Below are 82830 nucleotides of genomic sequence, written 5' to 3'. Positions count from 1 at the left end.
GTTTGCCGCCGACTTCCTTCAGATTCGACCTCTTGGTCGACACCCTTGTCTTAAGCTAATGACTACTACTGCCTTCGTCACTCGGGACTTTCACCCTATAGATAACGCCCATGCTGGGCGCACTAGAAAAAACCGCTTGGCATCAAGCCTTCGCGGTTCGCAAACTTACTTATATTCATCTTTCAAAATAGAATAATGAGCGCTATCCGTTAACTCACCATTCACCATGACTTCCACCGTATGCGGGAGTATAAAAGCTTTGAAACTGTTACAGAAGGCTCCATACCGCTCGTATTTGATGATGTCTACATCAATAATAGCATCCAAAAACTGACCTCATCGCTACCAGCGATAGAAAATAGTATCAGAAGTATTTGAATGTGCAGCTATTGAAGGATAGTATAGTAAAGAGCAAAAATAGTTGCCACAATGCTAATTATAGATGCCACTAATGTAGCATATTTTTTATTCTTAAAAAGATAATAAGATAATGGCCAAACAGAAATAGTTACTAGTGTTAGAATTGTCGACTTACCAATTTTTTCAAATATCGGAAATAAGAAAATAAACAATAATGCTACCCCGAGTATAAAAAAAACAACTGTAGTAATCTTCTTGAAATTCGTAATTTGGTTCGTTCGCCTACTGTCCTTTTCGGTCTGTCTTGCTATCAGCAATTCTACTTGCTCTTTTAATCCTTCAATAGTCATATTTGAACTGCTTAACTGTTCTTGAAGAGTTATTATATTTCCAACAGCTGCACCTGATTCTCTTTTTGAATCTTCAAGTTCCTGAGAGACAGAAGTTATAACATTTGTCTTTTCTCCAATTATTTCTAACAACCGCTCTTGTTTCTGATTAAACTCATCTATTCGACTTTCTAGTTGTTGTAATTTATTATCTTTTTCCTCAACCAGTTCTTCTAATTCGCTTGCTTTCTCCACCAAGGATTCATGAATTATTTCCTCTTTCTCTTCTTCAGATTCACTATTTTTGAACCTATTTCTGAAATATTGGTCAGAAAGAACTTTTTCTGCCAAAAAGGGAGTTGCTCCTTTATATTGTGATATTCGAGACAAGATCTTTTGAGTATGCATATTACTTAATCCATCTGATATTGGGACGAATGTTCTAGAAAAAACATCAAGAAACATTTCATTGAATTTGTTATCGGTAGGTCTTACAAATCTTAGAATTTGAATCAACTGCGTCGGTAATAATGCAAAGGGTAGTTCTTCTCTAAAACGAATCTCAGAATTTTGAAACCTGATAAAAAACCGGTCTGTAGTTAATACCCATGCAGGACTATCTAAGAATCGATTAATAACTTGGTTTTTCCGCAATTCAACCATCAAACTTATTAGATAAGCATCATGCTCTGCAGCTGCTGCTGATTTTTCATGATCACTTCTGTTATTTATTTTACTTATTAGATCAGTCCACTCAACATTAAACTCATTACTATGAGCAGGTATGACCCTCTCTACTTCAATTCCTTCTTCTTCGAGAACTATATCAATATTTCTATATTTTGAAATAAAATCGCTTATTTCGATTCCTTGTCTCTTCGCAGTTCTCCAGTATGTACTTACAAAATTCTCTTCTGTCATATATTTATAACCAACTGCAGAAAGTGCAACAGGGGTAGGAAATTCAAGGAGCACCCTGGAATCAAAGGAAATCCTTCTCTCAAGCTCTTTTAATGTCATCACTGAAACCTTAAGATTAAAGCCAAATTCACGGCATAAATTTACAACATCTCTTACTAGTAAATAGCGATGTTCACCCTGTAAGTTTAATAGTCTATACACAGTACTTGAATCTAAATATAGGTCCTTACCTTGAATTGAATGTTTTATTCCTTCTAGAATATTTGGGTCACATATGGTTGTTAGGTACCGAAATGCTTTTTCGATTAATTGTTCAAGATAACGTCTTATATTGGCATTAGTAGAACCAAGGAATAGTAGATATTCTTTTTTCGCTATTATCTTTAGCGATTGAGAACGAAAAGGGAGACTTTCAATTATATCATTAGTTGATAGATTGTCATCAGTAAGCAACTCATTTTCAATTAAAGCTTTACTTGCCGCTCCATGATGCAGAAACAGTATCGAAAGAAATTGAATTAATTGATCCTTCAAGCTACTAATTTCTACGCTGTCAAGTTCTACAAAATGCGGCTTAATAGATTCATTGATCCAATCTTCTATAACCTCTTCTTGAAACGCTCCAACTTCCGTTACTTTTGACTTCATTAAAGAGTAGCAGTTAAAACTAAGGACATACTTGTCCTTAGACTGAGTAACTAAATTATCATCTGTTAAAGAATTTAAGCTATTTTGAATTGTTTGCAAATCTAAGTTGCAGCCCAAAATCATACTTATTTTTTCTTTAATTTCCGTAGCAGTTAATGCAGTGTTCTCAATAAACAATGCGTTGAGTACAAGATCATTCTTAGTGGTTGCAGCTAAGTCAAGACTTTCAAATGGTACATAATGAGCTAGTCTTATCAATGAGAGATCCTTCAATACATTCATTCTCTTGTCTCCAATCATATTAATTTTAAAATAGGCGTAGGACATCAATTCTTTGATGTTCTACGCCTGATGTCTAATAGTACCTGAATTCTTCCGTCTCTGACTGAACCATCAACTCAGCTTGTTGAAGTACAAGATCAATCGCCATCTTCTCCAGATCCGGCGGATAACCGTATTTCTTCAACAACCTCTTAATAGTAATCCGCATCTGCGCCCGAACATTCTCCCGAAGCGTCCAGTCTACCTTAATGTTGCCTTTGATTGCCTGTGTCAGTTCATGCGCAATTTGCTTTAGAACGAGGTCGCCCATCAATTCCTTTGCGGTTTCATTCGAAGCAAGCGCATCATAAAAGGCTACTTCTTCCTTAATGAGCCCAAGATCCTCACCGCGCTTAACTGCTTCGTTCATCTCTTTGGCCATCTGGATCAACTCTTCAATGACCTGCGTTGTTTCGATTGTACGATTGTTGTATTTACGAACAGCTTCCTCCAGCATCTCAGAGAACTTCTTCGACTGAATGATGCTGATTCTGGAAACTGCCTTCACCTTACCCTGAAGCAGCCTTCTCAATAACTCTACCGCAAGGTTTTTCTGCTTCAGACCTCTCACATGCTCCAAAAATTCATTCGACAATATCGCGATGTTCGGTTTCTGCAAACCGACTGCTTCAAGAATATCAATGACCTCATCGGAAATGATCGACCTAGAGATCAGTTGATTCAGCTCCGCATCCAGTTCGTTCGTCGTTTTCTTCTTATTTTCCGTCGTGATGATTTTGACGATTCCGGATTTGACAGCTTTGAAAAAACTAATCTCTAGGTTCACTTGCTCTGCAGCCTCTGTAGTTGCGCATAGAGCATAGGCTTTTCCCAACTCCGTTGTCCAATTCACAAAATTACGTTTCCCTTTGTCGCCGAGTCCAAGCACGTAATCAACCGTTTCAACTATTGCCTTCATCCGCTCAGAAGCTTTCTCCGATGCGAATTTAGTAAAATCATGACCATGTAACAGTTCTCTAATGAGCTGTATCCTCTCTAGCATGAAGTCAACCGCCTGATCCGTATCGACGCCAGCGGTCTTGCGATCATTTTCCGTATATTGCTGGAGCGCCGCTTTCAACATATCCGCGATGCCGATATAGTCCACGATTAATCCGCCCGGCTTATCTCGGAACACGCGGTTAACCCGGGCAATCGCTTGCATGAGGTTATGGCCTTTCATTGGCTTATCAACATACATTGTGTTCATGCTCGGCACGTCAAACCCAGTCAACCACATATCTCGAACGATGACGATTTCAAGCGGATCGTTCAGATCCTTCATCCGATTCGCGAGATGTTCCCGGCGACGCTTGTTACCGATATATGGCTGCCATTCCGCAGGATCGCTGGAGCTACCTGTCATAACGATTTTAATTTTACCCTCGTTATCATCAGTACTGTGCCAATCTGGACGAATCGAGATAATCTCTTTATAGAGATCGATGGCAATACGACGTGACATAACAACAATCATCGCTTTGCCATACATGGCGCCCTGACGTTGCTCGTAGTGAGTAACCATGTCTTGGGCGACTTTTTTAATCCGTTTCTCCGAACCGGCCAAAGCTTCAAGCCGCGCCCATCTGGATTTCAATTTCTCTTGCTGCGTATATTCCTGATATTCCGTAATTTCTTCGTATTCTTCATCGATAACCGGGCGCTCAACATCAGACAACTCCAACCGCGCAACCCGGCTTTCATAGTAAATCTTGACGGTCGTTCCATCCTCGACGGCCCTAGTCATATCATAGACATCGATATAATCACCGAACACGGCAGGAGTATTCTTATCGGTCAATTCAACCGGCGTACCTGTATATCCGATGTAGGAAGCATTCGGTAACGCATCGCGCATGTATTTGGCATAGCCGTATTTGATGTTTGCTTCATCGTCCTTAGCAACCATTTCCGCCTGGAATCCATATTGACTGCGATGAGCTTCGTCCGCGATAACAATTACATTCCGGCGGTTCGTAAGTACAGGATATTTCGTATCCCCTTCTTCCGGAGAAAACTTGTGAACCGTTGTGAAAATAATCCCGCCCGACTCCACCGCTAACAACTCTTGCAAATGCGTGCGATTGTCAGCTTGCTGTGGTGTTTGGCGAAGCAAATCCTTCGACTTGCTGAACGATGCGTAGAGTTGATCGTCTAGGTCATTGCGGTCAGTTACGACGACAATCGTCGGGTTATCAAGCGCCAAAACCAGTTTACCGGCATAGAAGACCATAGATAGGCTTTTCCCGGAGCCTTGCGTATGCCAGATGACTCCGATTTTTCGATCGCCTTCCTCCATCGTCGCTCTTTCGGTGCAGGCGATCGCCTTATTGGTGGCATGATATTGGTGGTAACCGGCCAATATTTTGAACAATTTTTCTCCGTCCGTCTGGAACAATACAAAATGTCTAATGAGATCCAGCAACCGGCTTTTTTCGAACATGCCTTTGATCAATACTTCGAGCTGAGGTAGGGAGGAGGAGGCTATATCTTCCCCGCCGATCGTCCGCCACATCATGAACCGTTCCTCATCCGAAGTTAGAGTACCGACTCTAGCATTGACGCCATCACTTATGACCAGAAAGGAATTGTAAGTGAAAAGAGATGAGATCGCCTTTTTGTAAGTCTGCACCTGATTGTAAGCATCGCTAATACCTACTTCTTCGTTGGAGGCACTTTTAAGTTCTAATACTGCAATCGGTAGCCCATTGACGAAAACCACCACATCCGGTCGCTTATCGGTTTGGTTCTCGATGACCGTAAACTGATTCACGACCAAGAAGTCGTTATTGTCGACGCGTTCGGGATGCGTATCGAACAACCAAACCTTCTCTGTCGGATAATCTCCATTGGCCGCCCGATACTGGACGTCGATACCGTCGGTAATCATCTTCTGAAAAGCTTTATTATTGATGATCAGACTAGGGCTGCGGGGCAATTCGATAATGCGAACCGCTTCGTCGATCACTTCCCGTGGTAGCTTCTTGTTGATTCGAATGAGAGCCTCGCGAAGACGCTCTTTCAGAATGACATCCTGATAAAGCAGCCTTTCCGGGTATTCTCCCTCGGGAGATATTTCCGGTCCGTAAGCTTTACTGTAATTCAGTTCTTCGAACCATTCTTGCGCTGCCTGTTCAAGGTCGTTCTCGGTGTAGGATGTGGTGTACAGGGCCATGGATGCACCTCCTTCTAAGCTAAGTATTGGAAATATAGTTCGCGCTTGTTTCTGCAACCATCGGCAGGTCAGCATCCAGAATATACTCATGCTCGACAGGTATTCGAATTTCGCCTGACATGAGTTTGGGGAGGAGGGTGTCTCTAATTTGGGAAAGAAACTTATTCTCTTTTCTATTGTTTTGTATCTTGGTATAAATAGACCTTAAAGTACAAGCGAACTCATTTAACAAATCGGCTGGCGGTATAGCAATAGAAATTAATTTTAACTGCTGGAAAGTGATTTGCGGAAAAGTCCCTGAACGTGATTCTGCAAGAGTTTGGAGAAAATCAACTATCGTTTTACTTGTTAAAAAGTAGTATATGATAATTGAGTCCACAATCGATTTTGATCGAAGCACCATTAACTTTGTTGAAACCACATATTCTTGTGCATCAAAATCAATATAGGCAAATCTCTTATTGGCTGGTCTAATTTCGCTGTAAAGAATGTCACCAGTATATATTCTTTTTTTAGCCTGGCCTGGCAAAATAGATGGATATGAATAATCTTCATGCAAAACTTCACCATCTAAAATGTCTGATGTGTTCAGGAAGATCACTTGATTTTCAGTGAATTTATATGTTTGTGATATCGATTCAATCAAGTCATCCAGTCTCTTAACTTCCCATTCGATCGGGACTTCTGCAGCTAGTTCATCAGACCATACTGTCTCACCGCCGCTGGACTTATAAGGTTCTCCGTTATCATTTGGAAACTCAAAATCTACAATCCAACGTTTGAACAGGGCATGGGCTATTTCTTCCATATTATGGATCATAATTTTATTAAGTTCAATATTTTCATCCAGCTTTGATAATACGTTACTTATTGAACGTTGGTCTTCCAGACTAAGGTTTGGAACCCTTAATTCTTTTATGTTTTTCAAACTAAGTGTCTTTTGTGTTGAACCTACCACTCTTTGTTCAATTTGTTGCTTTACTGAACTTGAAGTTAACCAAAAATAAAGAAACTTATTATCTACGTTTTTAGGTACAATAATTGCAGTGTTTTGCCCCAAGCAAAAGGGACTATCAAAATTCACAAAACTAAAGTTTCCATAACTACCGACTCTGCTTACTAAAATATCACCCGCGTGAGGCTTATACTTCTTGCTAAACTCCTCGTAAACTTCATAACTTACTCTCAGTGTCTGAGATAAATCTAAATAACCACCCTTGATGTCGGTTACCCTAATAATGGGGAATCCCTCTTTGATATATTCGGGCGTCTTATGCAAGGAGTCGACTACATTCGCAACTTCTTGTAATTCAACTGTATCAGAACTCAAACCCGATCCCCCCAAGCCGCTTGCGAATCTCTTCTTCTAAGTGTCGTGACTTCGAGAATTGCTCTGCTAACTCTGTCGTCAGTCGAACCATTTTATCCTCGAATGGCTCTCTGTCTTCCTCGACATCTTCAATCCCAACGTAACGACCTGGCGTCAAAATATATTCATGCTCATGAACTTCAGCAAGCTTCGCCGATTTGCAGAAGCCTTTAGTATCCTCATAAACCCCAGCCTCAGCTTGACCACGCCAAGCATGGTAAGAGTCTGCGATCTTCTTGATATCCTCGACGTTTAGCTCTTTGTGAGTCCGATCCACCATATGCCCCATTTTGCGCGCATCGATGAACAAGATTTCGCCGCGACGATCGCGGTGCCCCTTAGAAGCTTTATTTTTAGCCAAAAACCACAGGCAAACCGGAATCTGCGTCGAGTAGAACAACTGACCCGGCAAAGTGACAATGCAGTCGACCAAATCCGCTTTGACGAGGTTGCTGCGAATTTCAAATTCAGCCGTTGTGCTCGTAGACATCGATCCATTGGCCAATACGAAGCCGGCCAGGCCGCTCGGTGCAAGCTTGTTTACGATGTGCTGAATCCATGCATAGTTCGCATTACCTGTTGGCGGAATGCCATATGCCCAACGAGCGTCGTCGGTCAGTCTAGAACCGCCCCAATCGCTGATGTTAAAGGGAGGATTCGCTAATATGTAATCTGCCTTTAAATTCTTGTGCAGGTCGTTATGGAACGAATCGGCGTTATGTTCACCCAAGTTGTTATCGAGTCCGCGAATCGCCAAGTTCATTTTGCACAGCTTCCAAGTAGTCGGGTTTGACTCTTGCCCATATACCGCGATATCGCCAAGCTTGCCTTGATGTTCCTCGACGAACTTCTCGCTCTGTACGAACATCCCGCCTGATCCGCAGCAGGGATCATAGACGCGGCCTTTGAAGGGTTCGATCATCGCTACTAGTAGCCCAACAACACTGTTCGGGGTATAAAACTCGCCGCCGTTCTTGCCTTCAGCGCTCGCAAACTTGCTTAGGAAGTATTCATACACCCGTCCGAGCACGTCTTTAGAACGGCTTTCCTCATCACCTACTTTGAATGAGAACAAGTCAATGACTTCGCCGAGCCTAGTTTTATCCAGTGTTGGTCTAGCGTAATCCTTTGGCAGCACGCCTTTTAGCGATGGATTTTCTTTCTCGATATCAATCATGGCTTGATCGATAATTTGCCCGATTTCCGGCTTTTTGGCATTACTTTTAATATTACTCCAACGTGCATCCTTAGGTACCCAGAAAATATTTGCCGCGATATATTCGTCCCGGTCTTCTGGATCCGCGTAGGCTTCTTCTTTTAGAATCTGATACTTCTCCTCGAATGCGTCCGATACGTATTTAAGGAACAGCAGACCAAGCGCGACATGCTTGTATTCCGCAGAATCCATGCTGCCGCGCATCTTATCGGCCATGCTCCATAATTTCTCTTCAAATCCTAAGTTGGCTGCCGACATCTCTAAAGAATCCTCCTCAGTATAGTTCGCTGTAAAGTTTGTTCTTCACTTGTTCCCAGCGAGCTGTTGCGTCCCGAACTGTTGCTCTGTAACGCTCTTTCTCCTCGGTATAACGGTTTATGCGTTCCTTCTGTTCTTCTATCGAAAGAAGAGGAACTTCGATTTCCGCTACATCCGCAGGATTCAAATTCATAACGGTTGTTCCCCGTTGAAAGCTCTGAATCAGAGTTGCTCCAACTGGACTTTCCAAGAATATTTTCGCGAATGAGCTCAGTATAGTTGATTTGAACCGAAGAACAATGATATTTGATGACGCGATTACGACCCCATCAGAATCAGGAAATACTGCAAGTTTGTGCACTGTTCCACGGCAGGTCATGACCAAATCACCCGGCAGTATTTCGTAACGTTTAACCTTGCGTTCTTCTTCATCTATCGTTTCTAACTGCTCAAGATTCACTTCGCCGTCTTCCAGGTTAGAGATGTTAAGCACCCAAATATTTCCTGCTTTTAAATCTTGCTTGAGGATGGATTTCCCTCGAAAAATATCCGCAATATCTCGCAGCTTCACCTTAGGGACTAGAGCTTGTTGGAATGATCGTAACGTATCTTGATCTTCATCCAGCAGCATATCAATTCGCCAATTATCGAGCAGACCAAACTGATCGGAACGAATTGTAATTTCACGTTCCGTAATTAGCGTCATTTTTTGAAGTTGTAATCGTCCGAGAACCACTTCTTCCGTTGGTAACTTCCCCAATTCGATTTGATAGGTTTTGACGGAAGTGAAAGGTCGGAACAACCCGTCCGGAAGCACATGTATAGAACTGACTGGGGCTGTGTCGTTTATTTGTTTTCGCCAATTTGCAATACTTCCTGATTGAAACATCATCCGTGCGGGAAAAGTTACGCTAATCCTCCCACTGTCCTGTACGAGTGGAATGAGATGGTTGACTGCCACACCCTCTGAATCCCGAATTGACACATCGTCACCATCGTCCATTTTCATCCCGAAATTCGGAATGGTTAGTATGGCTTCAAATTTCTCCGTTAGCGGCAAAGGATGATAAATTGATCCTTGAATAACAGAAACATTGGGGTAAGGCTCAAAATAGATCTTCAGTAGTTTGGCGATTATGTAGCTCTCTGTCAGCAATGTTATCTTGAACGGTTGCTTGTAACACTGTGTTTCTACTAGACCGCGAATATATTTCTCTGTCTCAGTGATGAGAAGAGACTGATAATGGTTGCGACCGCACATGGCTATAAACCTATCCATGATTCCGGAATGGACAATGATCCCTCCGGTAACACGATCTTGCTGCAATGTCTGCAAGGCGTAATCCAATAGGTCGATATCCTTGCCTGCTTGATACAGTTTATAATATAAATCCCGATCTCCGGGGAAGTGTCCCAATTCTCGCTCGCCTACATTTTCCTTCATTATTCGGAATAACATTTCCGGATCTTGAAGAGTCGAATTAGCTGCCCCTTGTTGTTCCAACACCTTTCTTGTCAGAGTAACTCGAACAGCTTCCCGCAATAATTGATCCCGCGAGCTAATGTCATGAAGCAAGCAGATATTCCAGAACGATTCAATCAATGTATCACCCTCTAGCACTAGGAACTTTCACCTAAATAATACCACAATATAATCGAGTATTTCAATACCAAATATTAAAAAACTAACCAAATCGGTTCCTTAGACCAATAATTTACCTATGAACCTATGCAATATCCTCAATATTGCAGTTGAATAATACTTTCAATAACCATTAAATCTCCGCTAATTAAACTTTCTATTTCTTTGCTGATCTTCTCTTTTATCGTGTCCAATTAGTTTTTGTGAAGAATTTCTTTGGTATAAATTTGTGTATATTGAGGGTTACTGATCAATATGACTTTCGGAAGGGGGGCCTCCATTAACCTTCTCATAAAGCCAGTCTACCAGATCCATCTGTAATCACCACTTTCTGTAATTCTATTAAGCTTAAATTCGATGAGAAGGAGCCCCATTCCTTCCTTTAACCGGAAACCGAGGGACAATTATCTTGTGAAAATGACATCATCCGACATCTTGATCAGATATATTTCCTCAAGGTTAGGCGCCAGTTCCACAATAACAATATCTTTGATGACAAAACGAACGGTGCCGCCAAATCGCTGAACGAATGAATTATAAATACGGCCGACGCTTCTGCATCCTTTGGGACACGTATGCGTACTATTCACGACATAACCGATTTTACCGATCGGTGGGATTTCCGCCCTGTTATCGGAATTCTTACGAAGATGAACGATCTGTCCCGGTTTCAAGAATCCCATTACCCTTGATAGCGACATATGTTAGGAATTCCAAGTGTCATACACACTCCGAAAGGAAGCGAGGCACGTTTTGCTCGTTCGATAATCTGATTCCACAACTTGCCTTTGCCCCTGTCTTTATACCTCATTTACTTCGTCTTTCTCAGCTTAACAAAAAATAAAGCCTTACCCGTTAAGGCAAGACTGGAGAACACATTATATTTTCAAGAGTGGGAAACCAAACTCTTCCTGCACAAAATTCATATCTGAATCTCTTGATACCAAACCAAGATGATATTCAATAGCCGTAGCAACTATGATGGCATCGGGAGCTTTGAGCTTGCGGCCTTTTTCCTTTTGTTCTCTTCGAATATCGCCGGCAATACGTGCAATTTGTGAGGTAACTTCTATGCATCTACGAGAATTAAACAATTTGATACCACGCAAACGGTACTCTGACTTTAAGCCGCTAAATACTTCACATTCGGTTATAACGGAAAAGTACATGGGCATACGGTTATCTTTGGCTTGCTTGGCAAATGACAGTGCAGCTTCTTCACCTGCAAGGAGTGCAATTGCAATATTCGTATCGATTAAGTAACCGTCGATCCCCATCAATTCCACTCTTCTCTGCGCATTTTCTTGACTTCTTCTGTCAATTCTTTAGCCTGTTCAGGAGTTAAAACCCCTGCTGATTCAAGAATATCCTCAATGGAATAGTCATCTTCGACTTCAATAGTATCGTTATCCAAGTCGATTGTGACTTTGCTCTGAGTCACATTCATTTTAGTCAAAAGGGAACGCAATTCGTTTGCAGTTTGTTTATCCATTTTTTTCGGTATGGACATAACGTAAACAGCCTCCTTCTGATCTACGGTCTAAAAAAATTATAACATAACCGAACCCCCTCCTTACAACGGTTTGTAATCACTTTTGGTGTCCTTCCATATAGTAGCTTGCCAAAAGGACTAAAGCCGAAAGATTCCTCCGCCCACCATATTTTCAACTGGTTTGAACCTGCCTGGCGTTGAAAACTCAACAGTCGTATTTTTTGTTGCCCAATAACTCAGCGGCTTGGAATTGGGATCGATGAGCTTGGATGGATGCCATCTTTTGCTTCAAATAATCTTTGACATCATTTATCACATGAGGTTCCCCGATAGCTTGATGAAGATTTTTGGCAACAGCCATGCAGTGGACGGGAGGCCTTTCTTCCTTGGATAGCCTTCCAACCGTTCGGATAACGGCTGCTCCGCATGCATCATGATCGGGATGAACGCTGTAACCTGGATAGAAGGTAATGATCAGCGAGGGGTGAAGCTCTTTCAGGAGGGCGTCAATCCGTTCATCCAAGCTCCCAGTTCTATCCTCTGAAGCACTTTACCAGCCCGAGCCAAGATTCTTGCTGCCGTCTTCTTCCTTCAACCTGCTAGCGGGAATGACGATACGGATCGTTGATCCGATGCCTGGTTTACTGGCGATCGTCACCCCGTACTCCTTCCCGTAATGCAGCTTAATACGCTTGTCGACATTCCGAATGCCATACCCGACACGGTTAATGTCACCGGACCCCAAAATTTGCTTAATGGTTTCAGGATGGAATCCGATGCCATCATCGATGATATGAAACACGACGGATTGACCCTCAAGGGAACCGATTATTCGAATGTTAATGCTGTCCCCGCACCAAGCATGCTCCAATATGTTCTCAAGAAAAGGCTGAAGGATTAACTTTAATGTATCGTAAGCGAAAATGTCCGTCTGAATATCGTAATGGACTTGCATCCGCTCGCCGTATTTCGTTTCTTGGATATCGATATAGGCTTTGGCCTGCTCCAGCTCGTTATATATGGATATGATATTTTTGCCGTCATTGAGCGATAAGCGATAGAACTTCGCTAAATCCAATACCATTTGGTGAAGCTTGTCCACTTCCCCGAATTTAGCCAGCCTGCTTATGGAGGAAAGAGTGTTATAGAGAAAATGGGGATTGATTTGTGCTTGCAGGGATTCAAGCTCGGCTTCTTTCTTCTGCAGATTGGTCATGTACACTTCCCGGATCAGACTTCCGATGTTGTGTCCCATTTCATTCAGCGCGGAGGAGATTCTAGTAAACTCGTCATTTCCCTTGAACAGAATTCTCTTGTGAAACTCGCCCTCCTGGAAGGAATCCAATACGGTCACGATCTTCTTAACCCGCTTAGAGAAAAATCGGGAAATGAATATACCCGCGATGGAGAATACAGCAAAGCAACCTAAACAAATATACAGGGTTAGAAGACGGACTTTATTCGTATCCCTCTCCGTTAGATTGGCGGGTACGAGGGCAGTAATGTCCCAACCCAGCCCGGGCAATGCTTGGCGGATCACCAGTTGTTCCCCCGCGTTAGCCTCCTTCCACAGGTCTCCAACCTGCAAGGAGGGCGAACCAGATGAAGTAACAATCCTATCGTGCTCGTCTGATATGAAGATGGTTGTCCCTTCTCCGATTTTCTGAAAATCCACGCTCTCGAACAGATCCGACAGACGTACGCTGATTCTTGCAAACCCAATCTCTTTTATTTGAACAAGGTTGATGTCCACGGCTCTTCTCAGAAGGGATATTCGGCCATAAATCTCGTCATCCTCGATTCTCTTCCACTGTAACGTCTTTCCGTATGTCTCTTGAGGATATTCCTTATACCAATCCTTATCGACGATACGCTTGATGTGGTATAAATCGAACAGCTGATTTTTCGCCATCAAGGGATCCGCCTGGTTATAATGGCTATAGATTTCCGGAAGCGTATCGTTATGTAAATAAAAAGACAGCCACAAACTGCGATCGGTGGCATCGAGCACGGTACGGAACTTGGGAAGTAAATACTTTGTCGTAGCCGCATAGGAGACCCAACCCGCTTCGTAGTGCCGAAGGTGTCTGGACAGCGTATCGTCATAGTAGATCATATCGGATATTCGCTGGGTGTCCTCCATCTTGTACGCGATGTTGTCCATCATCAATTGCAAAGTACCTTGTATGTTGCTTCGCGTTTGCACGCGGATCGAGCTGACGAAGATGGAGTTGGCAATGTAACCGACCAATAGCACGGGAATGATGATCAACACCGAATAGGAAAGCATTAGCTTATATCCGAAAGGCATATATTTCCGAACCGGAATAGTATTCATCACGTGTCCCTGCCCTCTGTTGATACGGTTCGTTAATGCTTCCTGCGATACTCTAAGGGAGCCATCCCTGTCGTTTCCTTGAACTGTCTGCTGAAATAAGGCAAATAGCGATACCCGACCTGATTCGCGACTTCATATATTTTGAGCTTCGAATTCCGAAGCAGCTCCTGCGCTCTTTCCATTCGAAGCGCGATAATATAATCGCTAAAGTTCTGGCCGGTCTCTCCCCTGAACAAATGACCTAAATAATTGGGAGAAAACGAGAAACGGAGCGCCACGTCTCGCAACGTAATATTCTCATGCAGCCGGTCACGGACGCTTTCCATTATGTTTTGTACGAGCTTTCCGTTCTTGCTGTGTTTCTTCAGGTGAAGCATCTCGGATATTTCGAATACCCGCCGGCGCAGCCACGAGTGAATATCGTCGATCGTTTCGAATTGCAATAAGATATCAAGATTCTTAAGCTCCATACCGAAGAGCTTGAACAGGTCTTCATTCATCGTACGCAAATATTCGTTAAGCTTCATGACGATGTACATAGCGAAGTTGTGGACCGTCACCTTGGATTCCATTCGCGAAGTAATCTGAAAAAGCCCGGATAGCTCATCGTGAATTCGAACCAACTCGTAATGGGACATCGCGGTCATCATGGCGTCTAGCTGCACGTCCAAGTTTCTCGCGTCCTGTATGTCCGTGCTTCCGGCCCTGTCTTCGTCGTAAATGATCAGCTTTCCTTTACCATGGAATATTTTATCATCCAATGCTTTAACCGCTTGACCATAAGAGACATTCAACTCATGCAAATCGGCACAGGTTAAACCCAATCCAATCGTAACCGTGAACGGGAATTCCTTCTTGATCCGTTCCGGGAGCCGTCCAATGGCTTCAAGTCCTGCGTTATCGCCTAACAACAGCGCAGTTCGTTGCTTCGATATTTTACATACATGCTCGATTCCGTACTCGCTAAACAGCAAAGAGAGCAAGCCGTAGAAGCGGTCCAGAAGTATTTTTCTTTCTCTGTCTGCATTGGGATTCAGCTTCCATGAATTGTCGTCGATTTCAAGTACGGCAACTCGAATAGGCCAAGAAAGACGATCCAAATGATATTCTCTATCCAACAGTCCAGACGTAGAACGTTCACCCGGAATCTCTAGTAACAGTTGCAATAAGTACTCGTTCTTAACGATCGGAACCATCTGTTTATAGACTTCTTCCGTTTCCCGTCGCCTCTTCTTGAGGTCTAAATCTTGACGGACCTTAGTCAAGGAATCGATCAGTTCCTTATCATCCATCGGTTTCAGTACATAGCCGTACGCATTCAGCTTTATCGCCTGCTTGAGGTAATTAAAATCCTGGTAGCCGCTGACGAAAATGATTCTGAGTTCCCCTTGCTTCTCGATCGCCTTTGTCGCTAGCTCCAGCCCCGACATATTCGGCATGCGAACATCGGTGACGAGAATGTCAATCTGCTCGTTTTTGATAACGTCGTACGCTGCAAAGCCGTTATTCACCGCATCCACCACTTCGAGCCCCAGCTCATTCCAAGGAATAAAGGTGCGCATCCCTTCGAGATCCAGTATTTCATCATCTGCAAGCAGTACTCTATACACGTCCTCAACTCCTCGCAAGTGTGACAAAAGAGGGTATACCGTTAAGTATACCCTCCTGCCCGATCGTCAGGTGAGACGATTAATTGCCCTTCATTTTCTGAACGTTTTCTTGCCATTTCTGCGTCTTAAAGGCAAGTACCTTCTCATAGCCAACGGACATGGCGTCCTCATCCGCTTGGTCGAGAATCGTTAGCACTTCTTCGTCGCTCTTCGCGAACAGCGCTTTCGCTCTCCATTCATCGAAGATATCTTCGACAGCCGTCATTGCAATTCCTTCCTCACTATCTGGTGCCGGTTCTACATTAATGTATTCGGTTGCGTTAGCTTGCGTTTTCCACGTAATTTCATATTGCCAACGGGTCGACCAATTCCTTTTCTCTTCCGGGAGCGTACTTTCGAATTTTGCTTTTGTCTTGTCAATGAACACCGTATTCCCATTCCAGTGAATATTGGTCGTGACCGCCTGCAGCTTGTTAAGCCCCTCGGCGTCTGACGTATATTTCTCCGTGAATATCGGTGTAATACCGTCGGCCTCAAGACCGTCCCAATAGGTTCCTTCAGGTCCCCACATGAGAGTGCTCTGGCCTTCCGGTCCAGTGTACCAGTCCAGGAATGCGAAGATTGCTTCAGGGTCCTTTGCCGATTTCGTAATAACGTTGACGTTCCAGCCCAGTTGGGTGTAAGTTCCCGGGAAAATCTTATTCTTATCCAGCCCCGGCTTGGCGATTGGCCAGATCATGAAATAACCGGCTTTTGGATCTTGCTTCGACAGAATCGCATGGGCTCCCATCGCGATTTCAGTCGGGCTTGCGCTTGCGAATACAGCTACTTTGCCATTGTTCACTTTCTCTTTCACTTGATCCACCGTCTGGGTCAAAGCATCCTGCGACATGAGCTTCTCGCGGAATAGCTTGGCTGAGAATTGCATCGATTCGCGGAAGGTAGGGTCCTTGAATATGGAAGTTAGCTTATCGCCTTGCGGAACAGCGCGCATGCCAATCCAACTGTTCAATGCATTTTCTGCGAAAGCGGTGTACAAGATGTCAAGCCCTTGACCATCAATCGCCAGATGCGGCTCGAACGGGATGACATCCGAATATTTCTCTTTAACCAGCTTCAGGTAATTGTACAGGTCATCGGTCGTCTCTAATTTAGGAGAACCCAGCTCTTCATAGATCTTCTTGTTGACTACGTATCCTGCGTTGCCGTTCGGTTGGCTCGTGTACCAATTCGGGAACTGATAGATCTTGCCGTCTTCGGAGCGAAGCATATTAAGACCTTCTTCGCCAAGCCATTCCTTCAGATTCGGATATTTGTCGAGGTAATCATCGAACGGTACAAGCATATCCGCTTGGCGAAGCATCTCCACGTCAGGACCACGATCCAGCCAGATCACGTCCGGCAGCTCCTTGGATGCGAGCATGGTATTCAGCTTCTGCTTCGCATTCCCGCCGGAATGTACAGCGTTGACTGTTATCTTCTTTGTTTCCTTGATCCACTTGGAGGAGATGTCTTCTCCCCATGGAGGCATCGTGTACCAGTCATAATGGCCGTAAAAGCTGAACTCTAGAGGACTAGCGCCGATTTCAAACGTGCCTTCCGCGGTGGAAGGACTGCTGGAGGTCGTGCTGCTAGGACTGCTGCTAGGACTGCTGCTCGTACTGCTCTCTTCCGGACTGCTGCTGCTATTGGAATTACTTCCGGAACACGCGGCAAGAACAGCCGTCATTACGAGCATAATTGCAAAAGATACGAATAAAGCCTTCTTCGAGCTCCTCATTCTCTTACTGCCCCTTTCAACTCAGTTTAATTTATGTTTAAAGCAAATTGCTCTAAACGCGGGATACAATCCGTTTATTCCTTCAAAGAACCGACGAGTACGCCCTTGACGAAATATTTCTGCAGAAACGGATAGACGAGAATGATTGGAAGGGTAGCCACCATCATGGTTGCCATGGAGAGCGATTTACTGGTTACCGTCTGCATTCTCCCAAGCTGTCCCTGCGCTGCCGTATCCAGAGAAGAGACATGCTCCGTGACGATATTGGAGTTGAGTATCTGTTTAAGCAGCGGCTGGATCGGCATCAGATTATCGGTTGTAATGTAAATGCTGGGCAGAAACCATTCATTCCAGTGGTATACCGCCGTAAAAAGAGCCAGTGTCGCGATTACGGGTCCGGAAAGCGGGAGAACGATCCGAAAGAACGTCCCCCAGTTCCCGCAGCCGTCAATCTTCGCCGATTCCAGCAAACCATCAGGCAGTCCGTTGAAGAAGGTTCGGAAGATGATCATATTCCATACGCTAATCAGGGAAGGGATAATAAACACCCAGAAGGAATTCATCAGACCCAACTCGCGAATGAGCAGATAAGTAGGAATCAGACCTCCGCTGAAATACAGCGTTATAATGCAAACAACCATGTAGAGCTTACGGCCGATTAACTCCTTTTTCGTCATACCATAAGCGAAAATCGCCGTTGCCAGTATGGAGGTAACCGTCCCAATGACCGTTCGCAAGACGGAGATCGAGAAGCCGCCCAGTAATCGGGAGTCACCGAAAACGATGCTATAATTCTCCCAGGTCCAATCCCGCGGCCAGAACGTCACCCCACCCAAGGAAGTGTCCCTTCCCGTGTTGAAGGAAATCACTAGTGCGTTCCAAAAGGGATAAAAGGTCGTAAACGCCAACAAGCTGAGCAAGATGTAAATGATTATCAACATGCTTCTATCGCCATAACTAAGTCTTCGCATACGTTCACCCGCGCCCTTCTGTTAGATAGATAGAATTACCACAGGCTGTTACCGGATCTGCGGGCAAACCAGTTTGCTAGAACCAACATCCCTACACTGATAAGAGCTTTGAATAATCCGATAGCCGTCGCATAGGAAAAGCGTGAATTCTGTATACCGACGCGATATACATAAGTATCTATGACATCCGATACATCCCTCAGAATGGGATTGGAGGCCAGCAGTAAGATATCCTCGAAGCCTGCGTTCAACAAATTGCCGATGGCCAGAATCATAAAGATGATGACGACCGGCATAATCGACGGAAGAGTAATGAGGTATATTTGTTTAAGCTTGCTCGCACCGTCCATCTCTGCCGCCTCATACATATGGGGATCGACGCCCGCAATCGCGGCCAGATATACAATGGAAGCAAAACCGATTTCCTTCCATACGCCGGTAGAAACCAGAATGGACCAGAAATACTCCGGCAGCGATAAGAAATTGATCGGCTCGTCGATCAGGTTCATTTTCTCAAGGAGCATATTCACGCTGCCATTGTCGGTCGACAGCATGGACATCACCATGCCCGCAACGATTACCCAGGAGAGAAAATGCGGTAAGTAGCTGACCGTCTGAACGAATCTTTTAAAAACCATGTGCCTGACTTCATTGAGCATAAGAGCGAGAATGATTGGAGCTGGGAAACCTATTCCGAACTTAAGAAGGCTGATGACAATCGTATTACGCATCACTTCTTGGAAATCCGGGGAGTTAAAGAACATCTCGAAATGCTTTAAACCTACCCAAGGACTGTCTATAAATCCTCGAATGATATTGTAATCCTTGAATGCTGTCAGCACGCCGTACATCGGTATGTAATTGAAGACCAAGATTAACGCCAAACCCGGCAGAACCATGAGTTGGATATCCCACTGCTTCAGAAACCGAATAAACGTGTTACCCAATTTCTTCTTGGGCATGAAGTCTCTATCAACGGAAAGTTGCGCCATTTCATCCCTCCTGCTGCCATTCGATCATACTCTTATCTTAATAAAGTTAAAGCGCTATTAAAATTAGCCTTTTCAACTAAAAATGATACTTTTCAAATGACTTTAACAAGAGCGATTCTATCCGCAACTCATCCGATTGCCTGCCTGAGAAAAGAGCCAAAATGTCGATTTACGGCGAATCGTGAATGGATTGCAAATGCGCCTCTGTTCTTATGACAAATTTTGGACATTATTCTATAATAGACAACATCTATTCAACCGGTGATTCACTGCATTCGTCAGTGCCGGATCGCGCTCGGAATGAGGTGAGAATCATGAAGGCCGGAATTGGATACTTATACGTAGGCGCGCTCGCCTTCTGCATCATCATGCTCTGCAAAGACGGAATCGCCTTAGCCCAATTGCCGGGCTTATCGACCGAGAAGGAAGCCGACGGCAACGGGCAACAGGGAGGCTCAAGCCGGTTTGATCTGATCGCCGGAATCACCAGCTTGACAGAGGAAGTCTCGGGAAATCTAGTCGAAGTGATAAGAACCGCCGGGAATAAGCTCGAACAGACCGTGGAGATGAGGGTCGAAACGCCCGTGAATCTCGCGAGCGGAGCTGCGGAATTGCTCTATGCGGACAAAGTATTGTTGTCGGTGGATGAAGCGATATCCTCCACCGTTCAGATTCTGCCGGAGCCATTGGCATCTGCAGTGGAAGTAACGGTATGCGCTTTGAAACCTTGTCTGCAGACCGAGGCTCCGCGCCTTCCTGAGGTGCCGACAACGCACGGGGAGCCTCAGCCCGGCGGCAAGATCGACGGCCATGCAGCTCCCGACGCTGGACTAGAACAAAAACCTGACCTAGGCGGCGCCGAAGCCGTCCGTGAAGATAATTTGGAGCCTCGCGAGGCTCCTGTAAACAAGATGGAGCAGGAGGAAGGTCGCGCTACAGACGTCATTGTCGCTGTCCATCCGAAACCTGCACAGGTGCCAATTTGGACGGCAAACGACGATCCATCTCCCTGGTGCAACAACGCGAACCCAAACGCCGTGCCTGGTGTCGGGATGAACACGCAGACACAGTCGGGTACGGGCCACGGAGGCTATCATTATCCGAAGCTTTTCGACGCGATTGCGGCCGATATTACCTCGATGCAGAATAGCGGCAGGCGAATCTATGCCAGGAACACCAGGCAGTTGATCACGAAGCGGGGGAACGAACCTCCGACACCGCCGCCCAGAAACTCCTTTTTCTCATACAAGCCCATGAGAAAAAGGAGTGTATCACTTGTTAAGAAAAATCGAAGAGTTGCGCTGTTCGATGCAGGATCTGGCTCAGCAATATGGGATCACCGATCCCCGTGTTATTAGAAAATCGCAGATGCTGGACAAGTTGATCGTACAGTACATGACAAGCTTACCTTGCAAAAAATCAAAGGTACAAACAGACATGCCGACCGAGGAACTTCACAGGCGTCTCGAATCTCTCAATCGGCTGCGAGAGAATATTGAAGTCCTGGAACAGAGCTGATCTCCGTCAGACCTGCTTGTAATGAAAAAATCCTGCGAGTTGAGCAGGCGGTTAATGGAATTCATCCACCGCTAGACGCAACGAGCCCTTCCCGCTTAACTAAGCGGTGAAGGGCTCGTTGCTGTGATTGTGGTGAAGCAATAGTTTAACACCTTACATGTTTGCGTTTGAAACCAACTCGCCCTTTATCCACCACTTTTTGAATATTTTCGAAAGCGAGAAGAAAACTGCTGTTTTTCTTGTCCCGTTTGACTTCTACCGGGCCTACTGCTTTTGCGGTCTCGACCGCCTTATCATGGAGCGGCAAGTAGGATACCCCCACTGTGTAAATAAAATTATTCATAGCATATTTCGTTCGTTCGGGAGAATCGTGAATCGTATTTTCCACAACTTCAAGCATATTGGCCATTTTGCTTTCGGAAAATTCACCGTCCGGACGATTACCCAAAAGCCAGCAGTAACAACTCCAGCCCGCCGACATTCTCAGTTCTTCGCCGCTTGCGATCCATTTATCAGCAACTTCTTGTGCAATATCTGCTTCTGCCAAGGTTACTGCAACCACATAATCGGACAGCATATAAAAATAAGCCGCATCGATCCAACGCTCAAAATCAGCTTCGGTCATCGCTTTTGGATCTGCAATTATTCCGGCAAAGTACATGGCGTCGTAGTTCCCAGTAGCGTAAAGCTGCTCAGCCAGAGGTTGATTTATTTTTGTTTTTTTGAAGATGGACTTCATTTCGCCTGTAGCCACGCCAAACAGCGGTTCATGTGCGCCATTGGATACGTACAATTTCTTGGTTCGTTCCTTGCCGAGAGCTTCAAGCTCCTGCATAACCATTTCTACATTCATTGTTTAACGCTTCCTTCTTTTTAGAGGTTTAGCAGTCGAACATAGTCGGTATTCGGCTTTCACTCAGATAGCACCTAATTCATCGAGGGTTTGAAGCACATGCTCAATCAAATTGGGGATATCCTCCATTTGATCCTCGTTGATTTGACGATTGAATCTCATCTCCACTGTATTCGTATAAGCCGTAATCTCTTGTCCGTAAGCAAAGCTTAATGTTTGAGTAGGCGGCTCCTCTGGATTCCAAATCCTTTGCATTATTTCCAAGACTCTCTTGCATTGTTCCGATACTTCCTGGATTTGAAGATTAAAACGTAAAATTAGCGTACACGCTGGCGCTTCACCCTGCAACTCCAAAATTTCTGCTGCCAAATCCTTCAAAGAAGCTTCCAAGCGAATTTCTGCAGTAACATTTTCTTGATTAATCAATTGGAATTGCAGCGCGAACTCTCTCGACATGATCGACATTTCCAGACGATCGATCCTGTTGGTTATTCGAATTTGGCCGGACAAATTATCCAAATCATAAATCTGATTTTCAAAAGCGACTTTAATATTGTCGAAGACTGTAGGATCGAACATATTTCGTTACCTCGCTTTGCCTTTCTCAATAAATTTAAGAACAGCACTTCTTGAATTTTTTCCCGCTGCCGCAAGGACACGGATCGTTTCGGCCGATCCTCTGTTTAGTTTGTAAGGAAATTACGTCAGCTTTAGTTGCCTGCTTTGGTGTTGTACTCAAATTACGGTTGCCATTGCCCCTGCTAGCCGACAGTTCGTCCGGTGAGTAACCCTTTAATACCCATTGCCTAGTACTATTCATCAGAGGCACAAGCCTGTCCGCAATCGCCGACATCGTCTCCATATCGTCAATATCGACGAACTCTTGTACCGATTGCATCACTTCTGCTAGTGAATCCCCATTCCTCGCAGCGTCGGCCCATTCATCCACCATTAAATCCGCGTCTTTGCGATCTAATTCGTAATGGGCAAGCAGAAAACGAACCAATTCAACGTAGTACACGTTCCGATCGACGAAATCCGGTTCTCCCGCTTTCATGATCTGTTCTTTCGTAAAAGGATAAAAATCCAGACTGGCTCTAGCTGCCTGCTCTCTGCGAATTTTGTCCGAATCGACCACTCGGAAATCGGAAAAGTAAACTGCCGAATCGTTCATCATTTCATCATAATAGTCCATTGCATCTATAAGCACGTCCATGAAATCCCTAATACCGATCTTCTTGTTGGAATACGAGAAGACAAGTTCCTCTAATTGACCTAACGTTAAGGTTCCATAGTAATAAAGCAAGCCTCGGGAAAGTTGAATCCACTCCGTATTCCTCTTGATGATGTCCGAATTCGCGGAAAGGTTCGCCGATTTAAACCACCCCACCAGCTCTGAAGGCATAATGAGCATTCTATTGCCGTCAACCGTACCGGGAAACAAAATACCGCGATTGCGGAAATATTCATATTGCTGTATTTCTAGCAGAGGCTGAGACCACCGGCCATTGCCGCTAACGATTTTTTGAATCAACTGCGTACGTTTCCGGTCCCAGTTACGAATAGTTTCCCCAATGTTATCCGGAATAAGCTTTTGCAATTTGTCGATTAGAGTTTGTTTATTTAGATTACTAACATTGCTTATTTGCAAAATCGTCCGCACACTCGTCAATTCATCTTTAGTCATTGTGTTCAGCGCATCTTTATAAGAGAGCGGGTAAGTAATCGCAGGCCAAAACTTGTCCATCGGCGCATTAAGCTTGTTTGTCATATTAGACATCCTCCTTTCATTTACCTAAACGTTATCCTTGAAAAAAGAACAGCCCATTTTCCTGGCTGCTCTTACGAATTCATTAATCTCTGTACAATGCATTCAACCCAATCGGGGAGCGGTTCCAATCAGCCGAATGCCGTCTGATATTTGATTTGGTTAATGGGTCCCGACACCATCCCGCCGCATAAGTATCGGCATTGGGTTTGATTATAACACAATTGAGACTTATAGAAATCAAAAGAGCGGTTCGTGCGCGCCATTGGATACGTACAATTTCTTGGTTCGTTCCTTGCCGAGAGCTTCAAGCTCCTGCATAACCATTTCTACATTCATTGTTTATCACTTCCTTCCATGGGCTTTATGACTTAGACAAACCTATGCTTATCGATCTTTGCTAGGATTGATGCCGAAATGCTTCTTGTACAATTTACTGAAGTAAAAGACGTCGGCAATCCCGACTCGATCGATGATTTCCGCTATCGGACGTTTGGTTGTCCGCAGCAGCATACGAGCCTGCTTTAATCTGTAAGTTTCCATATATTCCATCACGGGTAAGCCCTGTTGGTCCTTGAAAAGCTTTGAGAGGTGAGAACGGCTTAGATTGACATGAGAACAAATATCTTCAAGCGATATCTTTGTGGCATAACGATCATGAATGAAGGACAACGCTTTGGAGATCTCTTCGCGATGTCTGCTATTACCGCCCAACACTCCGAGCCAGTGGGTGAAGGGAGCTTTGAAATCCGCCAAACGGGAAGCCTGTAGCAGTTCAATCTCAGACTTCAAGGCTGTAGGGACTGCAAACCCTCCATTTTCGATAAATTGGATGAGCGTTTTTACGTCTCCTTTGGCCGCTAAAGACGGTCTGCGTAAGTGGCGAAGCAATTCGAAGTATGTATCCACCAGTCCTGGCAGAGCAGTCACCTGCAGCCTTCCTTCTTCACCACCCTCCACGGATTGGAAAAAGGTAAACAGATCAAGATCCGTTTCCGGCGGCTGCACTTGCATGGCGTTAATCATACAGGCGTTCATCTCATAGAAGAAATGAGCTAATTGATGGCGGGATTCCTGCACTCTCCAGAAAAAATCGCTCATATCGCTAAAGTTACAGTTGGTCAAGAATGAGGCTTCTAGCCCCAAGTATTTTTGGGTTACCTCGGAAATATCCACGATCTTGCGGATATGGCGTTCATCGTCCCTCTCGCCCAGATCAAGGACGACAAACCGATTCTCACCCATGTGGAACAACTCATTGCTCTCATTCCATTGCTTAATAGATTCCCTCACCACATTAATCAGGGCATACACAGCAAGATCCGATTGGCCTCTGAACTTGTTTCCCGTCCAATCGCTAAACCTTTCTATTTCCATGATGGCGAATTTCGATGGCAGATCGAAGGCTTCAAGGAACACAGATACCTTTAAACGTTCTGCCCTTCGGAGCAGCTCTATATTCTGAATATGTCCTTGCAACCGTTCGTAAAATAACGAGTTTTGGACCATTAGAAATTCATTGGGATTGAATTTAACTTCTTTCTCCTTAGACTTCTCTAGATGAAGAATCGCCCTCTGCACTTCCTCCAGCACTTTATCCTGGGTTATCGTTGCTTTCAGGAGATAATTTCGCGCCCCATATTCTAGAGCTTTCTGTGCCAGCTCGAATTCTGCAAAGTTGCTTAGAACGATAAACCAAATGCCCGGATGCTTCATGCGGCATTGCCGGATTAATTCCATACCGTCCATGACAGGCATCCGAATATCGGTCAATACAATCTCACTGGGCGATTGTTCCATCAGCCGTAAGGCATCCTTACCGTTCACCGCCTCCCTAATGGTTACGCCGTCGCCGTCCAATCCTTGAAGCATGGAAGCCAAGTGGCTGCGAATGCTATATTCGTCGTCTACGACCATAATATTCATGCCACTTCACCTTTCAATTCCGGGATAATTAAACTTACGGTTGTCCCGCTTGGCTGGGTTCCGGTTATATCCAATACAGCCTCTTCCCCGTAATGCAATCGCAGGCGTTCCCGCACATTGCTTAAACCTATCGATTTACGAGAAGCGTTACCCGGCGAATGGGAGAAGCCAATTCCGTCATCGGAAACGATGAAGCGTACACCCCTCTCCCAGTACTGGGCTTGGATCCAGATTCGTCCATTCATTCTCCCGCCGAAGCCATGCTCGAAGCAATTCTCAACCAGGGGCTGAAGAAGCATCCTTAAGATAGGCATTCGGGACAATTCCTCCGAGAAATCAAGGGTCACGGTAATATTCTCGCCGAATCTCGCCCTTTGGATTTCCACATACTTCAGTAAGTACTCCCGTTCTTCCTCCAAGGTCCAGTAGCCTTCACTTCGATATAATTGCTGCTTCAAGAGATAGGAAAGCGAAAGCACGAGAGAGCCGATCTTATCCTGAGAGGATCTCTCCGCGAGAAACCGAATGGTATTGAGCGTATTCAGCAGAAAATGGGGATTCATCTGTTGCTGCAGCATCTGCATTTCAAGATTCCGTTTCTCGGCAGCCGCCCACTCCAGATTACTGCGGGAAATTTGAAGATTATGAACGAGCTGCTGGAGAAGCTCCGATAATTCCTCTAAATGTTGATCAGAGTGGACCGAGACAGACAAGTCGAAGGAAGGATTCACCAACCGTTTGGACAATAATCTGATCTGATGGAAGACTCGACTCACCGTTCGCATTACGAAAGTCGAAGTTACTAGGAAAATCACTAGAATAACTAGGATAGTCGCAATAACGGTGAGCTGGAAATATCGTAGTTCATTCTGAATGACCGTCGTGGAATCCGTTTGTACCATTCTCCAGGGTGTTGGCGACAGCAGGATGGATGAATCGTCCAATTCGGTGCCAGCGCTGGAAATCTCCGAACGATTGGAATAAACGAGATTGCCCTGGTCGTCTCTGATCGCGTAAGATCCATTATCGCTATTCAAGATCTCCGACAAATTCGTCAAGGGTATGACCATCGAGACGATTCCTCGCTTATTAGCGGTTACCGGACTGAATATCCAGCGACTAAGCACGATTAAGGGCTCTTGAGATCCTTCCGGCTTTAGCAATCCCCACTGGAAGCTATTAAAGAAGTCATGGCCGTCCCAATGAACCTTACTCAGAATTCGCCCCTTCAGTTCCCCTTTCTTCCAGCCGAGCCTGGAAGGATTGGATTCAAAGACATTTCCGTAATTGTCCTGTATCACTACAGCATATTTTTCATTGAGGAAAAAGGTATACTGCAGCCGTTCGATGGCTTGAAGATAGGTTGAGTTTTTATCGATGCTTAACGGATCTTCTTCTTGAAGGGCTTGAATAAATGACTTGTCATAGATGAAATTGTTCGTAGACATAAAGGCGCGTTGAAACAGGTCCTTCACCCTTGAAGCGGTCTGCTCGACCTTGATTCGATTAATCTCGCCTACTTTGTTCACCATCGTACGTTCGGAATAATGGTAAGCTGTGTATAAGATCAAGATGAGTGGAATGAATATAACGACAAGCAGAACGATAATTCTACGCTGTACGGATTTCGGACCCGTATATCGCTTGCTTATCCAGCCCATACTGTATCTCCTTTACGAGAAAAAGCTAAGCCCATCCTGATCGATGGGCATAGCCACTTGTCTTTGTTAATTTTTTTGTTGTTCTTCGATTGCGGCATCCACTTTTACTTTCACTTCATTCAGCACTTCATCAACCTTCTTAGCGCCGGTATAGTATTGGCTGATGATATCAAGGAACGTCGACTCATATTCCTGTGGAGCGCCTAATACCGGCTTCTCTTCGACGTTAATGACGGCAGGATCGCCGCCGAATAGGTAGGTGACTTGTTCGAGCGTAATATCGTCATCCTTCAAAGCCGATGCCAGCTCTTCGAAATAATTGTCTTTGGCTACTTTAGTATACATGGGCAACGCACCCGTGCTCAACGTATAATCGGACACATATTCTTTGGCCAGAATAAGCGCTTCCTTCGCGTGAGTAGAATTCTTAGGCACGGCTAGAGAATCAATACTGGACCAGTTCATATGTTTGCCAGCCATCTCGCTTGGAACCGGCATCGGAGCGATGCCTGTTTTCCAATCACGCGGGAACTTATCCTTCTTGGTCGCTGCGAGCTGGGCATACCACTGAGCACCGACTACCATTCCGTAATTCCCGTTCCAATAGGAGAGGAAATCGGTATTATTCTGGATGAATTCTGCGATCGGCATTGCCGCTTTCTTAACATTCATCACGTCATTCATCCATTCGAGGCTGCGTACGAATTCAGGAGCGTTGATATTGACTTTTCCGTCATCGGTGTAGAATTTCCCATTGTTTAACTGGCTGCCGTAACCATAGAAGTACATTCCCCAGTTGTTGTAGAACATGCCATACACTTTTTCTTTTCCATTTAGGTTAGTAATCTTCTGTGCCACTTCGGCCACTTCATCCCATGTCATCGGAACCTTCTCATCCGGATATGGCACCTTGGCATCGTCGAATACTTTCTTATTGTAATATAGCATCCAGTTGTTCTGTTGAATCGGGAACCGGTAATATTTGCCGTCTTTGTCCGGCTTGAAATCACCGAAGTCCTTAGTCATATCGACGTCTACTTCTTTGGCCGCTTCGTCAATGGCCATCAGAAACCCTTTGTTGATTGCATCAAACTGCTCAACGCCGTTCCCCCATAGGAGATCAACTTGCTCTCCGCTAGCGAGCATGATATTCCGCTTATTAATATATTGCTCATGGGGGACAGATATCGGATCTACCTTAATGTTCGGATATTTCACTTGGAACCGGTCTAGAAACGCCTTGAATTCCACTGAATCCATATACTCCGAAATATTAAGAAACTTGAGCGTAACCGTCTCGCCGGATGCTGCCGCTGAGCTGGATGCCTGTGAAGAAGCATCGCTATTTACCGAATTGTTCCCTTTACCTCCGCAAGCGGCAAGCGTGAATAACAGCATAGCTGCCACTGCGAGTAATCCCCATTTTTTGATCAAGATTGTAACCTCCCCTTATTGTTGTTGCCCAGTTCTCATTATGAACGTGCATACGGTTCTCTCAAATGTAATAATAGCTTTTTTTATTTGTACAATTGTACGGCCTTAACCTTTCAACCCTGAGGATACGATGCTTTCGATGAATTGCTTCTGCAAGGCCAGGAAGACGCCCAACACCGGTATGATCGCCAGACAAGCGAGTGCCATCTGCAGGGCATATTGCTTGCCGAATTGCGTTTGGAAGCTTTGCAGCCCAATGGGTATTGTATACATTTCCTTGGAATGAAGGAAGATCAAAGGCTGGTAATACTGATCCCATATCATAAAAAAGCTAAGTAGGCCCAGTGTTAATAGAGGTGTTCTCGCTAGCGGCAGCGCGACCTTTATGAAGGAACGAAAAATTCCCGACCCTTCCATGTAAGCCGCATGAACTAATTCCTTCGGGAATGAGAGGAAAAATTGCCTCATTAAGAAGATAGAGAGAATATCAACAATATTAGGTATGATTAATGCCCAATGCGTATCGAGCAAGCCTATAAACCGGAAAGAAATGAACTGCGGAAGCAGCGTTAATTGATAAGGTATAAACATGGTCATCAGGAAAAAGAAGAAGATGGTGTCGGAATAACGGAACTTCAGAAAGCCGAAGGCATATCCTCCTAGTGCCGACAGCAGCAGTCGAAGCACGACTGAGATCAGAACGACAAACACAGAATTCCACAGCCATGCAGGGAACGCAGTTTCCGTTAAGATCTGCCTGTAGTTGTCCCAATTGATTTGACCCCAGTGGATAAAGACGAAAGGTCTCTCGAAAACCTGATTCTCAAACTTGAGAGAGGTAGAGACCATCCATAGCAGCGGTGTAATAAAAACAAGTCCGATCAACAAAAAGATAACAGAGCGAATCGTATATCGGACGTTTTGGCTCATCAGCACGATCTAATCCTCCTTCCATGGCGAATTATTGATAAAAGACCCATTTCTTCTGGCCGAACCAGTTGATCGCAATTAAAACTAGCGTAAGCAAGAACAAGAACATGCCCACCGCCGAAGCGTAAGAGAAGTTGTAGTATTCAAAAGCGGAACGATAGATATGGTAAGTCATCGTAGTCGTGCTGAAAGCCGGTCCTCCCTTGGTCAGCAGCGCCATCTGATAGAAGGCCTGCAGTCCGCCGATAATGGTAATCAGCAGAAGGAAAAAAGACGTTGGCGATATTAGGGGAAACGTAATGTGCTTGAAGCGTTGAAATCGACCCGCTCCGTCGATGGAGGAAGCCTCGTAATAATCCTTGGATACGCCTTGCAAGGCTGCCAAGAACAAGATGCAGTGATAGCCTACGTCTTTCCAAGCACCAATCAGAGCCAGCATCGGGAGCGCCCAGTCCGTATCGACCATGTATTGCGGCGGATTCGCGATTCCAAGACTCACTAGCAAGCTATTGACGGGACCCTCCGTTGGATGCAGGAATACATTCCATACGACCAGCGTAGCTACGTAGGTTGTGATATAAGGAATAATAAAGAACGTGCGAACAAGGCCTCTTGCCCTCATTTTGGTATTCAAGATTAAAGCCATTCCCAGCCCTAACGCTAGAGTTAAAGGGACATAAATCACCATATAGTACAGGGTATTTCGAACACTTTTCCAGAAATCTGGATCATGGAGCATTTTGTCGTAATACTCGAATCGCTTGAATTCAAACGTATTGCTCATTAAATCCACTTTATACAGGCTGAGCAGAAAAACACAGATCATCGGAATCAACACAAACAATAGGAAACCGACGATAACCGGCAATGCAAACATTAAGCCGGCCCGCCGCTCTAATCTCTCCAATGAGTATGCTCGCGATAACTTCCGTTCCGGCATGTTTTTCAAGATTGTTGCCATATGTACCCTCCTCTACTGCTTGTTAGTATTATGGCTCGGTTAGCAGGCTTGAAGGAATAGAACAATGACCGCTCTTATTTGTAATATCGTCCGATTAAGCTCGAAAAAAGAAAAATCGACCCTAAGGCCGATTCCTATATGACTTGAGTTTCGGTCAATGAATACGGAATATCTAAAGTTTTTAGGGTAAATTCCATAGCTTGCTAGGTGTTCCATGCAACCTAATGTTTGATAAGATTGTGGTAAGCAATGTTTCAATTAGGAACCTACTTAGGAGGAAAAGAGATGGAAAATTCCACAAAACGAAACGAACCGTTAGTAACCCATATTTATACCGCAGATCCTTCCGCTCACGTATTCGATGGGAGAATTTATATTTATCCTTCTCACGATCTCGATCATGAACAAGTTTCGAATGATAACGGCGACCAATACGACATGGAGGATTATCACGTCCTGTCTATGGATGACGAACTGTCTCCTTGCGTAGACCACGGCGAAGCGCTTCATCTTAGGGATATTCCATGGGCCAAGCAGCAGCTATGGGCACCGGACGCCGCTTTTAGGAACGATACCTATTATTTGTTTTTCCCGGCAAGGGATAAGAACGATATCTTTAGAATCGGCGCAGCAATCAGTTCGTCTCCTTCAGGACCTTTCTTGCCGCAACCGAACTATATTCCGGGCAGCTTCAGCATCGATCCTGCCGTCTTAGTCGATGACGACAACAAGGCGTATATGTATTTCGGCGGTCTCTGGGGCGGACAATTGGAGAAATGGCAGACCGGCACTTTCCAACAGGATGCTGCCGGTCCTGCCGATCATGAACCTGCTCTGGGACCAAGAGTAGCGGAATTAAACGATGATATGCTTACTTTCAAAGAAACGCCGCTAGAAATATCCATAGTGGATGAAGAAGGCAACCCTATACTCGCCGGCGATGAGGAAAGAAGATATTTTGAAGGCCCCTGGGTACACAAATACAATGGATCCTATTATCTCTCCTATTCTACCGGGACAACCCATACTATTGTTTATGCCGTCAGCACGAATCCCAAAGGTCCATTCGTTTTCAAAGGAAAGATCCTTACGCCTGTCGTAGGTTGGACTACCCATCATTCCATCGTTCGATTTAAGGAGAAATGGTTTCTATTTTATCATGATAGTTCCTTATCGGGGGGAGCCGACAACAAGCGCTGCGTAAAATATACCGAGCTCAATTACAATGATGATGGTACCATTCAAACCATAGACCCGTACAAAAATGAATTGTAATACTTAAAAATTAGCATCGCAAAAGTGACATTTTCTCAGCAAAATACCAAGCTTCGGCAAGCACGCTGGAGCTTTTTTGGTATTTTAGACCTATTAACATTAACAAAGATAGAACCTATGATAGATTTATAGTTCGATTATCCTAAAGTGAAAAAGGCAAACCTCGGGAAACCGGGGGACGCAAAGCCAAGGGCCTGAACCGCAGAAAAGGTAAAATTTCGCGGAGGCAGCCGGTTGCCACAAGGAGTCATAGGGATTCTACTATGGGCCTTGTTTGAGGCTCTTTTTTTCTTTTTCTCCAAGGGAATCCATCATCCAATGAAAGGGACGGTCAAATTGACAAGTAATAAACGTTTCAACAAGCCGCTGTTTCTGATCTCACTTCTTCTTTTGGTGCAAATTCTGTTTCCCACGTGGACGGCATTTGCGGCAACCACTGGCGGCAGCATGCTCCCTCCAAGCAATCTGTCGACCCAGCTTCTGACTCCAAGCGATGTGAAGCTAACCTGGGGTTCGGTTTACGGTGCGACAGGATACAAAGTCTATAGCATCTCGGATGGTCAGCTTTTGCTGCTAGGTACGACAACTGCGACTTTTTATACGATCAACAAGCTTTCGGAAGGTTCTTACAGCTATGTCGTATCGACATTAAGCCCTGAAGGAGAATCCGGTCCCAGCGCTCCGGTAACGGCAGACATTGTTTATCCGGACATGGCGGCGCCAACCGCCTTGGCCTACAAGTTCCAGAACGGGAATGACATAGTCCTGAGCTGGGGCTCGTCTCCTTACGCACAATCCTATCAAGTTTATCAGATCCAGGCAGACGGCCAAAAAACACTTGTGACGCAGACAACGGCGCGTACATACACCATTGTCAATGCTTCTGCCGGAACCTATACGTACGCCGTTTCCGCCTCTAACAATCTATACGGCGAATCGCCGCTGTCGGAGCCGGTGGAAGCAACCGTGGTCCTGCCGATCATGACAGCTCCGGCAAATTTCACCCATACGTTGTCGAATGTGAATACGGTCAACTTGAAATGGAACGCTGTTCCGTATGCAACCGACTACAGGATTTATCAGATCGTGGACGGACAACCGACATTGAAAAGCACGCTGACCGGTACCTCCGTTTCTTATGCCAGCCAGCCGGCCGGAGATTATGTTTACGAAGTCCGCTCCTTTAGCAACCGCTACGGTGAATCGGCAACCGGCAGCCAAGTCTCGTTGACCGTAGCCAGCGTTACCATGACGGCGCCTGAAAATTTCGTTTACCAAATTAAAAATGTCAATGATATCGTATTGACTTGGGCCGCGGTGTCCAATGCAAACAGCTACAAAATTTATCAGATCATCAATGGACAAAAAACGTTGAAGAGCACGGTAAGCGGCACGACCATAACCTATGCGAACATGCCGGCCGGGGATATTGCATTCGAGGTGCATTCTTACTCCTCAAGTTTGGGCGAATCGTCAGACGGCAGCTCTGTTTCGCTCACGCTGGTTCATCCGGTGATGCAGCCGCCTGCAAACCTCGTGCAAACAATCGTCAGCGCGACGAGTTTCAAATTGAGCTGGACGGCTTCGGAAAACGCAACAAGCTACAAAGTCTATCAAATCCTCAATGGTCAAAAAACGCTGAAAAGCACGGTAAGCGGCACGTCGGTCTCGTATACGAATATGTCGCCGGGCGAGTATGCGTATGAAGTTCATTCCGTGTCTTCCCGTTTCGGGGAGTCATCGGAAGGAAGTCAAATCACTTTTACACTGAACGGACAAGTCATGGAGGCTCCGGCCAATCCAGCCTATAGTGTGACAAACGGCAACGATATCACTTTAAAATGGACAGCCGTAAACTACGCAACGAACTACAGAGTGTACCAAGTCGTCGATGGCAGCGAGGTCCTCAAAAGCACGGTGGCCGGCACCTCTGTACCCTACACGAACCAGCCGGCCGGAGATTATCATTATGTCATCCGTTCTTACTCGACGCTGCTGGGCGAATCGCCCGAAGGAGCGGAGATTGCGTTCACCCTGGTTTATCCGACCATGGCGGCGCCGGGTGGCCTGACGTACAAAATTCAAAACGGCAACGATGTCGTATTGACCTGGACGGCGGTTCCGTACGCGACGAGCTATCAGGTGAACGAGCTGGTGGACGGGCAGGAAGTGCCCAGAAAATCGGCGACGTCCTTGTCTGTCTTGCTGGCAAACGAAACGGAAGGCGATCACGTATACATCGTCCGCTCGGTAAGCACCCGTTTCGGCGTTTCGCCGGAAGGCAGCCAAGTCTCCGTTCCGCTTGTCTTCCCTGACATGGCGGCCCCGGCGAATTTGACGTCCAGCATCGCCAACGGCAATGACATTACCTTAAGATGGAATGCGGTCACCTACGCGAACGCCTATAACGTGTATCAAATCGTGGACGGACAGCCCGTGTTTCAGAGAAAGGTGACGGGCACAAGCACGATTTTCAGCAAAATGCCTTTTGGCGATTACGTTTTCGAAGTTCGCTCCTACAGCGATCGTTTCGGCGAGTCTCAGAACGGCAGCAGCGTTAACGTTACGATTAGCGATCAAACGATGTTGCCGCCAGGCAATCTTACCTACAGCATCGCAAACGGCAATGACATCGGCTTAAAATGGAATGCCGTCAGTTACGCTACAGCGTATAAGGTTTACCAGTTGGTGGATGGGCAGCCCGTGCTAAAGAAAACGGTGACTTCGCTTTCGACGGCCTTGCCCAATATGCCGGCAGGGGATTATAAATTTATCGTACATTCCTACAGCGATCGTTTCGGCGAGTCCCCGGAAGGAAGCGAATTAACTTTCACGCTTGTCCATCCGGTTATGCAGGCGCCGACGGATGCGACATACAGCATCACAAACGGCAACGATATCGTGTTAAGGTGGAAAGCCGCCGCTTATGCGAATTCGTACAAAATCTATGCGATCGAAAACGGTCAAAAGGTACTGAGCAAGACAGTCACCGGCACATCTGTTACATTCACCAATATGCCTGAGGGGGATTACAGCTACGAGATTCATTCCTCCAGCAGCCGCTTCGGAGAATCAACGGAGGGCGGTATCGTAAGCCTTACGCTGACCTGGCCGGTTGTTCAACCTCCGGTTCTGAAATACACGGTTTCTAACGTAAACAATATTACATTTACTTGGCAAGCCGTCACCTGGGCGAATGAGTACCGGCTTTATGAATGGGTGAACGGTAATCGACAGCTCCTTTATAAAGGAAAAGCACTCACCTATAAAGCGTTCAACCTGACGGAAGGAACTCACGAATACGAGCTTACGGCGTTCAGTACGAGATTTGGCGAATCGGCTGCGTCCAACCGGGTTGCCGAAACGATTATCTATCCGGACATGCAGGCGCCGACGGCGAATCTTAAACTCTTGAGTCAAACGAGCGCCCAGATTTCCTGGAATTTCGTTACGTATTCCAATGGTTACAACGTCTACGAAATCGTAGATGGAAAGCCGGTGCTCCTGATTCATAATCTGAACAACCTGTCCTATACGGTATCGGACCTGCCGTACGCCGATCATCAATATTACGTGACTTCGTACAGCAATTCTTTCGGGGAGTCGGAACCGTCCAATATTGTGTTGGCCAAATTAATCGTCGATACGACAGCTCCAATCACCACGGCGAATGCGCCTGCAGGCTGGACGAATCAAAGCGCCAACGTTACGTTTACGGCTGCGGATGATGAAACCGGGGTCGCAGGAACTTATTACGCCGTGGACGGACAACCTTTTGTGGAAGGCAATGCCTTAATGATAGAAACAGAAGGAATCCATAGCGTATCCTTCTACTCGATTGACAAAGCAGGCAATAAAGAAAACCTCCGGACGATCGAGGTCAAGATCGATCGTACCGCGCCGGTAACGAGCGCCGATTCTCCGTCTGCATGGGTGAAGGAAGACGTAACCGTGAAGCTAACGTCGTCGGACAGCGGCAGTGGAGTGGCAACAACCTTCTATTCGGTGGACGGATCGGAATTCGTTGAAGGAAGCTCCTTTACTATCAGCCAAGAGGGAATCCATACCGTTTCGTATTATTCGGTTGACCAAGCTGGCAATGAGGAAACGAAACAGGCGGCAGAAGTCAAAATCGACCGTACGGCGCCGATTGTCCAAATGGACTTGGGCGGCGAACATGCGCTTGGCGGGAAGCTGACGCTTCATTACGCAGCGGAGGATACCCTCTCGGGAATCGCTTTCGAGAAAATGACGGTCTCGGAGCCGGACGGCACCTCCGTGACGTCCGCGAACGGAGATATACTTTCTCTGGACAAGCCGGGGATCTATAGCATTGTCGTAACTGCTGCCGATGGAGCGGGCTGGAGCACGACCGTTGAAAAACAAATTACGGTTTATATTCCGGCAACAATGGAAGTGACGCCTAAAGTGATCAAAGGCAATAAAGGCGTATTCACGGTCAGAGTTAAACTTCCATCCGGATTCGACCCCCGGGGATTTGACCTGAGTACCGTTACCGTCAACGGAGTGAAAGCTCTTGACGGCGGCAACGGCGGCAACGGCAATCAAGTCCGGGACGACGATGAGGATCAGGACGAGCGCAACAAAAGCTCCAATGGATATCTAAATCAAGCGCAAAAAGGACAGTTCAAATTTGATCGTTCCCAATTTATTTGGACCGGATCGGAAGTCGCCTTGGAGTTCCGTGGCTATGTCGATGGCAACTTGGTAATTGCGCACAAGACGGTAAAGTTGTCAAACGGAAATGGTGAGGATGGGGACAATGAGGACGACGAGGACGATGAAAAGGGTTCGTCCAAAAAGTCGGATGACTAAGAGCCAAGCCCCAAATCTCATCTATTGATTGGCGATATGAAAAGATCATACGTAACCCCGCACAATTCCATGTTGTGCGGGGTTACGTTTTTGTGATATCAACGTTAATGGCGTTCTATTCTACTCGGTCTCCTGCACGACTCCGTAAAAATTTTGACCGAATACTTGGAAAAACGGTCTCTGGTTCGTTTGCGTTCCTTGCCAGATCGTCACCGATACGGGAGTTTGCGGATTGCCTCCGGATTTGGACGAAATCGGCGCCATGATCCTGACTGTGAAGGTTTCGCCATTCTGATCCTGAGCCGCCGCCTGCAAATATGACTGTTGATCTTCCGTTACGATCACCCACTGCGCGGCGGACGTCTCCAACACCAGGCCTTGCGGTTCGGCGTGAAGTTTCAGCTCGCCCGTCAGCATATCATTCTCACCGTATTGCCAATCGGTTTCGATCATCAGCTTTTTCGATTTCCGTTGGTTTGTAATATAATCGGATAATGAGCAATGGAAATGGTCCTTGAATATTTGTCTGGCATAGTTCACGGACATGGATACATGAGCCGCGATGTCATCCACGGAAAGCATCGGATTGTGAAGATGATTGCGTACATACTCAATCATTTCGGCAGCGACCTCATCCTTTCGGCTTGAGGCATTTTTGTTGCGGTGCTGGTCTATAATCTGCAGCATCTCTTGGTACAGCCACGATTTCACTTCCTCTAAGGTTGCAAATTGCTCCAGGAAGGTATGGATACTCTTCATTCCTTGAAATGTTTTATAGTTCTTGAAGCTCTTCATGATCGAATAAATGATGTGGGTCAGTTGCAGCTTGCATTCCTCATAGCTTAGCTCCTGCATATGCAAGGTGAGATGATCCAAATAACCTTCAAGTGCCTTATCGTTCTTGAGCTGAACAGAGTGAATAACCTGCTTCAGCAATGCTTCATCTAGATCGCTGTCTTTGCCTCGTTCATACCGCTCCAGATCTTCGGAGGTAAACACCCTATCCTCATGATTAATGAATCCCAATAACGTAAGATCATATAGCTGGGTATAAATAATCTGCAAATTCTCCTCCACATCAAGCACAGAGCTTACAGCAGCTTGCACCTCCAGCTTAAGCCATCGACTGATCTGGATCTTTACGTCCTCCATCGCTCCCACAGCTAATCCCGCGTCTTCCTCTGAAGTAGACGAAGAAATGAGCGCCACGATGTGATCGGAGCCGAAATCGACCGTTTCTGCAGCATATCCGTGATTCACAAGGACCTCGGTCATAATGTTCCCTAATGCGAAGCGCAATGATTTGCGCGAAGCAAAGTCGAATTGCTCTTCGAAGCGTCCGTACGATTCCAGACGTATGACCGCCATGCGGAACCATCCGGTTCGGAGAATTTGCGTTTGGTTTCTTATAAACTCTTCAATCGGTCTGGAAGACTTCGAATTTAGAATCCATTGGCGCAAGAAATCATCCTTCACCAAAGCTTTGCTGCTCTTGAGCGATAAGTTCAATTGTTCGATCTTCTCGACAAGGGAATCGAACCCGGAATGAATCCACGACATTTCAGTATTGGTTTTCGTTGTCCGTACGATGGGATGCTTCTTGCCCAGCTTGCTTTGTATTTGATAAGCCAAGTCGCTAATAGGCTTCAAGCTGCGATAGGACTGCCAGAACAAGTATAAGAGCAGAGTTAACAGCAGAAAGATCGAAGAACCGATAATTTCGGACCGGATCTTGGTTACCTTTGCTTGCCAGAGAGAGATCGGCGATAAGTGATAAACATTCCATCCTTCTATAGGCAACCGTTCTGTCTGAATAGACCAGGTCTCTTTGCCGGAATTCCATCTCCCGTTCTGTTCCGCTGCCGATTTATCCATTTCCATTATTTCTTTCGTTAACGCAGGATCCGTATTTCCCAGAATGAACTCCTTATTCTTGCCTTCAATATATATTTTGTTCTGATCTTCCTCCGAGATCTGCAGCATGTTCACATTCAACAAGGGTTTACTGAACAGAATCGCAACAAAACCATGATAGTTCTGATTAGGACCGGCTGCCGGTACGACAAGAGCCAGAAACGATTTGCCTCCCACCTCATGGTTAACGTATTGCAGATACGGCGTTTTATGGCCCTTAATGTAGTCCAACATGATGGGGTCGTAGAAATCCTGCGTCGTGTAAATGCTTGAGTCTGAGGTGTAGATTTGGCCAATATTGAAGTTGATTAAATAAATGCCGTGAATGAAAGGTTCGCTGCTCATAAATTCCCTTACGCTTGTCGCGGCTTTACTCAATGCTAATGGAGAGTAATCGTTATTATCCGTGTTTATCCAGAGTGCAATACTTTCATCCGAATAGACTCTCAAAGCAAACTGACGCAATTTCTGCAACGTAAATTCCGAGGCTTTAACGACTTGTCTCATTTTCTCTTGGTTAGACTTGTCCATTTCATCCATTGCGCTCCGAGCGAAACGTTGACTCAGGAACATGGTGAACACCAGGGTTAGCAAGCACACAGCAACGCAGGAATACAAAAAAATACTTAAATACATCTTCTTCGGCTTTATCCGGCTCCACATTATAAACCCTTCCTCCTGTATGCTACTTCGGAGAACAATGTCAGTGACTGACAGGTTTGTGTTTGGTTTCTATGAAGCATTATAACTATCGTAAACATTGTCCACCATCACCGCTACTCTTGGCAAGAAAAAAACCGTTCTCATTCCGACAAGGAAAGTGAACGGCGATACTCCGAAAAAGCGCTGAACCCCACCTGTTCTAGGCCCCATAATCTTTTCCAAGAAAATATAAGATTAAGAAAGTGATATGTCCCCTGTACACCTCACCAACAACGCACAGCACTCCACGTGACTTGACTACTGGTCACTGGTAAACTTGCCTAGATAATGGCGGTGGCGGCGAACTTATACTGAATGTTCGCCTAGCCATCCGCCTTGACTACTATCTTATCGACCAAACGATGAAGCATATCGGGGGTCAGTTCTTTCAGACCCATGAACTTCTTTAGTTCCTTCTTCATTCGCAACATACACTTTCCGCGCCGCTATTACTGTTAAGGGCACTGAATCAGTTCCAATGACGAGAATCGAGTTCCGATTAAAACCAAAACAAAAGCCGCTTACTAAGTACGATACGGAAGACTTTATAAAAAAGGCTTCCGGTTCGTTTCCAATACAAACGAGTTCACTGGTCTTAGATGCTTGCTCAAGAGTGTTACCAATGGGAGACGTGATTGGAGAAACCTAAAGCGACAAGGTAAACAGGCAATTACAGTGGCAGTCAAGGAAAAAACGGTTGATATGCTAGACTTATTCTTAGAGTATATCTTGACGGTCCTAGTCGTTTGCAAATGAGGACTAGAAAAGACTTAGTGGTGTTAGAATCGCCTGAAATTTTTCCGAAAATGTTTGTCGGACGTAAATAACCGCCCCTTAAGGGCGGCTAGAAACTAATTACGTCGTTCCTTGAGCGATTGCTTTCGTTTCATGAACTGTACCATATGGATGCTCAGGCGGTGCATAAATAACATAAACTTTAAGAGGGCGATTACCTGTATTGATTATATTGTGCCATTTTCCTGCAGGTATCATAATTGCATAGTCATCGTACGCCATTACTTGAAAATCTAAGTTATCTCTGCTATCACCCATTTGAACAAGTCCCTGACCTTCTTCAATCCGTATGAATTGGTCAGTTGTCGGATGGACTTCCAAACCTATGTCTTCACCAACATTAATACTCATCAAAGTTACTTGAAAATACTTACCTGTCCATAAAGCGGTACGGTAATTGTTGTTTTGCTTGGTTGCTTGGTCAATATTCACAACAAATGGTCTTGTTCCATAATCTTGTAATGTGATGTTTCCATATGGATTATAGTTGCGATTGTTCCAGTTGTAATAGTGGGGATTCCAATCATAACTCCATTTGTTATTCCAGTGGCATTGCATTGGATTATGCCAATGATGGTGATAGCATGAATTAGAGTACATAATCATGCTCCTCTCAGTGATTTTCTTATTGACCATTTATCCTATGCAACTGCCCAGTTACAGGTAAGCAAAATGGGCAAAAGTCCACTGGTTTACAACAATGAAAAAAGAAGGGTTCGCCCCTCTTTGCTATTTCCGCCAATACATCTCCGATTTAAATGTCCTTCCGCACTAACAGTGAGCAACACTCCACATGCCCCGTATGAGGAAACATATCCACCGGCTGAACCTCTACCGTCCAGTATCCCCCGTCCTCGAGCAGCCTCAAATCCCTAGCCAAGGTCGATGGGTTACACGATACGTAAACAATCCGCTCAGGCCTTAGCTCCAACATCGTCGAGATCAGTGCCGGATCGCACCCCTTACGAGGTGGATCGACGACGATGACGTCGGGCGACACTCCCTCGGCTTGCCAACGCGGCATCACGACCTCAGCCGGACCGACCGCGAACTCGGCATTTCGTATCCCGTTAAGCAACGCATTGCGACGAGCGTCCTCGATCGCCTCGGGCACGATCTCAACTCCGTACACTCTATCTGCGTGCTTAGCCAGAAACAAAGAAATCGTCCCCGCGCCGCAGTAAGCGTCGATAACGGTCTCATTCCCTGTTAATGCCGCATACTCTACTGCTTTTCCATATAGCCGCTCCGTCTGCTCCGGATTGACTTGGAAGAATGATCTCGGAGAGATCGCGAACTGAATGCCGCCAATCTCGTCGTAGATAACGTCTTCGCCCCACAATACTCGCGTCTCTTCTCCGAAGACAACGGGTGTAACCGCCGTGTTCACGTTCTGGCATACGCTCACGACGCCGGACACCTTCTCGCGAATCAACGCGACGAGCTCCTGAGCATGAGGAATATCGCGGCCGTTCGTGACGAGCACGACCATCCGTTGTCCGGTTGACCGGGCATGGCGGACGACGACATGCCGGAGCAAGCCTCGTCCGTTAGCACGATTGTACGCGCTAATGTCGAGTAGTCTTGCGGCTTCCTTCACCGCGCGGACGGACTCCTCGTTCTCTTCCTGTTGGATGAGGCAAGCATCCATCTCCACGATGTCGTTGCTGCCCGCTTCGTAGAAGCCGCCGATCAGGCCGCCATCGCCGAATCCGATCGGAACTTGAGCTTTGTTCCGATACCTCCATGGATCATCCATCCCGATAGTAGGATGCACAACCACCCCGGCCTGACCATCATCCTCAGCCACGACCAGCTTCCCGATCCGAGCCAAGTTGTCCACCACGTGCTGCCTTTTCCAACGAAGCTGCTCCGCGTAAGCCATGTGCTGCAGCTGACAACCGCCGCACGAATCATAAATCGGACACGGAGGAACGACGCGAATTCCGCTACCTTTACCGGCCCCCGTCCCCGATTCCATGAGCTCCGACATCCGAGCTTTCCCGAATGACTTGCCAATACTCAGGACCTCTGCCCGAACAGTCTCCCCGGGAAGCGCATCACGAACAAAAAGGGTATAGCCCTCGACCCGGCCTACCCCTTCACCCTCGTGCGTCAATCCGATTATTTCGCATTCAATAAACTGCCCTACCGAAACGGGAACGCCCGCGATCGAAGAAGCCGCGGATTTCCCGCCGCCGACGCGACCACCCCCGCGAGGAACACTCCCACTCCAATCATTCCCACGCTTTTTCCCGCCAAGTCTGCCCTTGCTGTCTTTACCGTTCCGTCCGCTCATAGCTGCAATGCCCTTCCAGGACCATTTTTACGATAGGAGGATTCCCCGTGCTCGTCCACGATAACGTTAATATGCGCCGGCAGCAGATTAAACGTGCACGGAAGCGTTCCGCCGAATTCCCCGTCCACGTTCAATTGCACGCGATGGTCGGACTCCACGACGACGCGGTTCGTCTGAAAATGAATAAAGTGAGGGTCGTTCAACACAGGCTCTCCGCGCATGACCAATGTCGCTATGCGGATGAATTCCGCCAGGTTGCATTTGCGTAAGGCGAGCACGTCGAACACCCCGTCGTTCGTGCTGGCACTCGGGGCGAGACGGTCGAAACCGCCTACGGAATTGCTGTTGGCGATCAAGAAGAGCATGAACTCCTCGTCGAATTCGCCAACTCCATCCGCCGTGATACGCATATGGGTCGGATGAAGACGCGTAATCTTCTCCAATCCCTTCATATAATAAGCCAGCTGACCAACCATCGTCTTCAGCTTGCTTGGCACATCGTAAGATAATTCCGTTAGCGAACCGCCGCCGGAGATATTAATGAAAAATCTCTCGTTAGCCTGTCCCACATCAACTGGGGTCGTATGACGCCGGGTTATCAAATCGCACGCAGCCTCCCACTTGCGGGGAATTCCGTGCGCGCGCGCGAAATCATTGGTCGTACCCAGCGGCAATATTCCTAGCGAAGGCTTCCGTTCGTGTATCGATATTCCGTTTACCACTTCGTTCAAGGTACCGTCTCCGCCTGCGGAAATGATCATATCGAAACCGCGATCCACTGCGTCCGAAGCCGCCTGAATCGCATCCCCTTCGCTTTCCGTCGCGTGGCAAGACGTTTCGATGCCGCCCCGCTCCAGACGTTGCAGGATCGCGGCTAGCTTGCGTTTGACTTCCTCCCGGCCGGAAGTCGGATTATAGATTAACCGGGCTCGAATGGTATCCAACCCTTATCCCCTCTTCATCTCTCGTTCAATCTCTTATCGAACCTTGATCCAAGCTTTCCAGCCAATCTTGGGTCCGCCTGACGATCCAGTCTGCCACCTTGGGGTGCGGCATGAGCGCGCGTCCGTCATAGCGGCATTCCAACCCTGCTAATCTGCGCGGAATGACTTCCTTAGTGAAGTACCCCTCGCTTAGAAACAATGCCACCACCACGATGACATGATTAGGATGGCTTTGGCGTAATCTTTCCCATCGTTCTTGCACCTGATTCGGCAGCAGAAGCGCCGACGTACAAGCGCCGAACCCCCCGAACCTCATTAACTGATCCGATATCGCATTCAAACCCCGCTCCCAAGCTTCGCGAAAACCCGGCTCGTTGCTCCCGTGTCCTATCAATAAGATGCTTTCATTAGCCGAGTGCTTGGACATTTCCTTTAATCGTTCCAAGATGACGCCTACGAGCTCGGGATCGTCATCCATCGGTTCTCCATAGGTAAGCCGCGCCGAAATCCGATATTTCTCGAGATCCGTTTCCGTCTTCGGCTCGGGATACGCCCCAAGCGCCCATCCGATCTCGTCGACATGTGTGCTGCCTGAGGATACGAACAGCGGCAATGCGAACAAATGCGTGACCCCGGCCGCTTCCAACCGATCTATTCCATCCTGGATAAGTCGCCCTTCCACCAATTCGAGGAATGCAGCTTCCACCGGCAAGGTATCGCCTAACGCGGTCCGAGCCGCCTCAACCGTCTCGTCTACGAGAGCTACCCAACCCGCTTCCCTCGATCCATGGCTGATCACCAGTAAGCCTGGCTTCATGAAAGAGCGATCCCCTTTCTTTCCCAACTGTTCCACCTTCTTATTCATGCTAGCGAAACGTTAAGCCAATGTCAACGCTGGACGAAGACCGGACATACACCTATCGCACAACTCGCCCAACGGATGACAAAAACCGCCAAGCGCGCGCTTGGCGGTTCCCTGAGCATCCCGAAGGTTACCACTCCACTCCGTTATGTCTACTCTTACTTGGAAGCCAAGAAAGCATCCAATTGTTTTTGTTTCTCTGCTATGATTTTTCATCCAAGCCGTTTGCCTTAAGTTTCGCGATATAATCGTCAGCTTTGGAAGGATCTACGGAGCCCGTATCTTGCTTCGTTAATTCAGTGGGGGTTGCACGCTTTGAGCGGAGTTAGCGAATTTGCTTCGTTAACTTCGGTGGGGGTTGCACGCTTTGGGCGGAGTTAGCGAATTTGCTTCGTTAACTCGGCGGGGTTGCACGCTTTGGGCGGAGTTAGCGAATTTGCTTCGTTAACTCGGCGGGGTTGCACGCTTTGGGCGGAGTTAGCGAATTTGCTTCGTTAACGGTGGAGTTAGTAAAGTTTCGTTACTATCTCGGCTCGATTCGACTGCGGCGGGTGGAGTTAGTAAATTTTCGTTACTATCTCGACTAGATTCGACTACGGAGGGTGGTGTTAGTAAAGTTTCGTTACTATCTCCGTTCCATTCGTCTGCGGAGGGTGGTGTTAGTAAAGATTCGTTACTATCTCGGCTCGATTCGACCGCGGAAGGTGGAGTCAGTAAAGTTTCGTTACTATCTCGGCTCCACTCGTTCGCGGAGGCGGCGAGCAGCTTACTATACCACGTTCGTCGCGAACAAGCTCAGTTGCTGCTTTCCAGCTTTTCTTCCGAACCGAAACGTCCTAACCGCTCTAAAGATAGCTTATAGCCATCGTTGCCATAATTGAGGCAACGCTTCACGCGGGAAATGGTCGCCGTGCTCGCGCCCGTCTCCGTCTCGATCTGGTTATACGTATGGCCCTTGCCTAACATCCGTGCCACTTCGAGCCTCTGCGATAAAGATTGGATTTCGTTCACCGTGCATAAGTCGTCGAAGAACACGTAACATTCCTCAACGTTCTTCAAAGTAAGAACGGCTTCGAACAGTTGATCTATGGATTTATCATTCAGCTTCTTCAGTTGCATAAGTTCGCATCCTCTCGGGTACCGATTGCATTTGTTCCCATTGTACTGCGTACCTGCCAATAGTTCAAGCATCACCGTATTCACGCATTACAGGGGTAAAATGTCCCTGGACCCGGGCATCCGTCCATGCCCGTTGCCGACTTCCGTCATAACCTATTATAAAAAAGGGTGTGACTCCATGAACGAACCTCATTCGCCCTCTCTGCACGGCTGGACGCCGGGCTTCGGACAGCAACAGTTTCCCGGAATCGGAGACGCGTTCGCCGGTCCTCCCGCTGTCATAAATCCGACCGTCATACCGAATCAAGTAACGGCCTCCGCTACGAAGCTTCCCTTCAATATTAACATTTCCAACATGGCGGACGTGAAAGCTTTAGTCGATCGCATGGGAGGCGTTGAAGGAATCCTCTCGACGATGGGCAAATTCCAGAAATTCGTGTCTACCATGCAGCAAATTGCCCCGATGGTTAAGCTATTCATGGGCAACAAGGGCAGCAAAGCCTCGACCGCCAACAGCTCGAAAAGCTCTACCCCGCGCAGGCGACCGGGAAGCCGCAGACCGTCGGGGAGCAAGGCGCGTACCCGTCGTCCGGCGAAACGGCGCTAACGTAAGGACATGAACTACTATCGAAGAGAAGCCAGACCGAAGGCAGGGACTTCGGTCTTCTTCGTTTAGCCGCTAACTCGCATTTTGCCGGTTACGCTCACCAAAAAGAGGCTGTTCCGCAACGGGAACAACCTCTCCGTTATTTCTCGTATTCCAGGAACGGATCCGGAATTTCAATGACATGGGCTTCCGCGTCGCTAACCCCAGCGTAGAGGAATGCGGTTCCATTCGTTTCTCTAACGAGCCCTCCGCTGAAGATGACATCCTCTAAATCCGGGCGTTTGGCCGGACCGTCGGGGAACATGCTGCGGGTAGCGATTATCTTAACCGGAGTATATTGATGATCCGCTGGATTGTAAGCAAACACCATCGGATAATAATGTCTAATATTGTTCTCTTCCATCCAAGCTATGTGCCCAAGCACGCCGATTAAGCCGTTCGATAGCAAATGGGCTTCATTCGCCCCTCCCCATTCTTCGGGAAGGAACTGATGGCGCAGTAAACGGGCGCCGCTGATGACTTCTTCGGTTAACTGATCCAGAGTCCCGATTTCCGTGAATCCGATCAGCGCGCGGGCGCCTTCTACCATCATAGGACGGGTAAATACGCCAATTCGGCCGTTAGCGAGCTCCACTAACCGGATATCCTTCATCGATAACGGGCCTTTGGCGAACGGCTCGAGATCGTTAATGGAATGTCCCCTATAGAATACGGTACGCCAGGAAGTCACGTAATGAGGATCGTTTCCGTCGAAATAGACTTCGACGCCGCCGAATACGAGCTCATCTCCGATGAAAGTAAAGAACGGATCCTGCAAAGCGAATACCGGCGCGCCATTCCTCGGTACCCATTCGCCATTGCGTTCGACGAAGAACATCACTTCGGATAATTCTCTGTCGCGATCCTCCACGCGGCCGGCAATAACTAAATCCCCATCGTCTTTGAATGGCGCGCTGATGTTATAGACGTCGCGGGTCCCTACCCCGGTGAAAATGAGCTTGCGCCCTCTGGAGGCGTTGTTGCCTGCTGCTGTGAATTCTTTCAACACTTCGATCGTCGGTTTCGCCTGTTCCGTGTACGTATGCATGGGTGTCCTCCAGACTAAATAGAGATGACAACAACCTTACTCTATTGTAGTAATCTCGGGCGTTCAGGTTTGGGTGATCCCACGCCTTTTTTTCTTAAACCATGTACCCAAATTAGTGAAGGAACAAACTAAGGACGTAATAAATCAACATGGCCAACGCTCCGACAGCCGGTATCGTAATAACCCACGTCATGATAATACGTCCGGCCATGCTCCACTTTACGCCCGAAAATTTCTTCGCCGAACCGACTCCAAGGATGGAAGCGGTAATCGCGTGCGTCGTGCTTACGGGAAAGTGCGCAAGCGTTGCCGATAAAATAACGGATGCGGATGCCAAATCCGCGGAGAATCCATTCATCGGTTCTATTTTGAAAATCTTAGTCCCCATCGTCTTGATGATCTTCCATCCTCCGACAGAGGTTCCTAGGGCCATGGCCAAAGCGGCAGAGAGCTTAACCCATAGAGGGATGTCCAACGTTGGCTGTATTTCCGCGGTTACCAATGCCAGCGTTATAATTCCCATCGCTTTCTGCGCATCGTTCGTTCCGTGGGTGAACGACTGGAAGGCTGCCGTTAATACCTGTCCGTGTCGGAAAACCTTGTTGATACGATGAGGGCTTGAATTCGCTAATACGTGCTTCAGCACGAACATGATGCAAAATCCGAGTATAAATGCGATAATCGGCGATAAAATGAGCCATTTGATGATGGTCGAGAAGCCGGCGTAGTTAATTCCATCCCAACCCTCGGAAGCGATCGCCGCTCCCGCCAACGCTCCGATAATGGCATGCGATGAGGAAGACGGAATTCCGTACCACCAAGTGATGAGGTTCCAGACAATGGCCGCGACCAACGTTGCGATAACGACCGTTAAGCCATGTTCCAGCTTGAAGGGGTCTGTTATTTTACCGCCAATCGTCTTGGCGACTCCCGTAAACATCAGCGCGCCGACCAAGTTCATAACCGAGGCGAGTATGATGGCGCGTCGCGGAGTGAGCGCGCGCGTTGAAACGGACGTCGCGATAGCGTTGGCCGTATCGTGAAATCCGTTGATGAAATCGAAGCCGAGCGCTAGCACGACTATAACGACAACCAACCACATTGTGTAATCCATTATATTCTGTTCCGTCCCCGCTTGCGCCGATTAAGAATTGCGCATGATTATGGATTGAAGCGTATTGGCGACATCCTCGCACGAGTCGGTCGTCTGCTCTAATCTTTCGTAGATCTCTTTATGTTTAATAAGCTCGATTGGGTCCTTCACGTTCTGGAACAGATGCTTGATGCCCTGGCGCATCAGATCGTCGCCCTCGTTCTCCAGTTCGTTGATTTTCACGCAATGCGGTTGGATGGCAAGCAGCTTCTTCTGCGTGAGCAGATAGATGGCGGATTTGATCTCATGAGAGCAACGGCGCAAGCAATCCCCGAATTTGCGAATGAACGGATCGGACTTCGTGATTTGATACATTTCGAAGCGAGATGCGCATGCTTCGATACCGTCTAGTACGTCGTCCAGCTTCTTGATGAGCTCCATGATATCTTCGCGCTCGATCGGCGTGATGAACGTTTTGTTGAGCTCCATCAGGATAATATGGGTGCATTTGTCGCCTTTATGTTCATACTCCTTCATTTCTTTGGCGAATGCCGTCACGTCTGGCAGGTCTCCATTGACGGCAACTGCGAAGCGATCGACCGTTTGGAAGATAATATCAGCCATTTCCTCCAACGTCTTAAAAAAAATGTCTTTTTTCCGAAACACGGATAGCCCTTCTTTCCCTATATGTAACTGATTAAAGTTTACATTCCGTTAACGCTGCGTTTACACCGCGTTAACTTGTTTATTTTAGCACAGTGCGAACGGGCTTTGTATAGTCCTAATCGAGTACATGTGACACTTTTTTTAAGTTTGACCTATTTGTCCTGATTGTACTCGGAAATACGAACGGTCCCCCTGCCGAAATAGCAGAAGGACCGCTTGTGATATAATTTCTCTTGATCTATTGGTACGTCAAATGCTGATCCATGGATGAGGAGCTAGGCACAACGTGATAATAGGTCACTCCCGGGAGGAACGGAAGCTCTTCGCCGTCTTTCGTCAAACGGACGACGTCCCCTTCCTTGCGCTCCCATTGGCAAGCGATCGCTTTGCCGTTCTGGAATAGAACGGCTTTCCCGCCGCTGTCAAGATCGACGGCTAACCGTCCGACATTGTCTTTGATGTCCGTCTTAGCGGATAGAACGACAAGGTTCGTCGCGGTTAGTTGCTCGTCGTTATTCTTATCGATATGCGGCTTATCGTTAATGAAACGAGAGTATACTGCATTGGCTGCATCATAAGTGTAGGACACCTTATAATCCGACAACATGAATTTAATGTCGATCCGAGTAGCCGGAGCGGCAGTTGCGAGTGTCGGCGGCGCCTGGTTGAATGAGAACAGAGGCATCGTTGCCGTATTCTTGTACTTACGCTTCTCGGCGCCCGCGCGTAATTGCTCTAAGGTCGAATATACATTATGGGGCGCTTTGCGGGACTTGTCCCGGTAGAAATAAGCGCCGGCATTCGTAATCTCGTCCAAATCTTCCTTGTGCTGTCGCTGCAGGATGGCGAATGCGTCGTTGCTTGCGCCTACATGAACAAGAACGCCGCTATAGAACTCGCCTACTTGAATGAAATAAGGGCGGATACTCCGTATCGGTCCGATCGGATCCGTGAATTCCTTGCTTTGGAATACGGCGACCAGTCTCGTGATCCCGCCTTCGGCAAGCAACTCCCAGACGACATCCGCCTGAGTTAGTCCGGATTGCGGCCTAGCCGGGGCAAGGTTATTGATCATGACCGCGAAAGGCCTGTTTGTCACTTCTTTCTCCATTGGCAACCCTGTCAGCGGGGCTAGGAAATCCGCGGTTGGCGTCTTCGAGGTCTCGCTGGGAGATTCGGAAGCGCTGGCCGTAGGTACCGTCGTCACGACGGGCTGCGTAATGGTTTCCTTCGATTCTCCGCATGCGGTTAATCCTACGAGTGCGGATGCAAGCATTAGCTGCATCGCGATTCGTAATCGTTGCGTCATGCTCATTCTCCCTTCGCAAGTACGTACCTCTCCATTAAACCATACTCGCGCCCTAGGGAAAAAGAGCCTGTATTCCCTTTTTCGACAATCGAAGCATCTCTACCGTATGAATGCTCTCGCTTGAACGAAGAATAATTCCAGGTTGTCTACCAAACAACGGTAAGGAGAGGTACAGCTATGCCGCAACGCGTAAATTTTGCTCAGCAATCACCGGAGCTCTTCAAAAAATTCTTGGCTTTCTCCAACGCCTTAAGTAAAAGCGCAATTGAAGAGAAGATCCTCGATCTCGTTTCGATCAGGGCTTCGCAAATCAATGGGTGCGGATTCTGCTTGGATATGCACTTTAAGCAGACCAAGATCCATGGCGAGAACGAGCTTCGCCTCGATCATATCTCGAATTGGCGGGAATCGACTCTGTTCACTCCACGTGAACGGGCCGCGCTGGCATGGACCGAGATCCTGACTAAACTGCCTGAGCATGGCGTACCTGACGATATTTATGACCTTGTTCGCGGGCAATTGTCTGAAAAAGAAATCTCGGACCTGACTTTCGCGGTAATCTCAGTAAATGGTTGGGACCGCATAAACGTCGGTTTCAAGACTGAAGCGGGGCGACTGACGCGGCGTTCGGATTAACTATAACAGATCAAGCAATAACGAGTCCGCCGTCGACTGCGATGATTTGTCCTGTGATCCAACCCGATTCAGCCAAATTAACAATCCATGTTGCTACGTCATCTGGCACGCCACGACGCCCTAGTGGGATTGCATTACGCTCCTGCTCCTTAACCGCATCGATTTGCTCGTCGCTAAGTCCCATACGGTCTTTAAGGAAAGCTGTTTCGACAGGTCCGCTCGCGATCGAATTTACGCGAATTCCCTTTGGAGCGAGCTCAAGAGCCCAGCATCGCGTAAGGTGTTCTACAGCAGCCTTACTAGCGCCATAAAGCGATAAGCCAGCTCCTGCCTTACTGCCGTAGGTACTAGATATGTTGATGATTGTACCTTTCGTTGCTTCCAGGCTCGGGAGCGCAGCTGAGGCAAGCAGTGTCGGTGCAGTGACATTTATAGCGAAAATATCATTTACCGATTTCGCGTCCGCACTTTCGAGCGGCTGAATGACGCCGCCGCCGGCATTATTCACGATAATATCAATGCGCCCCCAATGTCCAAGCGCCGCTGCAACCGTTTTGGCGGCTGACTCTGGATCACTGGCGTCCGCCACAAAAGCCTTAATGTTCGGGTGAGTAGCCGCGGACTCCTCCAATGTGGCTTTGTTACGTCCAGTGATGAGTACATTTGCTCCTTTTCCAGCCAGCATTTGAGCCGTTGCTAGTCCGATTCCGCCACCGCCGCCTGTGATGATCGCAACTTTGTCTTTAAACATGTTCACTTCTCCTTAGAATTTGCAATTTTGGTCTTAACAGTTTATCGATTAATAATTAATTAATTAACTATAGAGGAAATCTGTCCTTTAACAGGACAGGCAAGCCTAACTAAACTAATTTTTTCAACAGAGTTTCTAACTGTTTCTGTTCTTCCAAAGTAAGTTTATTTCCGACGTTTTGAGCGATAGTCTGTTCATATACGGGCCATACATTCAATATGATCTCATGACCTTCAGGCGTTAAATCGACTAGAATTCTTCTCCTATTGGTCGGGTCGAAACTCCTTCGGATGCGGCCTGCTTGCTCAAGAGAATTTAATAAATTGCTTATATTCGCCCTTGTAACGGCAAGATCGTCGCTTAATTCGGAAGGGACCATCGCTCTTCCGCTAGACTTTAGAGCAACTAGCACGCACCACCGCCCCAACGTCAGATCGAACTTTCCTAGCTGTTCCTCTAATTGTTGAACCAAATGATGATTCGTTTTATAGAGTGTCAGAAAAACGCTGACCGATTGAAGAGGTTGTTCAAAAGGACTCCATTTCTCGATACTATTTGACCTCCCTTCATAAAGTTAAGTGGTTAACTATTTACTCGCTAACTATAATAATCGCTCATCATATTGTCAAGTTTGGGACTCTCTTAAGATAAATACGAAATACCGGTCAGAGATTCAGACACGTCCCACAACTGGTTGGTTATCTTCGGGTCAACCATTTTTAGCACGGAAGTATCCACTTGTGGATAACCTTTGTTTCCGCCTTTTCCATCCGGACCGATGTATTCGCCGCCTCTAAGCGTTGGATTAGTTGCTGCATACAGAGTCGGTAAAGCTCCCATTTCCGCTGATTGCGGAGCTAAGAGTACCTTCACTATTTTCATTAGAGGTCCGGTTTTGTCAGATCCGAGCGAGTACAGATTCGTATTTGCTCTGCCAGGGTGACTGCCCAAGCTTATGGTAGTAGAACCGCTTGCTTTCAGTCGTACATTCAGCTCTTGGGCAAATAATAAGTTGGCTAGCTTGCTCTGACCATAGAATTTCACCCTGTTGTAGCCTTTGCTGCCATCCAGATTATCGAAATTAATATTGGCTCCTTTTATTACGGTGCTGCTTAAAGTAACAATACGCGAAGAAGGAACATTATTCATCATAGGTAGCAAAAGTCCTGTAAGCGCGAAATGACCGAGATGATTGCTGCCGAACTGGAGTTCAAAACCGTCCTTGGTCTTCTGAAAAGGCGGGGTCATGACGCCGGCGTTGTTGATCAGCAAATGGAGTGTATCGTACGTTTGCCGATACTCATGGGCAAATTTACGAACGCTGGCAAGATCGCTAAGATCCAGCTTCATCAGCTTCAGCGATGCGCCCGGATTCTCCCTCTTCAGTTGTCTCGCGACCTCTTCTCCTTTTTCTAAATTCCGGATGGCCATAACTACCTGTGCGCCTTTCGCCGCAAAAGCTCGAGCGATTTCATAACCGATTCCGCTGCTCGCACCTGTAATAACTACCGTTGTTCCCTGCTGATTAGGCATTTGATAGGTTGTCCAATTATTTTTCATTTACAATATCTCCTAGATGATTATTCAACTGAAGTTGATTAATTAACAGTTGTTGAATATTATTATATGGAGAAGATAAGTTAATTCAATCGCTAATAAACGCGCTTTTGTTTCATATACAACATTCATAATACAAGTGTTCATTAACTGGAGGAGGCAATTGCTGAATGGCAACAGAAACGAAAATAGATAGACGAATCCTAAAAACAAAGGATGCCATAAACAAAGCGTTTCTAGAACTGTTTGCCGAGAAAGGGCTCGAACAAATCACGATCAATGATATTTCCGAACGGGCCAATGTAAACCGGGGAACCATCTATCTTCACTACGCGGATAAATATGACCTGCTTGATAAATGCATAGATGATCATTTAAACAAAATGTTCATTTCATGCGCTCCGCTCGACTTTAACCGAGATAGAATAGATCTGATCAGTGAATTAAAGCCCGTATTTAGTTATTTCGAGGAAAATTTCCTATTCTTTTCTTCCATGCTCTCTAATAATAGGACCTCCGTATTTCGGGGGCGCATGTTGCAGATCGTTGCATCCAACTTAAAAGAGAAGATAGATAAGCAGGACATCGATCAAGAAATGGATAAAGAATTGATGATTCATTTTATAGCCTCGGCCTTCGTGGGTGCAGTGGAGTGGTGGATACAGAATAAAATGCCGCATTCACCTCAGATAATGGCAGAACAAGTATGGAGATTGTTTGAACAGAACGATATTTACTTTAGGAAATGATTAAAAAATTTAAGCGAGATCACCTGGAAAATGTTACATCGGCTCGATTGTCACAAAATGAATCACAGTTTCGTTATAAGTCTGATGAGTGGTTGGCAAAAACAATAAAGAAGAGGTTCAGCAATGACACAACGTGTAAATTTCGCTCAGCAATCACCGGAGCTTTTCAAAAAGTTCTTGGCTTTTCACAACGCTATGTATGAAAGCGCAATCGAAGAGAAGATCCTCGATCTCGTTTCGATCCGGACTTCGCAAATGAACGGGTGCGGATTCTGCATGGATTTGCACGTTAAGCAGGCCAAGAGCCATGGTGAGAGCGAACTTCGCCTCTATCACATCTCGATCTGGCGGGAATCGACTCTGTTTATTCCGCGCGAAAGGGCCGCGCTGGAATGGGCCGAGATCCTGACCAAACTGCCTGAGCATGGTGTACCTGACGACATTTATGACCGTGTTCGCGGGCAGTTGTCTGAAAAAGAAATCTCGGACTTGACCTTCTCGGTCATGGCGTTCAATAGTTTGGACCGCATAAACATCGGCTTCAAGACTGTGCCAGGTCGTCTGACTCGGCGTTTGGATTAACTTCGCCTGCCGAGCAGCTTCATTTTCCTACATGCTTCAGTTTATCGGGGTTTCGGACAACGTATAAGTTGCGAATCAAATTCCCCTCGATATGCAGCATCGCTACCGTATGAATGCCCTCACTCGAACTAAGAATAATTCCGGGTTGTCCATTTATTTGATCGATTCGAACCGCGGCTCCTTCAATCGTAGCAGCCTGACGTATCGGACCAAGAAGAAACTGTGCAACGAGATTTCGCGTTTCGATCGGATCGACGGCAGCAGACACTTTGCCTCCCCCATCGGAGACCAATACAACATTCGGATCAAGCATAGATAAGATTTGATTCATGTTACCCTGTTTAAGTGCTGCCATGAAGCCGTTAACCCACTCCTGGTTAGCCGCTTCAGTATGAACAATCTCTTCGGAGGTAAGCCCCATCTTTGAACTCGCACGGCTGAACAGTTTGCGGCAATTCACTTCGCTTTTATTAATGAGCTCGGCTATCTCGTGATAATCAAAGCCGAGTGCCTCACGAAGAACAAAAACGACCCGTTCCGAAGGTGACAGCCGCTCGAGCAGAACAAGCATCGCATAAGACAAGAGATCATCGCGGACGACGGATTCCATCGAATCCTCAGCCGAACTAAGAAAAGGCTCCGGAAGCCATTCTCCAAAATATTGTTCCCGCTTGTTGCGTGCAGCTTTGTGCAAATCCCTACAACGATTCGTGACCATTTTGCAAAGATAAGCTTTCGGCTCGGCTAGCTTATCCGGCGGTACGTCATATACTTTTAGAAAAACGTCCTGAACGACATCCTCCGCATCGGAAACCGATCCTGTCAGTTGATAGGCGAGTTTAAACAACAGCCCTTTATATTGCGTATATAACTCTTGCATCTATCCACTTCCATTCTTATCTACTTAAACTCTTCGTTTATCTTAGAGTTCGCCCCAATAATTAAACGAGATAAGAGGTTAATCTGTGACATTATCAAGTAGTTATGGCTCTTACTGATCATAACATTACCAACTTCATTTCTAATATGCATGCATTAACTAATATCCAAAATCTGCATAAACGCATCCCGCTTTGTTCATAATATTCTAGTGATATTTTGCGACCGGGGTGATCATCCATGAGTTCCATTAGCAGGAGCATCGGAGTGAATGAAGCCTATCTCAGACAACAATTCCATAATTCCTCGGACGTTATATTGCGGTCCTTTATATTAAGGGATGAAACCCTGCTTTTACTCGTTTATTTAGATGGAATGACTCGATTGCAAAGCGTAGAGGATAACATTCTGAAGCCCCTGATTTTCAGCGGTTTGCCGCAAGGAATAGACCGGATACAGTCGCTCGCCGAAATGTTCAGACGCGAATGGCTTCCATTAACGAATGTAAAGACGGACGAATCCTTGGAGGATCTAGTCAATCATATCCTGCAAGGCAGCTTGGGGATATTGGTGGATGGCGAAGCATCCGCGCTCATCGCCCAAGTTCAGGGCTTCGAGACGAGAGGCATCATAGAGCCGCAAAAGGAATCGACTTTGCGCGGCTCCAAGGAAGGCTTCGTCGAGAATATCCGTACGAATACGTCGTTGGTTAGACGAAGAATTATTCACCCGGATCTGAAGATGGAATCTTATACGATAGGCAAATACACGCAAACCGAAGTAGTCCTTGTTTACATGCAAGGACTGGCGGACGAGAAAGTATTGTCGGAAGTAAGAGAAAAGCTAGGTAAGATCGAGTTAAACGGCGTAATCGATTCCGCCTATATCGAGGAATGGCTAGAGAATAGTTCCTTCTCCATCTTCTCGCAAATCCAGAATACCGAACGCCCGGATATCGTGGCCGCATGTTTATTAGAGCGAAAGGTCGCTCTCCTCACTAACGGAACCCCCTTTGCCCTCATTCTTCCCGTTACCTTCTGGTCGGGTCTTCAATCGGCGGACGATTATTTCGAGAGGTTCGTTTTCGTCATTTTGAATCGGTTAATCCGATACGTCATGACCTTCATTTCATTTGCCTTGCCCGCTATCTACGTCGCGCTTTCTACTTTCCATCCGGAAATGATCCCAAGCTATCTCATGATCAGTATCGCGACCGCGAGGGAAAACTCGCCATTTCCTACCGTCATCGAAGTATTTCTTATGATGTTCATATTCGACGGATTGCAAGAAGCCGGCGTTCATCTTCCCAATCAACTAGGCCCGGTCATGAGCATTATCGGAGCGCTGGTCATCGGACAAGCCGCCGTCGAAGCCGGCATCGTATCCACGCCTATCATCATAGTCATTTCCTTAACGGGTATCGCATCTTACACGATTCCAAGATATAGCGCCACCCTTCCCTTTCGCTTAATCCGGTACCTCTTTTTATTCATAGCCGGTTGGCTCGGCTTCGTCGGCTTTGCGTTCGGCATTATCTTCATGTTGATCCATCTCGTAACGATTGAATCGTTCGGAACGCCGTACTTGAGCCCTATAGCCCCATTCGACGGCAAGCGGATTAAAGACATGATCATCCGCTATCCCTTCTGGATCAGGGATGGCCGGAATAAGAAAGGGAGTCGTCCAAGATGATCCGCGGCATCCTCTTATCTTGCGTCTTTCTAATCTTAATTTTGTCCTCCACCAGCTGCGCGGATTTTGTCGAACCGAATCAATTGGCTTTCGTAATAGGGGGGGCGATCGATCATGCCGAGGACGGGTCGATCGAAGTCAGCTATCAGATCGTAATTCCCTCTCAGCTGAGCAGCAAGGGAGGAAGCTCCGGCGATTCGGATAGTTTCGTCGTTATGTCGGCCAAAGGTAAAGATGTTTTCGAAGCCAGTGAGAAAATCCAGATAAAAATGTCCCGAAGATTGTTGACGAGCCATCGTGTCACAATGGCGATAAGCGAAGAGTATTTCAATAAGAACGACGTAAGCAAGTTATTCGATAAACTGAGCAGAGATCCCGCGAACAATCTAAGGGATATTGTCCTCCTGATTAAAGGAGGGAGCGCTAAGGAATTCCTTATGCTTAAGCATCCCATGGAACGTCTCTCCAGCATTGCCGCCGGAAAAGAGCTGCAAATCAACGGGTTGAGGAAATTCACTTCGAGGCAATTAATCGTCGACTATCTCTCTGAAGGAATTAGGTCTCTGGTGCCGGTTCTCCAAGTCAAAAATTTCAAGACGAGCCGTAAAAACACGAATCCAATTGCCGTATTATCCGGTATCGCCGTCTTGAACAAGAAGCTTAAGGTCAAAGGATTACTGAACGAAGACGAAGGCTCGGGAGCCATTTGGATGTCGGGGAAAGGAACTTTTAAAGGGGTAACGATTCCATGGAAGAACGGCAAAGGCATCTTATCGTTTAGACTTACCCATCTTCAACGCCGAATTAACTCCTATAGCCGCAATGATTCCAAACGAATTGTATTAACCGTTAAGGCGCAAGCTTATCTTCTTGACAACACGACCCCGCTGGACACGACCGATGTAGATAACAAGATTGAGATCCAGAAGTACGTTAACGAGCAAATCCAAAAGGAATTGCAGCTGACGATGGATAAAGTCCAGCAGTGGGGACCTGACGTATTCGGCATCGGCGAACACCTTCATCGCAAATATCCTTACTGGTGGAAGTCGCAAAAAGACGATTGGGATGAAAAATTCAAGAATATCGAAGTTACCGTCAAGGCGGATATTCTACTAAGGTCAACCGGAGCGACCGGCGCACCGTTAAAATGATTAAGGGAAAGGAGTGGCAATGGAGTATGAAAGTAAGCAGTTATCAACTGTTCTGGCTGATTAGCATCTCCTCCATGATCGTGTTTTCCTACCTTCCCATCCAGTTAGCGGCGAAGGAATCGCGCCAGGACGCTTGGATATCCATTCTGCTTGGGTGCATGATCATGATGGCCATCACCTGGATCATGCTCCGGGTATGCATGCAGAATAAGGACAAAACGTTAGTCGGCTTCATGAAAAACCTCTTAGGTACCGTGCTCGGCAAAATAATCGTAACCGTTTATTTCCTGCTTTGGTTCTTGCAGATATCCTCGATCGCAAGGGGTACGGTAGAATTTCAAAATTTAGTTATGCTCCATAACACGCCGATGATCGTCATCTTACTGTGTTTCTTGTTTCTCGTTGCCTATTCGGTTTATAGAGGGGGGATTACGGCTATCAGCCGATGCGCTGAGATCATTGGTCCCTTTTTCGTCTTCATCTTATACGGGCAGCTATTCCTGAATCCTCAGGACATGGATATGAAAAGAATATTGCCCATCTATGCGGACACGGGCTGGATTCCCATTCTGAAGGGCACTCTTTATTCGTTCAACTATATGGTAGATCCTTCAGTCATTCTCATGCTGTTCTTTTTCGCCGAGAACAAGCGAACCGCCTCGCGAGCGATCCTATGGGGAACGGCGGTTGCTATGATATGGGGCGTTTTAGCCACTCTGGTTGTTCTGTTCGTAACCGGACCAGGCATGGCCGCTGAATTGGTAGTTCCCGTATACACTCTCACGAAGATTGTATCCATTCTGAATTTCATTCAAAATATCGATGCACTTTTTATCCCTCTTTGGCTGCTTGGCGGCTTTATTAAATTATCGGTATACTTGTTCATCCTTAGCTACGGGTTATCCGAGTGGACCGGCTTCAAGAATTGGAAGCTTATTGCTTGTCTAACGACTTTCATCTTGTTAGCAAACGTGATCTATAGCACGCACAATCTTCGAATTGGATTTACGTATACGAGCTTGTTTCAGATCGGCTTTTTTTACCCTTTCGTGTACATTGCCATACCCTTGATTTTATGGATGATTGGCAGTATACGACAACGCCGTAAAGCTTCCAATATCAATTAAGTTTACTGGAACATCGGCTACAATGTCACAGAATGAATCGCAGCTTCGTTATATGTCCGAAGGCAAAATTAGTTCACAAAATACAGTAAAGAGAGGTACAAAAATTATGACGCAACGCTTAAATTACATGGAGCAATCTCCAGAATTTTTCAAAAAGATGATGGAGCTCAGCGGAGCCGAGCAAAAGAGCACAATTGAAGGAAAGATCCTTTATCTCGTTCACATCAGAGCTTCACAAATCAATGGTTGCGGCTTCTGCACGGACATGCACATTAAACAAGCGAAGATCCATGGCGAGAGCGAAAGTCGCCTCTATCACATCTCGATTTGGCGGGAATCCACTCTGTTCAGTCCGCGCGAAAGAGCTGCGCTGGCATGGACTGAGATCTTGACTACTCTGCCTGCACATGGTGTACCTGATGAAGTTTATGACCGCGTTCGCGGACAGTTGTCTGAAAAGGAAATTTCCGATCTTACCTTCTCCGTTATGGCTATCAATGCTTGGAACCGTCTTAACATAGCTTTCAAATACGTACCGGGTTCGGCTGACGTAGCGTTTGGATTAACTAAAGCTGGTTTGAGCTAACCAATTGCAAAAGCAAAGTATAGTTCGCGCTACTTGCCGCGTGCTTGCGAGCCGAATATTTGAAAGACAATTCGCCAAAAAGAACCCTGCAAAGGTTCTTTTTGGTCTAATAAGAAGATTGATCGATGCGTTCGCTTGTATCTACTACTCAGGAAGCACTCTGCCTTTATATTTTCCGGTTTGCATAAGCTTCACTTTGAAATCAATCTCCTTTATGGTGTCCTATTTTAATACCAATTGGTCTCTGTCGTTTAAGCGATGCCATACTTTTGGATGGTTTCTATAAATTTCTCCAAACAAATTCAACAGGTCCGTCTGCGTGGAAAGTCACTTTCGATACGTCGATAGGATTTCAGCCCGGACCACTCTTTCGGCTTGTTCTTCCATCGCCTTTATGGAAACATTTTCGGTCATTTCTTCAACAACCGCACGAGCCTCTATGTATATGTTAAAGCGTGCTTCATCTGGTTCGATTAACATCTGTATCCTATGATGAGGTTTAATTAAAACTAACGTTCCTGTCGGTTTTTTATTATCGGGAATTTTAACGAGAGCACGCTTCGTTTTCTTATTAAACCATCTCAATCCTTTGAGATCGTCTTCGGAAAACCACGCTTTCATTAGATGTTCATGCATAGCGTATGCACCGATTATTTTAAACATGGTTTTCTCCTTTTTATCTTCCTTCCATTCTCGTTTCGAGATGGACAGCGTTGGAAGTATGACTGTTCTGCACTTTTCGTTTAATTCGGCAATCTGTTTGAAACCATATTGAGGCTGAATAAAAGATCTCTGCGCATAGGTTTCCAGGTGTATCCAAAATCGTATCCAGGGGTGAAAAATTTAACAGTGATTTCTGTGCTAGGATATCGGTAAAACAAGACCTCATCACGAATTCTAAGATTCCCAATACCATTGTTCGTGCGACGCAATTCTTCGAATTCGCAGGCAGCATCGCCTATGTAGCCACCGAAGGGAAAAATGTTCGTTTGCCATCTGCCCATGTGCAACCCATCGTTTCGGATGACGTTGCCGCTGCGCTTGCTGGCTTCACGCTTGCAGCTCCCGCGAATGGCATTGTCGAGGTGGCTGGTCCAGACATGATAGTCCTTGACGAATTCGTTCGTCTATTCTTGAGTGCAACTAAGGATGTCAGGTTGTCACAGATGAGAAAGCGCAATACTTCGCCAGCGTAGATGTGAACGATCAATCTCTCGTCCCGTCGGGCGACAACCCGCGCATTATGACTACCCATTTCAAGGATTGGCTCAGCCGCTCCGCGTCTCAGGCGTAAGTCAGCAAGGTATTATTATCAATCTCGAGTGCAACTCGTAACGCAAAAGGGACTATCCTATTGGGATAGTCCCTTTTTTTAAGCCAGCGCCCCCTCCATTGTCGTAAAGGAAAGTGCGAGAAATAAGTGTAATTATGCAATTAAACTACTTGCATCTCATAGCTTGCTAGATACTCCAATGCTGCCAATCCTGCTGACGCTTCTCGTGGCTTGCCAACCATTCTAGCGTGGATTGGAATAGCTCAACTTTGTGGACGCCTTTGGAGTAAGTATGATCCGCCTGGAAAAGGATGTTCTTGTCGCAGCGCCCCTCGCCTCTCAACCAGAACGTTTTCTCCAGAAGAAAGCTATAGTCCGCGGGAATGATTTCATCCGACGTTCCGTGAGCGATAAACACATCGCCTTGGAATTTCGGAGCCTCCTGAAACGGTTGGTGCTGCTGCAACGAATCGAAAAATTCAGGTTTGAGCTTGTAGCCAAGATAATCCGAATAGCCCTTCTCGACCGCTTCGTCATAGGTTCGGCGTCCAACGATCTTCAAGATATCGCTGAACGGGTATGCGACCGGCGACCATAGGGCTAGCGCCTTGACCCGACGATCCTTCGTGCCCGTAAGCAACGCAACCGCGCCCCCTAAACTGTGCCCCAGTAAAGTCACCCGCAGAGGGTCAACGCAATCCAGGCTTAGCCCATAGTCCAATACGGAACGCGTCTGGGTAATCATGGAGTCCAGACCATGCTCCCCATATATGCCGTCGCTTTCTCCGCAGCCCGCATAATCGAAGCGAATCACGAAAAAGCCTCTACGCGCCAATTCCCTGCTTGCAAGCACGAACAGACGATCGACTCCGATTCGATTTCCGATAAATCCATGGCAGATGATGACGAGAGGCATTTTCTTATCGGTGCAAACGCCGTCTTTCGTTGGATAATGTATCGTAGCCGTCAAGGTCAGATCCTCATGGCGAATCGAGAACGGTCTTTCCATAAGCAATCCCTCATTCCATTTAATTCCGATGAATTTACTATGAATTAAACTTTACCATCGTATATAGCTGCTGTCAATGGGTAACCTACCTTATAATGACATCCCCGAAACTTAAGCATACATAAGGAGATGAAATCATGAAAAATTTCGTTCAATGGGTATCCGACCACGCAGTCATTTCGTTAGTGATCGTTGGAACCGCTTATGCGGTATGGTATATAATCGCTCACCACAAATCGCTTTTCTACAAAGAATAAGCCACCGATCCCCCTTGTTTTTCAAGGATTCCCGGTGGCTTTTTATTTATGGCGTTCTAAGCTAGAGAAGCGCTTTTGCGGCAATATCCGTACGGTTTTGTTTGCCTTGGAAAGTGATGTTGGCAGCCGCATTGTACGCGTTAACCCGAGCTTCTGCGATTCCGGCACCCCGTCCGACGATACCGAGCACCCGGCCGCCGTTCGTGACGACTTGGCCTTCCTTTAACGAGGTTCCCGCATGGAAGATTAGCGCGCCTGGCGTGCTTACTTTATCCAGCCCTTCGATCGGGTAACCCTTCGGATAAGAGCCGGGATAACCGCCCGATGCCAACACTACGCACACCGCTGCTTCATTGCTCCACTTGATGTCGATGTCCTTCAAAGTTCCGTTGATCGACGCGAGGAAAATATCGAGTAAATCCGTCTCCAGACGCGGCAACACCACTTGGGTTTCCGGATCTCCGAAGCGCGCGTTGAACTCGATCGTCTTAGGGCCGTCCTTCGTGATCATAAGCCCTGCGAATAACACTCCGCGGAAAGGGCGTCCTTCCGACACCATGGCGCGCGCGGTTGGCTTGATGATGTTCTCGATCGACTCGTCGATGATGGATTGCGCGATATGCGGCAACGGCGAGTACGTCCCCATACCGCCCGTATTCGGTCCTTTATCGTTGTCGAACACCTGTTTATGATCCTGCGCAGGCGACATCGCCCGTACCGTTTCCCCGTCGACGAACGCCAGTATGGACATCTCCTGTCCCTCGAGAAACTCCTCGATGACGACTTTATCCCCGGCTGCTCCGAAAGACTTGTCTACCATCGTTTCTTCCAGCGCCTTATCCGCTTCCTCGCGGGTGAAGCAGACCGCGACGCCCTTGCCGGCAGCAAGTCCGTCCGCTTTGATAACGATCGGAAGAGGCTGCTGCTTTAGATAAGCGGAGGCTGCTTCGTAATCCGTGAACGTTTCGTACTTGGCAGTCGGGATATCGTATTTGCGAAGCAGGTCTTTCATGAAGATCTTGCTGCCTTCGATCTCGGCGGCGTTCTTGCGAGGACCGTAAACCGGTATCGAAGCCGCCTCGAACTCGTCCACTATACCTGCGGCAAGCGGATCGTCAGGTCCGACGACGACAAGGTCGATCGCCGTATCCTGCGCGAATTTGACGAGACGCGGGAACTCCAGCTCGCCGATATCCACGTTCTCCGCCAATTGAGCCGTTCCGGCATTTCCCGGAGCGCAGTAAATTCGTGCGATCTTCGCGCTCTTCTTAAGCGCCCAGATGATGGCGTGCTCGCGTCCGCCCCGTCCGATGACTAGTACCTTCATAGCTGCTTCTCCTTTTTTGGTCGAACTAAATTGGCCTTTGAGCTCGTTTGGTGTGCTGTAGTTAGCTTTGGTCGAACTAAATTGGTCTTTGAGCTCGTTTGGCGAGTTGTAGTTAGCTTTGGTCGAACTAAATTGGTCTTTGAGCTCGATTGGGTGTGCTGTAGTTAGCTTTAGTCGAACTAAATTGGTCTTTGAGCTCGTTTGGGTGTGCTGTAGTTAGCTTCGAACTAAATTGGTCTTTGAGCTCGTTTAGTGTGCTGTAGTTCGCTTTGGTCGAACTAAAATGGTCTTTGAGCTCGTTTGTGTGCTGTAGTTAGCTTTGGTCGAACTAAATTGGTCTTTGAGCTCGATTGGGTGTGCTGTAGTTAGCTTTAGTCGAACTAAATTGGTCTTTGAGCTCGTTTGGGTGTGCTGTAGTTAGCTTCGAACTAAATTGGTCTTTGAGCTCGTTTGGTGTGCTGTAGTTAGCTTTGGTCGAACTAAATTGGTCTTCGAGCTCGTATGGTGTGCTGTAGTTAGCTTTGGTCGAACTAAATTGGTTTTTGAGCTTGTTTGGTCGGGCTCTAGTTAGCTTTGGTCGAACTAAATTGGTTTTTTAGCTCGTTTGGCTGACTGTTGTTAAATGTGGGCTGCCGCACTCATTCCGTGATCCTCTAGATGGCGAAAATAGCGGCAATTTCTGCCGCTATTGCTCTATTCCCGTTAAAATTAGTGTTTGAAGTGGCGCACGCCCGTAACGATCATGGCGATATTGTGGGCATTGGCCGCCGCGATGGACTCCTCGTCCTTGATCGAGCCGCCAGGCTGGACGATCGCGGTGACTCCCGCTTTCGCGGCGAGCTCGACCGTATCTCCCATCGGGAAGAACGCATCCGATGCGAGCACGGCTCCGCGCGCCTTGTCGCCTGCTTGCTCGATTGCGATACGGGCCGCACCGACGCGGTTCATTTGTCCTGCGCCAACGCCAACCGTCATGTTGTCGCTCGCGAGCAGGATCGCATTCGATTTCACGTGCTTGACGACTTTCCAAGCGAAGAGCAGCTGTTTCAGCTCTTCCTCCGTCGGCGCGCGGTTCGTAACGACTTTGATATCCCTGTCGCTCAGGCTGTGCACGTCGCTCTGCTGGACGAGCATTCCTCCTTCGACGCTGGTCACCAGCCATTCGGAGCTGCGCTCTGCCGCCGAAGGAAGGTTGCCGATCCGCATAAGACGGATATTCTTCTTACGTTGCAGAATTTCCAATGCTTCCGGCGTGAATTCCGGCGCGATAACGATTTCCAAGAAGAGGTCATTGAGACGCGTTGCGGTTTCGGCTCCGATCGTCCGGTTAGCCGCGATGATGCCGCCGAAGATGGAAGTAGGATCGGATTCGTAAGCTTTCACGTAAGCTTCGTCGATACTCGCGCCGATACCTACGCCGCAAGGGTTCATGTGCTTAACCGCCACGACGGCCGGTTCGTCGAATTCCTTGACGATCGCAAGGGCGGCGTTCGCGTCGTTAATATTGTTGTAGCTCAGCTCTTTGCCGTGCAGCTGTTCCGCGGAAGTAATATTGCCAGCGGAGCTCAGCGGCTTGCGATAGAAAGCGGCCTTCTGGTGAGGGTTCTCGCCGTAGCGAAGCTCTTGTACCTTCTCGTAAGTGACCGTTAGGCTTTCCGGCAGCGGATTGTCCAATTGTTCGGCAAAATAGTCGGAGATCAGCGCGTCGTAAGCAGACGTATGACGGAACACCTTGGCCGCCAGTCGTTTGCGGGTTTCAAGCGTCGTATCGCCGCCGCCGCGAATTTCTTCCAGCACTTGGGAATAGTCGCCAGCATCCACGACTACGGTTACGAATGCGTGGTTTTTCGCAGCCGAACGGAGCATCGTAGGACCGCCGATATCGATGTTCTCGATCGCGTCCTCGTAGGAGACGTCAGGCTTGGAGATCGTTTCCTTGAACGGATATAGGTTAACGATGACAAGGTCGATGTAGTCCAGATTCAATTCTTCCATTTGCTTGATATGCTCGGCATCGTCGCGGATCGCGAGCAATCCGCTGTGTACCGCCGGATGAAGCGTCTTCACGCGTCCGTCTAGAATCTCCGGAAATCCCGTAACCTCCGAAATTCCGATTACGGGCACGTTTTCTTTTTCCAGCAAGCTTTTCGTTCCGCCTGTCGATATCACTTGTACGCCTTGCTGCGCGAGCTCTCGGCATAACTCAACGATTCCCGTTTTGTCCGAAACGCTGACCAGCGCTCTTCTGATCGCCACAATGACCCTCCGTTCAATTGTTTATCGTTACTTTCCGTCCGTTCAGGGCGACTCGCCCATCGGCAAACCAACCGACAACCGTAGGCAATAGGTCGTATTCGGCCTGTTGAATTCGGGCACTTAGCGTTTCCAATGTGTCCCGATCTTGTATTTCCACGGCTTTCTGCGCGATAATCGGACCGGTGTCCATGCCTCCGTCCACGAAATGGACGGTGGCCCCGGTTATTTTCGCGCCGTATTCAAGCGCTTGTTCAACGCCTTTAATTCCGGTAAAAGCCGGTAAAAGAGCCGGATGAACATTGATCATTCGACCATAGTAAGGTTCTACCAGAACGTTGGTTACGAGCCGCATATACCCGGCCATGACGATGAGGTCGATGCCCGCGGCTTGCAGCTTGGCCACGATCTCCGCCTCGTAGGCTTCCCTCGAAGGATATTCCTTCGGCGAGAAAACGTACGTCTCCACCTGAAAGCTCCGGGCGCGTTCCAACACGTATGCGGAAGGCTTATCGCACACGACGAGTTCCAGCGTTGCGTTAATCTTGCCATCCCGCACGGATTCGGCCAACGCTTGAAAATTGCTTCCATTGCCGGAAGCGAATACGGCTATCTTAATCGGGGCGGAAGGCTCCGTTGGCGCAGTTGCCGCCTCGCCTGCCCCATTGCTTGAGATCATGGCAGTTCAACGCCTTCGAAAGTGACGATTTTGGAGCCCGCCGTAACCGTGCCGATACGATAAGCTTGCTCGCCTTGCTCTTTCGCCAAGGCCAACGCTTGCTCCGCTTGATCCGCGGAAACGACAAGCGCCATCCCGACGCCCATGTTGAACGTCGTGTACATATCGCGATCGGAGATGCCGCCGGCTTGCTGCATCAATCCGAAGATCGGAAGAACCGGCCAAGCGCCGCGGTTGATGTCCACGTTAACGCCTTCCGGCAACACGCGCGGAATGTTCTCGATGAACCCGCCCCCGGTAATGTGCGCCATTCCTTTAATCGTAACGCTATCCAACAGCTTGAGGATTTGTTTTACGTAGATGCGGGTAGGCTCGATCAGGACGTCGCCCAGCGTTTTCCCTTCCAGCTCGGAGGGCTTATCCGTAAGGAAATAACCTTTCTGTTCCAGAAGAAGTCTGCGAACGAGAGAGAAGCCGTTGGAGTGAATGCCGCTGGATGCAAGTCCGATGACGGCGTCGCCCGGCTGAATCGTCGAACCGTCGATCGCTTTCTTGCGATCCACGATTCCCACCGTAAACCCTGCGATATCATACTCGCCTTCGGAATACATGCCCGGCATTTCCGCGGTTTCGCCTCCGATGAGCGCACAACCGGCTTGTTGGCAGCCGTCGGCAATGCCTTTGACGATCGCCTCGATTTTCTCGGGAATAATCTTGTCGCAGGCTAGGTAGTCCAGGAAGAAAAGCGGCTCCGCGCCTGTAACGATGACGTCGTTCACGCACATGGCAACCGCATCGATTCCGATCGTGTCATGCTTGTCCATCGCGAATGCCAGCTTCAGCTTCGTGCCTACGCCGTCGGTTCCGCTAACGAGCACGGGCTCTTCGTATTTGTCTTTGTTCAGGCTGAATAGCCCGCCGAAACCGCCGAGCCCCGTTAACACTTCCGGACGAAACGTTTTCTTTACGTGTTTCTTCATCCGTTCGACCGCTTCGTTACCGGCCGCGATATCGACTCCGGCTTGTTTGTACGCTTCGGACAAATCTTTCACTCCTTGGGGGGATATCGCCCGCATACGCGGCTCCGTGACGAACCATCGGGTTCCGCCTGCTGGTTGTATTCGCGTGATTCGGATTGGATTAGAAGGTAATCACGCGAATACAAAGGCAGGACGTAAACTCTCCACCCGATGGTTGTCCCTCCGCCGCTCTGGGCCCGATTCCTGAGTTTTATTGACATAAAGGGCATACACCTGCTGTTTCACGCAGGTATTACAAATTTGATCAAGTGAGATGTACTTTTATAAACTGTCGAATGCAATCAATCGCACCCGCAGGAAGTCAGCTTGGCGTCTTCGAACTCTACCGGAGTCGGGTAATCGTTGTTGAAGCACGCCAGGCACAGGCCCCGATTGTATTCATTGTCGTGGCCGCCGACGGAATCGATCAAGCCTTTATCGCTTAAGAAATAGAGAGAGTCGGCGTTGATCGCCTGCCGAATCTCTTCCACAGTCTTGCTCGAAGCGATCAGGTCGGCCGGGTTCGGCGTATCGATGCCATAATAACAAGGATTCATGAATGGCGGCGAAGTTATGCGTACGTGCACCTCTAGGGCTCCCGCCTCCCGAAGCATGTTGACGATGCGCAAGGAGGTAGTTCCGCGGACGATCGAATCGTCGATCATGACGACGCGTTTGCCCTCGACGACCTTGCGGACGGCGGACAGCTTCATTTTCACGCCTTTTTCGCGCAATTCTTGAGAAGGTTGAATGAAAGTCCGTCCGGTATATTTGTTCTTGATCAAGCCTAGCTCGTAAGGAATGCCCGTCTGCTCCGCGTAGCCGATCGCAGCCGAAATACTCGAATCCGGCACGCCGGTTACGATGTCCGCGTCGACGAACGATTCCTGCGCCAATGTCTGGCCCATCCGCTTCCGGGAAGTATGCAGGTTAACGCCATAGATATCGCTGTCCGGCCTCGCGAAGTAGATATACTCCATCGCGCATACCGCACGGCGTTCCATCGGAGCGAACCGATCCTCGCGCAATCCGTCCTTGTCCAGAATGAGCAATTCCCCCGGCTGAACGTCGCGTTCGTAGACGGCGCCGATCGTTTCCAAAGCGCACGATTCCGATGCGAAAATATAAGCGTCGCCGAGCCGTCCCATGACGAGAGGACGAAGACCGTGCGGATCGCACGCCGCGATCAAGCGGCCTTGCGTCTGAATGAGGAAAGCGAATCCGCCGATCAACCGGGCGAACGCTTCTTTAACCGCTTCGACGAGATCCTTAGGCGAACGCGCGATGAGATGCGCGATCACTTCTGTGTCGCTCGTCGTCTGGAAGATCGATCCCGAGTCCTCCAGCTCCTTGCGGATACCCGGCTCGTTGACCAAGTTCCCGTTCGTACACACGGCGAGATCCCCGCCGCGATACTTGAACACCAGCGGCTGCGCGTTCGCCAATTTGCTTGCCCCCGCCGTGGAATAACGCACGTGGCCGATCGCCTGGTTGCCAGTCAAGGACTCCAAGCGGTCGCGGTCGAACACTTCCTTGACGAGCCCCATTCCACGATGGTAGTGGAACGTGCCGTCATCGGAAGTACATATTCCGCAGCTTTCTTCGCCGCGATGCTGCAACGCGTGCAAACCGTAATAGGAAAGGTTTGCGGCATCGGAATGTCCGAACACCCCGAATACGCCGCATTCCTCTTTCAATTTATCGAAAATCGAGTCTTTGCCGCCGTTGCCCTCGTTGTAATAATCCCCGGTCCAGAGCTTCGCCACTGCTGTCCCTCCGTTCGCAACACTGGATGTCATGCTTTCTTACCGTTCATTTGGTTTGAAATAGCTTCCTTCCAAACCTTGCGAAGCTCGGCAACCGATGCGTCGATCGCGTCGTGGCCGCCGATATCGATTTTCAAGCGATCGCCGGCAACCGTACCGAGACGCTGGAGCGGAACTCCCGCAAGCGTAATAGCTACTGCCAGCTTATCCGCTAGCTCCGGCTTAGCCGAGAGCAAGATGCGCGATTGCGATTCGCTGAACAACGCGATATCCGGGCGCAGATTCGTCTCGAACGCAACGTTGGCGCCAAGACCGCGGCCAAAGCCTGCTTCCGCTAAAGCCGCTGCGAGTCCGCCTTCGGACAAGTCATGCGCCGAAGCGACTAGACCTTGCTGAATCGCGCTTAGCACGGTCTCATGCAATTTTTTCTCCGTCGCAAGGTCAAGCTCGGGAGGACGGCCTTCCGTTACGCCATGAACCGCGTATTGGAATTCGCTGCCGCCGATTTCCGCTTTCGTCTCGCCAAGCAAGAAGATGACGTCGCCTTCGGCTTTGAACTCTTGCGTCGTGATGTGATCCGTATCGTGGACGAGTCCGACCATGCCGACGACCGGCGTCGGGTAGATCGCGCCGCGAGCGTTCTCGTTGTAAAGCGACACGTTACCGCCGATTACCGGAGTTTCGAATACGCGGCAAGCTTCAGCCATGCCGTCTACCGCTTTCTCCATCTGCCAGAAAATTTCCGGCTTCTCCGGGCTTCCGAAGTTCAGGTTGTCCGTGATCGCAAGAGGTTCCGCGCCGGAGCAAACGATGTTGCGTCCCGCTTCCGCGACCGCGATACGTCCGCCAACCTCAGGATCAAGATACACGTAACGTCCATTGCAGTCCGTCGTCATCGCCAAGCCTTTGCGCGTGCCCCGAATCGTCACGACTGCCGCGTCCGAACCCGGACGAACGGCGGTTTCCGTGCGGACCATGTAATCGTATTGGTTATATACCCACTCTTTGCTCGCAAGCGACGGAGAAGCCAGCACTTTTTGCAGCGCGGCGTTCAGGTCGAGAACTTGATCGTAGCGGTTCGTATCGATGGATCCGTTTTTCAAGTAGTATTCCGGAATTTGCGACGGTTTGTCGTAGATCGGGCAATCGTCGACCAGCGCGTGTACCGGCATATCGCCGACGAGCTCGCCCTTGTGGAACAATTTCAGGCGGCCATCGTCCGAAACCTTGCCCACTTTCGCGCAGTGGAGGCCCCAACGCTCGAAAATCCCTTTCGCTTGCGCCTCGTGCTGAGGCTCGCACACGAACAGCATGCGCTCTTGCGATTCGGACAGCATCATCTCGTAAGCCGTCATGCCTTCTTCGCGCTGCGGAACCTCGTCGAGGTACAGCTCCATGCCGTTGCCGGCTTTGCTTGCCATCTCCGCGCTCGAACAAGTCAATCCCGCCGCGCCCATATCTTGAATTCCGAGCACGATGCCGGAATCGATAAGCTCGAGCGTAGCTTCCATAACCAGCTTCTCCATGAACGGATCGCCGACTTGAACGGCCGAGCGCTTCGCTTCGGATTCCGCGGTCAAATCCTCGGATGCAAACGTTGCGCCGTGGATACCGTCGCGGCCCGTGGCCGGACCAACGTAGAACACCGGATTGCCGATACCTTTGGCGACTCCGCGTTGGATTTTATCGTGATCGATCAGTCCTACGCACATTGCGTTAACGAGCGGATTGCCTTCGTATGCCTCGTCGAACATGACTTCTCCGGCAACCGTCGGAATCCCGATGCAGTTTCCGTAACCCGCGATCCCGCTGACCACGTGCTCGAACAGGTAACGAACGCGTTCGTTCTCGAGGCGTCCGAAACGCAAGGAATTCAGCAACGCCACCGGACGAGCTCCCATGGAGAAAATATCGCGAATAATTCCGCCGACGCCCGTCGCAGCGCCTTGGTAAGGCTCGATCGCCGACGGATGGTTGTGGGATTCGATTTTGAACACCACGGCTTGGTTGTCTCCGATGTCGACGATTCCCGCGCCTTCGCCCGGTCCCATCAGGACGCGAGGTCCCGTGACCGGGAAACGCCTCAAGAGCGGCTTCGAGTTTTTGTACGCGCAATGCTCGGACCACATGACGCTGAATACGCCGATTTCCGTGTAGTTCGGTTTGCGGCCCATGAAGCCGCAGATGAGGTCGTACTCTTTGTCCGACACTCCGAATTGCTTATATATTTTCTGTTCCGCGATTTGCTCGACAGTCGGTTCCTTAACGGATACTTGCTGCGCCATTTCGTTCCCTCCTTAGCGGGCCCCAGCGCCGTTAACGGCGCCGGACTTTGCCTGCGTTACAAATGCATTTAATACGGACTTGAACATTTTCACGCCGTCATCGGATCCAAGGATGTCTTTAACCGCCCGTTCGGGATGCGGCATCATTCCGACCACGTTGCCCGCTTCGTTGCATACGCCGGCAATGTTTTCTACGGAGCCGTTCGGATTATCGCCCGCATAGCGGAAAACGATTTGATTGTTCGCCTTCAGGCTTGCTAAAGTTTCATCGTCCACGAAGTAGCTGCCCTCGCCATGAGCGATCGGGATATCGATGACTTGGCCCTGTTTATAAGCGTTCGTGAATGCCGTAGTCGCATTCTCGACGACGAGGTCGACTTGGTGGCAACGGAATTTCAGCGAGTTGTTGCGGATAAGCGCGCCCGGGAGCAGTCCCGCTTCGGTCAGGATTTGGAATCCGTTGCAGATTCCTAGGATGAACTTGCCGGCTTCGGCCGCTTTGCGAACTTCCGTCATGACCGGAGCGAATTGCGCGATGGCGCCGCAACGCAGATAGTCCCCATAGGAGAAACCTCCCGGAACAAGTATCGCATCATACGCGGATAAGTCGGTTGCCGTATGGAAAACGTAGTCTACGGATTGCCCAACCGTATCCTCTACCGCTTTGTAGCAGTCGATATCGCAGTTGGAGCCCGGAAATACTAGGACAGCGAATTTCATGAGCGCCTCAGCCCTCCAATTCGAAACGATAATCTTCGACGACCGTGTTCGCCAGAAGCTTCTCGCACATCACTTTGAGTTTTTCTTCCGCTTGCGCGCGATCGTTCGTATCCAGTTCCAACTCGAGGTATTTGCCGATTCTCACTTTGCCGACTTCGCCAAACCCAAGCGTATGAAGCGCGCCTTGCACCGCGTTCCCTTGCGGGTCGAGCACGTTCTGCTTAATCGTCACGTAAACCTTTGCTTTCATGGGGAGTTCCTCCTGAGTATGGGGTATGGACTGGGTTGAAAAACTTCCTGTGCGAAAATAGCGACCCTAGAAGCTCTTATTTCATGCGATGAATGGTGTGACTTGGGTTGTTATTGATCTTTCCCTCCGCTATTGGTGGCGGGAATGCTCATCCAGGACGGAATTCTGCGAATAGCGGTTCCTGGTACCGCTATTTCGTTTGATGGGTGTTCGTTCAGCGGAATAGCGTACTGTAGGTGCGTTATTTGCTCCGTTTGGTGTTCGTTCGGCGGAATAGCGTACTGTAGGTGCGTTATTTGCTCCGTTTGGCGTTCGTTCGGCGGAATAGCGTACTGTAGGTACGTTATTTGCTCCGTTTGGTGTTCGTTCGGCGGAATAGCGTACCGTAGGTGCGTTATTTGCTCCGTTTGGCTTTCGTTCGGCGGAATAGCGTACTGTAGGTGCGTTATTTGCTCCGTTTGGCGTTCGTTCGGCGGAATAGCGTACTGTAGGTGCGTTATTTGCTCCGTTTGGCGTTCGTTCGGCGGAATAACGTACCGTAGGTACGTTATTTGCTCCGTTTGGCGTTCGTTCGGCGGAATAGCGTACTGTAGGTGCGTTATTTGCTCCGTTTGGCGTTCGTTCGGCGGAATAGCGTACTGTAGGTGCGTTATTGGGTTACTCCGGCAGGCACCCTCACTTTTGTTCCATCAGCCTGCGAGCGATTTCTCGGTACCTCGACGTTGTCGCCTCGACAACCGTGGCCGGCAACGCCGGCGGGGGGCTGTTCTTGTCCCAAGCCGATCCGGCCAAATACGCTCGCACCGGTTCTTTATCCATGCTATCGATCTCGACGTCTAGCTTATAATTCTCCTCCGCCCAGAAACGCGAGGAGTCCGGAGTAAACAATTCATCGATAAGAATGATTTCGCCATCGATCAAACCAAACTCGAACTTGCAATCCGCAAGGATGATCCCGCGTTTCGCGCAGTAGTCCCTGCCGAACTCGTACAGCTTCAGGCTGCGAGCTCGCAATCCCTCAGCCAGCTCCTTGCCGACTCGGCGCGCCATCTCCTCGAAAGGAATGTCCTCGTCGTGACCGACGTCATTTTTGCCCGCGGGCGTAAAGATCGGCTGCTCCAGCTTGGAGTTCTTATGCAAGCCCTCCGGCAACGAAATGCCGTTAACCTCGCCATTCCCTTGATACTGCCGCCAACCGCCGCCCGTAATGTAGCCTCGCACGACGCACTCAATATCGATCCTCTTCGCCTTCCGGCTAACCATGATGCGCCCGGCCAGCTTGTCCGGATCGGTCACGATATCACCTAGTAACGCCACTTCGGTGTGCACGACATGATTAGGCTGAATCGCAGCCGTTTGCTCGAACCAATAAGCGCTTAAGCCATTCAACACGCTGCCTTTTCCAGGTACCGGCGGGTCCAACACATAATCGAAAGCGGAGATGCGATCCGTCACCACGATCAGTAAATGTTCGCCGAGATCGTAAAGCTCCCGGACTTTGCCCTTATGAATCAAGGGGGCGTTAACGAGCCCTTCGGCCGTAGCTAAAGCTTGGGTAGTCATGTCTGCCTCCTTGTCACGAAATTCATTTTCTGCTGTTAGGCCACTTACTGGACTTAAATGCTCATTTGGTGCTCGGCGCGACGATATAAGACCACTTTCTGAACTTAAATGCTCGTTTGGTGCTCGGTGCGACTCTGTAAGACCACTTTCTGAACTTAAACCCTCGTTTGATGCTCGGTGCGACTCTGTAAGACCACTATCTGGACCTAAATGCTCGTTTGATGCTCAGTGCGACTCTGTAAGACCACTTTCTGAACTTAAACGCTCGTTTGATGCTGGATGCGGCTTTGTAAGACCACTTATTGGACTTAAATGCTCGTTTGGTGCTCGGTGCTACGTTCTATCACTACTTCAATCCAAGCCGATCGAATATCGTGCCAACGTGCTTCAGATGCCAAGTCGGATCGAAGCAATCCGCGATTTCTTCCTTAGACAGCACGTCCGTGAAATCCGGCGTCGACTCTACGATATCGCGGAAGTCGCGCTGTTCTTCCCACGCCTGCATCGCGCGGGGTTGAACGGTATCGTAAGCTTGCTCGCGGCTGAAGCCCTTGTCGATCAGCTTCGTCATCACCCGGCCGGAGAAAGGCACATTGTACGTACGGGACATGTTGCGTTTCATGTTCTCCGGGAACACCGTCAGGTTTTTTACGATGTTGCCGAAACGGTTGAGCATATAGTTCAGGAGCATAGTCGCATCCGGTAAAATAATTCTTTCGGCGGAGGAGTGCGAGATATCGCGCTCATGCCACAATGGAACGTTCTCGTAAGCAGTCAGCATATGTCCGCGAATGACTCGGGACAAGCCGCTCATGTTCTCGCAGCCGATCGGGTTGCGCTTGTGCGGCATTGCCGACGAGCCTTTCTGGCCTTTGCCGAACGGTTCTTCCACTTCGCGGAACTCGCTCTTCTGCAAGCCGCGGATTTCCGTCGCGAACTTGTCGATGGAAGTCGCGATCAAAGCGAGCGTCGCCATGTATTCCGCATGACGGTCGCGCTGCAGCGTCTGCGTCGAGATCGGAGCAGGCGTAATGCCCAGCTTGCGGCATACGAACTCCTCCACCGCCGGGTCGATGTTCGCGTAAGTGCCTACCGCACCCGACATTTTCCCGAATTGAACGCCGTCCGCCGCACGCTCGAACCGCTCCAGATTCCGCTTCATTTCCTCATGCCACAGAGCCAGCTTCAACCCGAACGTCGTCGGCTCCGCGTGTACGCCATGCGTACGGCCCATCATCGGGGTATCTTTATATTTGATCGCTTGCTCGCGCAGAATTCCGATGAAATTCTCGATGTCTTGCCGAAGAATCCGATTCGCTTGCAGCAACAGATAGCCCATAGCCGTGTCCACTACGTCTGTGGAAGTCAGTCCGTAGTGGACCCATTTTCGCTCCGCCCCCAAGCTCTCGGATACCGCGCGGGTGAAGGCGATGACGTCATGGCGCGTCTCCAACTCGATCTCGTTGATTCGGTCGATGTCGAACTTCGCGTTCTTGCGCAGCTCTACCGTATCCTCGTGAGGAATATGGCCAAGTTCCGCCCATGCCTCGCAAGCGCACAATTCAACCTCGAGCCATGCTTTGAATTTATTCTCTTCCGTCCAGATGGCCCGCATTTCGGGGCGGCTATAGCGTTCTAACATCGTGGTTTAAACCCTCCATATATTCGATTGGGAGATCCATTCCAGCGCCGCTTCCACGTTCGGGGCTAGCACGTTCAGGTGACCCATTTTGCGTTTATGTTTCGCTTCCGCTTTACCGTACAGGTGAACCTTAGGCTCGACGCCCAATCGTTCCGCCGCCTCATCGCGCGACGCCATCCAAGCAAGCAACGGCTCCATATGCTCTCCGAGTATATTCGCCATTACTACCGGCGTAAGAAGCGCCGGATCGCCAAGAGGAAGATTGCAGATTGCCCGGATATGCTGCTCGAACTGCGAGGTCCGGCAAGCTTCCATTGTATAGTGGCCGGAATTGTGAGGCCTTGGAGCAAGTTCGTTAACGAACAATTGACCGTCTGCGGTCAAGAACAGCTCGACAGCGATCAGTCCGACGACGCCGAGCGTCTCGGCTATTGAAACGGCCAGCTTCTCGGCTTCCTTCATGACCTCCGCCCCGATGCGGGCAGGCACGATAGATAAGTGCAATATATTATGAACGTGGATATTTTCCGCAGGCGGGAAGGTTTTTACTTCCCCCGAGGGGCTTCGCGCCGCAATCACGGATATTTCCTTGTCGAAAACAATGAATTTCTCAAGCACGAGCTGCGTTCCGCTTCGACTAGCCTCGTTCCATGCAGGTTCTAGCTCATCATCCGCGCGAAGCACCCATTGTCCCTTACCATCATAACCGCCGGTTGCGGTCTTAAGCACGGCCGGCAATCCAAGGGAAGCCGCAGCCTCGCGTAGGTTTTCCAGGCTGACGATCTCCGCGTAGGGAGCAACCTGTACGCCGGCCGCCTCGATCGCCCGCTTCTCGCGAAGACGATGCTGGGTCGTATGGAGCAGCGAGCTCCCTTGCGGAACATAAGACTCCTTCTCCAACATCGCGGCAACCCCGGCGTCTACGTTCTCGAATTCATACGTAATGACGTCCGATCTTCTAGCCAACTCTCTGGCGGCGTCGGCATCGTCGTAAGCGGCCACGATCTGCGCTGCCGTCTGGCCGCAAGGCGAATCCGGAGTCGGATCCAGCGTAACGAATCGATACCCAAGCCGGTTTCCGGCATGGGCCAGCATGCGACCCAATTGTCCCCCGCCCAGTAAGCCGACGGTCGCTCCCGGCAAAATCGTTCGAGGGCTTGCCGCCGCGTCCTCGCGCTCTGCGACCTCGCAACCGAAATCATCGCACAACGCGCCTTCGCCGTTGAATAGACTTACTAATTTAATGTCGCCCATCATGATGGCAACTCCGCATTATCCAGAACGTCTTGCGTAATTCTGTCACGACGCGCCGAGACGCGAGCTTGTACTTCAGGATCGAACGAACCGATCATTTGCGCCGCAAGCAATCCCGCGTTCGTGGCTCCGGCCGTTCCGATGGCGACCGTAGCAACGGGGATACCACCTGGCATCTGTACGATCGACAGTAACGAATCAAGCCCGTTCAGAGCTTTGGACTGAACAGGCACTCCGATTACGGGCAGAACGGTTTTGGCTGCGACCATACCCGGAAGGTGGGCTGCGCCCCCTGCTCCCGCGATGATCACTTTCAAGCCGCGCGAAGCGGCGGATTCAGCATATTCAAACATCAGATCCGGCGTCCGATGCGCGGAAACGACTTTTTTCTCGTACGGAATGTTTAGCTCCTCCAACACGTCGCACGCTTTCTTCATCGTTTCCCAATCCGACGTGCTTCCCATGATGACGCCGACAAGTGATGACATGGTTCCACCCTTCCCCAGTTGCAATCTTTGCTTCCCGCAATAAAAAAAGGCCGCTGGGAATACAGTTAGTATTCCCCATTCGGCCTTCAAATCTCTACTACGGATACCTACCGCGCAACGGCGACAAGAGGAAGCCCGAACCTGGGATGGTCCGCGCTTCCATATAGGTGTCTTGACGATTTCCGCGTAGTCCGGAAATTAGGGTTTCCGGGTAGAGACGTTCGGGCCGATTCCCGACTTATACGCGCATTAAGCCTTGCCTCGTAAGGCTAGCAAATGCTTTTATGACGCTTCTAAGTTTACCCTAGACCCGGTTGGATTGTCAAACAAAGACGAACGCTTTGGTAGTCATGAAATATTAATGTTCGGATTTTGACACAATTTTGGTTGTCATTCTGCTTTGCGATGGCGAAGAGGAACGAAAATGGAAAACCCCGCCCCACCTCCGATACCCGGAAGTGAAGCGGGGTTGATTTATGCCATGAGCTTTTCAGCTCATACGCGCGAAGGAATTAGCCCTGCGAACCGACGAATGCGTAGCGGGCGATAACGATGAAGAACAACACCCACATCAGCCAGTGAATCCGATGTTTCTTGTCTCCGGCAAGGTTCGCCACGAATGCAAGCAATACGTAGGAAACGATACCGAAGGAAATACCGTTCGCGATATTGTAAGTGAAAGGCATAAGGGCGATCGTCAAGAAAGCCGGAATGCCGACGACATAGTCGGAGAAGTCGATTTCTTTGACCGATTGGAGCATCAATACGCCGACGATGATCAACGCCGCGCTTGTAGCTGCCGAAGGAACCAGCAAAGCAACCGGAGCCAAGAATAACGCGAGGAGGAAAAATACTCCCGTCGATACGGCGGTCAAACCGCTTCGTCCGCCTTCGGCGATACCCGCGGAGCTTTCCACGTATGCCGTTACCGTACTCGTACCCAGCATGGCGCCGCCGCTGACCGCAACCGCGTCAACGAACATCGCTTTACCTACGATTTTCTTGCCCTTTTCTTTATCTTTGAAGAATCCGGCACGGTTTGCCGTACCTACCAAAGTGCCGAAAGTATCGAACAATTCAACGAAAGTGAACGTCGCTACCGCCGTAAGCAGTCCCGTCGTCAACAAATCCGCGAAATCGAAATCCCAGAAGTTCAGCTTGTCCATCTGCGGAACCCAATCTTGGCCCTCAAGGGCTTTTAAGCTCACAAGGTCAATGCCCGGGATGAGACCAAGCAGCGTTACGAGCAAGATTCCGTACAGAATAGCGCCGCGAACCTTAAGTACCATAAGTACCGAGATGATAGCCAAGCCGAGGATCGTCATGTATACGCTTGGTTCTTCAAGATTCCCCATATGGAATACCGTTTCAAAGCCCAGCAAATCCGTAAATTGGCCTTTAGCCACTTCGGTTACTTGCGCGTCTAGCGCTACCGTCAGAAGTCCGCTGTTTTTCAATCCGATAATCGTAATGAAAAGCCCGATTCCTACCGTGATCGCATGCTTAAGCGCATCGGGGATCGCTACGATAAGAATTTGCCGAATTTGCGTGAGCGTTAGAATGAGGAAAATAACCCCGGAGATAAATACCGCAGCCAATCCCATGGAAGGCGAGATCGGATTGTCGGTCGCTTTAGAAGCGATTACCGTCGTAGCGAAGAAAGCGTTAAGCCCCATTCCCGGCGCCAATGCGACGGGGAAGTTAACGAACAAGCCCATCGCGATCGTAAAAATACCTGCCGCCAAAGCCGTTGCGAGAAATACGCCATAAGGATCAAGTCCCGCGGTTCCCAGAATGCCCGGGTTAACCGCCAAAATGTACGCCATCGTCATAAACGTTGTCAAACCGGCCATGATCTCTGTGCGTACGTTCGTTCCCAGTTCTTTTAGCTTAAAGAAACTTTCCATGTCTCCATAAACTCTCCCTTCAGATTTTGAATGAATGTGGAAAAACTAAGTATAAACATACAAAAAACCCAGAGAATACATCTCTAGGTTCCGCACAACCGGGAAAAATCATTCCGGCGGAGAACGCGCGTATCCCCTCGGCATGCTTTCCCTTTCCGTAGACAGATCATTGCGGTGACCTCGTAGAGACTCCCGGGCCAATCCCCGGGATTATACGAAAAGATATTATTCAGTTGTTTGTCCAATCCATATTCTAGGTCGTAAGCCCCTGTCTGTCAACGGTTATTTACGAATATTCGACCCCTATTTACGGTGGTATCGTTCGGAATTTGCAGACTTTTCGGAAATGGTAGTGTGTTATTCGCGGCGACAACGCGGCACATGGTAGACGTAACCGCCATTGAATAGCCTAATTACAGTATTAAGTATTATATAGTTGCGGCAGCTAGCCCCTTTCTCGATTGATTGATTCAAAAAATAAAAAGGACACCCCAAATCACCAAATGGTGAATCAAGTGTCCTAAGTTTATCGGCTCTAAGTTTACGAAGTTGCTCGCAGCCCACTTCAGGGGTTGTCTGCTGTGTGACGATTATGACATACTCACGGTCAATCCTAATGTTTGAACCTTCGAGCTTTGCGTTTGCACCACGATCTGTCCGCTATGGTACATTGTCCGGTCTGCCGTTACTTAAGTCAGCATGTCGGAGTCTCGACGGTCTCGTCCGCCTTCTTCATGTTAAGCCATCATGTCCATGAGTTCTTCGGAACAATCACATTCAGGATCACATCCATGGGTTCTGCGTAAATCAGTCAAAACTAAGGGCATCTTTACCGACAGTATTTACTTGCATGAGGTTGTTTGTAATTTTACCATGAAGTTTTACCATCATGAGTTCTTTTCAAATGAAAATTACATCTGTCACTTAGCCGCCCGATTCATTTGGCACTGGGTAGGGAATAAAAGAAAGACCTTGGAGGTTAATGCCCCAAGGTCTCTAACAGGTATACTTATTACAGTACTTCATACCCTACTGTAATTTCACCCTCATGGTAAAATTCAATTACATAGTTTTGTTCAGGACAATATAGCCACGTATCAAAACCCACAGCTGTTACATCGTCAATATACTCAAAAATTTTTGTTAATTTACTCTTAACTACTGGTAAATGAGCCCCATCCCAAATTATCAATACATCAGTGTTAATAGTATCAAAATGTTCTTTTAATACATCGACTATTTCATTGCATGAACTAACTTTCTGCTTAAACCCTACCATTCCCCAGTCAATTCTCCCATTAATTGAAATTGGATATTCCGCTGTCATTAATCGGGTGTGTTCATTCCTTTGACTAATAGGTAGAACTTCGACTTGAGGTAATAGTGCTTCAATACATTCATCAAATAAAGTCATACTTACACCTGCCACTTATTTATTTAACATATCAATATAAGACTTGAATGTATCTTCGTTACCCTCAAACGGAATATAAGCTTTGTATGCTTTGTCGCCTTTCCCGTTACTAAAATCATCGATATTAATATGCATGCCTTTTTCTGAATCCCAATCAACTCGCCAACGCTTTTTGCCATCGGCAGAAATCCTGCCAATCACTTTTCCATATCCATAGCTACTTTCCATACCACCAATCCAAGCCGTAGAGCCTTCACCAAAGTCCCCGAGAATGTCCGTAGCTTGATTTCTTGCTTGTTCATATGTCTTCACATTGGGTAACTTACACTCGATATTATGAACCCAAATACCTAAACTACTAACAAAGTAAGTATGAAAATCAGCCACAGTGAAGTTGTAGACCTTTACTTTCTCATCGTGATGTACAATTTCAATGTTGTCAATCTTTAGATGATTTCCGTTACTTTGAACTAGTTCATCGCCCACCTTCAAGTCAACTGCGAGTACCCATCCCTTACCTTCTACCCTGAATGGGTGATTATCGGTAGTTTCAATAATTTGATTGCCTACTGATAGCTTATAAGTTGTATCCTTCTCGTTGCGGTGTAGTTGAATTACCTCTTTATAAGCCTGTTCACCTGTTTCTTCATCCTTGGAAAGAACCATATCTCCGACCTCAATGTCTTCGATATTCTTCTCCCCTTCGTCTGTTAGAACCTTTGTTCCTGCAGTGAAGCAGTTGCAACCTTTTAATATGTCTTTAACCTCATCACCGTACTTTAGAGCACCAATAATAGGGACTAAACTTGCGGTATCTATTAAGGTTTCACCAGCATGGTCTAAGCTCCACTCCCAATTTTCTAAATCATAAGCAATGCTTTGGATGTCCCACGGTGCATCCAATCCAATTAAGCCTAAACCTACTTGTATCGAGGTTCCAGCCACTGTAACTTTACTCGATGCTTTACCGATCAATAATTGCTGAAAGGTATCAGAGAGCTTGATTTGTCCTAGCGTATCAATGGCAAGTTCAATATCACTAGTACCCATATACTGTCTTCTCAACGCTTCGTCTTTTACCATTTGTTCTAGGTCTAGCTCAGTATAAGATCCCTTTGAACGGATTGGACTTCCTGTTTCACTGAACCTATTTTGCTCTCGGACAATAATATCATTAACATCAACCATCACTTGATTAATTTCGTCTTTCAAACCCCGAATAAGATCACGTTGAAGCTCATTGCCCGCTTTTATTTCATGCAGCAATCTAAGGCTTTCTTGATTTAGGGATACAATTTCTTTAAGAAGCAACTCATATTCATTATAAGCTGCCAACAGCTCGTCGATTGCTGTAAGTTGAGCTTCTACCCCAAACATAGCTTCATTCTTTCGAGCGAGCTCCATGAGTGATCTTTCGTCTTCTTCTGATATATCATCCATGGGTATTCCTAAAGATGACGGTACTACAAGATTACCTATTGCAGCGTTGGATAAAATAAATGAGAATATGGAATTTTGCACGATATGTTGTTCTACGCTAGGTAACGTCGAGATCGTTCCACCACCTACAATCACTTCCGCTGCGATGGTAACCCCATCCAGAGAATGACTTCGTGTAACTGGAATTCCGTTAACCGAGAAGGTAACCTTTTTATATGCGTTTGCCGGCGGCTCCCCATAGATCCTCTTTGCTTCTTCATTTGCTTCCGCCACTTCTCCGGCTGTTGTAGTTTCGGTCCATTCATAATCCGTCATTTCACCAAAATCAACGGACGATGAGTCGTGATCTTCAATTGTTCCAATAAAGCTAACATTCCAAATCGTGTCTTGATGATAGGTGTAATTCCAGCTCTCGGAGATCGTTTTTGTATAGAAATCCGTATAATACCGTTCACTTTCTACTCGATTATCATGAACCGTCACCGAAGAACTGCTGTAGCTGTTAAATTCATACCAAGCTTTATAATTTTCCGTATAGTACCAATCGTTCGCTAAACCGTCACCGTCTTGGTCGAAATCGTAATTATAAT

The 82830-nt window shown here is 47.9% G+C and carries 65 protein-coding genes, 1 pseudogene and 3 riboswitches (1 of these 69 cut by a window edge); of the genes and pseudogenes, 12 read left to right on the top strand and 54 right to left on the bottom strand.

Going from position 1 to position 82830, the window contains the following annotated elements:
• Window positions 1-386: 386 nt before the first annotated feature.
• From E2980_RS10920 to E2980_RS10855, 14 genes are all read right to left on the bottom strand, one after another.
• A complete protein-coding gene (locus tag E2980_RS10920; protein WP_135152213.1) occupies window positions 387-2540 on the bottom strand; it encodes an AAA family ATPase in 2154 nt (717 codons plus the stop codon).
• A gap of 73 nt (window positions 2541-2613) precedes the next feature.
• Window positions 2614-5754 (bottom strand): type I restriction endonuclease subunit R, encoded by a 3141-nt coding sequence (locus E2980_RS10915; protein ID WP_135152212.1) that lies wholly within the window; start codon window positions 5752-5754, stop codon window positions 2614-2616.
• Window positions 5755-5773: 19 nt separating this feature from the next.
• Complete coding sequence (locus E2980_RS10910; protein ID WP_167747072.1) at window positions 5774-7084, bottom strand: restriction endonuclease subunit S; 1311 nt, start codon at window positions 7082-7084, stop codon at window positions 5774-5776.
• Window positions 7074-8597: a class I SAM-dependent DNA methyltransferase gene (locus E2980_RS10905; RefSeq protein ID WP_135152210.1), complete on the bottom strand. Its 1524-nt coding sequence runs from the start codon at window positions 8595-8597 to the stop codon at window positions 7074-7076. The genes E2980_RS10910 and E2980_RS10905 overlap by 11 nt, the downstream gene beginning before the upstream one ends.
• A 16-nt stretch (window positions 8598-8613) precedes the next feature.
• Window positions 8614-10200, bottom strand: a complete 1587-nt coding sequence (locus tag E2980_RS10900; protein ID WP_167747071.1) for a restriction endonuclease subunit S — start codon at window positions 10198-10200, stop codon at window positions 8614-8616.
• Window positions 10201-10643: 443 nt separating this feature from the next.
• Window positions 10644-10922 (bottom strand): DNA-binding protein, encoded by a 279-nt coding sequence (locus E2980_RS10895; protein WP_240702982.1) that lies wholly within the window; start codon window positions 10920-10922, stop codon window positions 10644-10646.
• Between the two features lie 195 nt (window positions 10923-11117).
• The gene (locus E2980_RS10890; RefSeq protein WP_240702978.1) at window positions 11118-11516 is read right to left on the bottom strand and encodes a PIN domain-containing protein; all 399 of its coding nucleotides are present in this window, start codon (window positions 11514-11516) and stop codon (window positions 11118-11120) included.
• Complete coding sequence (locus E2980_RS10885) at window positions 11516-11749, bottom strand: hypothetical protein (protein WP_135152208.1); 234 nt, start codon at window positions 11747-11749, stop codon at window positions 11516-11518. Before E2980_RS10885 ends, E2980_RS10890 begins: the two co-directional genes overlap by 1 nt.
• Window positions 11750-11936: 187 nt before the next feature.
• Window positions 11937-12254 (bottom strand): PIG-L family deacetylase, encoded by a 318-nt coding sequence (locus E2980_RS10880; RefSeq protein WP_135152207.1) that lies wholly within the window; start codon window positions 12252-12254, stop codon window positions 11937-11939.
• A gap of 27 nt (window positions 12255-12281) precedes the next feature.
• The gene (locus E2980_RS10875) at window positions 12282-14069 is read right to left on the bottom strand and encodes a sensor histidine kinase (protein ID WP_240702977.1); all 1788 of its coding nucleotides are present in this window, start codon (window positions 14067-14069) and stop codon (window positions 12282-12284) included.
• A 32-nt stretch (window positions 14070-14101) separates the two neighbouring features.
• Entirely contained in the window at window positions 14102-15679 is a 1578-nt protein-coding gene (locus E2980_RS10870; protein WP_135152206.1) for a response regulator, read from the bottom strand.
• Window positions 15680-15758: 79 nt separating this feature from the next.
• The gene (locus E2980_RS10865; protein ID WP_135152205.1) at window positions 15759-17459 is read right to left on the bottom strand and encodes an extracellular solute-binding protein; all 1701 of its coding nucleotides are present in this window, start codon (window positions 17457-17459) and stop codon (window positions 15759-15761) included.
• Window positions 17460-17533: 74 nt separating this feature from the next.
• Window positions 17534-18430: a carbohydrate ABC transporter permease gene (locus tag E2980_RS10860; RefSeq protein WP_135152204.1), complete on the bottom strand. Its 897-nt coding sequence runs from the start codon at window positions 18428-18430 to the stop codon at window positions 17534-17536.
• A gap of 35 nt (window positions 18431-18465) precedes the next feature.
• Entirely contained in the window at window positions 18466-19422 is a 957-nt protein-coding gene (locus E2980_RS10855; protein WP_135152203.1) for an ABC transporter permease, read from the bottom strand.
• 314 nt (window positions 19423-19736) lie between these two features.
• Between E2980_RS10855 and E2980_RS10850 the strand changes: the two genes are divergently transcribed.
• Together E2980_RS10850 and E2980_RS25120 are read left to right on the top strand one after the other, a co-directional pair.
• Window positions 19737-20780, top strand: coding sequence for a hypothetical protein (locus tag E2980_RS10850; protein ID WP_135152202.1), 1044 nt, complete (start codon window positions 19737-19739; stop codon window positions 20778-20780).
• Window positions 20731-20940 (top strand): aspartyl-phosphate phosphatase Spo0E family protein, encoded by a 210-nt coding sequence (locus E2980_RS25120; protein ID WP_205699954.1) that lies wholly within the window; start codon window positions 20731-20733, stop codon window positions 20938-20940. Before E2980_RS10850 ends, E2980_RS25120 begins: the two co-directional genes overlap by 50 nt.
• A 145-nt stretch (window positions 20941-21085) precedes the next feature.
• Here E2980_RS25120 and E2980_RS10840 read toward each other — a convergent pair whose 3' ends face one another.
• The 9 genes and pseudogenes from E2980_RS10840 to E2980_RS10805 all read right to left on the bottom strand — a co-directional run bounded on the left by E2980_RS10840 (window position 21086) and on the right by E2980_RS10805 (window position 30473).
• A complete protein-coding gene (locus E2980_RS10840) occupies window positions 21086-21793 on the bottom strand; it encodes a DNA alkylation repair protein (RefSeq protein WP_135152201.1) in 708 nt (235 codons plus the stop codon).
• Window positions 21794-21856: 63 nt separating this feature from the next.
• Window positions 21857-22372: a hypothetical protein gene (locus tag E2980_RS10835; protein ID WP_135152200.1), complete on the bottom strand. Its 516-nt coding sequence runs from the start codon at window positions 22370-22372 to the stop codon at window positions 21857-21859.
• A gap of 34 nt (window positions 22373-22406) precedes the next feature.
• Window positions 22407-23564 (bottom strand): YecA family protein, encoded by a 1158-nt coding sequence (locus E2980_RS10830; protein WP_167747070.1) that lies wholly within the window; start codon window positions 23562-23564, stop codon window positions 22407-22409.
• 240 nt (window positions 23565-23804) lie between these two features.
• Window positions 23805-23900, bottom strand: a pseudogene (locus tag E2980_RS24655) (DNA alkylation repair protein); the annotation flags it as partial.
• 48 nt (window positions 23901-23948) lie between these two features.
• The gene (locus E2980_RS10825; protein WP_135152198.1) at window positions 23949-25487 is read right to left on the bottom strand and encodes a response regulator; all 1539 of its coding nucleotides are present in this window, start codon (window positions 25485-25487) and stop codon (window positions 23949-23951) included.
• On the bottom strand, window positions 25484-27148 hold the full coding sequence (locus E2980_RS10820) for a sensor histidine kinase (protein ID WP_135152197.1): 1665 nt from the start codon (window positions 27146-27148) through the stop codon (window positions 25484-25486). The genes E2980_RS10825 and E2980_RS10820 overlap by 4 nt, the downstream gene beginning before the upstream one ends.
• Window positions 27149-27214: 66 nt before the next feature.
• The gene (locus tag E2980_RS10815) at window positions 27215-28582 is read right to left on the bottom strand and encodes an ABC transporter substrate-binding protein (RefSeq protein ID WP_135152196.1); all 1368 of its coding nucleotides are present in this window, start codon (window positions 28580-28582) and stop codon (window positions 27215-27217) included.
• A gap of 105 nt (window positions 28583-28687) precedes the next feature.
• Window positions 28688-29512 carry a carbohydrate ABC transporter permease gene (locus E2980_RS10810; protein ID WP_240702981.1) on the bottom strand — a complete coding sequence of 275 codons (825 nt, stop codon included), beginning with the start codon at window positions 29510-29512 and terminating at the stop codon, window positions 28688-28690.
• 31 nt (window positions 29513-29543) lie between these two features.
• Window positions 29544-30473, bottom strand: a complete 930-nt coding sequence (locus E2980_RS10805; protein ID WP_135152194.1) for a carbohydrate ABC transporter permease — start codon at window positions 30471-30473, stop codon at window positions 29544-29546.
• A 285-nt stretch (window positions 30474-30758) separates the two neighbouring features.
• On the opposite strand from E2980_RS10805, the gene E2980_RS10800 reads away from it, so the two are divergent.
• Both E2980_RS10800 and E2980_RS10795 read left to right on the top strand, forming a co-directional pair.
• On the top strand, window positions 30759-31748 hold the full coding sequence (locus E2980_RS10800; RefSeq protein ID WP_135152193.1) for a glycoside hydrolase family 43 protein: 990 nt from the start codon (window positions 30759-30761) through the stop codon (window positions 31746-31748).
• A gap of 145 nt (window positions 31749-31893) precedes the next feature.
• Window positions 31894-31990, top strand: a riboswitch (cyclic di-GMP riboswitch).
• Entirely contained in the window at window positions 31983-36584 is a 4602-nt protein-coding gene (locus tag E2980_RS10795) for an OmpL47-type beta-barrel domain-containing protein (protein WP_240702976.1), read from the top strand. It overlaps the preceding riboswitch by 8 nt.
• A gap of 120 nt (window positions 36585-36704) precedes the next feature.
• On the opposite strand, the gene E2980_RS10790 is transcribed toward E2980_RS10795, so the two are convergent.
• The 6 genes from E2980_RS10790 to E2980_RS10760 all read right to left on the bottom strand — a co-directional run bounded on the left by E2980_RS10790 (window position 36705) and on the right by E2980_RS10760 (window position 45219).
• The gene (locus tag E2980_RS10790) at window positions 36705-39161 is read right to left on the bottom strand and encodes a cache domain-containing protein (RefSeq protein WP_135152192.1); all 2457 of its coding nucleotides are present in this window, start codon (window positions 39159-39161) and stop codon (window positions 36705-36707) included.
• Between the two features lie 894 nt (window positions 39162-40055).
• The gene (locus tag E2980_RS10780) at window positions 40056-40595 is read right to left on the bottom strand and encodes a cupin domain-containing protein (RefSeq protein ID WP_135152190.1); all 540 of its coding nucleotides are present in this window, start codon (window positions 40593-40595) and stop codon (window positions 40056-40058) included.
• A 154-nt stretch (window positions 40596-40749) separates the two neighbouring features.
• Entirely contained in the window at window positions 40750-42294 is a 1545-nt protein-coding gene (rlmD, locus tag E2980_RS10775; RefSeq protein WP_135152189.1) for a 23S rRNA (uracil(1939)-C(5))-methyltransferase RlmD, read from the bottom strand.
• Window positions 42291-43229: a diacylglycerol kinase gene (locus E2980_RS10770; RefSeq protein WP_420808643.1), complete on the bottom strand. Its 939-nt coding sequence runs from the start codon at window positions 43227-43229 to the stop codon at window positions 42291-42293. The genes rlmD and E2980_RS10770 overlap by 4 nt, the downstream gene beginning before the upstream one ends.
• A 34-nt stretch (window positions 43230-43263) precedes the next feature.
• Complete coding sequence (locus tag E2980_RS10765; RefSeq protein ID WP_135152187.1) at window positions 43264-44055, bottom strand: sirohydrochlorin chelatase; 792 nt, start codon at window positions 44053-44055, stop codon at window positions 43264-43266.
• 840 nt (window positions 44056-44895) lie between these two features.
• Window positions 44896-45219, bottom strand: a complete 324-nt coding sequence (locus E2980_RS10760) for a YerC/YecD family TrpR-related protein (protein ID WP_135152186.1) — start codon at window positions 45217-45219, stop codon at window positions 44896-44898.
• 178 nt (window positions 45220-45397) lie between these two features.
• On the opposite strand from E2980_RS10760, the gene E2980_RS10755 reads away from it, so the two are divergent.
• Window positions 45398-45826 carry a hypothetical protein gene (locus tag E2980_RS10755; protein ID WP_135152185.1) on the top strand — a complete coding sequence of 143 codons (429 nt, stop codon included), beginning with the start codon at window positions 45398-45400 and terminating at the stop codon, window positions 45824-45826.
• 139 nt (window positions 45827-45965) lie between these two features.
• On the opposite strand, the gene E2980_RS10750 is transcribed toward E2980_RS10755, so the two are convergent.
• From E2980_RS10750 to E2980_RS10735, 4 genes are all read right to left on the bottom strand, one after another.
• Window positions 45966-46913, bottom strand: coding sequence for a DUF1861 family protein (locus E2980_RS10750; protein WP_135152184.1), 948 nt, complete (start codon window positions 46911-46913; stop codon window positions 45966-45968).
• Window positions 46914-47025: 112 nt separating this feature from the next.
• The gene (locus E2980_RS10745) at window positions 47026-48027 is read right to left on the bottom strand and encodes an inorganic phosphate transporter (RefSeq protein ID WP_135152183.1); all 1002 of its coding nucleotides are present in this window, start codon (window positions 48025-48027) and stop codon (window positions 47026-47028) included.
• A gap of 30 nt (window positions 48028-48057) precedes the next feature.
• Window positions 48058-48672 (bottom strand): DUF47 domain-containing protein, encoded by a 615-nt coding sequence (locus E2980_RS10740; protein WP_135152182.1) that lies wholly within the window; start codon window positions 48670-48672, stop codon window positions 48058-48060.
• Window positions 48673-48910: 238 nt separating this feature from the next.
• Entirely contained in the window at window positions 48911-49981 is a 1071-nt protein-coding gene (locus E2980_RS10735; RefSeq protein ID WP_135152181.1) for a DUF3048 domain-containing protein, read from the bottom strand.
• A 177-nt stretch (window positions 49982-50158) separates the two neighbouring features.
• Between E2980_RS10735 and E2980_RS10730 the strand changes: the two genes are divergently transcribed.
• On the top strand, window positions 50159-50617 hold the full coding sequence (locus tag E2980_RS10730) for a carboxymuconolactone decarboxylase family protein (protein ID WP_240702975.1): 459 nt from the start codon (window positions 50159-50161) through the stop codon (window positions 50615-50617).
• Window positions 50618-50627: 10 nt separating this feature from the next.
• Here the strand turns inward: E2980_RS10730 and E2980_RS10725 are convergent, their stop codons facing one another.
• The 3 genes from E2980_RS10725 to E2980_RS10715 form a co-directional block, all read right to left on the bottom strand.
• Window positions 50628-51368 carry an SDR family NAD(P)-dependent oxidoreductase gene (locus E2980_RS10725; protein WP_135152180.1) on the bottom strand — a complete coding sequence of 247 codons (741 nt, stop codon included), beginning with the start codon at window positions 51366-51368 and terminating at the stop codon, window positions 50628-50630.
• A gap of 109 nt (window positions 51369-51477) precedes the next feature.
• On the bottom strand, window positions 51478-51795 hold the full coding sequence (locus E2980_RS25110) for a MarR family winged helix-turn-helix transcriptional regulator (protein WP_420808642.1): 318 nt from the start codon (window positions 51793-51795) through the stop codon (window positions 51478-51480).
• A gap of 215 nt (window positions 51796-52010) precedes the next feature.
• Window positions 52011-52928, bottom strand: a complete 918-nt coding sequence (locus E2980_RS10715) for an oxidoreductase (protein ID WP_135152179.1) — start codon at window positions 52926-52928, stop codon at window positions 52011-52013.
• 167 nt (window positions 52929-53095) lie between these two features.
• Between E2980_RS10715 and E2980_RS10710 the strand changes: the two genes are divergently transcribed.
• Window positions 53096-53674: a TetR/AcrR family transcriptional regulator gene (locus E2980_RS10710; protein ID WP_135152178.1), complete on the top strand. Its 579-nt coding sequence runs from the start codon at window positions 53096-53098 to the stop codon at window positions 53672-53674.
• Between the two features lie 123 nt (window positions 53675-53797).
• The gene (locus tag E2980_RS10705) at window positions 53798-54256 is read left to right on the top strand and encodes a carboxymuconolactone decarboxylase family protein (RefSeq protein WP_135152177.1); all 459 of its coding nucleotides are present in this window, start codon (window positions 53798-53800) and stop codon (window positions 54254-54256) included.
• Window positions 54257-54275: 19 nt separating this feature from the next.
• Here the strand turns inward: E2980_RS10705 and sigJ are convergent, their stop codons facing one another.
• Window positions 54276-55136, bottom strand: coding sequence for an RNA polymerase sigma factor SigJ (gene sigJ, locus E2980_RS10700; RefSeq protein WP_135152176.1), 861 nt, complete (start codon window positions 55134-55136; stop codon window positions 54276-54278).
• 239 nt (window positions 55137-55375) lie between these two features.
• Between sigJ and E2980_RS10695 the strand changes: the two genes are divergently transcribed.
• From E2980_RS10695 to E2980_RS10680, 4 genes are all read left to right on the top strand, one after another.
• Window positions 55376-56827, top strand: coding sequence for a spore germination protein (locus tag E2980_RS10695; RefSeq protein WP_135152175.1), 1452 nt, complete (start codon window positions 55376-55378; stop codon window positions 56825-56827).
• Window positions 56824-57981 (top strand): Ger(x)C family spore germination protein, encoded by a 1158-nt coding sequence (locus tag E2980_RS10690; protein ID WP_135152174.1) that lies wholly within the window; start codon window positions 56824-56826, stop codon window positions 57979-57981. Before E2980_RS10695 ends, E2980_RS10690 begins: the two co-directional genes overlap by 4 nt.
• A gap of 26 nt (window positions 57982-58007) precedes the next feature.
• The gene (locus E2980_RS10685) at window positions 58008-59108 is read left to right on the top strand and encodes a GerAB/ArcD/ProY family transporter (RefSeq protein ID WP_167747067.1); all 1101 of its coding nucleotides are present in this window, start codon (window positions 58008-58010) and stop codon (window positions 59106-59108) included.
• A gap of 106 nt (window positions 59109-59214) precedes the next feature.
• On the top strand, window positions 59215-59694 hold the full coding sequence (locus E2980_RS10680) for a carboxymuconolactone decarboxylase family protein (protein ID WP_135152216.1): 480 nt from the start codon (window positions 59215-59217) through the stop codon (window positions 59692-59694).
• Between the two features lie 327 nt (window positions 59695-60021).
• On the opposite strand, the gene E2980_RS10675 is transcribed toward E2980_RS10680, so the two are convergent.
• The 17 genes from E2980_RS10675 to E2980_RS10590 form a co-directional block, all read right to left on the bottom strand.
• The gene (locus E2980_RS10675) at window positions 60022-60357 is read right to left on the bottom strand and encodes a Ger(x)C family spore germination C-terminal domain-containing protein (RefSeq protein WP_135152172.1); all 336 of its coding nucleotides are present in this window, start codon (window positions 60355-60357) and stop codon (window positions 60022-60024) included.
• Between the two features lie 797 nt (window positions 60358-61154).
• A complete protein-coding gene (locus tag E2980_RS10665) occupies window positions 61155-61976 on the bottom strand; it encodes an alpha/beta hydrolase family protein (RefSeq protein WP_135152170.1) in 822 nt (273 codons plus the stop codon).
• 318 nt (window positions 61977-62294) lie between these two features.
• Window positions 62295-63560, bottom strand: a complete 1266-nt coding sequence (gene purD, locus E2980_RS10660; RefSeq protein WP_135152169.1) for a phosphoribosylamine--glycine ligase — start codon at window positions 63558-63560, stop codon at window positions 62295-62297.
• 708 nt (window positions 63561-64268) lie between these two features.
• Window positions 64269-65816, bottom strand: coding sequence for a bifunctional phosphoribosylaminoimidazolecarboxamide formyltransferase/IMP cyclohydrolase (gene purH / locus E2980_RS10655; protein WP_135152168.1), 1548 nt, complete (start codon window positions 65814-65816; stop codon window positions 64269-64271).
• 13 nt (window positions 65817-65829) lie between these two features.
• The gene (gene purN, locus E2980_RS10650) at window positions 65830-66492 is read right to left on the bottom strand and encodes a phosphoribosylglycinamide formyltransferase (protein WP_135152167.1); all 663 of its coding nucleotides are present in this window, start codon (window positions 66490-66492) and stop codon (window positions 65830-65832) included.
• Window positions 66489-67535 (bottom strand): phosphoribosylformylglycinamidine cyclo-ligase, encoded by a 1047-nt coding sequence (gene purM / locus E2980_RS10645; protein WP_135152166.1) that lies wholly within the window; start codon window positions 67533-67535, stop codon window positions 66489-66491. Before purM ends, purN begins: the two co-directional genes overlap by 4 nt.
• Before the next feature lie 278 nt (window positions 67536-67813).
• Window positions 67814-69310 carry an amidophosphoribosyltransferase gene (gene purF, locus E2980_RS10640; RefSeq protein WP_135152165.1) on the bottom strand — a complete coding sequence of 499 codons (1497 nt, stop codon included), beginning with the start codon at window positions 69308-69310 and terminating at the stop codon, window positions 67814-67816.
• Window positions 69307-71562, bottom strand: a complete 2256-nt coding sequence (purL, locus tag E2980_RS10635; protein WP_135152164.1) for a phosphoribosylformylglycinamidine synthase subunit PurL — start codon at window positions 71560-71562, stop codon at window positions 69307-69309. Before purL ends, purF begins: the two co-directional genes overlap by 4 nt.
• 12 nt (window positions 71563-71574) lie before the next feature.
• Window positions 71575-72282 carry a phosphoribosylformylglycinamidine synthase subunit PurQ gene (gene purQ, locus E2980_RS10630; protein WP_135152163.1) on the bottom strand — a complete coding sequence of 236 codons (708 nt, stop codon included), beginning with the start codon at window positions 72280-72282 and terminating at the stop codon, window positions 71575-71577.
• 7 nt (window positions 72283-72289) lie between these two features.
• The gene (gene purS / locus E2980_RS10625; protein ID WP_135152162.1) at window positions 72290-72532 is read right to left on the bottom strand and encodes a phosphoribosylformylglycinamidine synthase subunit PurS; all 243 of its coding nucleotides are present in this window, start codon (window positions 72530-72532) and stop codon (window positions 72290-72292) included.
• Window positions 72533-73207: 675 nt separating this feature from the next.
• Window positions 73208-74095 (bottom strand): phosphoribosylaminoimidazolesuccinocarboxamide synthase, encoded by an 888-nt coding sequence (locus E2980_RS10620; protein WP_135152161.1) that lies wholly within the window; start codon window positions 74093-74095, stop codon window positions 73208-73210.
• Window positions 74096-74441: 346 nt separating this feature from the next.
• Window positions 74442-75737 carry an adenylosuccinate lyase gene (purB, locus tag E2980_RS10615; RefSeq protein ID WP_135152160.1) on the bottom strand — a complete coding sequence of 432 codons (1296 nt, stop codon included), beginning with the start codon at window positions 75735-75737 and terminating at the stop codon, window positions 74442-74444.
• A 6-nt stretch (window positions 75738-75743) separates the two neighbouring features.
• On the bottom strand, window positions 75744-76994 hold the full coding sequence (purK, locus tag E2980_RS10610) for a 5-(carboxyamino)imidazole ribonucleotide synthase (RefSeq protein WP_135152159.1): 1251 nt from the start codon (window positions 76992-76994) through the stop codon (window positions 75744-75746).
• Complete coding sequence (gene purE / locus E2980_RS10605; protein WP_135152158.1) at window positions 76991-77479, bottom strand: 5-(carboxyamino)imidazole ribonucleotide mutase; 489 nt, start codon at window positions 77477-77479, stop codon at window positions 76991-76993. Before purE ends, purK begins: the two co-directional genes overlap by 4 nt.
• Before the next feature lie 167 nt (window positions 77480-77646).
• Window positions 77647-77745, bottom strand: a riboswitch (purine riboswitch).
• 246 nt (window positions 77746-77991) lie between these two features.
• Window positions 77992-79386, bottom strand: a complete 1395-nt coding sequence (locus E2980_RS10600; protein WP_135152157.1) for an NCS2 family permease — start codon at window positions 79384-79386, stop codon at window positions 77992-77994.
• A gap of 138 nt (window positions 79387-79524) precedes the next feature.
• Window positions 79525-79624: riboswitch (purine riboswitch) on the bottom strand.
• 774 nt (window positions 79625-80398) lie between these two features.
• Window positions 80399-80800 carry a CDI toxin immunity protein gene (locus E2980_RS10595; protein ID WP_135152156.1) on the bottom strand — a complete coding sequence of 134 codons (402 nt, stop codon included), beginning with the start codon at window positions 80798-80800 and terminating at the stop codon, window positions 80399-80401.
• Between the two features lie 15 nt (window positions 80801-80815).
• Window positions 80816-82830, bottom strand: partial view of a polymorphic toxin-type HINT domain-containing protein gene (locus E2980_RS10590; RefSeq protein WP_167747066.1) — the final stretch only. Its footprint extends 6928 nt past the window's final position; only the last 2015 of its 8943 coding nucleotides appear in the window; its start codon lies off the right edge, out of view — the gene reads right to left on this strand; it ends in the stop codon at window positions 80816-80818.

This window comes from Cohnella luojiensis (genome assembly GCF_004564235.1).
GTDB lineage: Bacteria > Bacillota > Bacilli > Paenibacillales > Paenibacillaceae > Cohnella > Cohnella luojiensis.
This window is presented reverse-complemented; position numbering and strand designations above follow the sequence as displayed.

Excerpts from the sequence above, each read along its gene's own strand:
- E2980_RS10685 (WP_167747067.1), top strand. The coding sequence starts at position 58,008 with ATGAAAGTAAGCAGTTATCAACTGTTCTGGCTGATTAGCATCTCCTCC.
- E2980_RS10820 (WP_135152197.1), bottom strand. The coding sequence starts at position 27,148 with ATGGGCTGGATAAGCAAGCGATATACGGGTCCGAAATCCGTACAGCGT.
- E2980_RS10830 (WP_167747070.1), bottom strand. The coding sequence starts at position 23,564 with ATGACAAACAAGCTTAATGCGCCGATGGACAAGTTTTGGCCTGCGATT.
- E2980_RS10840 (WP_135152201.1), bottom strand. The coding sequence starts at position 21,793 with ATGAATGTAGAAATGGTTATGCAGGAGCTTGAAGCTCTCGGCAAGGAA.
- E2980_RS10725 (WP_135152180.1), bottom strand. The coding sequence starts at position 51,368 with ATGTTTAAAGACAAAGTTGCGATCATCACAGGCGGCGGTGGCGGAATC.
- E2980_RS10730 (WP_240702975.1), top strand. The coding sequence starts at position 50,159 with ATGCCGCAACGCGTAAATTTTGCTCAGCAATCACCGGAGCTCTTCAAA.
- E2980_RS10905 (WP_135152210.1), bottom strand. The coding sequence starts at position 8,597 with ATGTCGGCAGCCAACTTAGGATTTGAAGAGAAATTATGGAGCATGGCC.
- E2980_RS10915 (WP_135152212.1), bottom strand. The coding sequence starts at position 5,754 with ATGGCCCTGTACACCACATCCTACACCGAGAACGACCTTGAACAGGCA.
- purB (WP_135152160.1), bottom strand. The coding sequence starts at position 75,737 with ATGTTAGAACGCTATAGCCGCCCCGAAATGCGGGCCATCTGGACGGAA.
- E2980_RS10805 (WP_135152194.1), bottom strand. The coding sequence starts at position 30,473 with ATGGCAACAATCTTGAAAAACATGCCGGAACGGAAGTTATCGCGAGCA.
- E2980_RS10865 (WP_135152205.1), bottom strand. The coding sequence starts at position 17,459 with ATGAGGAGCTCGAAGAAGGCTTTATTCGTATCTTTTGCAATTATGCTC.
- E2980_RS10745 (WP_135152183.1), bottom strand. The coding sequence starts at position 48,027 with ATGGATTACACAATGTGGTTGGTTGTCGTTATAGTCGTGCTAGCGCTC.
- purK (WP_135152159.1), bottom strand. The coding sequence starts at position 76,994 with ATGATGGGCGACATTAAATTAGTAAGTCTATTCAACGGCGAAGGCGCG.
- E2980_RS10895 (WP_240702982.1), bottom strand. The coding sequence starts at position 10,922 with ATGGGATTCTTGAAACCGGGACAGATCGTTCATCTTCGTAAGAATTCC.
- purL (WP_135152164.1), bottom strand. The coding sequence starts at position 71,562 with ATGGCGCAGCAAGTATCCGTTAAGGAACCGACTGTCGAGCAAATCGCG.
- E2980_RS10695 (WP_135152175.1), top strand. The coding sequence starts at position 55,376 with ATGAGTTCCATTAGCAGGAGCATCGGAGTGAATGAAGCCTATCTCAGA.
- E2980_RS10690 (WP_135152174.1), top strand. The coding sequence starts at position 56,824 with ATGATCCGCGGCATCCTCTTATCTTGCGTCTTTCTAATCTTAATTTTG.
- E2980_RS10855 (WP_135152203.1), bottom strand. The coding sequence starts at position 19,422 with ATGGCGCAACTTTCCGTTGATAGAGACTTCATGCCCAAGAAGAAATTG.
- E2980_RS10705 (WP_135152177.1), top strand. The coding sequence starts at position 53,798 with ATGACACAACGTGTAAATTTCGCTCAGCAATCACCGGAGCTTTTCAAA.
- E2980_RS10755 (WP_135152185.1), top strand. The coding sequence starts at position 45,398 with ATGAACGAACCTCATTCGCCCTCTCTGCACGGCTGGACGCCGGGCTTC.
- sigJ (WP_135152176.1), bottom strand. The coding sequence starts at position 55,136 with ATGCAAGAGTTATATACGCAATATAAAGGGCTGTTGTTTAAACTCGCC.
- E2980_RS10760 (WP_135152186.1), bottom strand. The coding sequence starts at position 45,219 with ATGCAACTGAAGAAGCTGAATGATAAATCCATAGATCAACTGTTCGAA.
- purS (WP_135152162.1), bottom strand. The coding sequence starts at position 72,532 with ATGAAAGCAAAGGTTTACGTGACGATTAAGCAGAACGTGCTCGACCCG.
- E2980_RS10710 (WP_135152178.1), top strand. The coding sequence starts at position 53,096 with ATGGCAACAGAAACGAAAATAGATAGACGAATCCTAAAAACAAAGGAT.
- E2980_RS10885 (WP_135152208.1), bottom strand. The coding sequence starts at position 11,749 with ATGTCCATACCGAAAAAAATGGATAAACAAACTGCAAACGAATTGCGT.
- E2980_RS25120 (WP_205699954.1), top strand. The coding sequence starts at position 20,731 with ATGCAGGATCTGGCTCAGCAATATGGGATCACCGATCCCCGTGTTATT.
- purN (WP_135152167.1), bottom strand. The coding sequence starts at position 66,492 with ATGATCTCAAGCAATGGGGCAGGCGAGGCGGCAACTGCGCCAACGGAG.
- E2980_RS10600 (WP_135152157.1), bottom strand. The coding sequence starts at position 79,386 with ATGGAAAGTTTCTTTAAGCTAAAAGAACTGGGAACGAACGTACGCACA.
- purQ (WP_135152163.1), bottom strand. The coding sequence starts at position 72,282 with ATGAAATTCGCTGTCCTAGTATTTCCGGGCTCCAACTGCGATATCGAC.
- rlmD (WP_135152189.1), bottom strand. The coding sequence starts at position 42,294 with ATGAGCGGACGGAACGGTAAAGACAGCAAGGGCAGACTTGGCGGGAAA.
- E2980_RS10715 (WP_135152179.1), bottom strand. The coding sequence starts at position 52,928 with ATGAAAAATAATTGGACAACCTATCAAATGCCTAATCAGCAGGGAACA.
- E2980_RS10620 (WP_135152161.1), bottom strand. The coding sequence starts at position 74,095 with ATGACTACCCAAGCTTTAGCTACGGCCGAAGGGCTCGTTAACGCCCCC.
- E2980_RS10825 (WP_135152198.1), bottom strand. The coding sequence starts at position 25,487 with ATGAATATTATGGTCGTAGACGACGAATATAGCATTCGCAGCCACTTG.
- purE (WP_135152158.1), bottom strand. The coding sequence starts at position 77,479 with ATGTCATCACTTGTCGGCGTCATCATGGGAAGCACGTCGGATTGGGAA.
- E2980_RS10800 (WP_135152193.1), top strand. The coding sequence starts at position 30,759 with ATGGAAAATTCCACAAAACGAAACGAACCGTTAGTAACCCATATTTAT.
- E2980_RS10765 (WP_135152187.1), bottom strand. The coding sequence starts at position 44,055 with ATGAAGCCAGGCTTACTGGTGATCAGCCATGGATCGAGGGAAGCGGGT.
- E2980_RS10780 (WP_135152190.1), bottom strand. The coding sequence starts at position 40,595 with ATGTACTCTAATTCATGCTATCACCATCATTGGCATAATCCAATGCAA.
- E2980_RS10750 (WP_135152184.1), bottom strand. The coding sequence starts at position 46,913 with ATGCATACGTACACGGAACAGGCGAAACCGACGATCGAAGTGTTGAAA.
- E2980_RS10665 (WP_135152170.1), bottom strand. The coding sequence starts at position 61,976 with ATGGAAAGACCGTTCTCGATTCGCCATGAGGATCTGACCTTGACGGCT.
- E2980_RS10920 (WP_135152213.1), bottom strand. The coding sequence starts at position 2,540 with ATGAATGTATTGAAGGATCTCTCATTGATAAGACTAGCTCATTATGTA.
- E2980_RS10850 (WP_135152202.1), top strand. The coding sequence starts at position 19,737 with ATGAAGGCCGGAATTGGATACTTATACGTAGGCGCGCTCGCCTTCTGC.
- E2980_RS10860 (WP_135152204.1), bottom strand. The coding sequence starts at position 18,430 with ATGCGAAGACTTAGTTATGGCGATAGAAGCATGTTGATAATCATTTAC.
- purD (WP_135152169.1), bottom strand. The coding sequence starts at position 63,560 with ATGAAGGTACTAGTCATCGGACGGGGCGGACGCGAGCACGCCATCATC.
- E2980_RS10595 (WP_135152156.1), bottom strand. The coding sequence starts at position 80,800 with ATGACTTTATTTGATGAATGTATTGAAGCACTATTACCTCAAGTCGAA.
- E2980_RS10790 (WP_135152192.1), bottom strand. The coding sequence starts at position 39,161 with ATGTGGAGCCGGATAAAGCCGAAGAAGATGTATTTAAGTATTTTTTTG.
- E2980_RS10875 (WP_240702977.1), bottom strand. The coding sequence starts at position 14,069 with ATGAATACTATTCCGGTTCGGAAATATATGCCTTTCGGATATAAGCTA.
- E2980_RS10810 (WP_240702981.1), bottom strand. The coding sequence starts at position 29,512 with ATGAGCCAAAACGTCCGATATACGATTCGCTCTGTTATCTTTTTGTTG.
- purF (WP_135152165.1), bottom strand. The coding sequence starts at position 69,310 with ATGACATCCAGTGTTGCGAACGGAGGGACAGCAGTGGCGAAGCTCTGG.
- E2980_RS10835 (WP_135152200.1), bottom strand. The coding sequence starts at position 22,372 with ATGTTCGATCCTACAGTCTTCGACAATATTAAAGTCGCTTTTGAAAAT.
- E2980_RS10680 (WP_135152216.1), top strand. The coding sequence starts at position 59,215 with ATGACGCAACGCTTAAATTACATGGAGCAATCTCCAGAATTTTTCAAA.
- E2980_RS10675 (WP_135152172.1), bottom strand. The coding sequence starts at position 60,357 with ATGTTTAAAATAATCGGTGCATACGCTATGCATGAACATCTAATGAAA.
- E2980_RS10890 (WP_240702978.1), bottom strand. The coding sequence starts at position 11,516 with ATGGGGATCGACGGTTACTTAATCGATACGAATATTGCAATTGCACTC.
- E2980_RS10735 (WP_135152181.1), bottom strand. The coding sequence starts at position 49,981 with ATGACGCAACGATTACGAATCGCGATGCAGCTAATGCTTGCATCCGCA.